General features: G+C 66.0%; 103 protein-coding genes, 1 other RNA gene and 1 pseudogene (2 of these 105 running past the window's edge). 46 read left to right on the top strand and 59 right to left on the bottom strand.

The features are described from left to right. The 15 genes from WKW80_RS02975 to gyrA form a co-directional block, all read right to left on the bottom strand. Positions 1-16, bottom strand: partial view of a monovalent cation/H+ antiporter subunit D gene (locus WKW80_RS02975; RefSeq protein ID WP_340362021.1) — the start only. 1,679 nt of this gene lie to the left of the window's left edge; 16 of the gene's 1,695 nt are visible here — the first part of the coding sequence; it begins with the start codon at positions 14-16; the stop codon falls past the left edge of the window. A gap of 258 nt (positions 17-274) precedes the next feature. Continuing rightward, positions 275-637 (bottom strand): Na+/H+ antiporter subunit C, encoded by a 363-nt coding sequence (locus tag WKW80_RS02980; protein ID WP_340362022.1) that lies wholly within the window; start codon positions 635-637, stop codon positions 275-277. After that, positions 637-3,588, bottom strand: a complete 2,952-nt coding sequence (locus WKW80_RS02985) for a monovalent cation/H+ antiporter subunit A (protein ID WP_340362023.1) — start codon at positions 3,586-3,588, stop codon at positions 637-639. The genes WKW80_RS02980 and WKW80_RS02985 overlap by 1 nt, the downstream gene beginning before the upstream one ends. Before the next feature lie 33 nt (positions 3,589-3,621). Next, on the bottom strand, positions 3,622-3,999 hold the full coding sequence (gene crcB / locus WKW80_RS02990) for a fluoride efflux transporter CrcB (protein ID WP_340362024.1): 378 nt from the start codon (positions 3,997-3,999) through the stop codon (positions 3,622-3,624). Between the two features lie 172 nt (positions 4,000-4,171). Then, positions 4,172-4,705, bottom strand: coding sequence for a ComEA family DNA-binding protein (locus WKW80_RS02995; RefSeq protein ID WP_340362025.1), 534 nt, complete (start codon positions 4,703-4,705; stop codon positions 4,172-4,174). Positions 4,706-4,814: 109 nt separating this feature from the next. Beyond that, positions 4,815-5,996: a lipopolysaccharide assembly protein LapB gene (gene lapB, locus WKW80_RS03000; protein ID WP_340362026.1), complete on the bottom strand. Its 1,182-nt coding sequence runs from the start codon at positions 5,994-5,996 to the stop codon at positions 4,815-4,817. Next, positions 5,986-6,315: a LapA family protein gene (locus tag WKW80_RS03005; protein ID WP_340362027.1), complete on the bottom strand. Its 330-nt coding sequence runs from the start codon at positions 6,313-6,315 to the stop codon at positions 5,986-5,988. The genes lapB and WKW80_RS03005 overlap by 11 nt, the downstream gene beginning before the upstream one ends. Before the next feature lie 56 nt (positions 6,316-6,371). Further along, the gene (locus tag WKW80_RS03010) at positions 6,372-6,692 is read right to left on the bottom strand and encodes an integration host factor subunit beta (protein WP_340362028.1); all 321 of its coding nucleotides are present in this window, start codon (positions 6,690-6,692) and stop codon (positions 6,372-6,374) included. A 130-nt stretch (positions 6,693-6,822) separates the two neighbouring features. Then, complete coding sequence (gene rpsA, locus WKW80_RS03015; RefSeq protein ID WP_340362029.1) at positions 6,823-8,511, bottom strand: 30S ribosomal protein S1; 1,689 nt, start codon at positions 8,509-8,511, stop codon at positions 6,823-6,825. A gap of 189 nt (positions 8,512-8,700) precedes the next feature. Beyond that, on the bottom strand, positions 8,701-10,695 hold the full coding sequence (locus tag WKW80_RS03020) for a bifunctional 3-phosphoshikimate 1-carboxyvinyltransferase/cytidylate kinase (RefSeq protein WP_340362030.1): 1,995 nt from the start codon (positions 10,693-10,695) through the stop codon (positions 8,701-8,703). Positions 10,696-10,697: 2 nt separating this feature from the next. Beyond that, a complete protein-coding gene (locus WKW80_RS03025) occupies positions 10,698-11,576 on the bottom strand; it encodes a prephenate dehydrogenase (RefSeq protein WP_340362031.1) in 879 nt (292 codons plus the stop codon). A gap of 15 nt (positions 11,577-11,591) precedes the next feature. After that, positions 11,592-12,716, bottom strand: a complete 1,125-nt coding sequence (gene pheA, locus WKW80_RS03030; protein ID WP_340362032.1) for a prephenate dehydratase — start codon at positions 12,714-12,716, stop codon at positions 11,592-11,594. Then, entirely contained in the window at positions 12,709-13,827 is a 1,119-nt protein-coding gene (gene serC, locus WKW80_RS03035) for a 3-phosphoserine/phosphohydroxythreonine transaminase (protein WP_340362033.1), read from the bottom strand. The genes pheA and serC overlap by 8 nt, the downstream gene beginning before the upstream one ends. Continuing rightward, positions 13,827-14,402, bottom strand: coding sequence for a DUF2059 domain-containing protein (locus WKW80_RS03040; protein ID WP_340362034.1), 576 nt, complete (start codon positions 14,400-14,402; stop codon positions 13,827-13,829). Before WKW80_RS03040 ends, serC begins: the two co-directional genes overlap by 1 nt. Before the next feature lie 14 nt (positions 14,403-14,416). Continuing rightward, entirely contained in the window at positions 14,417-17,044 is a 2,628-nt protein-coding gene (gene gyrA / locus WKW80_RS03045) for a DNA gyrase subunit A (protein ID WP_340362035.1), read from the bottom strand. Between the two features lie 224 nt (positions 17,045-17,268). Between gyrA and ompA the strand changes: the two genes are divergently transcribed. The 17 genes from ompA (at position 17,269) to ntrC (ending at position 33,830) form a co-directional block, all read left to right on the top strand. Beyond that, positions 17,269-17,910, top strand: coding sequence for an outer membrane protein OmpA (gene ompA / locus WKW80_RS03050; protein ID WP_340362036.1), 642 nt, complete (start codon positions 17,269-17,271; stop codon positions 17,908-17,910). 70 nt (positions 17,911-17,980) lie between these two features. Further along, complete coding sequence (ubiG, locus tag WKW80_RS03055) at positions 17,981-18,700, top strand: bifunctional 2-polyprenyl-6-hydroxyphenol methylase/3-demethylubiquinol 3-O-methyltransferase UbiG (RefSeq protein WP_340362037.1); 720 nt, start codon at positions 17,981-17,983, stop codon at positions 18,698-18,700. Next, complete coding sequence (locus WKW80_RS03060) at positions 18,700-19,368, top strand: HAD-IA family hydrolase (RefSeq protein ID WP_340362038.1); 669 nt, start codon at positions 18,700-18,702, stop codon at positions 19,366-19,368. Before ubiG ends, WKW80_RS03060 begins: the two co-directional genes overlap by 1 nt. Positions 19,369-19,380: 12 nt before the next feature. Next, positions 19,381-19,765, top strand: a transfer-messenger RNA (tmRNA) gene (ssrA, locus tag WKW80_RS03065). A 121-nt stretch (positions 19,766-19,886) separates the two neighbouring features. Further along, on the top strand, positions 19,887-21,482 hold the full coding sequence (locus WKW80_RS03070) for a methyltransferase regulatory domain-containing protein (protein WP_340362039.1): 1,596 nt from the start codon (positions 19,887-19,889) through the stop codon (positions 21,480-21,482). Positions 21,483-21,536: 54 nt separating this feature from the next. Then, positions 21,537-23,255 (top strand): gamma-glutamyltransferase, encoded by a 1,719-nt coding sequence (gene ggt, locus WKW80_RS03075; protein WP_422822846.1) that lies wholly within the window; start codon positions 21,537-21,539, stop codon positions 23,253-23,255. 8 nt (positions 23,256-23,263) lie between these two features. Further along, complete coding sequence (locus WKW80_RS03080; RefSeq protein WP_340362040.1) at positions 23,264-23,995, top strand: pseudouridine synthase; 732 nt, start codon at positions 23,264-23,266, stop codon at positions 23,993-23,995. A gap of 51 nt (positions 23,996-24,046) precedes the next feature. Then, entirely contained in the window at positions 24,047-25,057 is a 1,011-nt protein-coding gene (locus tag WKW80_RS03085) for a YVTN family beta-propeller repeat protein (RefSeq protein WP_340362041.1), read from the top strand. Positions 25,058-25,338: 281 nt separating this feature from the next. Further along, positions 25,339-26,130 (top strand): polysaccharide deacetylase family protein, encoded by a 792-nt coding sequence (locus WKW80_RS03090; RefSeq protein ID WP_340362042.1) that lies wholly within the window; start codon positions 25,339-25,341, stop codon positions 26,128-26,130. 6 nt (positions 26,131-26,136) lie between these two features. After that, positions 26,137-26,277: a hypothetical protein gene (locus WKW80_RS03095; RefSeq protein ID WP_340362043.1), complete on the top strand. Its 141-nt coding sequence runs from the start codon at positions 26,137-26,139 to the stop codon at positions 26,275-26,277. Then, a complete protein-coding gene (locus WKW80_RS03100; RefSeq protein WP_340362044.1) occupies positions 26,277-27,245 on the top strand; it encodes a sterol desaturase family protein in 969 nt (322 codons plus the stop codon). Before WKW80_RS03095 ends, WKW80_RS03100 begins: the two co-directional genes overlap by 1 nt. Before the next feature lie 24 nt (positions 27,246-27,269). Then, positions 27,270-28,151: an EI24 domain-containing protein gene (locus tag WKW80_RS03105; RefSeq protein WP_340362045.1), complete on the top strand. Its 882-nt coding sequence runs from the start codon at positions 27,270-27,272 to the stop codon at positions 28,149-28,151. Then, entirely contained in the window at positions 28,148-28,984 is an 837-nt protein-coding gene (locus WKW80_RS03110; protein WP_340362046.1) for a competence/damage-inducible protein A, read from the top strand. The genes WKW80_RS03105 and WKW80_RS03110 overlap by 4 nt, the downstream gene beginning before the upstream one ends. Before the next feature lie 144 nt (positions 28,985-29,128). Then, positions 29,129-30,544 carry a type I glutamate--ammonia ligase gene (glnA, locus tag WKW80_RS03115; RefSeq protein WP_340362047.1) on the top strand — a complete coding sequence of 472 codons (1,416 nt, stop codon included), beginning with the start codon at positions 29,129-29,131 and terminating at the stop codon, positions 30,542-30,544. 126 nt (positions 30,545-30,670) lie between these two features. Continuing rightward, positions 30,671-31,171 (top strand): hypothetical protein, encoded by a 501-nt coding sequence (locus WKW80_RS03120; RefSeq protein ID WP_340362048.1) that lies wholly within the window; start codon positions 30,671-30,673, stop codon positions 31,169-31,171. A 5-nt stretch (positions 31,172-31,176) separates the two neighbouring features. After that, positions 31,177-32,253 (top strand): nitrogen regulation protein NR(II), encoded by a 1,077-nt coding sequence (gene glnL, locus WKW80_RS03125; protein ID WP_340362205.1) that lies wholly within the window; start codon positions 31,177-31,179, stop codon positions 32,251-32,253. A 23-nt stretch (positions 32,254-32,276) separates the two neighbouring features. Beyond that, the gene (gene ntrC / locus WKW80_RS03130; protein ID WP_340362049.1) at positions 32,277-33,830 is read left to right on the top strand and encodes a nitrogen regulation protein NR(I); all 1,554 of its coding nucleotides are present in this window, start codon (positions 32,277-32,279) and stop codon (positions 33,828-33,830) included. Positions 33,831-34,237: 407 nt separating this feature from the next. On the opposite strand, the gene xth is transcribed toward ntrC, so the two are convergent. Continuing rightward, positions 34,238-35,011: an exodeoxyribonuclease III gene (gene xth / locus WKW80_RS03135; protein ID WP_340362050.1), complete on the bottom strand. Its 774-nt coding sequence runs from the start codon at positions 35,009-35,011 to the stop codon at positions 34,238-34,240. 730 nt (positions 35,012-35,741) lie between these two features. Here xth and WKW80_RS03140 point away from each other — a divergent pair. The 8 genes and pseudogenes from WKW80_RS03140 (at position 35,742) to WKW80_RS03180 (ending at position 45,545) form a co-directional block, all read left to right on the top strand. After that, positions 35,742-36,134 carry a hypothetical protein gene (locus tag WKW80_RS03140; RefSeq protein ID WP_340362051.1) on the top strand — a complete coding sequence of 131 codons (393 nt, stop codon included), beginning with the start codon at positions 35,742-35,744 and terminating at the stop codon, positions 36,132-36,134. Between the two features lie 110 nt (positions 36,135-36,244). Continuing rightward, complete coding sequence (locus WKW80_RS03145) at positions 36,245-37,144, top strand: TetR/AcrR family transcriptional regulator (protein WP_340362052.1); 900 nt, start codon at positions 36,245-36,247, stop codon at positions 37,142-37,144. A 343-nt stretch (positions 37,145-37,487) separates the two neighbouring features. Beyond that, on the top strand, positions 37,488-38,942 hold the full coding sequence (locus WKW80_RS03150; RefSeq protein ID WP_340362053.1) for a DUF1254 domain-containing protein: 1,455 nt from the start codon (positions 37,488-37,490) through the stop codon (positions 38,940-38,942). Between the two features lie 64 nt (positions 38,943-39,006). Beyond that, positions 39,007-40,026, top strand: a complete 1,020-nt coding sequence (locus WKW80_RS03155) for a Bug family tripartite tricarboxylate transporter substrate binding protein (RefSeq protein WP_340362054.1) — start codon at positions 39,007-39,009, stop codon at positions 40,024-40,026. Positions 40,027-40,116: 90 nt separating this feature from the next. Then, a complete protein-coding gene (locus WKW80_RS03160) occupies positions 40,117-41,388 on the top strand; it encodes a porin (RefSeq protein WP_340362055.1) in 1,272 nt (423 codons plus the stop codon). A gap of 65 nt (positions 41,389-41,453) precedes the next feature. Further along, positions 41,454-42,790 (top strand): annotated as a pseudogene (locus WKW80_RS03165) (amidohydrolase). A 184-nt stretch (positions 42,791-42,974) separates the two neighbouring features. After that, entirely contained in the window at positions 42,975-44,495 is a 1,521-nt protein-coding gene (locus WKW80_RS03175; RefSeq protein ID WP_340362058.1) for a carboxylesterase/lipase family protein, read from the top strand. Between the two features lie 21 nt (positions 44,496-44,516). After that, positions 44,517-45,545: a DUF1254 domain-containing protein gene (locus tag WKW80_RS03180; protein ID WP_340362059.1), complete on the top strand. Its 1,029-nt coding sequence runs from the start codon at positions 44,517-44,519 to the stop codon at positions 45,543-45,545. Between the two features lie 19 nt (positions 45,546-45,564). Here the strand turns inward: WKW80_RS03180 and WKW80_RS03185 are convergent, their stop codons facing one another. Then, the gene (locus tag WKW80_RS03185; RefSeq protein ID WP_340362060.1) at positions 45,565-46,605 is read right to left on the bottom strand and encodes an AraC family transcriptional regulator; all 1,041 of its coding nucleotides are present in this window, start codon (positions 46,603-46,605) and stop codon (positions 45,565-45,567) included. Positions 46,606-46,758: 153 nt separating this feature from the next. Between WKW80_RS03185 and WKW80_RS03190 the strand changes: the two genes are divergently transcribed. The 4 genes from WKW80_RS03190 to WKW80_RS03205 are packed head-to-tail and all read left to right on the top strand — an operon-like array spanning position 46,759 to position 52,157. After that, a complete protein-coding gene (locus WKW80_RS03190) occupies positions 46,759-48,285 on the top strand; it encodes a WS/DGAT/MGAT family O-acyltransferase (protein ID WP_340362061.1) in 1,527 nt (508 codons plus the stop codon). A 1-nt stretch (position 48,286) separates the two neighbouring features. Then, on the top strand, positions 48,287-49,954 hold the full coding sequence (locus tag WKW80_RS03195) for an AMP-binding protein (RefSeq protein ID WP_340362062.1): 1,668 nt from the start codon (positions 48,287-48,289) through the stop codon (positions 49,952-49,954). 32 nt (positions 49,955-49,986) lie between these two features. Further along, positions 49,987-51,384, top strand: a complete 1,398-nt coding sequence (locus WKW80_RS03200) for a spinster family MFS transporter (protein WP_340362063.1) — start codon at positions 49,987-49,989, stop codon at positions 51,382-51,384. Further along, positions 51,381-52,157, top strand: coding sequence for an esterase/lipase family protein (locus WKW80_RS03205; protein WP_340362064.1), 777 nt, complete (start codon positions 51,381-51,383; stop codon positions 52,155-52,157). The genes WKW80_RS03200 and WKW80_RS03205 overlap by 4 nt, the downstream gene beginning before the upstream one ends. Before the next feature lie 665 nt (positions 52,158-52,822). On the opposite strand, the gene WKW80_RS03210 is transcribed toward WKW80_RS03205, so the two are convergent. The 5 genes from WKW80_RS03210 to WKW80_RS03230 form a co-directional block, all read right to left on the bottom strand. After that, a complete protein-coding gene (locus tag WKW80_RS03210; protein WP_340362065.1) occupies positions 52,823-53,788 on the bottom strand; it encodes a DUF3987 domain-containing protein in 966 nt (321 codons plus the stop codon). A gap of 7 nt (positions 53,789-53,795) precedes the next feature. Next, entirely contained in the window at positions 53,796-53,966 is a 171-nt protein-coding gene (locus tag WKW80_RS03215; protein WP_340362066.1) for a helix-turn-helix transcriptional regulator, read from the bottom strand. Between the two features lie 208 nt (positions 53,967-54,174). Next, positions 54,175-54,873 (bottom strand): hypothetical protein, encoded by a 699-nt coding sequence (locus tag WKW80_RS03220; protein ID WP_340362067.1) that lies wholly within the window; start codon positions 54,871-54,873, stop codon positions 54,175-54,177. Positions 54,874-55,105: 232 nt separating this feature from the next. Further along, positions 55,106-55,264 (bottom strand): hypothetical protein, encoded by a 159-nt coding sequence (locus WKW80_RS03225; RefSeq protein ID WP_340362068.1) that lies wholly within the window; start codon positions 55,262-55,264, stop codon positions 55,106-55,108. A gap of 289 nt (positions 55,265-55,553) precedes the next feature. Then, entirely contained in the window at positions 55,554-56,135 is a 582-nt protein-coding gene (locus WKW80_RS03230; RefSeq protein ID WP_340362069.1) for a DUF2889 domain-containing protein, read from the bottom strand. A gap of 183 nt (positions 56,136-56,318) precedes the next feature. Between WKW80_RS03230 and WKW80_RS03235 the strand changes: the two genes are divergently transcribed. The 3 genes from WKW80_RS03235 to WKW80_RS03245 are packed head-to-tail and all read left to right on the top strand — an operon-like array spanning position 56,319 to position 60,672. Further along, positions 56,319-58,112 (top strand): long-chain-fatty-acid--CoA ligase, encoded by a 1,794-nt coding sequence (locus WKW80_RS03235; RefSeq protein ID WP_340362070.1) that lies wholly within the window; start codon positions 56,319-56,321, stop codon positions 58,110-58,112. An 11-nt stretch (positions 58,113-58,123) separates the two neighbouring features. After that, positions 58,124-59,677, top strand: a complete 1,554-nt coding sequence (locus tag WKW80_RS03240; protein WP_340362071.1) for a long-chain-fatty-acid--CoA ligase — start codon at positions 58,124-58,126, stop codon at positions 59,675-59,677. Positions 59,678-59,682: 5 nt separating this feature from the next. Next, positions 59,683-60,672, top strand: a complete 990-nt coding sequence (locus WKW80_RS03245) for an NAD(P)H-dependent flavin oxidoreductase (protein ID WP_340362072.1) — start codon at positions 59,683-59,685, stop codon at positions 60,670-60,672. Between the two features lie 42 nt (positions 60,673-60,714). Here WKW80_RS03245 and WKW80_RS03250 read toward each other — a convergent pair whose 3' ends face one another. Genes WKW80_RS03250 through WKW80_RS03295 form a run of 10 tightly spaced genes read right to left on the bottom strand, consistent with a single transcriptional unit; the run spans position 60,715 to position 70,781 of the window. Beyond that, positions 60,715-61,035, bottom strand: coding sequence for a YnfA family protein (locus WKW80_RS03250; protein WP_340362073.1), 321 nt, complete (start codon positions 61,033-61,035; stop codon positions 60,715-60,717). A gap of 23 nt (positions 61,036-61,058) precedes the next feature. Further along, complete coding sequence (locus WKW80_RS03255; RefSeq protein ID WP_340362074.1) at positions 61,059-61,853, bottom strand: crotonase/enoyl-CoA hydratase family protein; 795 nt, start codon at positions 61,851-61,853, stop codon at positions 61,059-61,061. Beyond that, positions 61,854-62,837, bottom strand: a complete 984-nt coding sequence (locus WKW80_RS03260) for an acyl-CoA dehydrogenase family protein (RefSeq protein WP_340362075.1) — start codon at positions 62,835-62,837, stop codon at positions 61,854-61,856. A gap of 20 nt (positions 62,838-62,857) precedes the next feature. After that, complete coding sequence (locus tag WKW80_RS03265; RefSeq protein ID WP_340362076.1) at positions 62,858-64,018, bottom strand: acyl-CoA dehydrogenase family protein; 1,161 nt, start codon at positions 64,016-64,018, stop codon at positions 62,858-62,860. Next, positions 64,015-64,959 (bottom strand): SDR family oxidoreductase, encoded by a 945-nt coding sequence (locus WKW80_RS03270; protein ID WP_340362077.1) that lies wholly within the window; start codon positions 64,957-64,959, stop codon positions 64,015-64,017. The genes WKW80_RS03265 and WKW80_RS03270 overlap by 4 nt, the downstream gene beginning before the upstream one ends. 29 nt (positions 64,960-64,988) lie before the next feature. Continuing rightward, positions 64,989-65,978 (bottom strand): Bug family tripartite tricarboxylate transporter substrate binding protein, encoded by a 990-nt coding sequence (locus WKW80_RS03275; protein ID WP_340362078.1) that lies wholly within the window; start codon positions 65,976-65,978, stop codon positions 64,989-64,991. Positions 65,979-66,000: 22 nt separating this feature from the next. Beyond that, the gene (locus tag WKW80_RS03280) at positions 66,001-67,245 is read right to left on the bottom strand and encodes an acyl-CoA dehydrogenase family protein (protein ID WP_340362079.1); all 1,245 of its coding nucleotides are present in this window, start codon (positions 67,243-67,245) and stop codon (positions 66,001-66,003) included. Positions 67,246-67,248: 3 nt separating this feature from the next. Then, positions 67,249-68,421, bottom strand: a complete 1,173-nt coding sequence (locus WKW80_RS03285) for an acyl-CoA dehydrogenase family protein (protein ID WP_340362080.1) — start codon at positions 68,419-68,421, stop codon at positions 67,249-67,251. A 14-nt stretch (positions 68,422-68,435) separates the two neighbouring features. After that, positions 68,436-69,623 carry a lipid-transfer protein gene (locus tag WKW80_RS03290; RefSeq protein WP_340362081.1) on the bottom strand — a complete coding sequence of 396 codons (1,188 nt, stop codon included), beginning with the start codon at positions 69,621-69,623 and terminating at the stop codon, positions 68,436-68,438. Positions 69,624-69,641: 18 nt separating this feature from the next. Next, positions 69,642-70,781: an acyl-CoA dehydrogenase family protein gene (locus WKW80_RS03295; RefSeq protein ID WP_340362082.1), complete on the bottom strand. Its 1,140-nt coding sequence runs from the start codon at positions 70,779-70,781 to the stop codon at positions 69,642-69,644. Positions 70,782-70,922: 141 nt separating this feature from the next. On the opposite strand from WKW80_RS03295, the gene WKW80_RS03300 reads away from it, so the two are divergent. Further along, positions 70,923-73,739: a winged helix-turn-helix domain-containing protein gene (locus WKW80_RS03300; protein ID WP_340362083.1), complete on the top strand. Its 2,817-nt coding sequence runs from the start codon at positions 70,923-70,925 to the stop codon at positions 73,737-73,739. Positions 73,740-74,078: 339 nt separating this feature from the next. Here the strand turns inward: WKW80_RS03300 and WKW80_RS03305 are convergent, their stop codons facing one another. Continuing rightward, positions 74,079-74,510 (bottom strand): hypothetical protein, encoded by a 432-nt coding sequence (locus WKW80_RS03305; RefSeq protein WP_340362084.1) that lies wholly within the window; start codon positions 74,508-74,510, stop codon positions 74,079-74,081. Between the two features lie 35 nt (positions 74,511-74,545). On the opposite strand from WKW80_RS03305, the gene WKW80_RS03310 reads away from it, so the two are divergent. Beyond that, the gene (locus WKW80_RS03310; RefSeq protein ID WP_340362085.1) at positions 74,546-75,802 is read left to right on the top strand and encodes a lactonase family protein; all 1,257 of its coding nucleotides are present in this window, start codon (positions 74,546-74,548) and stop codon (positions 75,800-75,802) included. A 68-nt stretch (positions 75,803-75,870) separates the two neighbouring features. On the opposite strand, the gene WKW80_RS03315 is transcribed toward WKW80_RS03310, so the two are convergent. The 9 genes from WKW80_RS03315 to WKW80_RS03355 all read right to left on the bottom strand — a co-directional run bounded on the left by WKW80_RS03315 (position 75,871) and on the right by WKW80_RS03355 (position 86,980). Next, a complete protein-coding gene (locus WKW80_RS03315; protein ID WP_340362086.1) occupies positions 75,871-76,848 on the bottom strand; it encodes a Bug family tripartite tricarboxylate transporter substrate binding protein in 978 nt (325 codons plus the stop codon). Positions 76,849-76,886: 38 nt separating this feature from the next. Next, the gene (locus WKW80_RS03320; protein ID WP_340362087.1) at positions 76,887-78,773 is read right to left on the bottom strand and encodes a feruloyl-CoA synthase; all 1,887 of its coding nucleotides are present in this window, start codon (positions 78,771-78,773) and stop codon (positions 76,887-76,889) included. An 80-nt stretch (positions 78,774-78,853) separates the two neighbouring features. Continuing rightward, positions 78,854-79,678 (bottom strand): SDR family NAD(P)-dependent oxidoreductase, encoded by an 825-nt coding sequence (locus WKW80_RS03325; RefSeq protein ID WP_340362088.1) that lies wholly within the window; start codon positions 79,676-79,678, stop codon positions 78,854-78,856. Between the two features lie 106 nt (positions 79,679-79,784). Beyond that, a complete protein-coding gene (locus WKW80_RS03330) occupies positions 79,785-80,243 on the bottom strand; it encodes a MaoC family dehydratase (protein ID WP_340362089.1) in 459 nt (152 codons plus the stop codon). A 17-nt stretch (positions 80,244-80,260) separates the two neighbouring features. Beyond that, complete coding sequence (locus tag WKW80_RS03335; protein WP_340362090.1) at positions 80,261-80,701, bottom strand: MaoC family dehydratase N-terminal domain-containing protein; 441 nt, start codon at positions 80,699-80,701, stop codon at positions 80,261-80,263. Between the two features lie 17 nt (positions 80,702-80,718). Then, positions 80,719-81,906, bottom strand: coding sequence for a lipid-transfer protein (locus WKW80_RS03340; RefSeq protein WP_340362091.1), 1,188 nt, complete (start codon positions 81,904-81,906; stop codon positions 80,719-80,721). Positions 81,907-82,036: 130 nt separating this feature from the next. Further along, entirely contained in the window at positions 82,037-83,176 is a 1,140-nt protein-coding gene (locus WKW80_RS03345) for an acyl-CoA dehydrogenase family protein (RefSeq protein ID WP_340362092.1), read from the bottom strand. An 87-nt stretch (positions 83,177-83,263) separates the two neighbouring features. Further along, positions 83,264-84,088 (bottom strand): enoyl-CoA hydratase/isomerase family protein, encoded by an 825-nt coding sequence (locus WKW80_RS03350; RefSeq protein ID WP_340362093.1) that lies wholly within the window; start codon positions 84,086-84,088, stop codon positions 83,264-83,266. A 54-nt stretch (positions 84,089-84,142) separates the two neighbouring features. Continuing rightward, the gene (locus tag WKW80_RS03355; protein WP_340362094.1) at positions 84,143-86,980 is read right to left on the bottom strand and encodes a helix-turn-helix transcriptional regulator; all 2,838 of its coding nucleotides are present in this window, start codon (positions 86,978-86,980) and stop codon (positions 84,143-84,145) included. Positions 86,981-87,140: 160 nt separating this feature from the next. On the opposite strand from WKW80_RS03355, the gene WKW80_RS03360 reads away from it, so the two are divergent. Together WKW80_RS03360 and WKW80_RS03365 are read left to right on the top strand one after the other, a co-directional pair. Then, a complete protein-coding gene (locus WKW80_RS03360) occupies positions 87,141-88,322 on the top strand; it encodes a CaiB/BaiF CoA transferase family protein (protein ID WP_340362095.1) in 1,182 nt (393 codons plus the stop codon). A 33-nt stretch (positions 88,323-88,355) separates the two neighbouring features. Then, positions 88,356-89,891, top strand: a complete 1,536-nt coding sequence (locus WKW80_RS03365) for a M20/M25/M40 family metallo-hydrolase (RefSeq protein ID WP_340362096.1) — start codon at positions 88,356-88,358, stop codon at positions 89,889-89,891. Positions 89,892-89,898: 7 nt separating this feature from the next. On the opposite strand, the gene WKW80_RS03370 is transcribed toward WKW80_RS03365, so the two are convergent. From WKW80_RS03370 to WKW80_RS03445, 16 genes are all read right to left on the bottom strand, one after another. Continuing rightward, on the bottom strand, positions 89,899-90,630 hold the full coding sequence (locus tag WKW80_RS03370) for an SOS response-associated peptidase (RefSeq protein ID WP_340362097.1): 732 nt from the start codon (positions 90,628-90,630) through the stop codon (positions 89,899-89,901). Positions 90,631-90,643: 13 nt separating this feature from the next. After that, positions 90,644-91,633: a dihydroxyacetone kinase subunit DhaK gene (gene dhaK, locus WKW80_RS03375; RefSeq protein ID WP_340362098.1), complete on the bottom strand. Its 990-nt coding sequence runs from the start codon at positions 91,631-91,633 to the stop codon at positions 90,644-90,646. Between the two features lie 12 nt (positions 91,634-91,645). After that, entirely contained in the window at positions 91,646-92,266 is a 621-nt protein-coding gene (gene dhaL, locus WKW80_RS03380; protein ID WP_340362099.1) for a dihydroxyacetone kinase subunit DhaL, read from the bottom strand. Positions 92,267-92,288: 22 nt separating this feature from the next. Continuing rightward, the gene (locus tag WKW80_RS03385) at positions 92,289-93,317 is read right to left on the bottom strand and encodes an ABC transporter ATP-binding protein (RefSeq protein ID WP_340362100.1); all 1,029 of its coding nucleotides are present in this window, start codon (positions 93,315-93,317) and stop codon (positions 92,289-92,291) included. Further along, complete coding sequence (locus tag WKW80_RS03390) at positions 93,310-94,431, bottom strand: ABC transporter ATP-binding protein (protein WP_340362101.1); 1,122 nt, start codon at positions 94,429-94,431, stop codon at positions 93,310-93,312. The genes WKW80_RS03385 and WKW80_RS03390 overlap by 8 nt, the downstream gene beginning before the upstream one ends. An 81-nt stretch (positions 94,432-94,512) precedes the next feature. Then, positions 94,513-94,719, bottom strand: coding sequence for a hypothetical protein (locus tag WKW80_RS03395; protein WP_340362102.1), 207 nt, complete (start codon positions 94,717-94,719; stop codon positions 94,513-94,515). A gap of 11 nt (positions 94,720-94,730) precedes the next feature. Further along, the gene (locus WKW80_RS03400) at positions 94,731-95,687 is read right to left on the bottom strand and encodes a carbohydrate ABC transporter permease (protein ID WP_340362103.1); all 957 of its coding nucleotides are present in this window, start codon (positions 95,685-95,687) and stop codon (positions 94,731-94,733) included. Positions 95,688-95,747: 60 nt separating this feature from the next. Then, positions 95,748-96,704 (bottom strand): carbohydrate ABC transporter permease, encoded by a 957-nt coding sequence (locus tag WKW80_RS03405; protein ID WP_340362206.1) that lies wholly within the window; start codon positions 96,702-96,704, stop codon positions 95,748-95,750. A gap of 36 nt (positions 96,705-96,740) precedes the next feature. Beyond that, positions 96,741-98,081 carry an ABC transporter substrate-binding protein gene (locus tag WKW80_RS03410; protein WP_422822842.1) on the bottom strand — a complete coding sequence of 447 codons (1,341 nt, stop codon included), beginning with the start codon at positions 98,079-98,081 and terminating at the stop codon, positions 96,741-96,743. A gap of 54 nt (positions 98,082-98,135) precedes the next feature. Further along, positions 98,136-99,170, bottom strand: coding sequence for a LacI family DNA-binding transcriptional regulator (locus tag WKW80_RS03415; RefSeq protein ID WP_340362104.1), 1,035 nt, complete (start codon positions 99,168-99,170; stop codon positions 98,136-98,138). A 261-nt stretch (positions 99,171-99,431) separates the two neighbouring features. Continuing rightward, the gene (locus tag WKW80_RS03420; RefSeq protein ID WP_340362105.1) at positions 99,432-100,490 is read right to left on the bottom strand and encodes a phosphatidate phosphatase App1 family protein; all 1,059 of its coding nucleotides are present in this window, start codon (positions 100,488-100,490) and stop codon (positions 99,432-99,434) included. 20 nt (positions 100,491-100,510) lie between these two features. Continuing rightward, the gene (locus tag WKW80_RS03425; RefSeq protein ID WP_340362106.1) at positions 100,511-101,542 is read right to left on the bottom strand and encodes an NAD(P)H-dependent flavin oxidoreductase; all 1,032 of its coding nucleotides are present in this window, start codon (positions 101,540-101,542) and stop codon (positions 100,511-100,513) included. Then, a complete protein-coding gene (locus tag WKW80_RS03430) occupies positions 101,539-102,036 on the bottom strand; it encodes a dihydrofolate reductase (protein WP_422822843.1) in 498 nt (165 codons plus the stop codon). The genes WKW80_RS03425 and WKW80_RS03430 overlap by 4 nt, the downstream gene beginning before the upstream one ends. Positions 102,037-102,052: 16 nt before the next feature. Next, complete coding sequence (locus tag WKW80_RS03435) at positions 102,053-102,883, bottom strand: thymidylate synthase (RefSeq protein ID WP_340362107.1); 831 nt, start codon at positions 102,881-102,883, stop codon at positions 102,053-102,055. Further along, positions 102,880-104,400: an FAD-binding oxidoreductase gene (locus tag WKW80_RS03440; protein ID WP_340362108.1), complete on the bottom strand. Its 1,521-nt coding sequence runs from the start codon at positions 104,398-104,400 to the stop codon at positions 102,880-102,882. The genes WKW80_RS03435 and WKW80_RS03440 overlap by 4 nt, the downstream gene beginning before the upstream one ends. Then, positions 104,397-104,816 carry a DUF2069 domain-containing protein gene (locus WKW80_RS03445; RefSeq protein ID WP_340362109.1) on the bottom strand — a complete coding sequence of 140 codons (420 nt, stop codon included), beginning with the start codon at positions 104,814-104,816 and terminating at the stop codon, positions 104,397-104,399. Before WKW80_RS03445 ends, WKW80_RS03440 begins: the two co-directional genes overlap by 4 nt. 45 nt (positions 104,817-104,861) lie before the next feature. On the opposite strand from WKW80_RS03445, the gene WKW80_RS03450 reads away from it, so the two are divergent. The 9 genes from WKW80_RS03450 to WKW80_RS03490 all read left to right on the top strand — a co-directional run bounded on the left by WKW80_RS03450 (position 104,862) and on the right by WKW80_RS03490 (position 113,182). After that, positions 104,862-106,058, top strand: coding sequence for a YihY family inner membrane protein (locus tag WKW80_RS03450; RefSeq protein ID WP_340362110.1), 1,197 nt, complete (start codon positions 104,862-104,864; stop codon positions 106,056-106,058). Between the two features lie 27 nt (positions 106,059-106,085). After that, positions 106,086-106,454 (top strand): thioredoxin family protein, encoded by a 369-nt coding sequence (locus WKW80_RS03455; RefSeq protein ID WP_340362111.1) that lies wholly within the window; start codon positions 106,086-106,088, stop codon positions 106,452-106,454. 4 nt (positions 106,455-106,458) lie between these two features. Then, positions 106,459-107,124, top strand: a complete 666-nt coding sequence (locus WKW80_RS03460) for a Rossmann-fold NAD(P)-binding domain-containing protein (RefSeq protein ID WP_340362112.1) — start codon at positions 106,459-106,461, stop codon at positions 107,122-107,124. A 150-nt stretch (positions 107,125-107,274) separates the two neighbouring features. Further along, positions 107,275-108,573, top strand: coding sequence for an acetyl-CoA hydrolase/transferase family protein (locus WKW80_RS03465; RefSeq protein ID WP_340362113.1), 1,299 nt, complete (start codon positions 107,275-107,277; stop codon positions 108,571-108,573). A 152-nt stretch (positions 108,574-108,725) separates the two neighbouring features. Then, positions 108,726-109,145 (top strand): rubrerythrin family protein, encoded by a 420-nt coding sequence (locus WKW80_RS03470; RefSeq protein ID WP_340362114.1) that lies wholly within the window; start codon positions 108,726-108,728, stop codon positions 109,143-109,145. A gap of 160 nt (positions 109,146-109,305) precedes the next feature. After that, a complete protein-coding gene (locus WKW80_RS03475; RefSeq protein ID WP_340362115.1) occupies positions 109,306-110,652 on the top strand; it encodes a heterodisulfide reductase-related iron-sulfur binding cluster in 1,347 nt (448 codons plus the stop codon). Between the two features lie 168 nt (positions 110,653-110,820). After that, complete coding sequence (locus tag WKW80_RS03480) at positions 110,821-111,399, top strand: DUF3501 family protein (protein ID WP_340362116.1); 579 nt, start codon at positions 110,821-110,823, stop codon at positions 111,397-111,399. Between the two features lie 14 nt (positions 111,400-111,413). Beyond that, complete coding sequence (locus tag WKW80_RS03485) at positions 111,414-112,436, top strand: class I fructose-bisphosphate aldolase (RefSeq protein WP_340362117.1); 1,023 nt, start codon at positions 111,414-111,416, stop codon at positions 112,434-112,436. An 80-nt stretch (positions 112,437-112,516) separates the two neighbouring features. Beyond that, positions 112,517-113,182 carry a hypothetical protein gene (locus WKW80_RS03490; RefSeq protein ID WP_340362118.1) on the top strand — a complete coding sequence of 222 codons (666 nt, stop codon included), beginning with the start codon at positions 112,517-112,519 and terminating at the stop codon, positions 113,180-113,182. A gap of 354 nt (positions 113,183-113,536) precedes the next feature. Here the strand turns inward: WKW80_RS03490 and WKW80_RS03495 are convergent, their stop codons facing one another. Beyond that, positions 113,537-114,847: a glycosyltransferase gene (locus tag WKW80_RS03495; RefSeq protein WP_340362119.1), complete on the bottom strand. Its 1,311-nt coding sequence runs from the start codon at positions 114,845-114,847 to the stop codon at positions 113,537-113,539. Between the two features lie 58 nt (positions 114,848-114,905). On the opposite strand from WKW80_RS03495, the gene WKW80_RS03500 reads away from it, so the two are divergent. Further along, a protein-coding gene (locus WKW80_RS03500; RefSeq protein WP_340362120.1) for a MarR family winged helix-turn-helix transcriptional regulator crosses the window boundary here: on the top strand, positions 114,906-115,343 show its 5' portion. 105 nt of this gene lie beyond the right edge of the window; only the first 438 of its 543 coding nucleotides appear in the window; its start codon is at positions 114,906-114,908; its stop codon lies beyond the right edge, outside the window.

Genomic DNA, 115,343 nt, shown 5'->3' on the forward strand with positions numbered 1-115,343 from the left:
GTTGGATGGCGCTCATGAGGCAAGCTCCGTGACGCGCATTGAGGTGCGAGCTTGCCTGGGGCGGCCCGGCGCGGGGCGCATTGGGCAACCTTCGTGCTTCGCACTGCGGTGCGAGCTTGCTTGGGAGCGGCCCGGCGCGGCGCTCATTGGGCAACCTTCGTGCTTCGCACTGCGGTGCGAGCTTGCTTGGGGACGGCCCGGCGCGGCGCTCATTGGGTAACCTTCGTGCTTCGCACTGCGGTGCGAGCTTTCTTGGGGCGGCCCGGCGCGGCGCTCATGCTTCCCGACCTCCGTCGCTGGCCTTCTTGTCCCCATCCACATGGTCGTTGCCGGCCAGGCCGCGCGAGGCCAGGATCACGACGAGGAAGAGAGCGGTCATCGCAAAGCCGATGACGATGGCCGTGAGCACCAGCGCCTGCGGCATCGGGTCGGCGGTGTTCGCCAGCGTGGCGCGGAAGCCCGGCGTGAGCACCGGCTCGCTGTCGACCATCAACCGGCCCATGCTGAACATGAACAGATTGACCGCGTACGACAGCAGCGTGAGCCCCATGATCACCTGGAAGGTTCGCGGGCGCAGGATGAGGTAGACGCCCGACGCCGCCAATACGCCGATGGCAATGGCCAGCACGGCTTCCATCAGCGCGCGCCTCCGGCGTCGGTTGCGAGTCCGGCCGCCAGGCGCTCGGCTTCCTTCTCTTCCTGTTCCGCCACCCAGCGATGGCTGCGGATCGACTGGTGGGCCAGCGCCGTGAGGATCAGCATGGTCGAGCCGAGCACCAATGCAAACACGCCGGTGTCGAAGAACAGCGCGCTGGGCACATGCACCTCGCCCAGCACCGGCAAATACAGGTGCGCGGTATGCGTGGTCATGAACGGATAGCCCAGCACCACCGAGCCGGCACCGGTGGCCAGCGCCAGCAGCATGCCGGCGGCGATCCAGCGGCGCGGGTAGATGCGCAAGTGCTCTTCGACCCATTCGGTGCCCGACACAATGAACTGCAGCAGCAGCGCCACCGACATCACCAGGCCCGCGACAAAGCCGCCACCGGGCGCGTTGTGGCCGCGCATGAAGAAGTACACCGACACCAGAACCGACAGCGGCAGCAGGAGCCGGATCAGCACCGCCGGCACCATCAGGTAGCCGACAGCGGTGTCCTTCGCGAGCCGCGGATTCAGCAGGTCGGTGCTGCCATCGTCGGCCTGCGCGCGCTGTTGCGGCGGCAGCGCCATCGATTCGGGTGCGGGCCGGAAGCGCCGCAGCAACGCATACACCGTGAGCGCGACCACGCCGAGCACGGTGATCTCGCCGAAGGTGTCGAAACCGCGGAAGTCGACCAGCATCACGTTGACGACGTTCGTGCCGCCGCCCTCGGTCAGCGCGCGGTCCAGGAAGAAGGGCGAGATGCTTGACGGAAACGGCCGCGTCATCATCGTCCACGCCAACGCCGCCATCCCGCAACCGGCGCTTGCAGCCACCGTCAGGTCGCGTCCGCGCCGGGCCCATGGCCGAAGCCCGGCCTCCATCGGTTGCGGCATTTCCTTGCGCATCGGCAGCCAGCGCAAGCCCAGCAGGATCAGCACCGTGGTAACGGTCTCTACCACCAGCTGGGTCAAGGCCAGGTCGGGCGCGGAGAACCAGATGTAGGTGATGCAGCAGGTCAGCCCCGCGCCAGCCGCCAGCATCAACGATGCGAGCCGGTGGAACTTGGCCTGCCATGCCGCAGCGACGGCACAGATGCCGCCGATGAGCCAGGTCATCGCGAACATCGGCGAGAAGGGCAGCAGTTCACGCGTGCCGCGCGACGCGGGCGTGAGCCACAGCGCTGCGCCCGCCTGGACTATCGCCACCAGCACCAGCAGAAGCAACTGCACCTGCAGCCGGCGCGTGCCCAGCAGCCGGCGGCCTCGCCGCCCCGCCTCGCTGAGCCGCGCCATCAGGTTCTCGAAGATCCGCTGTCCGTCGAAGCGATGCAGGCCCGGCGTGCGCGCAAGCCCACCGCGATCGCGACGGCGGCGCTGCAGCATGAACAACACCAAGCCGCCCGCGAGCGCGATAAAGCTCATCATCAGCGGCTGGTTGAAGCCGTGCCACAAGGCAAGGCTGTATTCAGGCAACACACCACCCACCACCGGCCGCGCGGCCGCCGCCAGCAGCGGTCCGATCGACCATGCCGGCACCACGCCCACCACCAGGCACGCCAGCACGAGAAGTTCGACCGGTACGCGCATCCAGTGCGGCGGCTCGTGCGGCGTCTTGGGCACATCCGGTCCGCAAGGCGGCCCGAAGAACACGTCGAACACGAAGCGCGCCGAATAGGTCACGCTGAAAATCCCGCCGAGCGTGGCGACGACGGGCAAGGTCCATTCCACCCACGGCGCAGCGTCGACGAGCACCGCCTCGGCGAAGAACATTTCTTTCGACAGGAAACCGTTGAGCAGCGGCACGCCCGCCATCGCCGCGCTCGCGATGATGGCGAGCGTCCCGGTGATGGGCATCAGCTTGATCAGCCCGCTGAGCTTGCGGATGTCGCGCGTGCCGGACTCATGGTCGATGATGCCGGCCGCCATGAACAACGAGGCCTTGAAAGTCGCGTGGTTCATCACATGGAACACCGCCGCCACGGCGGCCAGGTCGCTGTTCAAGCCCAGCAGGAGCACGATCAGGCCCAGGTGCGAAATGGTCGAGTAGGCGAGCAGCGCCTTGAGGTCGCGCTGGAACATGGCCACGTATCCGCCGAGCAGCAGTGTGACGGCACCGGCGCCGCCCACCATCCAGAACCATTGCTCGGTGCCCGACAGCACTGGCCAGAGTCGCGCCAGCAGGAACACGCCGAGCTTCACCATCGTGGCCGAGTGCAGGTACGCCGACACCGGCGTTGGTGCGGCCATGGCGCGCGGCAGCCAGAAGTGGAACGGGAACTGCGCGCTCTTCGTGAACGCGCCCAGCAGCACCAGAACCAGCATCACCGGGTAGAGCGAATGCGCGCGAATCGCCTTGCCCGCTGCCAGCACCTTGTCGAGTTCGTAGCTGCCGACGATGTGTCCCAGCACCAGCACCCCTGCAAGCAGGCAAAGCCCACCGGCGCCCGTCACGGTCAGCGCCATGCGCGCCCCGCGTCGCGCGTCGCGGCGGTGGTGCCAATAGCCGATCAGCAGGAACGAGAACAGGCTCGTCAGCTCCCAGAACAACACCATCTGCACCAGGTCGCCCGACAGCACCACGCCCATCATCGCGCCCATGAAGGCCAGGAAGAACGAGAAGAAGCGCGGTACCGGGTCCGAGGGCGACATGTAGTAGCGCGCATACAGCACCACCAGCGTCCCGATGCCCAGCACCAGCATGCAGAACAGCCACGCAAAGCCGTCGAGGCGGAAGACCAGGTTGAGCCCGAGCGAGGGCAGCCATTCGTACTGCTCGCGTATCACCTTGCCGCTGGCGACGTGCGGAAACAGCCATGCCACCTGCGCCGCGCAGCCGAGCGCGACGAGTCCTGCAAGCGTCGACTCCCGGTTGCGTGCGTTCGACGGCATCAGCGCCGCCAATACGCTGGCAATGAAGGGGAGTGCGACGAGCAGGACCAAGGGCATCGACGGCGATTATCGGTCGACCCCCGTGAAACCCTATGCGGCGATGGCCTGCACCGTGCGGATGCCGAGCCAGGTCAGGCAGAGAGAGCCGCCCAGGTGCAGCGCGATGGTGCCCAGGGCCAGACCCGTTCGGCCGTTGAGCAGCATGCCGACAGTCTCTACCGAGAAGCTTGAGAAGGTAGTCAGCGTGCCAAGGAAGCCGGTGACGAGCATGAGCCGCCACACCGGATCCATGTTCGGCATGCCTTCGAACACGGCAAGCGCAATGCCGATGAGATAGCCGCCGATGAGGTTGACGGCCAGCGTGCCCCAGGGCAACACGCTTCCCGGGTTCAGCCACGTCGCAAAGCCCCAGCGAAGCAGGGCGCCGACGCAGGCAGCCAGGCAAATGACGATGGCATTGAACAGCATGCCGGGATTATCTCTACCCTCCGGCAATCGTCTGTGTGACTTCGGCAATCCCGAACAGCGGCACGATGAAGATGCCGGGCCCGAGAACGGACCCAATGCCTGGCAGCGTCGTCGGCCTGCGGGCGCAAGAAAGCCGCCCGAAGGCGGCTTGCCACTTACGCTGGTGGGCTGACTACTTGGCCGCGGCAGCCTTCGCGGCCGGCGCCGCAGCTGGCGCAACGGCCTGTGCTGCCGCTGGGACCACAACGGGAACGACGGCAGGTTTGGCCGCGGCGGCTGCGCGGGTGGTGGCGGTGGCGGCGGGTGCAGCCGGGGCCGCGGCAGGCGTGGCCGCAACTGCCGCCGGGGACGCCACCGCGGGCGGTGTCGCCGACGCAGCAGCCGGCTCGCTCGCCGCGTTCTTGCTGTGCTTCTTCTTGCCCTCCCCCTGGGCGACCGGCGTGAAGCCTTGGCCATTGATCGTGAGGCCCTCGTTCGACAGCTTGGCTGCGGACTTGTCCTTGACGCCCTTGACGCGACTCATGAAGTCGGCCCAATCCTTGAACTCGCCTTGCGCGCGGGCATCGACGATGCGCTTGGACATGGCCGGCCCCACGCCCTTGAGACCGTCGAGTTCGGCGGCGGTGCCCTTGTTGGCCTCGACCGCGGCAAACGACGAGACAGCAAAAAGCGTAGCGGCCAGAGCGGCCGCGAATTTCCTGAACATGTTGAAGCTCCCTGATAAGTTTGAAACGAAACCATCGGCGCATGGTGCGCGACGGCTTCGCTTCAACGGCGCCTGCGGCCGATTCGTTGACCGACCTGGCGCGAAAGGACTAAAGCTCCTCGACGCGACGTGGCGGATAGCTGTCCCACGCCTGGCAGCCCGGGCAGTGCCAGAAGTACTGGTGCGCCTCGAAGCCGCAAGCTGCGCAGCGATAGCGCATCAGCGGACGCGTGGCTTGGTCTAGCGCTCGTTGCACCTGGGGATGAAACTGCTCGCGCGTGAAGTGCTCCCCCGAGAGCCAGCGCGAAGCGGCGACCAGCGACGGGTGGTGCGCCAGGTGCGCGATGTAGCCGTCGCGTGGCTCGGGCGGCGTGTCGGCGGGCGTGTCCTGTTCGGGCACCTTCGGAATCCCGCCCATCGCGATGATCGCTTCGAGCACATCGATCGAGGGCGACGCGGCGTAGCGACGTTGCAGCAGCGCAATCGCTTCACCGGTGCGTTGCGAGGCGGTGGCTGCCTGCTGCAAGGCAGCAGCAAACAGTGGCAATGCCAACGGCGCGCTTTCGCAGAGGATGGCCAGCGTATCGAAAGCCGCGGAGGCCTCGCCGTTGCGCAATTGCAGGTTGGCCGTGTCGATGGCAGGGCGCGGCGCCTGCGGCGCCAGCTCGACCGCTTGTCGCAACATTTCGCCGGCTGCGTCGAGGTCGCCTGCCGAAGTTCGCTCCGCCGCCTGCTCGCAGAGATGGTGCGCGCGCCGCGTGGCGTAGCTGGCCTGGTCGGACTCGTCGAGCTTCTGCGCAACGGTCGCGGCCTGCGCCCATTCGCGGGAGCGCTCATAGATGGCCAGCAGCGCCAGCCGCGCTTCGGTCTCGTAGCGCGTGCCTTCCAGCTTTTGCAATGCGGCCTCGGCCCGATCGAGCAGGCCGGCGCGAAGAAAGTCCTGCGCCAGCGCATGCTGCGCCCGATCGCGGTCGTCCCGGCTCAGGTCGCCGCGGCCGAGCAGGTGTTCATGCACGCGCACCGCGCGCTGGTACTCGCCGCGACGCCGGAACAGATTGCCGAGCGCGAAGTGCAGCTCCTGCGTATCGGGGTCGTTCTGCACCGCCTCGATGAAGGCGTCGATGGCCTGGTCCTGCTGTTCGTTCAGCAGGAAGTTGAGGCCGCGAAAATAAGCCTTGGGTGCCTGGCGGTTCTCGAGCCTCAACTGCCTCAGGTCGAGGCGCGAAGCCAGCCAGCCCAGGACGAACGCCAGCGGCAATCCCACCAGCAGCCACGTGTAGTCAAAGTCCATGTTGACGCACGGCTGGCAGGTCGGTGGGAGGCGTTGCGGCTGCCGCGGCAGGGGGCGCGGCAACGGCGGTCGGCACTGGGGAGGATTCGACGGGCGCCTGGCTCGAGGCGTTGCTGCGGTGCTTCCACCAGCCCGGCAGCATCCCGAGCGCACCCACCACCAGCCCGCCTGCGAACGCCACGAGCACCACCAGCACCAGCGGCGCGCGCCAATAGGTGCCGAAGAAAAAATTCACCGTCGCATCGTGCTGGTTGTTCAGCGCAAATGCGAAGAGGGTAAAAAAAATGGCCGCCTTGAGCAGCCACAGGATGTATTTCATCGGGTTCCCCGTTGGCGGCCGATTCTAGATGGGTGCTTGCCTGCCGGCCCAGGCTCCTAAACCTTGCGACGCTCCGCCTCTGCGTCGAGTTCCGCAGTGCGTGCATCCACGGCTTCGCGCAAGGCCTTGCCCGGCTTGAAGTGCGGCACGCGCTTCTCGGGCACCTGCACGCTTTCGCCGGAACGAGGATTGCGCCCGATGCGCGGCGGCCGACGGCTCACTGAAAAGCTGCCGAAGCCACGGATCTCGATCCGATGTCCGCGCACGAGGGCATCGCCCATGGCGTCGAGGATGGTCTTGACGGCGTACTCGGCGTCGCGGTGCGTGAGTTGCGCAAAGCGTGCGGCGAGTTCTTCGACGAGATCGGAGCGGGTCATGTGAGGCAGCAAAAAACGAAACACAAAAAAAGGGACAGAGCGGACGAGCTTAACGCCCGCCGGTCTGTCCCGTTCAACGGCAGCCTGATTCATCTCCAGATCGACCGTCGCGGCCGACCTGGATATGAAATTACTTGCTGTCGTTGTTGTCCAGCTTGGCGCGCAGCAGTGCGCCCAGGCTGGTGGTGCCGGCGTTCTCGCGCGACGATTGCTGGCTTAGCGAAGCCATGGCGCCTTGCTCGTCGGCCATGTCCTTCTGCTTGATCGACAGCTGGATGTTGCGGGTCTTGCGATCCACATTGACCACCACGGCCGTGACTTCGTCGCCTTCCTTCAGCACGTTGCGGGCATCTTCCACGCGGTCGCGCGAGATTTCGCTGGCGCGCAGGTAGCCGATGATGTCGTCGCCGAGATCGATCTCGGCGCCGCGTGCATCCACGGTCTTGACCTTGCCGGTGACGACCTGGCCCTTGTCATTGACAGAGGTGAAGGTCGTGAACGGATCGCTGTCGAGCTGCTTGATGCCAAGGCTGATGCGCTCGCGGTCGACGTCGACTGCCAGTACCAGCGCTTCGACTTCCTGGCCCTTCTTGTAGTTGCGAACGGCGGTTTCGCCGGCTTCGTTCCACGAGAGGTCGGACAGGTGAACCAGGCCGTCGATGCCGGCAGCCAGACCCACGAACACGCCGAAGTCGGTGATCGACTTGATCGGGCCCTTGACGCGGTCGCCGCGCTTGGTGTTCTGCGCGAACTCTTGCCACGGGTTGGCCTTGCACTGCTTCATGCCCAGGCTGATGCGGCGCTTGTCTTCGTCGATCTCGAGGACCATGACTTCGACTTCGTCGCCCAGCGAGACGATCTTGTTCGGGGCGATGTTCTTGTTGGTCCAGTCCATTTCCGAGACGTGCACCAGGCCTTCGATGCCGGGCTCGAGCTCGACGAACGCGCCGTAGTCGGCGATGTTCGTGACCTTGCCGAACAGGCGGGTCGATTGCGGGTAGCGGCGCGAAACGCCCATCCACGGGTCGTCGCCCATCTGCTTGAGACCCAGCGAGACACGGTTCTTCTCGGTGTCGAACTTGAGGATCTTGGCGGTGATTTCCTGGCCGGCCTGAACGACTTCGCTCGGGTGGCGGACACGGCGCCATGCCATGTCGGTGATGTGCAGCAGGCCGTCGATGCCGCCGAGGTCGACGAACGCACCGTATTCGGTGATGTTCTTGACGACGCCGCGAACCACTGCGCCTTCCTTCAGGGTTTCCATCAGCTTGGCGCGCTCTTCGCCCATGCTGGCTTCGACCACGGCACGGCGCGACAGCACGACGTTGTTGCGCTTGCGGTCGAGCTTGATGACCTTGAATTCGAGGGTCTTGTTCTCGTAGGGCGTCAGGTCCTTGATCGGACGCGTGTCGATCAGCGAGCCCGGCAGGAATGCGCGGATGCCGTTGACGAGGACGGTCAGGCCGCCCTTGACCTTGCCGCTGGTCGTGCCGGTGACGAAGTCGCCCGACTCGAGGGCCTTCTCGAGGGCGAGCCACGAAGCGAGGCGCTTGGCGGTGTCGCGCGAGAGGATGGTGTCGCCGTAGCCGTTCTCGACGCTGCCGATGGCAACGGAAACGAAATCGCCGGCCTGGACTTCGAGTTCGCCCTTGTCGTTCTTGAACTCTTCGATCGGCACATAGGCTTCGGACTTGAGGCCTGCGTTGACCACGACGTGGTTGTGCTCCACGCGCACGACTTCGGCGGTGATGACCTCGCCGGTGCGCATTTCAGAACGCTTCAGGGATTCTTCGAATAGGTCGGCAAAAGATTCAGACATGTATGTTCCTTCCGTCAGGCAGGGTTTGCGGCGGCACCATTGCAGCCAGCGTGTATCTGTAGACGGCGGTTGTGGGCTTGGGGCCCGGTTGAGTTGAAAGAACCAGAAGGCCGGTGCGCTGTCGCGCGGCGGGGACCTGCTGGACCGAAACACCCTCGGGCGGACCCGGGGGCTGTACTGACGACCTCCTCAGGCTGGCCTGAAAGGTTGTACCTCCTGCCACCAGTTCAAGACCTGTTCAACCGATTGCTCGATCGACAAGCTGGAGTTGTCCAGGCGGCGGGCGTCTTCTGCCGGCTTGAGAGGTGCGACGCTGCGGGATGAATCCCGGAGGTCACGTGCTTCCAAGTCGGAGCGAAGACTGTCGAGTGTAGTCGAAATTCCCTTTGAAATCAACTGCTTATAGCGGCGTTCGGCCCGGTGGGCGGCACTCGCCGTCAGGAAAACCTTGAGCGGGGCATCGGGAAATATCACCGTGCCCATGTCGCGGCCATCCGCCACCAGCCCCGGAAGCTGCCGAAAGCCGACTTGTAGCGTGGTGAGCGCCGCCCGCACGGACGGCAGCGCGGATACCCGCGAGGCGTCCATTCCGGCGGCTTCCGAGCGAATGGCGTCCGTCACGTCCTCGCCGGCAAGCATTGCCTTGCCTGCGTCGAAGCGCAGGGGCAGCGTCCGCGCCAGTGCGGAGATCCGCGCCTCGTTCGCAGGCGTCGGTTCGAGCCCGGCGCGCCGCATCGCCAGGCCGGTTACCCGATAGAGCGCGCCCGAATCCAGGTAGTGGTAGCCGAGTGCGTGCGCCACTTCCACTGCCAGCGTGCCCTTGCCGGATGCCGTTGGGCCGTCGATGCAAATCGCCGGCACTGAAAGCGGCTTCACCACCGAAAAGAGCGTCTCGAAGTAGTCGGGAAAGGTCTTCGCCACGCAATGCGGATCGAGGATGCGCACCGGAACCGATGCCGGGTTGAATGCCGCGAGCGAGAAGCACATGGCCACGCGATGGTCGTCGTAAGTGCGAATGCTCGCGGCGCGCCAGCCATCGGCCGCCAATGGAAACACGCGGATGAAGTCCGGCCCCGATTCCACCTTCGCCCCGAGCTTGCCCAGTTCATTGGCCATGGCGTCGATGCGGTCGGTTTCCTTCACGCGCCAGCTTGCGATGTTGGTCAGCGTGGTCGGACCATCCGCATACAGCGCCATCACGGCCAGCGTCATGGCTGCGTCCGGGATGTGGTTGCAATCGAGCGTGATCGCCTTCAGCGGCCAGGCGCCGCGCGTAACCACCAGCCAGTTCGGCCCGCTCTCGACCCGCGCACCCATCTTTTCAGCCGCTTCGACAAAACGGATGTCACCCTGTATCGATGCAGCGCCCACGCCTTCGATGCGCAAGCCATCGCTTGTTGCGATCGCGCCCAGCGCGATGAAATAGCTGGCCGACGACGCATCGGCCTCGACGTGTATTTCGCCAGGAGAGCGGTACTGGCTGCCGGCCGGAATCGTGAACCGTTGCCAGCCTTCCCGCCGGATGCCGATGCCGAAGCGCGCCAAGAGGTTGAGCGTGATCTCGATGTAGGGCTTGGAAATCAGCTCGCCGACCACATCGATCGTGATGTCGCGGCGACTGGCCAGCGGCAGCGCCATCAGCAGCGCCGTGAGGAACTGGCTCGACACATCGCCGCGCACGCGGATCGGCGCGTCGAGTTGCAGTGATTGCAGCGACACCGGATGGATCCGCAGCGGCGGATAGCCCGGATTGCCGAGGTAATCGATGTGACAGCCGAGCTGGGTCAGCGCGTCGACCAGGTCGCCGATCGGCCGCTCGTGCATGCGCGGCACACCGCTGAGTTCGAAGTCGCCGCCCAGCAATGAGAGCGCCGCCGTCAGCGGTCGCATTGCAGTGCCCGCGTTGCCCATGAACAGGGTGGCTTGCGGCGTCGACAGCCGGCCGCCAAGACCGGTGATCCGGAGCGTGCCATCGGCCTGTTCGATGCGGCAGCCCAGTTGCGCCAGCGCGGTGAGCATCACCCGGGTGTCGTCGGAATCGAGCAGGTCGTGCACCGTGGTCGTGCCGCTGGCCAGCGCGGCCAGCAGCAGCACTCGGTTGGAAATGCTCTTGGACCCTGGCAAACGCACGGTGCCGGCCGCTTCCGTCAATGGCGGAATATCGAGAAATTCAGTGGAAAACATGTTCAGTCGGCAGACGTCGCGCCGCCGGATTGCCAGTGGGTGCGAACGCGCCGGGCCGATTCGATGGCGTTTTCAAGGCCCTGCGCGTCACCGGTGGCGACCATCAGTTCGAGTGTTTCGAGTGCGTCGCGAAAATTGCGGGTCTGCGCCAGCACCTGTTCGCGGTTGGCCAGGAGGATGTCGCGCCAGACGGCCGGGTCGCTGGCCGCTATGCGCGAGAAATCGCGAAAACCCGGCCCGGCCAGGTTCATGAAGCGCTGGCCGTTCTCCTGTCCGGCGATGCCGTTGACGAAGGCAAAGGCGACCAGGTGGGGTAGGTGGCTGACGGCGGCAAAGGCGCTGTCGTGGTCTTCATGCGTCATCTGGACGACGTCGGCGCCGACGGACGTCCAGATGCGCGTTGCCGTCTGCACCAGCGAGCGCCGCGTGGCCTTGACCGGCGTCAGCACCACCTGCCGGCCCTTGAACAAGCCGGCTTCCGCGTGTTCGATGCCCGACACTTCCTTGCCTGCGATCGGGTGTGCCGGCACGAAGCAGCCGAACTGTTCCTGCAAGCCCCGCCGCGCCGCCTCGATCACGTCGCCCTTGGTCGAACCCACGTCCATGACCAGCGTGCCGTCCGAGATGCCGTGGCGAATCGCCTTGAACGTGGCCTCGGACGCGGAGACCGGAACCGCGATCAGCACCAGGTCCGCGCCCGACACGGCCAGCAAGGCCGAAGGCGCAGCGACATCGATCGCGCCAAGCTGCCTGGCCCGCTCGGTGGTCGATGGCGACTTGCTGTAGCCCACCACTCGCTTGACCAGCTTGGCCTTCTTCAGCGCCAGCGAGAAGGAGCCACCTATCAGGCCGCAGCCGATCAGTCCGAGTTGCTCGACCATGAGACGTGATCGGATTCAGGCGGTCACGGGATAGGCGCCCAGCACCTTGTAGAAGGCGCACAGCGATCGCAACTCGGTCAATGCGGCGGCGACATGCGGCTGCGACGGATGGCCATCGAGGTCGATGTAGAAGTAGTACTCCCACTGCCCCGTGCGCGCCGGCCGCGACTCGAAGCGCGTCATCGAGACGCCGTTGGTCTTCAGCGGCACCAGCAGGTCATGCACTGCACCAGGCCGGTTCGGCACCGAGACGATGAGGCTGGTGCAATCACGACCGGAAGCCGGTGGCATGGCCAGCGTCTGCGGCAGGCAGATGATCGCGAAGCGGGTGCGGTTGTAGGCGTCGTCCTGGATGGCATGGGCCACGATGTGCAGCCCGAAGCGGGTCGCGGCTCGCTCGCTGGCCAATGCAGCCCACGCCGGATTCTCGGCGGCAAGCCGCGCGCCTTCGGCATTGCTCGACACGGCACGGCGCTCGACGCCCGGCAGGTGTTTTGCCAGCCACGTCTGGCACTGTGCCAGCGCTTGCGGATGGGCGAGCACCGCCTCGACGCCGTCGACCGAATTCGCCTTGCGCAGAAGGTTGTGCCGTACCAGCAAGCTGACCTCGCCGACCACGTGCGTTGGCGAATGCAGGAACATGTCGAGCGAGCGCGTGACCACGCCTTCGTTCGAGTTCTCCACGCCGACCACGCCGTACTGCGCGCTGCCGCTGGCGGTCGCATGGAACACTTCGTCGAAGTTGGCGCAATAGACCAGGTCGGCCGCTCCGCCGAAGTATTCGATGGCCGCTTGTTCGCAGAACGTGCCTTCGGGCCCCAGCACCGCCACGCGCTGGGGCGACTCGAGCGCGAGGCAGGCCGACATGATCTCGCGCCAGATGGCGGCCACGTGCGGCGCCTTCAGCGGGCCCGGATTGCTGCGCTCCATCTTGTCGATGACTTGCGCGACGCGATCGGGCCGGAAGTAGGGCGTGCCCTCGCGCTTCTTGATTTCGCCGACCTGCTCGGCCACATGGGCGCGCTCGTTCAGCAAGCCGAGCAGTTTCTGGTCGAGCGCGTCGATCTGGACGCGCAAGTCAGCCAGGCTGGCAGAGGCGTCGACGGGAGGCTGGGGGGAGGGCGGGGCGTTGTCAGGCATGCGATTGCTCAAATTCTCGCATGCAGTCGACCAGCGCCTGCACGCCGGAGAGCGGCATCGCGTTGTAGATGCTGGCGCGCATGCCACCGACCGATTTGTGACCCTTCAATTGCAACAAGCCCGACTTGCGTGCGCTGGCAAGAAAAGCCTCATTTCGGCTTTCGTCGGCCAGGAAGAACGGCACGTTCATGCGCGAGCGGCAGTTCGGATCGACCTTGTTCAGGTAGAAGCTCGAACCGTCGATGAAGTCATAGAGCAGTTTCGCCTTGGCGAGGTTGCGTTGTTCCATGGCCTCGACACCGGTGAGCGCGCCTTCGGTCTGCTCGCGCAGCCACTGGAAGGTGAGCCCGGCCATGTAGATGCCCCACGTCGGCGGGGTGTTGTACATCGACTGGTTGTCGGCCACCGTCTTGTAGTTGAAGGCACTGGGGCAGATTTGCAGCGCATGGCCGAGCAGGTCGTCGCGAGCGATCACGATCGTGAGTCCGGCCGGCCCCAGGTTCTTCTGCGCGCCACCAAAGGCCAAGCCGACACGGCGCCAGTCGACGGGGCGCGAAGCCACGTGCGATGAAAAATCAATCACCAGCGGTGCCTTGCCGCCCAGCGCGGCAAGGTCGGGCAACTGCTGGAATTCGATGCCGTTGATGGTTTCGTTGGTGCACACGTGCACGTACGAGGCATCGGCGTTGAGTTGCCAGCTTGCCGCATCCGGCAGGGCCGTGTGGCCATCGGCAGCATTGCTCGCAACGACGCGTGCGTCGCAATAGCGCTGCGCCTCCTTGTGCGACTTGATGCTCCAGCTGCCGGTGATCACGAAATCGGCCTGCAGGCCGCGCGACAGGTTGAGCGGCACGATGGCGTTCTCGCCGAGGCCACCACCCTGCATGAACAGGACATGGAAGTGGTCGGGCACCGCGAGCAGTGCCCGCAGGTCGCTTTCGGCCTGCGCCAGGATGACGCCGAATTCCTTGCCGCGATGGCTCATCTCCATCACGCTCATGCCGCTGCCGTGCCAGTCGAGCATTTCGGCGGCGGCGCGACGCAGCACCGCCTCCGGCATGGTTGCCGGACCCGCGGAGAAGTTGTAAGGACGCGTGCCCGGCGCGGGCATCACTTCTTGGCGGGCGCCTTGCCAGCCGCAGCCGGCGCAGGACCCGTCGGTGCGCCGAGCGCCTTGGCCACGGCGGCATCCAGTGCGCGCATCTTCGGCTCGATGGTCGGCTTGGTCTCGGCCACCAGCTTTTCGGTCAGGGCATTGCGAAGCTTGGGATTGACTTCCTCGTACTTCTTGCTCAGTGGCGAGTTCAGCCAAGCGATGAGTTGTTTCAGTTCGTCTTCGGTGAAGGCCTCGCTCAGGACCGGGCCCAATGCGCCAGGGGCCAGTGCCACCGCCTTGTCGCGCACGTACGGGTAGGCGTCATCGAAATACTTCTTGAGCTCGGCATCGGCTGCCTTGGCGGCTGCTTCCCGCTTTTCGGCAGGCACTTGCGTCTGCAGGTATCCGGAGCCAGCCTGGGCGATCTGGGCGCTGGAGTCTTCGACGAGAACACGCGCCAGTACTTCGATGCCGGGCCGTTGCAGGTCGATGAACTGCTTGACCAGGGCGGCCTTGCTGTCTTGTGCCCAGCCGATGGAACTGGTGGCCGCCATTGCGGTGGCGAGGATGGCGAGCTTGAGTTTTTTCATTCAGTAGTTTCCGTTCAGGATGTTGGATTGTCTTCAGGATTGGATTCGGTATCGCCGTTGGCGTCGTTCTCCACGATGCGCTGCAGCCCGCTGAGCTTTGCGCCTTCGTCGAGACCGATCAGCGTGACGCCTTGGGTGGCACGGCCCAGTTCGCGGATTTCCGCGACCCGGGTTCGCACCAGAACACCCTTGTCGGTGATCAGCATGATCTCGTCGTCTGCATGCACGAGCGTCGCCGCCACCACTTTGCCGTTGCGCTCACTCTGTTGAATGGCGATCATGCCTTTGGTTCCCCGGCCGTGACGGGTGTATTCGGTAATGCTTGTACGTTTACCGTAACCATTTTCGGTGGCCGTGAGCACGCTTTGCTGTTCGTCCTCGGCCACGAGCATGGCGATCACGCCCTGGCCATCTTCCAGCGTCATGCCGCGCACGCCGCGCGCGTTGCGGCCCATGGGACGCACGTCGTTTTCGTCGAAGCGTACGGCCTTGCCGCCGTCCGAGAACAGCATCACGTCATGCGCGCCGTCGGTCAGTGCCGCACCGATGAGGTAGTCGCCCGGATCCAGGTCGACCGCGATGATGCCGGCCTTGCGCGGGTTGCTGAATTCGTCGAGCGTGGTCTTCTTGACGGTGCCCATCGACGTGGCCATGAACACATACTGATTGGCAGGGAAAGACCGCTTCTCGCCGGTCAGTGCCAGCACGACATTGATCTTCTCGCCTTCCTGCAGCGGGAACATGTTGACGATCGGGCGGCCGCGCGAGCCGCGCGAACCGGCAGGCACCTCCCACACCTTGAGCCAGTAGAGCCGGCCGCGGTTCGAGAAGCACAGGATGTAGTCGTGCGTGTTGGCGATGAAGAGCTGGTCGATCCAGTCGTCTTCCTTCGTGGCCGTGGCCTGCTTGCCGCGGCCACCGCGCTTCTGGGCGCGATATTCGCCCAGCGGCTGGCTCTTGATGTAGCCGCTGTGCGAGAGCGTGACGACCATGTCGGTCGGCGTGATCAGGTCTTCAGTCGAGAGGTCGAACGCGCTGTGCTCGACCTGGCTGCGGCGGGCGCCGAGCTTGGTCTGGCCGAACTCCTGCTTGATGGTGGTCAGTTCGTCGCCGATGATGACCGACACGCGTTCCGGCTTGGCAAGGATGTCGAGCAGGTCCTCGATCTCGGACATGACTTCCTTGTACTCGACCACGATCTTGTCTTGTTCGAGGCCGGTCAGGCGCTGCAAGCGCATCTGCAGGATTTCCTGCGCTTGCGTATCGGAGAGGCGATAGAGCCCGTCGCCGCCCATGCCGAACTCGGCTTCGAGGCCGTCGGGGCGATAGTCGTCGGCGTTGACCACGCCGCCATCGGCCCGGGTGCGGGTGAGCATCTCGCGCACCAGCTTGCTGTCCCAGCGCCGGCTCATCAGCTCGGCCTTGGCGACCGGCGGGGTCGGGGCGTTGCGGATGATCGCGATGAAGTCGTCGATGTTCGCCAACGCCACGGCCAGGCCTTCGAGCACGTGGCCGCGCTCGCGCGCCTTGCGCAGATTGAACACCGTGCGCCGCGTGACTACTTCGCGGCGGTGCTGCAGGAAGACCTGGATCAGGTCCTTCAGGCTGCACAGCTTGGGCTGGCCGTCGACCAGTGCCACCATGTTGATGCCGAAGGTGTCCTGCAACTGCGTCTGCTTGTACAGATTGTTGAGAACGACCTCGGGCACCTCACCGCGCTTGAGCTCGATCACCAGGCGCATGCCCGACTTGTCGGATTCGTCCTGGATGTGGCTGATGCCCTCGATCTTCTTCTCGTGAACCAGTTCGGCCATGCGTTCCTGCAGGGTCTTCTTGTTCACCTGGTAGGGCAACTCGTCGACGATGATGGCCTGGCGCTGGCCCCGGTCGATGTCCTCGAAGTGGCAGCGCGCGCGCATCACCACCTTGCCTCGGCCGGTGCGGTAGCCGTCCTTGATGCCGTTGATGCCGTAGATGATGCCGGCGGTGGGAAAGTCGGGCGCCGGCACGATTTCCATCAGGTCGTCGATGCTGGCGTCGGGGTGGCGCAGCAAGTGCAGGCAGGCGTCGACCACTTCGTTCAGGTTGTGCGGCGGGATGTTCGTGGCCATGCCGACCGCAATGCCGCCGGCCCCATTGACCAGCAGATTTGGCAGCTTGCTCGGCAATACCGCCGGCTCTTTTTCAGAGCCGTCGTAATTGTCTTGGAAATCGACAGTTTCCTTGTCGATATCGCCCAGCATTTCGTGGGCGATTTTTGCCAGCCTGATTTCGGTATAGCGCATCGCCGCCGCCATATCGCCATCGACCGAGCCGAAATTCCCCTGGCCATCCACCAGCATGTGGCGCATCGAGAAGTTCTGCGCCATCCGCACGATGGTGTCGTAGACCGACTGGTCGCCATGCGGGTGGTACTTGCCGATCACGTCGCCAACGATGCGGGCGGACTTCTTGTAAGGGCGGTTCCAGTCGTTGTTGAGCTCGTGCATCGCGTAGAGGACGCGGCGATGCACCGGTTTGAGGCCATCCCGGGCATCCGGAAGGGCGCGGCCGACGATCACGCTCATCGCGTAATCGAGGTAGCTGCGACGCATCTCCTCTTCGAGACTGATAGGTAAGGTTTCTTTGGCGAACGAGGTCATGAGCAGTACGCAGACAGCAAGGAGGCGAAATTTTACGCCCCGGGGGGTGTCGCACCGCCGCAACACAAGGCGGCTATTCCGGCTCCGTCCGGCGATTCCGGGGGCCGCTGCGGCCTGTTTGCCAAGGACCCTGTGGCAGAATCGTCCCAACGTTTTGGGTGGTGGTCACTTAAAGCGTCCTTGATTCGCAGCGCGGCTGCGGCTTTTTCCCCAAGAGGAGAACCATGAAGAAACTGAATAAAGTGGCGATGATGTTTGCAGTCGCTGCGCTCGCCACTGCCGCCGGCGCGCAGACCCGTGTCACCGCAGCAAATGGTGGCCCTGTGATCGACAACTGGCAAGACAGCGCTGGCCAACTGGTCTGGAGGAACGGCACGAACGAACTGTGCTGGCGTGATTCCAACTGGACGCCTGCAACCGCTGCCGTTGGCTGCGATGGCGCTTTGGTCCCCGCTCCCCCGCCGGCTCCGGTCCCGCCTGCTGCAGTTGTGCCGCCACCCGCCGTGGCTGCTTCGAAGGTGACCTTCGCTGCTGACGCATTCTTCGACTTCGACAAGTCGGTCCTGAAGCCTGAAGGCCGCGCCAAGCTGGACGACCTGGTCTCGAAGATCAAGGGCGTGAACCTCGAAGTCATCATCGCTGTCGGCCATACCGACTCGATCGGCTCCGACGCTTACAACCAACGTCTGTCGGTCCGTCGCGCCGAATCTGTCAAGGCCTACCTGGTCTCGAAGGGCATCGAACGCAACCGCGTCTACACCGAAGGCAAGGGCGAGAAGCAACCTGTTGCGGACAACCGCACCAAGGAAGGCCGCGCCAAGAACCGTCGCGTGGAAATCGAAGTCGTCGGTACCCGCGCCAACTAAGCAATCCGCAAGGATTCTCAAGGAACCCCGCTACGGCGGGGTTTTTTTATGCGCCATTCATAATCGCGTGATGACAAATAGCTTGAATGCGGATCCGGCCGAATTGGCCAAGTTTTCGGAGTTGGCACATCGCTGGTGGGACCTGGAGAGCGAATTCCGGCCACTTCATGAAATCAATCCATTGCGGCTTGACTGGATTGACGGAATTTCTCCGATCGGCGACAAGCGCGTGCTCGATGTCGGTTGCGGCGGCGGCATTCTGGCCGATTCGATGGCACGCAAAGGCGCCGATGTGCTCGGCATCGACCTGGCCACCAAGGCGCTCAAGGTTGCGCAACTGCATGCCCTGGAGGCCGGCACCCGCAACGTCAAGTACCGCGAGGTGAGTGCCGAGGCAATCGCGGCGGAGGAACCGGACTCGTACGACGTGGTCACCTGCATGGAAATGCTGGAGCATGTGCCGGACCCGGCTTCGGTCGTGCGAGCCTGCGCGACGCTGGTGAAGCCGGGCGGATGGGTGTTCTTCTCGACCATCAACCGCAATTTCAAGGCGTTCATGCTCGCCATCGTGGGTGCTGAATACCTGCTCGGCATGCTGCCGCGTGGCACCCATGAGTACCAGAAACTGATTCGACCGAGCGAACTCGCCGCGCACTGCCGCAAGGCCGGGTTGGTGCTGCGCGAGACCCGGGGCTTGCAGCACAACCCGATCACGCGGCGGTACTGGCTCAACGACGACACCAGCGTCAACTACATGTTTGCGACTCAACGACCTTCTGGCGACCAGTGATGCAATTCAAGGATATCCAGGCCGTGCTGTTCGACCTCGATGGCACGCTGATCGACAGCGCGCCCGACTTGGGCGCCGCTGCCGACAAGATGCGTACCGATCGCGGCATGCCCTCGCTACCACAGGCGCTGTACCGGCCGATGGCCGGTGCGGGCGCGCGGGGCATGCTGGGCGTCGCCTTTGGTATTGCCCCCGAAGCGGCGGAGTTCGAGGCGTTGCGCGAGGAGTTCTATGTGAACTACGAGACGCGCATGCTGGACAGCACTTTCATCTTCAGCGGCGTGCCCGAATTGGTCGAGGCACTGCAGGCGCGTGGGCTCGGCTGGGGCGTGGTCACGAACAAGTCGGCCCGCTTCACCGGGCCGCTGACGCGCGCGATTTCTCTGTTTGCGAGCGCCGGCGCCATCATCAGCGGCGACACGACGCCATTCGCCAAGCCGCATCCCGAGCCATTGTTCGAAGCGGCGCGCCGGCTGGGCATCGATCCAGCCCGATGCGTCTATGTAGGAGACGATCACCGAGATATCCTGGCCGGGCGCGCGGCGGGCATGCAGACGGTCGCGGCGACCTATGGCTACCTCGGCGACGACGCCGACGCGACCCTGTGGGAAGCCCATGCGGCCATTACTTCACCCTTGGAGCTCTTGCAGGTACTGAAGCAGGCCTAAAATACGAGGCTTGGGGCTGCACTGGTTTCGACGTGGGTTCGGAATCGCAGCGGGGCATGTCGAGCTGAATGCGCTCGTAAAACAGATTCAAACAAACTAACTGCAAACGACGAACGTTTCGCACTCGCTGCTTAATTGCCAGTGAGCTTTGCAACAGCAGGCCGATGGGCTGGGCAAGGGGGTCTGGAGCAATCCTGACCTCCCGGCTGCAAAGATAATTACATGGGCTGGCTTCGATCCGGGTACCTTGGGTCGAGGCGAGAAAATAGGGTGCTGGCGTCCGGTTTAGCGTGCGACTGCGCGACTCCGGAGGCGAGACTCAAATCAGACCGCTAAACATGTAGATCTGCGCGAAGAAGGCTTGCGGACGGGGGTTCAAATCCCCCCAGCTCCACCAATCGCCAAAAGGCCCGGCTGTCTGACAGCCGGGCCTTTTTTGCTGCGCGCGCAGCTATATTCGGCCCTTGCCCGGGCCCCAGAGATGCTGGCCTGTCTTCCTTCTGCTGAGGAATAGCTACATGCCGGACAACTTGACGACGGCGATCACGAAGTACTACGACGCGGTGCCGTACGACTCGCATCCTTTTCCGCAGTCGGCGGCCGAGCACCTGGAAGCGCTGGCGTACCTGTTCGGGCTCGAGGCCGCGCCACCCGCCGGCGCGAGTGTGCTGGAGCTGGGCTGCGCGGCCGGTGGCAACCTCATCCCTTTCGCGGCGCGCCATCCCGGCGGAAGTGCACTTGGCGTGGACGTTTCGCCGGTGCAGGTGGCGCAGGGCGCGGCGGCGATCGGCCATGCGGGGCTTGGCAACGTCGAACTGCGTGCCTTTGACATCAACGACATCGACGCATCGTTCGGCAAGTTCGACTACATCATCTGCCACGGCGTCTACAGCTGGGTGCCGCCCACGGTTCAGTCGGCGATCCTGCGCGTGTGCTCGGAGAACCTCGCGCCCGACGGCGTCGCCTATGTGAGCTACAACGTCTATCCGGGTTGGAAAGCGCGGGAGATCGTGCGCGACGCCATGATCCTGCGCGGAGGGCCACGTGACGCGCCGGAGGAAAAGCTCTCGTTCGCGCGCGGCATGCTCGAATTCCTCGAGCAATCGGCCAGGGCCGACAGCGTGCTCAAGAAGACGCTCGAGGAGACGATGCCCATCGTGCGGAGTTCAAACAGCGCCTACCTGCTGCACGAGTTCCTCGAGCCCTGCAATTCACCGTGCTACTTCAAGGAGTTTGTCGAACGCGCCGGCACGCACGGACTGGCCTATCTGGCCGATGCGGAGCCCTCGACGATGTTCGTGCAGAACTACGGCGAGAAGGTTCGCGAGCCGCTGCTGCGCGAATGCGGCGGCAGCCAGGTGATGATCGAGCAATACCTCGACTTCCTGGTCAACCGCACCTTCCGGCAGACCCTGCTGGTCAAGAAGGAACGGGTCGGCGACATCCGCTACCGGCTCGACCCCGCGCGGTTGCGCCGATTGGCTTATGCCGGAGTATTCCTGCCCGATGACGGCAACCCGATCAAGCTCGATGGACCGGAGCAGCCCTGCACCGCGTTGCGAAACCTGAAGGTCACGTTGCGCCAGCCGGTGCACAAGGCGGTGGCGCAGGTGCTGGAGCAGCACTACCCTGCGGCCGTCTTGCCCGAGCAGTTGTTCGGCGAGGTGGCTGCGCGAGTCGGCGAGCCGCGCGATGCGGTCGAGCCGTTTGTCATGGGCATGCTGGAGGAGTTGCTGATACTGGGCGCGGTGCGCTTGCGCCGGAGTCCATTCGGAGCCGCCGCGCAGGTGGCCGGCATGCCGCGCGCGTTGTCGGCCGTGCGCAACCTGCCGGGCCTGGCGTTGCAAAGCGGCCCGAGCGCCGTGGCTTGCAACCTGTGGCACGAGCAGGTCGCCTTGTCGCCGCTCGAGCGCTGTCTGTTGCCCTTGCTGGACGGCAGTCATGGACACGACGCACTGGCGGACCATCTCGTGGAAGAGGCGCGCGCCGAACGGATCCGGTTCATCAAGGATGAGCAGCCCTTGAAGGACGAGTCCGCGCTGCGCGAGTTCGCTGGCCAGCAAGTGGCACTCGCGCTGAAGGACTTGCGACGCAAGGGGTTGCTTGCAGCCTGAGTCGAATCCGTGGCGTGTGCACAAGGAGAATCCCGAGCAGTGAAAAATCATTGGATCCCAAGTCTTCGCGGCTGCGTCGCCGCGGTGCTGGCGCTGGCTGGTGTCGGGCCGCTGCATGCGGCTTCGGTGGCGCCCGTCGCGGCAGAGCGCGGCATGGTGGTGAGCGCGCAGCACCTGGCATCGCGCGTCGGTGTCGACGTACTCAAGCGAGGCGGCAACGCGGTGGATGCCGCGGTGGCCGTCGGCTATGCGTTGGCGGTGGTCTATCCGGCTGCCGGCAACCTCGGGGGCGGCGGTTTCATGACGCTGCAGCTCGCCGATGGGCGCAAGACCTTTCTCGACTTCCGCGAGAAGGCGCCGCTGGCCGCATCCGCCGACATGTACCTCGACAAGGACGGCAACGTCATCGCCGGCCTGAGCACCCGGAGTCATCTTGCGGTGGGAGTGCCGGGCACGGTGTCGGGGTTGGAGTTCGCGCGCGAAAAGTACGGCACCATGCCGCGCGCCGCGCTGATTGCGCCTTCGGTTGCGCTGGCCGAGAGGGGATTCGTTCTGGAGCAAGGCGATGTCGACTTGTTGCAAGGCGCCACGGCAGACTTCAGGAAGGACCCGCCTTCGCAGGCGATCTTCCTCAACAAGGGCGAGACCCTTGCAGTAGGGCAAAAGCTGGTGCAGAGGGACCTCGCCAGGACGCTGAGGGCCGTCAGTGCCAGGGGTGTCGACGGCTTCTACAAGGGGCCGGTCGGCGCGGCACTGGTGGCGTCGAGCCAGGCGGGCAAGGGCATCGTCACGCAGGCCGACCTGGACCAGTACCAGACCCGCGAACTCGCGCCGCTCGAGTGCGACTACCGTGACTACCGGGTGGTCTCCGCGCCGCCGCCGAGTTCCGGCGGCGTGACGCTGTGCGAGATCCTCAACATCCTCGAAGGCTATCCGCTCAAGGACCTCGGCTTCCGGTCGGCGCAGTCGGTGCACTACCAGATCGAGGCGATGCGGCATGCCTACGCGGACCGCAACAGCTATCTCGGCGACCCCGCCTTCGTGAAGAACCCGCTGGACCACCTGGTCGACAAGAATTACGCCGCGAAGATCCGTGCGGCGATCAATCCAGACAAGGCCGGCGTCTCGAAGGACATCAAGCCCGGCGTGCCGCCGCATGAGGGCATCAACACCACGCACTACTCCGTGGCCGACCAGCAGGGCAACCTGGTCTCGGTCACCTATTCGTTGAACGAGTCGTTCGGGGCGAGGATCACGGCCGCCAGGACCGGCGTGCTGCTGAACAACACGATGGACGACTTCGCGTCAAAGCCCGGTGCGCCCAACAGCTATGGGTTGGTGCAGGGCGAAGCCAATGCAATTGCGCCGGGCAAGCGTCCCTTGTCATCGATGAGCCCGACCATCGTGTCGAAGGACGGCAAGCCGGTGCTGGTGACTGGCACGCCGGGCGGCAGCATGATCATCACGACCGTGTTGCATTCGATCCTCAACATGGTCGACTACGGCATGAACGTGCAGGAGGCCGTCGACATGCCGCGCTTCCACGAGCAATGGCTGCCCGATGTGACCTTTGTCGAGCCCTTCGCGATCAGCCCCGACACGCGCAAGATCCTGACCGACATGGGTCACGCTTTTCGCGATCGTGAGCCGATCAACCAGCTGGACGTGATCGCCATCGGTGCGCCGTCGCTGGGCGGCAAGGCGGTGGGCAACAATCGCTTCTACGGCGCGAACGATCCGCGTCACAACACCGGGCTCGCGCTCGGACATTGAACCCACTCGTGCAACTCCAGGAAATTCTCTACTGCCAGGGCTTTGGAACGCGTCGCGTCTGTGCCGGACTGGTGCAGCAGGGCCATGTGTCGATTGGCGGTGCCGTGGAGACGGATCCATTCGTCGACCTGCCTCCCACCGGCCTCGATTTCACGGTGCAGGGCACGGCGTGGGCGTATCACGAAAAGGCCTACCTGATGCTGCACAAGCCGGCCGGCACCGAGTGCTCGCAGAAGCCGTCGACCTGGCCGAGCATCTACACGCTGCTGCCCTCGCCGTTGCGCCTGCGTCCGAACAAGGGCGCGGTGCAGGGCGTGCAGGCCATCGGGCGACTTGACCAGGACACGACCGGCCTGTTGCTGCTCACCGACGATGGCCAGTTCATCCACCGGATGGGCTCGCCCAAGCACCACGTGCCGAAGGTGTATGAGGTCACCGTGAAGCATGCGCTGGACGACGCCCAGGTGCAGAAACTGCTGGCCGGCGTGGTGCTCGACGACGATCCGAAGCCGGTGCGCGCGGCCGCATGCGAGGCGGTCGGGCCGTTGCACTTGCGCCTGACGCTGACCGAGGGCAAGTACCACCAGGTCAAGCGCATGGTCGCGGCCGTGGGCAACCGAGTCGAGGCCTTGCATCGCTCGTCGATCGGGCGGCTTGCGTTGCCGGCGGACCTCGCGCCGGGCCAGTGGCGCTGGCTCACGGCCGAGCAAGTCGAGTCCCTGCGCCAAAAACAGCACTGACAGAGGCTTGGCGACGGTCAGCGCGGGGTCGGGCCCGGCCGTTAAAATTTCATGGCCTTCTTACGGAATCTCCCCTTGCGAATTTCTGCTCATGGCCGCATCGCGGCCTTTTTGTTTTCCCTCGTTGCCAGTCTCTCGTCCGCCGTCGCAGCCGAGCCGCCGCCGGTCTTTGTGCTGAATTCGCTCGATGCCACGGTGAGCGTGATCGACCCGGCCACCTGGGCCGAAAAGCAGCGCATCCCGACCGGCAAGGAGCCGCATCACCTGTACCTTTCGCCCGACGAGAAGTCGCTCATCGTGGCCAATTCGGCGGGCGATTCACTGACCTTCCTGAATCCGCGCACGGCCGAAGTGCAGCACGTGGTGCACGGCATCATCGATCCGTACCAACTGCAGTTCTCGCGCGACATGAAGTGGTTCGTGACCGCGGGCAACCGGCTCAACCATGTCGATATCTATCGCTGGGATGGCAAGGAATTGAAGCTTGCGAAGCGCATTGCCACCGGCAAGACGCCAAGCCACATCTGGATCGACAAGTCCAGCACGACGGCGTACGTCACCATGCAGGACAGCGATGAGCTGATCGCTGTCGACCTGGCCACGCAGTCGATCAAGTGGCGCATCGCAACCGGCGCGATGCCGGCCGACATCTTCGGCACGAACGGTGACAGGACGTTGCTCGTGGGCCTGACTGGCAGCGACGGCGTGCAGGTGTTCGACGTGTCCGGCCCGCAGCCCCGGCTGACAGGCAAGATCCCGACCGGCAAGGGTGCGCACGCGTTCCGATCCGCGTGGGATGGCAAGGCCGTGTTCGTCAGCAATCGCGTGTCGAACAGCATCAGCCGCATCGACCTGCAGACGCTCAAGGTGACCGATGAGTACCCGGTGCCGGGTGGCCCCGATTGCATGGACGTGTCGGCCGACGGCAAGACGCTGCTGGTGACCTCGCGCTGGACCAGGAAGCTCAGCGTGGTGGACCTGGCGGCGCACAAGGTCGTGAAGCAGGTGAACGTGGGCCGCTCGCCCCACGGTGTCTGGACGCTCGACCATGGCGCGCGCTGATATGAAACACCCCCGAAGCGCCTGCGGCGCCTCCCCCTCGAGGGGGCGCACCCGGCGGCCCGGCAAAGCCGGTGGGATGACACCCCCCCGATGCGCCTATGGCGCCTCCCCCTCCAGGGGGCGCACCCAGCGGCCCGGCAAAGCCGGTTCCGCGGGTGCCCACGAACAGACTTCGCAGTGCTCGTCCTGGTTTCATGCATCGCGGGTCGCGCGATAGCATGGGGGAAACTGACATGTTCGCGCTCAGGTTCCGCGATGTTTTACGCATGGCAAGGCGAGGGATGCGCCTTGTCGCGTGGTTGGGCGCAACGGGTGCGGTAGGTGCGGTGGGGACGAGCGCAGTCGCCCAGACCAGCTGCGACAAGCCGGTCTACCTGACGATCGACACCGGCCACATGGGCGTGGCGCCGCTGTTTGCCGAGGTGCTGAAGCGGCAGGACGTGCGGGTGACTTTCTTTGCGGCTGCCGAGCGCACGCAAACCGATGGCGACAGCCTGGACAACCACTGGGCAGCCTGGTGGAAGGCGCGGGCGGCCGAGGGCAATGAATTCGGTTCGCACACCTACGACCACGTCTATTGGCGCGGCGACGAGAAGAGCATCGAGCCGCGCTTCCGCGTGCGGCCGACGTCGGGCGCGTTTGCCGGCCGCGAGTTCACCTGGACGGCGGCGCAGTACTGCGAAAACATCACGAAGGCGGCCGATCGACTGGCCTACGTCACCGGCAAGAAGCCGCTGCCGATCTTCCGTGCGCCGGGCGGGAAGACTTCGCCGAAGCTGCTCGCCGCTGCGAAGGCCTGCGGCTACGAGCATACGGGCTGGTCGCCGGCGGGGTTCCTCGGTGACGAACTGCCGAGCGAAACCTTCAGCAACGAGAAACTGCTCGCGCAGGCGCTCGACCGGATTCGCCCCGGGGACATCCTGCTGGCGCACCTGGGCATCTGGTCGCGCAAGGACCCGTGGGCACCGGCCGACCTGGAGCCGCTGATCGTGGGCCTGAAGGAAAAGGGTTTCTGCTTCCAGACCCTGCGCCAGCACCCCGACTACCGCGCCTGGATCGCGGCCCATCCCTGAGAACGCATGAATGAATCTACTGCGCAGCCCGATCTCGCGTCTGCGATCCTCACCGTACGCAAGTACGGTTCGGGTTCTCGACGCGACCTCGCGCTGCTCGCTGCGATTTCTTCACGCGTTCTCGCTGCCGTCGTATTGGGGCTGTGATGGACTGGCTCGCTGACCCATTTGCCGTCTCGCAGCAGTGGCTGTTCGAGACGCTGGTGCAGCCGCTGGTGTATGCGGCCGGCTTTGGCGGGTTGGTGGAGGATGCGTTCGACGCGACGGGCTGGCTGCTGGTCGGGTTGATCCAGATCGCCATCCTGATTGCGCTGATCGGGCCCTTGCAACGCTGGCGGCCGGTCGAGGCGGTGACGGACCGGCGCGCGATCCGGACGGATATCCTCTACACGCTGATCCACCGACTTGGGCTGTTCAGGCTCGCGCTGTTCCTGCTGCTGCAACCGCTGTTCGACGACGTTCTGGGCGTGCTGCGCGGCCGGGGCTGGGGCACGTTTCATCTCGACGATCTCTGGCCCGGCGTCACTGACGTGCCATGGGTTGCCTTTGCAATCTACCTGGTGGTGCTCGATTTCGTCGAGTACCTGATCCATCGCGGGCAGCACCGCTTCAATTGGTGGTGGGGCCTTCATTCGCTTCACCATTCGCAGCAGCAGATGACGATGTGGAGCGACAACCGCAACCACCTGCTCGACGACGTCATCCACGATGTGATCATCGTGGTGGTGGCGCAGTTGATCGGCGTCGCGCCGGGGCAGTTCATCGCGATCGTCGCCTTCACGCAGCTCAGTGAGAGCCTGCAGCATGCCAACCTGCGGCTGTCGTTCGGCGCAATTGGCGAGCGGCTCTGGATCAGCCCGCGCTTTCACCGGGTGCATCACAGCATCGGGATCGGCCACGAGTCGAACGGTCCGAGGACGCTGGGCGGCCACAATTTCGGCGTGCTGCTGCCCTGGTGGGACATGCTGTTTCGCACGGTCGACTTCGAGCATCGCTACGACCCCACCGGCATCCGCGACCAGGTCGAACCCGATGCGTCCGGCCGCGTACGCGACTACGGGCGCGGCTTCTGGGCGCAGCAATGGCTCGGCTTGCGGCGCCTGGCGGGCCGTTGATCGGGTAGCGTATCCTCGCAGGCGATGCGTATCCTTCTCGACTCATTCTGGCGCGCAGTGGCGTATTGCCTGCGGCCTCGCGTGATGCTGCTGTCGCTGTTGCCCCTCGGGTTGATGGTGGCGATGGCGGCGCTTCTCGGTTATTTCTTCTGGGAGCCGGCGGTCGCCTGGACCCGTGCAACGCTGGATTCCTGGCCACTGCTGGCGAGTTTCTGGGGCTGGATGGGGCGCCTCTTCTCCGGTGATGTGTCGAGCACGCTGGCCCAACTGGTGGTGGTGCTGGCGGCGACGCCGGCGATCGTGCTGGTGTCGCTGCTGGTCGTGTCGGGCCTCATGGCGCCGGCGCTGACGCGGCTGGTGGCCGCGCGGCGCTTTCCGATGCTCGAGCACAAGAAAGGACCCTCGTTCATCTGGAGTGCGACCCGGGCGATAGGGCTCACGGTGCTGGCGCTTCTTGCATTGGTGGTGTCGATGCCGCTGTGGCTGGTTCCGCCGCTGGTGCTGGTCCTGCCGCCGCTGATCTGGGGTTGGCTTACCTACCGCGTCATGAGCTTCGATGCGCTCGCCGAGCATGCCAATGCCGAGGAGCGGGCGACATTGCTGCGCACGCACCGGCTGCCATTGCTCGCTATCGGCGTGCTGTGCGGCTACCTGGGCGCCGCGCCCAGCATCGTCTGGGCGTCCGGCCTTCTGTTTGCCGCCGGTTTCTTCGTGCTGGCGCCGATCGCGATCTGGATCTACACGCTGGTGTTTGCCTTCTCGGCATTGTGGTTTGCGCATTACTGCCTCGATGCCCTGGCGCAACTGCGTTCGCAGCGTGCGGCGGCGGCCTATGCCAGCGACAGGAGCCCGGCCATTGCGCAAGACGCGGACCGGGCGATACAGACTCAATGGGGTGCTCCATGACCAGTGAAACGAGCGGAGAGAATACATCGGCGGGGGCCAGGTCCTTCGGCCTGGTTGTCGTCGGCGACGAAATCCTCTCTGGCAAGCGCCTCGACAAGCACATGCCCAAGGTCATCGAATTGCTGACGGCGCGCGGCCTGCAACTGGATTGGGCCGAGTATGTCGGCGATGCGCCCGAGCGCATCACCGCGGTGCTCAGGCGTGCGTTCGCGTCGGGCGACATCGTTTTCTCGACCGGCGGCATCGGCGCCACGCCCGACGACCACACGCGCCAGTGCGCGGCCGCGGCGCTGGGCCGGCCGCTGGCCTTGCATCCGGAGGCGGAGGTGCTGATCCGCGAGCGCATGCGCGACACTGCGGCCGAGCAGGGCATCCCCTACGAGCCCGACCGCCCCGACAACGTGCATCGGCTCAACATGGGCGTGTTTCCGCAAGGCGCGACGATCATCCGCAACCCGTACAACAAGATTCCCGGCTTCAGCGTGGAGGACGTGCACTTCGTGCCCGGCTTTCCAGTGATGGCCTGGCCGATGATCGAATCGGTGCTCGATGCCCGCTATGCCGACCTGTTCGCACGCGGGCAGAGTGCCGAAAAATCCGTGATCGTCTACGGGACGATGGAAGCCACCCTCACGCCGCTCATGGAAGCCGTCGAGCGCACGCATCCGGGCATCAAGGTCTTCAGCCTGCCGAGCGTCGACCACCCCGAGTACGGCCGACATATCGAACTGGGCGTCAAGGGCCACGCCGAGGGCCTGGCCGCTGCCTACGAACAGCTGATCGAAGGCCTGCACAGCTTTGATGCGCGCCTCGGCCCCGAAATGGTGCGATAGAAACTGACGCACCAAAAGAGGAAAATACGCGCCCCATAAGGGCCAAACGGCGTATTCGAAGCCCCTGTCGCCTGCGGTGACAATGGCATAGAAACTGCATCCATTCCCCCGAATTCCTAACCACCCATCACCAAGGAGAATTTGATGGCAAAGACCGTCGCCGACGTACTCAAACTCGTGAAGGAAAACGAGGTCAAGTTCGTCGATTTCCGTTTCACTGACACCCGTGGCAAGGAACAGCACGTCACCGTGCCGGTTTCGGCATTCGACGAAGGCAAATTCACCGACGGTCATGCCTTCGACGGCTCCTCGATCGCTGGCTGGAAGGGCATCGAAGCATCGGACATGCAACTCATGCCCGACCCGAACACCGCCAATATCGACCCATTCTTCGAAGAAACCACGCTGATCCTGACCTGCGACGTGATCGACCCGTCGGACGGCAAGCCCTACGAGCGCGACCCGCGTTCGCTCGCCAAGCGCGCCGAGGCCTACATGAAGGCTTCGGGCCTGGGCGACACGGCCTTTTTCGGTCCGGAACCTGAATTTTTCGTGTTCGACGGCGTGCGCTGGAAGAACGACATGTCGGGCTGCTTCGTGAAGATCGATTCCGAAGAAGCTTCGTGGAACACCGACAAGGAATACGAACACGGCAACACCGGCCATCGCCCAGCCACCAAGGGTGGCTACTTTCCGGTGCCCCCGGTCGACAGCTTCCAGGACATGCGCTCGGAAATGTGCCTGGTGCTCGAAGCGCTGGGCATCCCGGTCGAAGTGCACCACCACGAAGTGGCCAACGCCGGCCAGATGGAACTAGGTACCAAGTTCAGCACGCTGATCCAGCGCGCCGACTGGGTGCAATTGCAGAAGTACGTGATCCACAACGTGGCCCATGCCTACGGCAAGACCGCGACCTTCATGCCCAAGCCCATCGTCGGCGACAACGGCTCGGGCATGCACGTGCACCAGTCGGTCTGGAAAGACGGCAAGAACCTGTTCGCCGGCGACGGCTATGCCGGTCTGTCGGAATTCGCGCTGCACTACATCGGCGGCATCATCAAGCACGCCCGTGCCCTGAACGCCATCACGAACCCCGGCACCAACAGCTACAAGCGCCTGGTGCCCGGCTTCGAAGCCCCGGTGAAGCTGGCCTACTCGGCCAAGAACCGCTCGGCCTCGATCCGCATCCCGTTCGTGGCCAACCCGAAGGGCCGCCGCGTCGAAGCGCGCTTCCCCGATCCGCTGATGAACCCGTACCTCGGCTTTGCCGCACTGCTGATGGCCGGCCTCGACGGTGTCGAGAACAAGATCGATCCGGGCGAAGCCGCGAGCAAGGACCTGTACCACCTGCCGCCGGAAGAAGACGCGCTGATCCCGACCGTCTGCCACAGCCTCGACCAGGCGCTGGAATACCTCGACAAGGACCGTGCGTTCCTGACCAAGGGTGGCGTGTTCACCGATTCCTATATCGACGCCTATATCGACCTCAAGATGCAGGAAGTCACCCGCTTCCGCATGGCGACGCATCCGGTCGAGTTCGACATGTACTATTCCCTCTGAGCGGTTCCCGCCTTAGTGACAAAAGGACGGCTTCGGCCGTCCTTTTTCGTTGACGGGGAACATGCGAATGCCGCGTGCATCGAATTGCACGAAAATGTTTCCCAGCCGCGCACTATCCACACGACCATGAAATCTGTTTCGATCCTGTTATTGCCATTGGCCCTGTTGGCTGCATTGCCGGCGCTTGCCCAGGAGCGCGTGTACCGCTGCGGCAACGAATACACCAACAACGCAACCGAGGCGCAAAAGCGCGGTTGCAAGGTCATGGAGGGCGGCAACGTCACCGTCGTGCAGGGCGCGCGCCCGGCAGCCGTGCAATCGTCCACCGCCAGTGCCGTGAAGTCACCCCCCGGCAGCCCGCGTGTCGAAGGCGTCGACCAGCGCGCGCGCGACGGCGAGGCGCGCACGGTGCTGCAGAACGAACTCAAGAAGGCAGAGGCTCGCCAGGCCGACCTGCTCAAGGAATACAACAATGGCGAGCCCGAGAAGCAGGGCAGCGAAAGCAAGAACTACCAGAAGTACCTGGACCGCGTGGCGGAAATGAAGGCTGATATTGCGCGCAACGAGAGCGACATCGCCGGCATCCGCCGCGAACTCGGCCGCCTGCCGCCGCCGACGAACCCGTGATCGCTATGGCCTTCGGCAAGGCCGCTGCGACCAACAAGCGCTTCCAGTCTTTCGATTTCCTTGCCACGCTCATCGCGGTCGTCAAGCCCGACGGCGCGGTGCTGTTTGCCAATGCGGCGCTTGAAGACGCGCTCGGCACTTCGCGGCGCACGCTCGAGGGCTCGCAGTTCGGCGCCTGCTTTCATGAACCGGCCGTGTTGCGAAACGCCATTGACGGCGCCGTCACGCACGAGTTTGCAACCCTGCGCTACGAGGCTTTCCTGCGCCGCGTCAACCACGAGTTGATGGCGGTCCAGGTCACGCTCTCCCGGATCGAGAAGACAGGCGAATTGATCATCGAGATGTCGGCGATCGAGAACCAGGTGCGACAGGACCGCGAGGAGCGCCTGATCGACCAGGCGCAGGCCAACAAGGAACTGATCCGCAACCTGGCCCACGAGATCAAGAACCCGCTCGGGGGTATTCGCGGCGCGGCGCAGTTGCTGCAGATGGAGGTCGAGTCACGCGACCTCGTCGAATACACGCAGGTCATCATCCACGAGGCCGACCGGTTGCAGACGCTGGTCGACCGGCTGCTGGCGCCGCACCGCAGGCCGCACGTGGTGGGCGACGTCAATATTCACGAAGTGTGCGAGCGCGTGCGGTCGGTGATCCTGGCGGAGTTCCCGCGCGACCTGCACATCGAGCGCGACTTCGATCCGTCCATTCCCGAGTTCCGCGGCGACCGCGAGCAACTGATCCAGGCCACGCTCAACATCGTCCACAACGCGGCGCAGGCGCTCGCCGAGCGGCGCGCGGCTGGCGATGCGCAGATCACTTTCAAGACCCGCGTTGCGCGTCAGGTGATCTTCAACAAACAGTGGTATCGACTGGCACTGGAATTGCATGTCATTGACAATGGACCGGGCGTGCCGGACGCGATCAAGGACCGCATCTTCTACCCGCTGGTGTCGGGCAGGGAAGGCGGGACGGGGCTGGGACTGACGCTGGCGCAAACCTTTGTGCAGCAACACCACGGCGTGATCGAGTGCGATAGCGTCCCGGGCCGTACCGATTTCAGGATATTGATACCGCTGCCCTAGCAGCCAGGCCGAACAGGAGTTGCATGAAGCCGATCTGGATAGTGGATGACGACCAATCGATACGCTTCGTGCTTGAGAAGGCGCTCCTTCGCGAGGACATGCCCACGCGCAGCTTTACCAACACGCGCGAAGTCCTGGCCGCACTGGAGGCCGCCAATGAAGACGAGTCGCAGGCCCCGCAAGTCCTGGTGAGCGACATCCGCATGCCGGGCGGCTCGGGCCTCGAACTGCTCGACAAGATCAAGCTCAAGCACCCCGGATTGCCGGTCATCATCATGACCGCCTTCTCCGACCTCGACAGCGCCGTCTCGGCGTTCCAGGGTGGCGCCTTCGAATACCTGCCGAAGCCTTTCGACCTGCCGCGCGCGGTCGAGCTGATTCGCCGCGCGGTCGATGAAAGCCAGCGCGAGGAAGTGGCCGAGGAGCGCATGGCGGCCGCGCCTGAAATGCTGGGCCAGGCGCCGGCCATGCAGGACGTGTTCCGCGCGATCGGGCGCTTGTCGCAGAGCAACGTGACGGTGCTGATCACCGGTGAATCGGGATCGGGCAAGGAACTGGTGGCGCGCGCGCTGCACAAGCATTCGCCCCGCACGAATGGCCCGTTCGTGGCCATCAACACCGCGGCGATTCCGAAGGACTTGCTCGAGAGCGAATTGTTCGGCCATGAACGCGGCGCCTTCACCGGCGCGCAGACCATGCGGCGCGGACGCTTCGAACAAGCCGATGGCGGCACGCTGTTCCTCGACGAAATCGGCGACATGCCGTTCGACTTGCAGACGCGCTTGCTGCGGGTATTGAGCGACGGGCACTTTTACCGCGTCGGCGGGCATAACGCGGTGAAAGCGAATGTGCGCGTGATTGCCGCGACGCACCAGGACCTCGAGCAACGCGTCAAGCAAGGCAGCTTTCGCGAAGACTTGTTCCACCGCCTCAACGTGATCCGCCTGCGCCTGCCCGCGCTGCGCGAGCGTCGCGAAGACGTGTACTCGCTCACGCGGCACTTCCTGCAGCAGAGCGCCAAGCAACTGGGCGTGGACCCGAAGCGAATCTCGGATGCGGCGCTTGCGCAGTTGTCCACGTTCAACTTTCCGGGCAACGTGCGTCAACTGGAAAACATCTGCCACTGGCTCACGGTGATGGCGCCCGCGCAATTGATCGAACCGAAGGACTTGCCGCCCGAAGTGACAGCAGTTGCTTCGGTGGAAGGCGCTGCGAGCAACCACCATCCTCATGCTGCCTCACCGGAGGCATCGGTGCCCAGCGTTGCGGTGGAGCATGAGCCTTCGGCCGAGGTCCCGGCATCGCAGCCGGCCCAGCCGGCACCGGCGGTTGGCGAGCCGGTGCAGGATTCGAGTCGCAATGCCGAGGCCTGGGAAATCGGACTGGAGCACGAAGCGCAGGCCTTGCTGGCTGCCGGCCGGCATGACGTGTGGGATGCGCTGTCGCGGCGCTTCGAATCGCGCTTGATCCTCACTGCTTTGGCAAGCACGCGTGGCCGCCGCATCGAGGCTGCGCAGAAGCTCGGGATCGGACGCAACACGATCACGCGCAAGATCCAGGAACTCGGGATCGAGTGATAAAGCTCGCCCCCAGGCTCCGCGACACTGCGTGTCGCTCCTCCCAGCCGCGTTGGTGATGCCATACATCGCGGCTGGCTTGCGTTTTCCGGTCATCGTCCGATCTTGAGCCAGCGGCTCGCGCCACTGGCGGTTCTTGTTGAAGGCGTCGCGCTCGACGCCCGCGCGCTGCCGCCACCTGGAACGGGCGGCGGCGGCCCTGCAACGGACGCAGGCGGTCCTGAACGGTCTATCAAAGGCCTGCCAAGGCGGGCCTTCCTGGATTCCTGGGCGCTCTCTCAGCCCTTCAAGGTCGAAATGAGCTTCGCGCCGCACTCGGTCCCGTCGCCCTCGAAGGCGATGGCTTGCCCCTTGTGCTTCTGGACAAAGCCCCCGACAGCGCGCTCACGCACGCACTCACGCTGAAGCTACAACTCGAGGATTACCGGTGCATGGTCGCTGGGTGTCTTCCACTTGCGCGGAACGCGGTCGATCACGCAGCTCTTCGCGAGCGGCGCGAGCGGCGCGCTGACGAGGATGTGGTCGATGCGCAGGCCGCGGTTCTTCTGGTAACCGAGCATGCGGTAGTCCCACCATGAATAGCTCTTCTCGGGCTGGTCGAACAGGCGGAATGCGTCGGTCAGGCCCAGCGCGAGCAGCGCCTTGAACTGGTCGCGCTCGGCCGTCGTGTGGTGGATGGTCTCGGCCAGGCCGACGGGGTCGAAGCTGTCGCGGTCTTCGAGCACGATGTTGAAGTCGCCGAGCAGCACCAGGTTCGGGTGCGCCGCCATCTCCTGGCGCACCCACTCGCGCAGCGCGTTCAGCCAGTTCATCTTGTATTCGAACTTCTCGGTGCCTGGCGCCTGGCCGTTGACGAAGTAGCCGTTGACCACACGCACTTCACCTACGGGCGTGTCGACCGTGGCGGCGATCACGCGCGATTGTTCGTCGGCGAAGCCGGCGATGTTCTTCACCACGTCGCGCGTCGGTTTCAGGCTCAGGATGGCGACGCCGTTGTAGGTCTTCTGGCCAAACACCGCAGCCTCGTAGCCGGCCGACTTGAGTACGTCGAGCGGGAACTTGTCGTCGGTCAACTTCAGCTCCTGCAAGCAGAGCACGTCGACTGGATTGGTGATCAGCCAGTCGAGCACATGCTGAAGACGGGCGGTGAGGGAATTGACGTTCCAGGTGGCAATGCGCATATCGAGAAGAAACCTATAAATATCAACAATCTACCCGGTGGCTTGTAGCGATAGCGACTGGCTACACAGCTAGCTACACAAAACCTTGTCGCGTCAGCTGTGCGTCCGTCTCGACGCAGCAGCACGCCAGATGCTACCCGCCATGTTCGTCAGCTTCACGCCCAAGCACAGCGTCGTGCGGCAAACTACAGATTTGGGTCCCATACAGGCCCGGCAGTGCTTCGTATGGGACCGCGCCGTTCAAGACGCGGCCGGGGGCACACCCCGCTGTGGAAAAGGAAATCCTTATCCGCTCTGCCCCCGCCCCTGCAAAATGTGCCTCGCCCGCACGATGTGGCGACACCCCCACCCCCATTTTTGCCGCCGGTACCATCTGCGCGTTTTTCGCCGCCGCGGCGACCCATCACGGGAACAGGCGCCGCTGGCAGCCCCGCGGGGCCTAGCCTGGGGACGTGATTAATGCAAACATAAAATCATCCGGTGGCAGCGATTTTTCGTACTACGTTTTTTAGCGTGCTTCCGATTGTGGAGGCCTGATCCGCCGAGCGATAACAGTGGCTCGAACAGGCATCGGGTCCAAGCAATTGTTGTGCTGCATCAATGCTGATTGGCGTAGTACGAGATCAGACGGCTCATTTTCTGAAGTAGGGCTTGTGGACCGGAAAGAGAACATGCGCAAATCTGCGCCACCGGCCTTTGCAGGGCAGCGACGCCGTTCCACAATCCACTCGTGAACACAGCATGCAAGCGCGGCAAGCCAGTCGGCTCCCGGAAGTCCGGCGGCCGGCAGAAGGGAACGCCGAACCTGGTCACGCGCGAGTTTCGCGAGACAGTCAATGCGCTGCTAAGAGCCTTCGCCGACCGAATTTTAGTTTGGTTCGATTCGGTCGCGAACGGTGATCCGGCCTGCGGACGGTCACCCGACCCGGCGAGGGCGCTCGATTTGCTGGCGAAACTTGCCGAGTTTGCGGCGCCCAAGTTGGCACGCATCGAGCATGTCGATCCGCATAGCCAGGCCATGCAGCCTTCGGCCATCGAAATCGTGTTCGTGGAATCGCCGAGTCGCCCGCCCACCGCGAACGAATATGGCGATTCGCGCACCGGTGTGCATCGGCTGCCCTGATCGCGCTCGCTGGCGGCGCACGCCTGGTACAGCGTGAACTGGTACTCGCGGCCACAACCCGTAAGTCGCGCGCCAGCCTGCCATGACGGGTCTTGCGTCACAAGCAGACGTTGGCCGCAACATTGCGCGCACACCAAGATAGCACCGGCGACATCAATGACGGTCTATTGAGCGTCGCGCCGTATCGTCTTCTGACGCCACGCTTTCCCCGTAGTAAGCCCTTATATTACCGGCCTGTTCCTTCTTTCTTTTATCTCCAGCGTACGTCGTCGACCATGCCCAGCAAGCCCCAGCATCCGGTTCAAGGTCCCCTGGACATTCTCCACAAGGGTGCGGAACCATCCGACGCGGCCACCCGAATACTTGAAGTGGCAGAACGCCTGTTCGCTGAAAAAGGGATCGAAGCAGTCACGACACACAGCATCGTCACTGCAGCCGGACAGAAGAACCGCGCTGCAGTTCTCTACCACTTCGGAAAGCTGCCCGACCTGCTGGCTAGCTTGATCAACCGGCGACTTCGCCATGTCAATGCGCTTCGCCACGTGCACCTGGATGCGGTAGAGGCGGCCGGCCGAGGCGATGACGCTCGCAGCATCGTGACGGCCATGGTGCGAGCCTTGACGGACACGGTGCGTGAGACACCGTGGGGCCGCTACTACGTCCAGGTGCTCGCCCAGACGACGTTCAGCCCGAGCCTTATGAGCAGCGACATCGTCGAGGCTGCCAATCTCGGGGCGCTGATCCGTGCACGCCGCCTGTTGCACGCCGCGCTTCAGGACTTGCCGCCCGCTGTGCTCGACCAGCGCATCGTTTGGATGTCGGACAACGTGGTGTACGCGGTCGCGCGATGGGTGCGGGAAGAAGGGGCGACCCTTCGCGATGCGGCGATGGTCGACGATCTTGTGGACTACTGTGTTCACGGGCTTCAGGCCCCCGTCACGCGCGCTGGCGCGAGCCACCGCACCCTCGCTCGAGCCAAGCGCACAGGAATGGCCCGCTACTTCAGCTAGGCCTGAGGCTACGGGGGCCCCGGCTTGAAGCCGAGGCCGGCCCGATGCCGCGCAGTGGCCAACGAGCCCGCGAGGCTTGTGTGCGGCAATTTCCCGCCGCGACCACCTCTCTCATTGGCCCTGTCCGTCGCGACAGAGCAGATGGATCCCACCGCAGCGGCGGTTGCTTGAGCTTGAGGCGCCGCCCGCTACAAAACCGCCTCCGTCGCTGCCAGAGTCGAGTCCCGCATTGTCGCCTGGGTGATATGTCGTATTAACTTGTACAGGTCGAGCAAGCGCGCGGTCGCGGCACACAGTCACCTGTGAGACCACTGGCAGGTTTCTATTCTGGAAAACCCTGCTTTTGGAGGATTGTCAGATTCGATGGCGTTGGTGTTTAATACAAACGCTTAATTTGAAGCCATCCATATTCAATCCCATGATGAAGTCCTTTGCCACGGTGCCTGCTGATGCAGCGCCACTCGCCGCGTCGGCGACCGACATTTGGCTGTCGCCCGAGGAGGCGCGCGAGATTGCCGTCGAGGCCTACGTTTACGCGTACCCCGCGGTGATGCTCGAACTGACTCGCCGCGTGAGCCTCGGCCGCCCGGACGCCGCGCCGATGAACAAGTTCGCCCACCGAAGCGCATTTCCCGACGCGGGCTTCGACATGGTTGTGCGGCCCAACGCCGACACCCTGTATTCGATCCTCTGGTTCGACGTATCGAGCGAGCCGCTGGTTATCAACGTGCCCGACTCGAGCGACCGCTACTACCTGCTGCAGATGCTCGACGCCTGGAGCGACACCTTCGCCGTGCCAGGCAGCCGCACCACCGGCAACGCCGCGCAGCGGATCGTCGTCGCGGGCCCTACGTGGCAAGGCGAGGTGCCCCACGCGACGACGCTGGTGCGCAGCCCGACTGCGTCCGGCTGGATCATCGGCCGAACGCAAACCAACGGCGCGGCCGACTACCGGAACGTCCACCGCTTTCAGGCCGGCTTGACGGCAACGCCACTCCGCGCCCTTGGCAAGCCTTGCGCAGCGCCGCCTTCGGCACTCGACCCGTCATGGGACCTGGCAACACCACCAGTGGAGGCCATCGAGAAGCTCGACGCGCAGGCGTATTTCGAGCTTTTTGTCGAGCTGATGTTTCTCAACCCACCGCATGCGAACGACTACCCCATGCTGCACCGATTGGCGCGCATCGGCATCGAGCCCGGCCGGCCGTTCTCGTTTGCCACTGCGACGCTGCAAGTGCGGCAGGCACTCGAAGCGGCCGCCGGGCCGGCGCTCGCCCTCGTCAAGAACGCGCTGGCCACGATGGGCGTGCGGCACAACGGCTGGCGCACCAACCTGACGGCGATTGGTACCTATGGAGCGGACTACCGTGCACGCGCGGCGATCGCCTTTGCGGGGCTTGGCGCAAATCCGATCGAGGACGCGGTGTATCCGCGCGCGTTCGCCGACGAAGACGGCCGGACCCTGTCGAGCGACGCGAGTTACGTACTTCGCTTCTCCAAAGAGCAGTTGCCGCCGGTGCGTGCTTTCTGGTCGCTGACGATGTACGACCAGCGTCAGCTCTTTGCCGCCAATGCGATGAATCGCTACGCCATCGGCGACCGCGACCCGCTGCACTTCAACGCCGATGGTTCGCTCGAGATCCACATTCAGCGCAAGTCACCTGGCAAGGACAAGGAGTCGAACTGGCTGCCCGCGCCGGCCAGCGGCCCGTTCACGATGAACCTGAGGCTGTACTGGCCTAAGGCCGAAGCACTGGATGGCCGGTGGACACCGCCGCCGATACGGCGATGCGCGTGAGCTCATTGGGAACCACTGCCCAACACCGCACGCCCACCGCATCACAATTTCGAGGAGATCCCAAATGTCCCGTGTTCACGTCGCTCTGCGCCGCAGACGCCCCATCGTTGCCGCCATCGCGGCCTGCCTTGGGCTGCTGCTGGCAGGAACCAGCATTTCCGCGACAGCGCAACAGCAGGCCTGGCCCACCAAGGTGGTCAAGATAGTCGTGCCGTTGACCGCCGGTGGCGCCGCCGACGCCTTGGCGCGACCGCTCGCGGAGGCCTTGTCCAAACGGCTGGGGCAGCCCGTCATCATCGACAACAAGCCCGGCGTCGGCGGCAACCTGGGCACGGACTTCGTCGCCAAGGCGCCTGCCGACGGCTACACCTTGCTGCTCACGCCGCCGGCGCCGATTGCGCAGGCCGTCGCGCTGTACAAGAAGCTGCCGTATGACCCGCAGGCCGACCTCTTGCTCATCAGCGACATCGCACAGCCGCGCGTCGTCTGTGTCGTCAACGCATCGCTGCCGGTGAAGAACTTCGGCGAATTGCTCGCCTATGCCAAGGCCAAGCCGGGCGCGCTGACGATCGGCTCGTGGGGCAACGGCAGCCAGCCGCACATGGTGCAGTCGTTCATGGACCTCAACTTCGCCACGCAGACGCTGCACGTGCCCTACAAGGGAGAGGCTCCTATGCTCGCCGATTTGATCGGCGGCCAGGTCGCGATGACCTGCGGCACGGTGACGGCGCTCAAGCCGCACCTGGTCAGCGGCAAGCTGCGTGCACTGGCGACGATGGGTCCGACGCGCGCCGCCGGCCTGCCCGAGGTTCCCACTTTCGCGGAGAGCGGCTTCAACCAGGATGTCCTGAGGCTCACCGGCCCGTACTCGCTGCTCGCACCGGCGAAGACGCCACGAGAGGTCATTGAGCGGCTGGGACGCGAAGTGGCGGCGATCGTCAAGAGTCCCGAGATGACGCGGCAAATCGAAGCCCTCGGCATGGAGTCGATGGGCAACACGCCGGCCGAAGCTGCGGCCGCCTACAAGGCCCGCCTTCCGATCATCGTGAAGGCCATCCGCGATACCGGCACGACGCTGGACTGATGCGGCAATAGCCGTCCCGACAAACATTTCCCATCTTTCGCCTCCTGCTTGCCAGGGGGCGGGAAGTTTCCTGCATCAAAAGCATCATCCATGAAGAAAAACCTCATTGCCCTGGCTGCGTTGACAGCCATCGGCTCCGCCTCGGCGCAATCGACCGTGACCTTGTTCGGCGTCGTCGACATCGGCGTCAGCTACTACGAAACAACCAGCAAGTATCAGAACAACGGAACCGTTCCTGCGACACCGAAGCCGGACCTCCAGCAGAACCAGTGGGCGCTGTCCAATGGTGGAAACGCCGGTGGACGCGTGGGTTTTCGTGGCCAGGAAGACCTTGGAGGCGGGCTGGCCGCCGGCTTCTGGCTGGAGTCCTCGATGTGGGGCGACGTGGGAACGGTGGGTCGCGGGGCCCTCTACTTCGACCGACGCTCGACGGTGAGCCTGCTCGGACCTTTCGGAGAACTGCGACTGGGCCGTGACTACAACCCGACTTTCTGGAACGACGCGGTCTTCGATCCGTTCCAGACCTCCGGCTCCGGCAGCAGCCTGATCGTGCAGATGCTGGGCAGTGCGTTTCCTACCCTGTCGCTGAATCGTGGCTTCTACGCGCGCAAGTCCAATTCCGTAGGCTATCTCCTGCCCGCCGGCCTGGGCGGTTTCTACGGTCAAGCGATGTATGCGTTCAACGAGGTCGTCAACTCGGACGCGCTGCTGGACAACCCGGCGACATCGAACAACGCGCGCACGGGCCGATACGCCGGTGGACGATTCGGTTACGCCAATGGCCCGCTCGATGTGGCAGTGGCCTACGGCATGAGCACCGTGGCTGACAACTACCACTACGGCTCCACCACCAGCGTGACCACGGCCAATGTCGGTGCCTCATACGACTTCGACCTGGTGAAACTTTTCGGTGAGTACTCGAAGGTCGACGTCAAGACCGACTTCGCGAACATCGGCGCCTTCCCGCTCACGCCGGCGCTCAGTCCCGTACCGGACGTCAGGACCAATAACTTTCTCGTTGGCTTGACGATCCCGGTAGGGGTGGGCTTGATCAAGGCGTCGTATTCACAGGTGAAGGGGGAGTTTTCCACTTTCACACGCTATGGGGCGGTGCCGGCGAACACGCCCGCGCCCAAGGCGGAGAAGTACGCCATCGGCTACGTGCACAACTTGTCGAAGCGCACGGCGTTGTATGCCACCTTCGCACTGACAAGCAATGAGAACGGTGCTGCCATCCCGGTGGTAAACGTTTCCTCGGCCGATACGGGGCCGGGCTATACGAACACGCTCAATTCCTTCGCACCGGGCTATCGGGCGGGGCGTGGTTACGGCTACGACTTCGGCATTCGGCACGCCTTCTGATCCACAGGCTTCGGAAGGCCGCCGCCACGAGGCGGCAGACCAACAGCAACTCATGAAATATTCCGATGACTAGACATTCAATCAGACACGCGGCCGCTGCTGCGGCCCTGATGGCGCTCTTCTCCGCCCCAACGACTGCCCAGGGACTCACCGCGGAGCAGGTGCAGGATCTGGGGCGGCGCGCCGATACCCTCCTGCCGAAGATGGTCGCCTGGCGGCGCGACATCCACCAGCACCCCGAACTGTCGGGACAGGAGGTACGTACTTCGAAGCTGGTGGCTGATCACCTGCGCGCGCTCGGGCTCGAAGTCCGAACCGGCGTCGGCGGTCACGGTGTCGTTGGCTTGCTGAAGGGCGACCTGCCGGGCAAGGTCGTCGCGCTTCGGGCTGACATGGATGCGCTGCCGGTGCGGGAGATTACCGGACTCCCGTTCGCGTCCGGGGTCACGGCGCGCAATTTCGGCCAGGTCTCGCCGGTGATGCACGCATGCGGCCACGACGGCCATGTCGCGATTCTGATGGGCGCGGCCGAGATTCTTGCCGGCATGCGCTCGCAGCTTCGCGGCAGTGTCAAGTTCATCTTCCAGCCGGCGGAGGAAGGGCGCTCTGAAGAGCCGGCCGATCCGAATGCTCCGTTTGGGGCCCGTGCAATGGTCGCGGATGGCGCGCTTCAGAACCCCAAGGTGGATGCGATCTTCGGCCTGCACATCACGCCATCGCTGCCGACCGGCACCATCGCCTATCGAAGCGGTCCGGCCCTGGCCGGTGCAGACGGATTCCGCATCAAGGTCACCGGACGCCAGACTCATGGCGCCCAGCCGTGGGCCGGCGTCGACCCGATCGTCGCGTCGGCGCAGATCGTCACGGGACTGCGTCGATCGTCAGCCGGCAGCTCGAGATCGTCAAGGAGCCTGCCGTGCTCAGCATCGGTGCCATCAATGGCGGCAACAGGGAAAATATTGTTCCGGACAGCGTCGAAATGCTCGGCACGTTGCGCACCTTTGACCCCGCCATGCGCGCCGACGCGAAGAAGCGCATTGTTGCCACTGCCGAATCGATTGCCCAGGCCAGCGGTGCAAAAGCCGAGGTGAGTTTCACCAACGTGGCATATGCTCCGGTGGTCAACCAGCCCGCATTGACCGAGGCCGCGGCGCCGGTGTTGCGTGCAGTGACAGACAACAAGGCAATCGTGGCGCCGAAGGCCAGCGGTTCAGAGGACTTCGCAGAATTCCAGGCTGTCGTCCCAGGCGTGTTCTTCGGATTGGGCGCGACGCCCAAAGGCAAGACTGCGCAGACCGCTTCGCCTCTGCATACGCCGGGATTCGACTTCGACGAAGACGCGATGGCGATCGGCGCGAGGGCGATGGCGGCGCTCACGCTAGACCAGTTGGCGCGCCCCTGAGGGCCGCGCATGGCCAGCCGACATGCATGTCCGCCGCCATCCGCTTCGTGTTGCGTCGCATACTGTTCGACGCTGGTTGCGCATCGAAATTTGCCTGCACACAACCATTTCCCACCCGATGCCCAAGAAGGTAGTCATGCATGCATTTTTTAGAACAAGTCTTGCCTTTCTGACGATTGCGGCCTTGGCCGCCACACCAGCGCTTGCCCAGCCGGGCACGGATGCGGCCCTCGTGAAAACCGAGGGCGGTGCCATCCGCGGCCTGGTCACCGACAGGGTCGTGAGCTGGAAGGCCATTCCTTACGCCGCGCCGCCGGTCGGGCCGCTGCGATGGCGCAATCCGCAACCTGTGGTGGGCTGGAGTGGCGTCAAGGATGGCAGCAAGTTCGGGCCCGCCTGTCTTCAGGCTGACCCGGTGCCGAAGTCCGAGGATTGCCTGACGCTCAATGTTTGGCGGCCCACCGCAACCACCGACAAGCCGTTGCCTGTGATGGTGTGGATCCATGGCGGGGCGATGGTGCACGGCGGGGCGCCGATCTATCCGGCGGATGCACTGGCGGCGCAGGGCATCGTGGTCGTCACGATCAACTTCCGGCTTGGCCGGCTTGGCCACTTCGCGCATCCGGCACTCGCGCAGGAAGCACCCGGCGAGCCGCGCGGCAACTACGGCTACATGGACCAGCGCGCCGCACTCCAATGGGTCCAGCGCAACATTGCGGCATTCGGCGGCGATGCGGGGCAGGTCACCATCTTCGGCGAATCGGCGGGCGGCGGTTCGGTGCTGGCACACATGGTGTCGCCGCTGTCGCGGGGGCTGTTCCATCGCGCGATCCTGCAATCGCCCGGCACGCCGGGTGCGCGCGCTCAGGTCATCCCCTCGACTGATCTTTCGCAAGCCGAGAAGATGGCATCCGACTGGGCGGGCACGGTTGGCGCCAAGGGCGGCAACGCCACCGTGCTTGCAAGGCTGCGGGCCTTGCCCGTGGAGACGCTTCTCGCCGGCGCGAGTGGTCCACAGGCCGTGGCTGCGCTGTCTCAGGGGCGCACGCCGCCCGGCATGGCGATGGCCATCGTCGACGGCCAGTTCCTGACCGAACGGCCCGAGGCAGCCTTGAAGGCCGGCCATCAGGCCATGGTGCCAGTCATCATCGGTGCGAACGATCGTGATCTTCCGGTCGGGGTTGCCAGCAGCAAGAAGCAGTTGTTCGAACTGTTCGGAAGCGATGCGGAAGCTGCGAGAAAGCTCTATGACCCACGCGGCGACCAGTCGCTGGACGAGCTGAAACAACAAGTCTTTGCAGACCGCGCAATGGTCGAGCCCGCCAGGCACTTCGCCAATGAAATGGCACGCGCCGGGCAGCCGGTGTGGCTGTACCGCTTCGCATACGTGTCGCAAGCGCAGCGCGCAAAGAACATGGGCACGCTGCACGGCTTCGAGATTCCCTTCACGCTGGACATTCCCGGCGCCCTCGTCGGCGACAAAGTGACGGCGACCGACAAGGCCATGGGCGACCTCGCAAGTGCGTACTGGGCCGCGTTCGGTCTCACCGGCGATCCGAACGGCGATAGCCGGCCGCAGTGGCCGCGCCACGATCCGGCGACGGACCGACTCCTGCATTTCACCAACCCGGGCGTTATCGTCGGAACGGACCCGCTGAAGGCGAGGCTTGACCTCTGGCAGCGGATCCAGGACCGCGCCCAATAGTCAATTGCAAAGGAATTTCGAATGCAAGTTCAATGGAGCACGCTGGGCCTTGCAGGCCTGGCCCTGACGACGAATGTCGCCACCACCTGGGCTGCGGATGACAAGCCGGTGCCCGTCAACGCCCGCAACTTTGTGCGAGCCGAGACCGACCTGTATTTCGGCCGGACGGTCAAGCAGGGCGCGTTCGGAAAGCTCAACCACGCACGGCAACCCGCGGCCATCGACGACCAGAAAGTCGTGCGAATGAACCGCGACACCTTGTACTCCTCGGGCGTCTTCGACCTGCAGGCCGGGCCTGTCACGATCACCTTGCCCGATGCAGGCAAGCGCTACATGTCGATGCAGGTCATCTCTCAGGATCACTACACGACGGAGGTGGTCTACGCGCCGGGTCGTCACACCTACACGGCGGACAAGGTCGGCACGCGCTATGTGTTCGTCCTCATCCGCACGCTGGTGAATGCGCAGGACGCGAACGACATCGAAGCGGCGAACAAGGTGCAGGACGCCGTCGGTGTCGAGCAATCCCGCGCTGGAAGCTTCGAGGTTCCGCGCTGGGACCAGGCGACGCAGTCGAAGGCACGCGGCGCGCTCAATGTGCTGGGGTCTCTCGGCAGCGGCGAAGACAGATTCGGCTCCAAGGAGCAGGTCAATCCCATCGACCACTTGATCGGCACCGCGATTGGATGGGGCGGCAATCCCAGGACCGCCGCAGACTACGTGAGCGCGTACCCGGAACGCAACGACGGCAAGACCGCGTATCGGCTTACGATGAGGGACGTGCCCGTCGATGGCTTCTGGTCCATTTCGGTCTACAACCGCGAAGGCTATTTCGAAAAGAATGCGCTCGGCGCGTATTCGCTCAACAACCTGACCGCCAAGGCGAACGCAGACGGCTCCTTCACCGTGCAGTTTGGCAACTGCGACGCGGCAACGCCGAATTGCCTGCCGATCATGCCGGGGTGGAACTACACCGTGCGCATGTACCAGCCACGTCAGGCGATCCTCGACGGCACGTGGAAGGTTCCGCAGGCGCAACTCATGCAGTAGGAGGCTGGAGGCGTTCAGCTCAATCGACTGAGGACGCCTGCCGATAGAGGCTCGGCTGCTTGCCCGTCCAGCGCTTGAAGGCGTGCCGGAAGTTGGCTGCGTCGCTGTAGCCGAGCCGGTCCGCGATCTCCTCGTTGGACATCGGCGTTTCGCGCAAGTAGCGAATGGCCAGGTGGCGACGCACGTCGAGCAGGATCTGCTGGAACGAAGTGTGTTCCGCTTCGAGGCGGCGCCGCAGCGTGCGGTCGCTCAGTCCGAACTCGTTGGCCATGGCATCGCTGTTTGCAAATCGGCCCGGTTGTGACAGCAAGCGCTGATGGACCTTGCCGGCAAGGCCGAGCGGATTCTTCATGCTCTGCAACGCCTGCTCGCAAACTTCGCGCACCATCGCGTGCGTGATCTTGTTGGAGTAGGCCGGTTGGTGCTCCAGCCATGACACGTCGTGGATCACCTCGTTGTAGGCCTGGCCGAATCGCACCGGGACGCCGAAGACCTTCTTGTAGATCGCGACGTGGGCCGGCATAGGGTAGGCACCTCGCAACTCCCGCAATCTGAAACCGGCGCCAAAGTAGTCCTTCAGCAGCGTGTGGTTCATGCTGAACTGGAACTCCATCGAGAACCGGTACATCTCGTCCTGCACATCGACGGTGAACAAGGGTTCGATGCGCCATACGGCGGCGTCGTCCCCGATGTCGAAGGAAATCGACGTGACCGGCCCTGTGATCTGGTGATAGCGGATCGCGAAGTGGCAGGCTTCCATCGGCGTCGCACTGCTGAGCAGCGCATAACCGTACATGCCGCATGCGCTCATGTGCATGCGTTGGCCCGCGCGAAGCGCAATGTCCGGACTCTTCGCCATTCGCATCGCGTTGCGATAGACCACCTGCATCTGCCGGAACGAGAGGCGTGTGGCCGGGTCATGCAAGCGGTCTTCCGCGATGCCGCTGCCATCGAGCGCCTGTGCCGGACCAATGCCGTCTTCAGCGAGCGCATCGACCAGCGCCACCACCTTGTAGGCCGGGTAGATCGCTTCGTCGAAGCTTGGAATTGTTTGCTCCATGGCCCTCGGATTTTCGGTGATCTGCGCGCGGTCGCCTGAGAGCAATCCCTATGGCGACGTGGCCGGTGTTCACCCGCAACGCGACCGCAACGAACCTTTCCCGAAACTGCCCGCGACCGGACACTCGATGTCATCGAAGGAGACAAGATTTTCATGAAACACCTCAGCGGACTCGACGCGGGCTTCCTGCACGCGGAATCACCAGAAATGCCGATGCACGTGGGCAGCCTGCATCTGTTGGAACTTCCCGATGGCTACAAGGGCGACTTCGTCGAAGGCGTCAAGGCGCACATGGCGAATCGAATGCATCTGTGCGATGTATTCACGCGCAAGCTGGCGCTCATGCCCTTCGAACTTTCCAACCCGGTGTGGGTGGAGGACGAGGACGTCGACCTGGACTATCACGTCCGTCAAATTTCCCTGCCCCGTCCGGGCCGGATGGACCAACTTGAAAAGACGGTCGGGCGGCTGCACTCGACCCTGCTGGATCGCAGCCGTCCGCTCTGGGAGATGGTCGTCATCGAGGGGTTGCAGGGCGGGCGGGCCGCCCTTTACAGCAAGGTCCATCACGCGGGCATCGACGGCCAGGCGGGCGTGGCACTCGCCAACGCGCTGATGGACGTCACCCGGCAACCGCGCGAGGTGCGGCCGCCGCGTGCCAGGCCACAGACACAGCGATACCAACTCGGCGTCGGTGAACTCGCGGGTGCCGCGGTTACCAACACCATCGCGCAATACGTCAAGATCATCAAGACCTTTCCTGACATGGCCCAGGCCATGCGCAGCATCGTGCTGCCGCAGCCGGACGGCGCTTCGCCGTTGGGTTCGCCGAAGGACTTCAAGCTGATCGGCCCCAAGACGCCGTTCAACGTGTCGGTCACGAACCAGAGAAGCTTCGCCGCCCGATCGGTGCCGCTGACGGAAGTCAAGCAGATCGCCAAGCGCCTTGGCGTGACGCTCAATGACGTGGTGCTGTCGACGTGCTCGGGCGCGCTGCGCCGCTATCTCGCGGATGCCGGTGGCGTGCCGAAGAAATCGATGTCGGCCGCCATTCCGGTCACGCTGCGCGAGCAAGGCAACACCGCATCGAACAACCAGGTAACCATGACCCTGATGACTCTGGCCTCGGACATCAAGGATCCGCTGGAGCGCGTGCGCGTCATTCACGACTCGTCCGTCGCGACAAAGAACCTGATGGGTCATGTGAAGGCGGCCATCCCTACCGACTTTCCTTCGTTCGGCGCGCCCTGGCTGGTGTCGGGCCTCGCGTCTCTGTATGGCCGCTCGCGCCTGGCCAACGTCATTCCGCCGATTGCCAACGTCGTGGTGTCGAACGTGCCAGGGCCGCAGGTTCCCCTCTACATTGCCGGCGCCCGACTGGTGACCTACTACCCGGTCTCCATTCCCGGCCATGGGATGGCGCTGAACATGACGGTGCAGAGCTATGCCGGATCGCTGGAGTACGGCTTGATTGCGTGCCGGCGCGCGGTGCCGGACATCGGGGACCTTGGTGACCTTGTGCTCGCCGAACACCTCGAAATGCTGGCCCTGACAAAGGCCCTTCCGATTTCGTCACCGTGCGCGGTGGCTGAAGAGGCGAACGATGACCCGCTGCACAAAGGTACGGCTCAGAAGAAGAAGGCTCGGGCTGTTGCCGTTCATGCAAGCAACGAGGCATGACATGGACCGCTTCTGGACCCGAAACTATCCGCCGGGCGTTCCGGCCGAGATCGACGTCGCCGAGTACGGATCGCTGATCGCGCTGTTCGAAGAGAGCTTTGCGAAACACCACGCTGCCGACGCCTATGTCTGCCTCGGGCGTGCCATGACCTTCGGCGAGTGGGACGACTTGTCGTGCGCGCTCGCAAGCTGGTTGCAGGCGCAAGGCTTGGCGCGTGGCGAGCGTGTCGCGATCATGATGCCAAACCTCCTTCAGTATCCCGTGGCCATGGCGGCAGTGCTGCGTGCCGGCCTGGTCGTCGTCAACGTCAACCCGCTCTACACGGCGCGTGAACTGGCGCACCAACTGAAGGACTCCGGCGCCACGGCGATCGTCATTCTTGAGGACTTCGCGCCAACCCTGGCACAAGTCGTCGGTGGCACGGAGATCAAGCACATCGTGCTGTGTGCGAGCGGCGACATGCCAGGGGGCGACACCCAGGCCGAAAGAAACGGGGCAATCGCCTCGGGGCTCCATTCAGTCACGCGCTTCAACGACGCCATCGCCGCCGGGCGCGGACTGAAGCTCAAGCGCCACGACATCCGTGGCGACGACGTGGCGGTACTGCAATACACGGGCGGCACCACAGGCATCTCCAAGGGCGCGACCCTGCTGCACAAGACCATCATTGCGAACCTCCTCGCCTCCGAGGCATGGACGCTCCCGGGCATGCAGCGCAAGCCGCGCACTGGGCAATTCACCATCGTCTGCGCGCTGCCGCTTTATCACGTGTTCGCCTTCATCACGTGCGGACTGCTCGGCATGCGGCTGGGCGCGTTGAACATCCTCGTTCCGAACCCGCGCGACATCGCCGGGATGATCGCGACGTTTGCGCAGCACAAGCTTCACATGTTTCCCGCGGTGAACACCCTGTTCAACGGATTGGCCGGCAACACCGAATTCGCAAAGCTCGATTTCTCCGAACTCGCCATCTCCAATGGCGGCGGCATGAAGGTGCAGGAGTCCGTCGCCAGCAAGTGGCTGACGGTGACCGGCTGCCCGATCATCGAGGGCTACGGGTTGTCGGAAACCTCTTCCGGCGTGACATGCAATCGCGCCGACAGCCAGGAATACACCGGCACGATCGGGTTGCCCTTGCCCAACGTGGAGATCCGCATCCTGGACGATGATGGCCAGGCGCTGCCGCCGGGCCAGCCCGGGGAAATCGCCATCCGGGGTCCGCAGGTGATGGCGGGCTACTGGCGGCGCGACGACGAAACCGCCGCCGCCATGACCGCTGACGGATTCTTCAAGTCCGGCGACATCGGCATCATGGACGAGCGCGGCTACACGACGATCGTCGACCGGAAGAAGGACATGGTCCTCGTCTCCGGCTTCAACGTCTATCCCAACGAAATCGAGGAAGTCGCTTCGAAGCACCCCGACGTGCTCGAGAGCGCAGCCATTGGCGTTCCGGACGCCAACACCGGCGAGGCCGTGATGCTCTTCGTCGTTCGAAGGAATGCCGCGCTCACAGAGGCCGACTTGGCCAGGCACTGTGCCGAACAGCTCACGGGCTACAAGAAGCCCAGGCACATCCGCTTCCGCGACGAGTTGCCAAAGTCAAACGTCGGAAAGATTCTTCGACGCGCACTGCGCGAAGAAGTGCTTCGAACATTGCGCACGTGACCTGCACCCCCACCCACACAATCGAGATCAACATGACCGCAACGGCGCGAACAGGCGTGAAGTACACGCTCCTGGTCCTCTTCCTCATCAACTTCCTCAACTTCTTCGACCGCACGATTCCGGCCGTGGTGCTGGAGCCCATCCGGAAGGAATTCGGGCTCGATGACACGATGTTCGGCGTGCTGGGCACGGTGTTCACGCTCGTCTATGCGATAGCCGGCCTGCCGCTCGGTCGCCTGTCCGACCGCTTGCGCCGCACGCGCGTGCTGGCCGGTGGCGTGTTTGTCTGGAGCCTCATGACGGCGGCATCGGCGATGGCGTGGAACTTCACGTCGTTCCTGCTCGTTCGCCTCGGCGTCGGCGTGGGGGAGGCGAGTTGCGCTCCTGCCGCGAATTCGATGATCGGCGACATGTACCCGTCAAACCGGCGCGCCCGTGCGATCGGCCTGTTCATGCTGGGCCTGCCGCTGGGCAGCCTCGCATGCTTCGCCCTGGTGGGATGGATCGCACAGAACCATGGCTGGCGCGCACCCTTCTATATCGCGGCCATTCCGGGATTCATTCTTGCGCTGGTGGTGCTGGCCCTGCGTGAGCCGGTGCGCGGCGAACAAGAGACCTACAAGCTCGACGCCGCAACGCCGATCGACAGGCCCTACAGGCGCCTGGCGGCCATCCCGACCCTGTGGTGGATCATTTTGTCGGGGGCTGCATACAACTTCGCGGTGTATGCGATGAACACCTTTCTGCCAGCCCTGATGGTGCGCTATCACCATGTGGGCGTAGCGCAGGCAGGCTTGGTCTCCGCCGTCGTGCTGGGGCTCACCGGCCTGCTGGGGCTCACCCTCGGCGGCTGGATTGCGGACAAGATTCGCGCTGCCTTTCCGCGAGGCCGCCTCGTGTTCGGCGCTGTTTGCCTGTTGCTCGCTGCACCGCTCCTGTACGCGGGATTGGTGCGCTCGGCGGGGGATGTCGTCGGCGCCACGATCCTGTTGTCGGCGGGATGGCTCCTGTTCTTCATGTACTACGTCACCGTCTATCCGTCAGTGCAGGACGTGGTCGAGCCGCGCTTGCGCGCCACGGCGATGGCCGTGTACTTCTTCTTCCAGTACGTGCTGGGCGCGGGCTTCGGGTCTGTCGTGACCGGTCTGCTTTCAGATCGATATGCGACGCAGGCGATGCAGGAGGCCGGTGGCGGTGCCATCACCGAGGCTGCGCGCGCGGTCGGGTTGCAGGCATCGATGAGCATGGTGGTTCCGGTTGCGGCGTTGGTGACCGCCGTCGCCTTGTGGCTGGCCGCGCGACGCTTCCTGACGGACGCGGCGAGTGCCAACCGGTGCGTGGACCCGTTGTGTCGTGCGTCGGAGAAATTTGGCGGCGAGCGAGGCGCCGTGACCGGTAACGGCGGCACCGTTCAGGGAGAACTTCAATGAGCGAAGCGGCACAACGCATTGCGCCTCCATCGCACTTGTTGTGGCTGGCAGAGTTGCGCGGCCTGTGGGAAACGGGCGCCGGCATGGCCATGTGGCCCTTGCTGCAACTCGCGCCGCGTGGCGACGGGCACAGCGTGGTCGTCCTACCGGGGCTCATTGCAGGTGACGGCTCGACGGTGCTGCTGCGGCGCCTTCTGGCCAGCCGCGGCTATGACGCGCATGGCTGGGGCCTCGGCCGCAATCTCGGCCCGCGCGACGGCGTTGAAGAAGGAATGCGCAACCTGCTTGTCTCGCTCAACGACAAGAGCGGCAGGAAGGTCAGCCTGGTCGGTTGGAGCCTGGGCGGCGTCTATGCCCGACTTCTGGCCTCGATGCATCCCGAGCGGGTGCGCAGCGTGGTCACGCTGGGCACCCCTTTTCGAGGCAGTCCCCGCGCGACTAACGCCTGGCGCCTCTACGAGTTCCTGAGCAGGCAGAGTTCGCACGACCCGTCGCGCATGCAGCGGATCACGCCGACACCCGGGGTGCCCACGACGTCGATCTTCAGTCGCAGCGACGGGGTGGTCTCGTGGCGCTGCAGTGTCGAGAAGACGGGCCACCGGTCGGAGAACATCGAGGTGTTCGGCAGTCACGTCGGGCTTGGATTCAATCCTGCCGTCCTGTACGCCGTAGCCGATCGTTTGGCACAGGCGGAAGGCGCATGGAAGCCGTTCGAGCGTGGACATCTCGGCCCTCTGGTGTACCCGGACCCGGCACGCGACGACAGGGGCTGACGAGCCTTTCCCAGGGCGATCGCCGGCGCACGTCTCGACCTTCGACACTGGCTCGTTGACGCCTTCGCCCGCCAACATCCAAGGATGCGAGCCTGATCAGTATTGCGATGCGTTCCAACCTATTGGCTGTTGCACTGAAGGTCTGCTTCGCGAACGGAAGCGGTCCGGGCCGTTGGGACCGCGACCGGCGACAACGGACCCGTAGCTGCTGTCCGCATACGGTGCGGCCCGCGTACCTACTGTGTTCGCTGGATGCTCGACATCCCGACCTACTGTTCAGCCACTGAGAACGCCGACTGTTAACGAAGGGCCGACCGATCTCCTCGAAGGGCAAACGCTCTGCTTACCGGCGGCGCAGTAGCTGGAGGCAGCTTTCACCGAAGTGCCCAACTAATATCCAAGGCACGAGACGCGGTCCGAAACTTCGCGGCGGTGCTTAGGCTCGCACCCGGTCGAAAGGACCGCGTCCGAGGTGGCGGTGTCGACTGCGCCGTCGTTTCCCGGGCCGCCCGGGGCTTCATTGGCAAGGTCGCATTTCTCAGGCACGTCAAGTGCGCCTACTGACAAAACTGACAAAAGTGACTGGGGACGGGTTTCGTCAGTTTTGTCAGCTTGCGAGTGCACGGTCCCCAGAAGATGCTCCCGCGCGCGCCGCCCCCAGTCAATCACGCCGAGCCTTTCAAAATGTGAGGATTGACGTAGTAGCGCGTTGTTGGCCGACCGGTAGTGCCGTCCAGTTCGACACCTTGGATCCATCCATGTTCCTCCAGGCTGAAGAGCGCGCTGTCGACCTGCAGCATGGACGTGACTCCTGTCCATTGCTTGCGAAATACGTCACGCGCAGTGAAGCCGTCAAGCAGCTTTCCGTCGGCGATGCGCCGGCCAACCAAGCGGGCAGCATTGACCCTCGATACCTCCACCAACCCGTAGATGCGCCGGGCGTGTCCGGCCAGGTACTCGCACCACGCAGCCGCACGCAATGCACTACTCGCTTTCACGGGGCCGATTCCATCCTCGGCCAAGTGCAGGATCAGCGCCATCGCGCAGAACAGCTTCTCGAACTTGCCAAGGTGTTGGCGCATGAACGGGTTTTGCTCGGCGGCAATGTGCACGTTATGCAGCTCAGCGCACCACTCCACGAAGATGCCCTGGGCTTCGTCGTCGAACTGGAAGTGCGGGAGCTTGACGAAATCGTCAGCCGGCGCCGCGCCGTCTTGCACCGGATCAAAGTGCGCAAGGCGGTCAAAGAGATCGCGGACGGCCTCGCGCGCGCCCTTTACCGGATGCCTGTCGCGCCACTCCCATGCGACACTGTCCGGATACACCATCACCTGAAATCGCTGGATTCGGCCGTCGTTGCCGAGTGCCACTGACATGGCTGCAAGATAGCGTTGCAGCAACTCGGGTTGAATCCCACCGAATACGCCCAGGCAGTGGTTCTTGATGCGCAGGCTACCGCGCCCAATGCGGTCGATATTGAAGCTGCCCGTGCCGTTCCAGCCTTCGAGATAGAAGGCCTTGTCGCTTTCGTGGCCTTCCTTCTCCCACGAGGCCAGAAGGCCGGTCAGTTCGTCGCGAAACACGAGCAGGCCCTGGGGGTTGTCGACCAGCAAATCGCCCAGCTTTTCCACAGTCGAATCATTCGACTTGAAGCGGCGCGCATGCGGTTCTTCTGGTCACATCTTCGACGCGCCAGGCCGTGACTTTCTCGCTGAGTTTCTTCGGCTTGGGGAAAGTGCCATTTCCGACACGGCGCCACAGCGTTGCATCGGAAAAGGGAAGAACATCGAGAAGCTTGCTCTGGCGCACGAACCCCTCGGCTGGGAGCGCGCCATACAAGGGCTGGTTGGTTGAAGGTTTCGACATGCACAGACTCCTTTGTTGAAGGTGACAGGCAGTGCCGCGCAACCACGCGCTACATGAAGTCACCTGTTGTGGTGACTCCAGACAATATGCAGGGGCTTGGGCTTCGGGAAAAAGATTCGGAGCCGTGTTGAGCGCCGGATCTTCTTGACAGTCAGGTGGCTACTTGTGCGCGCGCATTTCGCACTTCCGACGCAAGGACTGGGTCGTTCGGCCAATTCAATACCACCGTTGCAGTGACGACAGCAGCCTCGATGATTGCCGGCGACAACTCAATGCGGTTCGCAAGCAGTAGCGAAAGGAAGCCGCGCAGGTACTGTGCCTTTGGCGCGTTCTTCCTGCTTGCGATGCCATCGCCGACAAAATCGGACTCGATGGGCGCCCACTCGGATGCAGCACGGCTCAGGCCGGCTAGGGCGCTCGCAACGTCGGGACTGACATCCCATGCGTAACGGATGGCGCCGCGAGTCGCCGCTGGTGACTCCGTGTCCTGATGCGCATCAGGGTCGACGAACTCCAGCTCGACAGCAGGGTGATCGGCCGGGGCACTTGCAGGCCGGCTATCGTCATCCTCGACACTCCCGCGGTCGCGGCCCAGCAGGATCCGCTTCAGGCCGCGCCACATGTGGAAATTCCGATGGTTCTGGTCATGGTCGGCTCGTTCAATCAGCGCCTCCAGGCTGACGAACTCGGGTGGCAAGTATTGCCCTACTTCTGGCGCTATCTGGTGCAGGAGCTCGGCGAGCTGGAAAGCCGCTTTACCCACCTTTCCGACCAGGGTCTTGGCCGCTTTGATATTGGTGCGAACAGTCTGGTAGTTTCGATGAGCGACCCAGCCGGCGCCAATGAACACGTCGATGTCCGCGGTGTGAGAGCGGGCGCCGCCAACAGCAAATCGTAGGCCGCCTTCATTCGCGGATCGCAACCGAGGCGCTCCAGGCATTCAATTTCCGCCGCGATGGCCGGTCGATTTCCGGGTTCCGCTTTGGCCAGTGACGCCCGCATGCCCATCGGCTCGGTTTCGTTGCCGTCGAGACGGCTGACGATGCTCTCGCGCACGGTCTGCGGCGTGCAGGCGAGGAATTTCATGCGGCTGCTCGCAGCGCAATCACATTGCCTTGCCGCCAAGGTTCACCGGCTTCGCATGCGGTCAGAAATTCCGCCCAGGTCTCAAGGGCCGCGCGGCGTTCGCCCAAGTACTCATGCTGGTCGTAAACGCCCAGGAAGCCGCCGAGCGCGTGCATCTTGTTGATTTTTCTGACTGCGTACTTGGAGGCAGGCGATGGGGCGGAGAGACTTCCTGAGTGTTGGAGTGCGCATTGCCTATTTTGCGACTGACGCCGCCGAGAGACCGATCTCCCGTGAAATCCTGGCCTGTGCAAGGCGCAAAAGCGCGTTTTGGCGAATTCCTCGACGCCTGCCTGGCGGACCGGTCCGCAGATCGTGACCAGGCGCGGTGCCGAGGCGGCTGTGCTTGTGCCAGTTGGCGAATGGGGTCGGCTGCATGGCGCCGAGACCCGGCGAAATGATCGCTTACGTTTCAGCGCGCTGCATCCGCCGATGGAGCGGCCAGATCGCCTTCAGCGCCTCGCCATCGCTGCGATAGGCCTGGCAGGTGTCTGCCAGTGCGGGCTTGGGAAGCAGACCCGGCGCGGCGTGCAGGGTGCGCAGGTTGTTCGTCTCGCGGCGCATCGCGAACAGCGCCTGCATGGCCGTCGTGGCCAAGGGGCCGAGCAACTCGGTCAGGTGCGTGCAGCCCTTGTTCCCGCCGACGAGCGCGCGGACCTTCTTCGTGAAGCCCGGGCCGATCTTCAACCCAGCCAGCGCACTGTACGAAGGGTTGCTGGCCGCGCACCATGGCGTCGGCGCGGCCTCGGTATGCACCTCCAGGTTCTGGATGACCAGCTCGTCGTCCACCGTCATCACGACGCGCATGCGGTGCAGGTCTTCGCCCGCGCCCAGCGGCTTGAAGAACAGGTCGCTCCCCCGGGGCGAGATGTCCCGCATCGTGCCTTCGACGTCGATCAACCCGTCGTCGCGGAGGAAGCCCTCGCAGACGATCTGGCGCGTGTGGAGCAGGCGGCGGCCGGGGCGGGAAGGGGTGTGGGAATCCATGCTTCGTGTTCCTTGGAGTGCCGATCGATGGTGGGCAAGCGGGGCGCCATCCGCACTACCCAGGGCGGGTGGTTGCAGCCTTTGATCCGCCGCGCGGCGCCACCCGATCGGGGTGGCCGATGCGCTGTGGCGCGCTGGTCTACTCGTTCCGGATCAAGAGACAAACCCCACCCGGACAGCACCATGCACGTACCCAGCGCAACTCCGACAGCGAGCCACCCCTGCCCGACGCCTGGCGATGTGATCGAGCGCCCGACCGGTGCGCTCGCCATCGACGCGGCGCGGGCGCGCTGCGGGCTGCCGCGCGTGGCCCACATTCCCGAGACCAGCCTGTTCCGCAACCTCGAAACGTCGGCGCAGCGCTACCCGGCCAAGACCGCGATCCACTTCCAGGGCAGCGCGGTCAGCTACAGCCGGCTGCTCGGCGAGGTCGAGGCCATGGCCGGCTACCTGCAGCGCGAATGCAACGTGGTGCCGGGCGACCGCGTGATCGTGTTCAGCCAGAACTGCCCGCAGTTCATCGCGGCCTACTTTGCGATTCTGCGGGCCGATGCGGTCTTCGTGCCGGTCAACGCGATGCTGCTGCGCGACGAGCTCGAGCACATCGTCAACGACAGCGGCGCCGTTGCAGCCTTCGTTGCCAGCGAACTGCTCGACCGCATCGCACCGCTGGTCGGCACGACCCCGCTGCGAAAGCTCGTCGTGCATGCCTATGGCGACGCGCTGGGCCCGGAGGGTGTGAAGGGCGTCGAGGACGAGGGCCTGCCGGCGCCCGACTGGCTGCGCACGCAAATGGCGGACGTTCGGCTACCCGACGCCGCCATCGCCTGGAACGCCGCCCTGGCGCAAGCCTGCGTGCCCGAACCGCACCGCGCCGGTCCGGATGACCTGAGCATGCTGCCCTACACCTCGGGCACCACGGGCAAGCCCAAGGCCTGCATGCATACGCACCGCACTGTGATGACGTCGTGCGTCGGTTCATCGCTATGGCGACGCACCAACCCGTCGTCGGTTTACCTGGCGGTGGCCCCGCTGTTCCACTTGCTGGGGCTGCAGAACAACGTCAACTCGGCGATCTTCTGGGGCGGCACCATCGTGCTGATGCCGCGCTGGGACCGCGAGGCCGCCGCGACCTTGATCGAGCGCCATCGCGTGACTTTCTGGGCAGCGCTGCCGGCGATGCTGGTCGACTTCTTCGCGCAACCCGGCATCGAGCATCGCGACCTCAGCAGCCTGTCGATCGTGACCGGCGGCGGCGCGGCCACGCCGCAGCACGTCAACGACATCCTCAAGTCGCGCTACGGCCTGGACTACGTCGAAGGCTACGGCCTGACCGAGAGCGCCAACTTCCTGTGCGCCAATCCCCTCTACAAGCCGAAGAAGGGTTGCCTCGGTCTGCCGACCTTCGGGGTCGACCTGCGCATCATCGACCCCGATTCGCTGCGGCCGGTGGCGCCGGGCGAGGCCGGGGAGATCGTCGTGCACGCAGCGCAGATCATGCTGGGCTACTGGAACCATCCGCGCGCCAATGCGGAGAGCTTCATCGCCATCGACGGCAAGCGCTTCTTTCGCACCGGCGACATCGCGAGCATGGATGAAGAAGGCTACGTCTTCATGCGCGATCGCCTGAAGCGGATGATCAACGCGTCGGGCTTCAAGGTCTGGCCGGCCGAGGTCGAAGCCGCGTTGCACGAGCATCCATCGATCCTCGAGGCTTGCGTGATCGCGGCGCCCGACACGCGACGCGGCGAGACGGTCAAGGCCGTCGTCACGCTGCGCCGCGGCAGCACCGAGGACAGCGCCAGCCTGCTGGCCTGGTGCCGCGAACACATGGCGACCTACAAGGCGCCGCGCATCGTGCAGATCGTCAGCGCACTGCCGAAGAACGCCACCGGAAAGATCGCCTGGCGCGAACTGCAGGAGCAGGAAGCGCTCGCCGGATCCGCCGCACCGCAGAAGACGGCAGCCACCCACTGAAAGCGCCCATCATGTCCATGACGCTCGCGCTGCAGCGCTCGATCCAGGCCACGCCCGATGCCGTGGCCACCGTCTTCCACGGCCGGCGCCGGACGTTCAGGGAGTTCGGCGACCGCGTCGCGCGCCTGGCCGGTGCGTTGCAATCGATCGGCATGGCGCCCGGCGACCGCGTCGGCATGCTGGGCGTGAACTCCGACCACTGGCTCGAATACATGATGGGCGTGTGGTGGGGCGGCGGCGTGCTCAACCCGGTCAACACGCGCTGGAGCGTGCCCGAGATCGTCTATTCGCTCGACGACAGCGACACCAGCATCCTGATCGTCGACGACCATTTCCTGCATCGCGTCGAAGGCATCCGCGCTTCGGCGAAGCGCGTGCCTGTCTTCATCTACGCCGGCGCCGGCGAGGCACCCCGGGACATGGTGTCCTTCGAAGCGCTGATCGCGGCCGCGACACCCGTCGAGGACGCGGACCGCGCCGGGACCGACCTGGCCTGCATCCTCTACACCGGCGGCACGACCGGATTCCCCAAGGGCGTGGTGCACAGCCACTGGACGCTGTGGTCCATCGGCATCCAGCGCCTCGCGCAAACGCCGATGCAGGGAGACGGCGTGGCGCTGCACGTGGCGCCGCTGTTCCACATGGGGGGCATCGGGCGCGCGCTGGTGCAGTTCATCGCCGGCGAGACGCACGTGCTGGCCGCGACTTTCGATGCACGCGAGGTGCTGCAGACCATCGAGCGCGAAGGCGTGACCGACCTGCTGCTGGTGCCCACCATGCTGCAGGCGCTCATCACGCATCCCGAGTTCGACTGCTTCGACCTGGGCAGCCTGAAGCGCATGGTCTACGGTGCATCGCCGATTGCCGAATCGGTACTCGAGCGCGCAATGGCCGCGCTGCCCGGCGTGGCATTCACGCATTCATATGGCATGACCGAATGCGGCGGCGCGACCTCGAACCCGCCCGAGAACCATGGCGCCGAAGGCCGAGCGTCGGGCCTGTCGCGCTCGGCCGGGCGGGCCACCTTTGGCGTCGTGGTCAAGGTGGTCGACGCGAACGGCCAGGAGGTTCCGCGCGGCGAGGTCGGCGAACTCATCGTGCGCGGGCCCAACGTGATGCTGGGCTACTGGAACAAGCCCGAGGAAACGGCGCGCGCATTGCGGGACGGCTGGCTCCATACCGGCGACGGCGCGCGCATGGACGCAGGGGGCCACGTCTTCATCGTCGACCGCCTCAAGGACATGATCGTGAGCGGCGGCGAGAACGTGTACTCGGCCGAGGTCGAGAACGTCATTGCCAGGCATCCGGCCGTGCAGGCCTGCGCCGTCATCGCGGTGCCGCATGCGCAATGGGGCGAGGCGGTGCATGCGGTGGTGGTGCGCAAGCCCGGCGCGCAGCTCGACGATGCGGGCCTGCACGACCACTGCCGCAGTTTCATCGCCGGCTATAAGTGCCCGAAGAGCATCGAGTTCCGCGAGGCCCTGCCGCTGTCGGCGGCGGGCAAGGTGCTCAAGCGCGAACTGCGCGAGCCGCACTGGGCGGGGCAGTCGCGCCAGGTGAGTTGAAGGGCATGGCCTTTCGGACGCGCATCACCGATCTGTTCGGCATCCGGCATCCGATCCTGCTCGGGGGCATGCACCACCTGGGCCAGTCGGGCATCGTCGCAGCCGTCGTCAATGCCGGTGCGATGGGGTTCATCACCGCGCGGTCGTTCGAGTCGCTCGAGGACTTGCGCGCAGACCTGCGGCGCTGCCGCGAGCTGACGCAGGGCAAGGCCTTCGGCGTCAACCTGACGCTCTCGCGCCGGCCGGGCGCGAACCGGCACGTGCCGGGCTGGATCGAGGTTGCGCTCGAGGAAGGCGTACGCCATTTCGAGAGTGCCGGCGACTCGCCCGAGCGGCTGGTCGAAGCGATCCATCGCGGCGGAGGCTTGCTCGTGCACAAGTGCCCCAGCGTGCGCCACGCGCAAAGCGCGGCGCGGCTCGGCGTCGACGCCATCGCGCTGGTGGGCTGCGAGGAGGGCGGCCATCCGGGCGCGAACCCGCTGTCGGCCTTCGTCAACGGCGCCTTCGCGCTCGAACAGATCGGCCTGCCGCTGGTGCTCGGCGGCGGCATCGGCAGCGGGCGACAGATCGCGGCGGCATTGGCCCTGGGCGCGGACGGCGTCGTGATGGGCAGCCGCTTCATGGTGGCCCGCGAGGTCCGCGCACACGATGCGTTGAAGCAACGCATCGTGGATGCCGACCAGTACTGTTCGACGGCCATCCTGGGTTCGCTCGGCGACACCTGGCGCGTGCTGCACAACGACGCGGCGCGCGAGGTACATCGGCTGGAAGCGGGCGGGGCGCGAAGCCATGCCGAGTTCGGCGACCTGATCCTGTCGTCGCGTACGCGGCAGCGGGTGTACGAGGAGGGCGATGTGGATGGCGGTATCGTGTCGCTCGGGCCGGCGGGTGGGTTTGCGGATGAGATCGAGCCGGCGGCGCGGATCGTCGAAAAGCTCGTGCGTGATGCGGCGCTTGCAGCCAGCGCGTTCGCGGGCGTGATGGTGGCGCAGTAAAGCGCGCCGCAGCTCACGTGAGGCGGCTGGCTGCCTGAGTCCTCAGCGTGCCGGCTGGAACATGATGATGCCCATGCCAAGCAACGCCACCGCCACACCCGCAAGGTCCCAAGCTGTCGGCCGGACCTGGTCGACGGCCCACAGCCATATCAGCGCGACCGCGATGTAGACGCCGCCGTAGGCCGCATAGACGCGCCCGGCCGCCGTCCCGTGCAGCGTGAGCAGCCAGGCGAACAATGCAAGGCTCGCGGCGGCTGGCAGCAGGAGCCAGGCCGGCTTGCCCTGTTTGAGCCACAGCCAGGGCAGGTAGCAACCCACGATCTCGGCGAGCGCGGTGGCGATGAACTGCAGCAGGGTCTTCATGCCCCTCATTCTGCAGGGGCAGCTCAGCCCTTGAATTCGGGCTTGCGCTTCTCGATGAATGCGCTGACCGCTTCGTGATGGTCCGCCGTCTGGTGCGACATCACCTGGAAGGCGGCCGACATTTCCAGCAGTGTGTCGAGTCGCGAGTGCAATGCTTCCCGCAGGAGGCGCTTAGCCAGGCGCACGGCATGCGGCGGGTTGGCGGCAATCTGCTCGGCCAGGGCACGAGAGGTTGGCAACAGTTGCTCGAGTGGCACCACGCGAGACACCAGGTTCCATTCCGCCGCCTGCTTGGCATCGATCATCTGGCCGGTCAGCGTGAGCTCGGTGGCGCGCGAGAGGCCGATGATGCGCGGCAGCAGCCATGCGCCGCCGTCGCCGGGGATGATGCCCAGCTTGACGAAGCTCTCGGCGAACTTCGCTTCTTCGGCGGCGACGCGGATGTCGCACATGCAAGCGAGGTCCAGGCCGGCGCCAATGGCATGGCCGTTGACCGCCGCGATGACAGGCACTTCGAGGTTGAACAGCGCGAGGGGCAGCTTCTGGATGCCGAGGCGGTATTCACGGCGCAGTTCCATCGGCGCCATCTCGCTGTAGCGGCCCATGTCCTTCACGTTGCCGCCGGACGAGAAGGCCGTGCCGGCGCCCGTGAGGATCACGGCGCGCACGGAATGATCGGCATGGATGCGGTCGATGGCCGCGAGGAACTCGGGCACCGCGCTGTTGCCGGTGAGCGCGTTGCGCGCTTCGGGGTCGTTCATCGTCAGCGTGACGATGTGGCCTTCTTGCTCATAGTTGAGGAACTTCTTGTCGCTCATTTAAAGGATCTCCTCCATTGCGAATTGCAGGACTGACGGGACACTGTGCACTAGCAGTGCCTCGCCGACGATGCGGTTCCAGTAAGCCTCCGAGCCATCGGCCATGCGCCATTCGTGCAGGCGGCGGCTGTAGAGCTGGAGGTCGAATTCCTCGGTGACGCCGATGGCGCCGTGCAGGGCGTGGGCTGTCGATGCGACCAGGGGCACCGAGGCGCTGGTGCGCGACTTGGCGGTCGCGGTGGCCAGCAGGGCGGGGACCTTGGCGCCGGCCTTGAAGGCCAGTTCTGCCGCGACGCCGGCGCATGCCACGTGCTCGGCCATCACGCTGAGCTGGTGCTGGATCGCCTGGAACTTGCCGATGGCCTTGCCGAACTGCACGCGGTCGTTGCAGTAGCCGAGGGTCATGGCGAACAGGCGCTCCATCGCGCCGGCCATCGCGGCGGCGTGAAGGGCGGCGCTGAACACCGCGACTCCGTTGCCGTTGTCGCCGACGGGCGTGCCGACGGCGTCTTTCGTCCAACGGAGCGATGCGACGAGGCTGCCGCGAACGCCGGTCGCGGTGCGCTCGGCCTTCTTGCAGTCGAGCAGTGCGAGTTGGCCGTCGATGTTGGCAAGGGCGAAGTCTGCGATGCTGCCGAATGCGACATTCGAACCGCTGACCGATCCATTCGTGTTGCGAAGTGCATGGCCCACGAGCGTGACCATGCCTTCCGGCGCCGCCACGTCGCGCAGCAGGGCGCGCGCCGCAATGCTCTGCGCAACCGGCACCGGAACGGCATGCCGTCCAAAGGCCACGAAGATCGGAAAGACCGCGTCAAGGTCGAGTCCCGCGCCGCCCGCGTCTTCGCTTGCCATGAGTTCGAGGAATCCGTTGTCGGCCAGCGACTTCCAGAGCGCGGCAGCCGAGCCGCCGTTCTCGATCGCTCGGATCGCAGCCGGCGTGCACTGGTCGACGAGGATGGCCTCGATGGCTTCTGTGAACATGTTCTTGTCTCCTTGATGCTTCAGCGCAGGCCCAGGCCGCGGGCGATCATGCCGCGCAGGATCTCGCGCGTGCCGCCGCGCAGCGAGAAGGTGGGCGATATCTGGCTCAGGTAGGCGAGGGTGCGATACAGGTCGGCGTCGACGGCGCGCGCCGGATCGGCCGCGACGGCTGCCTCGATGGCCGCGGGAATGGCCTGCTCGAACTCGGTGCCGATGTCCTTCACCAGCGCCGCCTCGACCACCGGGCTTTCGCCACGTGCCAGCTTGGTGGTGACGGCCACCGACAGGCTGCGCAGGGTCGCCAGCTGCGTCGTGAAGCTGCCGAGCAGCGTCGCATCCGAAGCCGAGAAGTCGGTCTTGCGCAGGCTCGCCATCCAGGTGTCGAGCAGTACCACGCTCGAATACAGGCGCTCCGGCCCGCTGCGCTCGAAAGCCAGCTCGGCATTCACCTGCATCCAGCCGCTGCCTTCATCGCCGATCAGCGCGTCGTCGCCGAGGAACACGTCGTCGAAGGTCACTTCAGAGAAATGCGCATCGCCCGTCAGGTCGACGATGGGGCGGATGTCGATGCCGGGCAGCGAGAGGTCGACGATCAGCTGCGACAGGCCGCCCTGGCGGTCTTCCGGTGCACCCGAGGTGCGCACCAGCGCGATCATGTAGTGCGAGCGATGCGCGTTGGTCGTCCAGATCTTGCGGCCCGTCAGGCGCCAGCCGCCATCGACGCGCGTCGCGCGCGTGCGCACGCTGGCCAGGTCGGAACCCGAGTTGGGCTCGCTCATGCCGATGCAGAAGAAGGCCTCGCCGCGGCAGATGCGCGGCAGGTAGAAGTCCTTTTGCGCCTCGGTGCCGAACTTGTTGATCAGCGGGCCGCTCTGGCGGTCGGCGATCCAGTGCGCGGCGACGGGCGCGCCGGCCGCGAGCATCTCCTCGACGAGCACGAAGCGGCGGAAGGCATCGAGCCCCGCGCCGCCGTACTTGGCGGGCAGGGTGATGCCGACCCAGCCGCGCTCGGCGAGGCGGCGGCTGAAGGCGGCGTCGAAGCCCATCCAGGTGCGCGCCCGCACGGCCGGCGCGGCCGGCGCGAGGTTGGTCGCGAGGAACTTGCGCACTTCCTCGCGGAAGGCCTGTGCTTCCTCGGGCAACTGCGCAAGGCGGAAGGCCTCGAGCAATTGGGAACTCATGCCGCCACTCCCTCGGCGGGAATCTCGCCGGTCGTCAACGCATTGGGCGCGGCCTGCCTCACCAGGTCGGGGATCAGTCCGCCGAGCTCCTCGACGGTCCAGCGCCCTTGCTTCTCGACGCGCGGGCCGGCATGCCAGCCCTCGGCCACCGTGATGCGGCCGCCGCGCGCGCCGAATACGCGGCCGGTGATGCCGCTGGATTCGACGCTGCCGAGCCAAGCCACCAGCGGCGCGACGTTCGACGGGTCGAGCGGGTCGAAGCCGTGGGCCTCGTTGCGGATCGCCTGCCACTTGGGGCTGGCGAAGATGTCTTCGGTCAGGCGGCTCATCGCGGTCGGGTAGATGGCGTTCACCGTCACACCGTAGCGGTCGAGTTCGCGCGATGCAATCACCGACAGCGCGGCGATGCCGGCCTTGGCCGCGCCGTAGTTGGACTGGCCGGCGTTGCAGTACAGGCCCGACGACGAGCTGGTGTTGATCAGGCGGGCCACGCGAGGGCGCCCCGCCTTCGACTCGTTGCGCCAGTAGGCGGCCGCATGTCGCGACGGCGCGAAGGTGCCGCGCATGTGCACGCGGATCACCGCGTCCCAGTCTTCCTCTTCCATGTTGACCAGGGTGCGGTCGCGCAGGATGCCGGCGTTGTTGACCAGCACGTCGAGGCCGCCGAAGGTGTCGATGGCGGCGTCGATCATGCGCTTGGCGCCCTTCCAGTCGGCCACGTCGTCGGCGTTGGCGATGGCCTGGCCGCCCATGGCTTCGATCTCGGCCACGACTTCCAGCGCCGGGCCGGTGGCCGAGCCTGGGCCGCCGTCGCCGCGGCCGCCCAGGTCATTGACCACGACCTTCGCGCCCTGGCGCGCGAACTCCAGCGCGTACTCGCGCCCCAGGCCCCGGCCGGCGCCGGTGATGACGACCACGCGGTCCTTGCAAAGCTGCTTCATGTCTTGCTCCTGTTGTTGTGCGTTGCCGGTCAGCGCTGCGAGATATCGAGCTGCTTGGCAAGCTTGCGATAGCGCTCGGTCTCCGACGCGATCATTGCGCTCATTTCCTTGCCCGTGATGTTGTAGACCTCCGCGCCGGCCGTCTCGGTCACGTAGGTCTTGAACTCGGGCTGCGTCATGGCTTTGATCAGGTCGGCTTCGAGCGTCCTGGCGGCGGCATCGGGCACCTTGCTGCTCACGCCGAAGCCGATCCACACGTAGAGCTCGTAGTTCGGCAGGCCGCTCTCGCGCACCGTCGGTACGCTGGCGAGCTTGGGGTGGCGCTCCTTGCCGGTCACCGCGAGCGGACGGACCTTGCCTGCCGCGATGAGCGGCAGTGCGCCGCCGATGTCCAGCAGCGCCAGGTCGACCTGCCCGCCCATCAGGTCGGTCTGCACCTGGCCCGGGCTCTTGTAGGGGATGTAGTTGAACTCGACGCCCGCGTCTTGCTGCAGCATCAATGCGCCGATGCGGTAGTGGTTGCTGTAGCTGGCCATGCTCACGGCCTTGGGTGCCTTGTGCGCGGCGGCCATCACGTCGGCGTAGGTCTTGTAGGGCGACGAGGTGCCCGTCACCAGCACCGCAGCGCTGCGCAGCATGGTCGTGAGCGGGCGCAAGTCCTTCTGCGCGTCGTAGGGCAGGTTGTCGTTGATGAGCGGGTTGATCACCATCGACGAGGGCGAGAGCATGAGGACGCTGTAGCCGTCGGCCGGCGAGGTCAGCAGGCTCTGGATCGCGAGGACCGTGTCGCCGCCAGGCTTGTTCTCGACGAAGGTCGATTGACCCAGTGAGGGCATGGCCAGCTTGGCAACCAGGCGCGTGACGGTGTCGGAGCCACTGCCGGGGCCCAGCGGCACGATGAAGCGCACCGGGCGCGACGGGAAGGCGTCGGCGGCCTGTGCGTGAGGCAAGGGCAGGGCGAAGGCCACCAGCGTGGCCAGTGCTGCGCCGAGCAGGCGAGCGGTCTTGTCGAGTTTCATGCTTGTCTCCTGGTGGATGGGTTTACATGCGGGCGAGGCGCGCGGCCTGCGCGTCGACGTCGCCGAACAATTGGTCGAGCACGTGGATGCGGCGCAGGCAATGGCCGACCGCGTATTCCTCGGTCATGCCGATGCCGCCGTGCGACTGGATCGCGGCCTGGCACAAGGCGCGCGCATGGCGACCGATGGCGAGCTTGGCGCGCGGCAGGTCGGTGGCGGCATTGGGCGATGCGGCGTCGTCTACCGCCACCGCGGCGGCGATGGCCATGCTGCGCGCCATTTCGAGCGCGACCGCCATCTCGGAGATTCGATGGCGCAGCGCCTGGTATTCGCCGATCAGGCGGCCGAACTGCTTGCGGGTGCTGACGTAGGCGGTGGTGAGTGAAAAGGCGCTTTCCATCGTGCCCACCATGTCGGCGCAGACGGCCGCGGTGCCGGCAGCCTCGGCGGCGCGGATGGCCGCGAGGGCGCGCGCATGATCGGCCGGATCGCCCAGCGGCTCGGCCACGGCGCCGTCGAGGATCAGCTCGCCGGCCGGCGTGTCGTCGATCAGCCGATAGGGGCGCAGCCTGGCGCTGCCCGCGTCGACGAGGAAAAGCGCAAGGCCGTGTTCATCGCTGGCGTGTCCGTTCATGCCGGGGCTCACATCGGCGCTTACATCGGCGCGCACATCGGCGGTCAGATCGGCGTTCAGATCGGCGTTCAGATCGGCGTTCAGATCGGCACTCGGATCGGCACTCGGATCGGCGTTCACGCGGGCGCTCACGACGAAGCGGCTGGCCGCGCCGGCATGCAGCACCAGCGACTTGGCACCGTCGAGGCGCCACTGGCCGCCATCGTGCCGCGCACGGGTCTCGATCCACAGGGCTTCGTTGCGTCCGCCTGTTTCATCGTGCGCCCAGGCCAGCCGCAGTTCGCCGCTGGGGAGGGCCGGCAGCAACGCGCTCTTCTGGGCTTCGCTCGCGGCTTCGCGCACGGCGGTGGCACCGAGCACGCTCGAAGCCAGATACGGTTCCAGCAACAGCGCGCGGCCGAAAGCCTTCATCACAGGCAGCCGGTCGCCCGCGCCGCCGCCAAGACCACCGAACGCCTCGGGGATGCCCAAGGCGGTCACGCCCAGTTCGGCCAGCTTGTTCCAGGCCGCGTCGCTCCAGCCAGCTTCCGAGCCCGCGATGGCGCGCCGCTTCTCGAAACCGTAGTGGTCGTCCAGCAGGCGCGAGAGGCTTTCTGCCAGCGCCTGCTGTTCTTCGTTCAGATCGAATTGCATGGCTTATCCCAGGAGCGTCTTGGCCAGAATGTCCTTCTGCACTTCGCTGGAGCCGCCGTAGATGGTGGCCGCGCGATAGAAGAAGTAGCGCGGCGACGCGGCCGCCAGCGGATGCAGCGCGGCTTCGCCTTCGCCGTCGCGACGTTCCAGCCCGGCCGGGCCGGCGAGTCGCGCGATCAGCGAGGTCAGCTCCTGCATCAACTCCGAACCCTTCACCTTCAGCACCGACGCAAACCCTGGGTTCTTGCGCCCGATCTCGGGATCGAGCAGGAAGCGCCAGTTGGTCAGCTCCAGCGCGCGCACCTCGGCGCCCAGCACGGCCAGCTCCGCGCCCAGCTTCGGGTCGTCGATCAGCCGCTTGCCGCCCTGGCGGATGCTGCCCGCCAATTCGTGCGCATACCCCAGCCGCTCCCAGCACAGGCCGATGCTCGCGATGTTGGTGCGCTCGCTCGCCAGGAGGTACTTGGCGCAGTCCCAGCCGCGGCCTTCCTGTCCGACGAGGTTGGCGATCGGCACGCGCACCTGGTCGAAGAACACTTCGTTGAGGTGGTGCTGCCCGTCGATGGAAACGATCGGCCGCACCGAAACGCCCGGCGTCTTCATGTCGATCAACAGGAACGAGATGCCGTCCTGCTTGCGCGCCGCCTGCTCGGTGCGCACCAGCGCAAAGATCCAGTCGGCGTGGTGGGCCGACGTGGTCCAGATCTTCTGGCCGTCGACCACGTACTCGTCGCCATCGCGGACCGCGCGCGTGCGCAGCGAAGCCAGGTCGGAGCCCGAGTCAGGCTCCGAGAAACCCTGGCAGAACCACAGGTCGAGCCGCGCCAGTTTCGGCAGGAAGAAGCGCTTCTGCTCTTCGGTGCCGAAGCGCAGCAGCACCGGCCCGAGCATCGCGACATTGAAGGGCAGCGGCTGCGGCGCCGCGGCGCGCTGCAGCTCTTCGACCAGGATCAGCCGCTCAGCCGTGCCGAGCCCGGCGCCGCCGTACTCCTGCGGCCAATGCGGCGCAGCCCAGCCGCGCTCGTGCAGGATGCGCTGCCACGCGACGACGTCCTGCTTGCGGGCCGCATGGCCCTTGCGCAGCCGATCGCGTATGTCGGCGGGCAGCCGGTCGCGGATGAAGCCGCGCACCTCTTCGCGAAACGCGCTCTCGCCCGGGCTCAGTCGAAGGTCCATGATGGCCGCGCGATTCAGTTCTTGCCGTACAGCGTGACCACGCAGGCGCCGCCCAGGCCCAGGTTGTGCTGCAGGGCGAGCCTGGCGCCTTCGACCTGGCGCTGGTCGGCCGTGCCGCGCAGCTGATGCGTCAGCTCGTAGCACTGCGCCAGCCCGGTGGCGCCCAGCGGGTGGCCCTTGGACAGCAGGCCGCCCGAGGGATTCACCACCACCTTGCCGCCGTAGGTGTTGTCGCCGTCGTTCACGAACTTCTCGGCGCCGCCCTCGGGGCAGAAACCCAGCGACTCGTAGCTGATCACCTCGTTCTGCGCGAAGCAGTCGTGCAGCTCGCACACGTCGATGTCCTCGGGGCCGACGCCGGCGGCTTCGTACACGCGGCCGACGGCCGACTTCGTCATGTGCGTGCCGACCCAGCTCAGCATCGAGGGCGGCTCGAAGGATTCGACCGGGTCGGTGGTCATTGCCTGCGACAGGATCTGCACGTCGGTGCGCAGGCCGTGCTTCTTCGCGAAGCGCTCCGACACCAGCAGCGCCGCGGCGCCGCCGCAGGTCGGCGGGCAGGCCATCAGGCGCGTCATCACGCCGGGCAGCAGCACGGCGTCGTTCATCACTTCCTCGGTCGTCACGATCTTGCGGAACAGGGCGAGCGGGTTGTTGGCCGCATGGCGGCTGGCCTTGGCGCGCACGGCGGCGAAGGTTTCCATGCTGCAGCCATGGCGCGCCATGTACTCGCGGCCGGCGCCGCCGAAGGTGCGCAGCGCCTGCGGCATGCCGTCCATGTCGGCCGTCAGGCCGCGCAGCACCGGCAGGAAGCGTTCGCGCGTCGGCGGGCGGTCGTCCCAATGCGACTTGAGCGCGCCGGCCTGCATCTGCTCGAAGCCCAGCGCCAGCACGCAGTCGGCGCTGCCCGAGGCGATCGCCTTGCGCGCCAGGTACAGCGCGGTGGAGCCGGTGGAGCAGTTGTTGTTGACGTTGATGACCGGGATGCCGGTCATGCCCACTTCGTACAGCGCGGTCTGGCCCGAGGTGGAGTCGCCGTACACGTAGCCCACGTAGGCCTCCTGCACCATGTCGTAGCCGATGCCCGCATCCGCCAGCGCGCGGCGCGTGGCCTCGGCGCCCATCTCGGTGTAGCTCAGGCTCTTGCCGGGCTTGGCGAAGGGGATCATGCCGACGCCGGCGACGATTGTTTTCTCGGTCATTTCAGAGGGCTCCGCGGATCAAAGTTTTCTGGAGATGAGGTCGCGCTGGACCTCGCTGGTGCCACCGAACACGCGCGTGATGCGGTAGTCGGTGAAGGCGCGGGCAATCGGGTACTCCAGCATGTAGCCGTAGCCGCCGTGCAGCTGCACCATGTCGTCGATGCACTTCCACAGCGTCTCGGTGACGAACAGCTTGGCAATCGCCGCTTCCTGCACGCTGATGCGGCGCTTCATGTGCTCGCCGATGTAGTAGTCGACCATCGTGCGCGCGGCCACGGCCTGCGCCTTGACGTCGGCCAGCTTGAACTTGGTGTTCTGGAAGTCCCACACGGTCTGGTCGAAGGCCTTGCGCTCCTTCACGTAGTCGAGGGTCTGCTCCAGCAGGCGCTCCAGCTTGGCCGCCGAATACACGGCGATGATCAGCCGCTCCTGCGCCAGTTCCTGCATCAGGCAGACGAAGCCCCTGTTCTCCTCGCCCAGCAGGTTGTCGACCGGCACGCGCACGTTGTCGAAGAAGAGCTCGGTGGTGTCGGCGGCCGGCTGGCCCACCTTGTCGAGCTTGCGCCCGCGGCGAAAGCCCGCGCGGTCGGTCTCGACCATGATCAGGCTCACGCCCTTGCTGCCGGCGCCGGGGTCGGTCTTGCAGGCCACCAGCACCATGTCGCAGTTCAGGCCGTTGCTGATGAAGGTCTTGCTGCCGTTGATGACGTATTCGTCGCCGTCGCGCACCGCGCTCGTGCGGATCGACTTCAGGTCGGAGCCGGTGCCGGGCTCGGTCATTGCGATGGCCATGATGGTCTCGCCGCGGCAGATCTTCGGCAGCCAGCGCTGCTTTTGCTCCTCGGTGCCGAAGCGCACGATGTAGGGCGCCGTGATGTCCGAATGCACCGACAGGCTGAAGCCCGAGACGCCCGAGCGATGCAGCTCCTCGGCCACCACGCAGGAGTGGCCGAAGTCGCCGCCGCCGCCGCCGTATTCGGTGGGGATCGTGACGCACAGCAGGCCTTCGCGGCCGGCCTTCAGCCAGGTCTCGCGGTCGGTGCGGCCGGCCTTGTCCCATTCGGCCTGACGCGGCAGGCATTCGCGCTCGAAGAAGCGCCGCGCGGTCTCGCGCAGCATCTCGTGGTCGTCGCGGTATACGGTTCTGTTGATGTTCACTGGGTCTCCTTGTCGACGATGGGCCGGTGCACGCTGCACGCTGCGCAGGGGCGGCGATCGGGTATGGAAGTGATTCTGGAAGCCACCCGGTGCAACCCCACTACCCCGAACGGGTGGCGGGGTCACAATGCGCGCCTACCCATGTCCACCAAGCCTCTGCCCGCCGAACGCCCGCCTGAAGCCGCCGCCCTGAAGGGGTTGGTCACCACCAAGATGGTCCCGCCCCGCAGCGCGGGCCGGATCGTCGCGCGCGACGCGCTGCTCGCGCGGCTCCTGGAGGCGCGGCGCCGCCGCTGCATGGTGCTGCAGGGCCCGGCCGGCAGCGGCAAGACCACCTCGCTGGTCGCCTGGCGCCAGGCGCTGCTGCCGCTCGGCTTCGACGTGGCCTGGCTCACGCTGGCGCCGGAGGACAACGAGCCCACGCGCCTGCTCGACTACCTGCTGGCCAGCCTCGCCCAGGCCGCGCCTGGCAGGACGCAGGAGGCCGCCGACTTCGCTGGCCGCGGCGTCGACAGCGAGGCCGTGGAGCGCACCCTGATCGCGCTGGTCCGCTCCATCGCCGCGCACCCGCGCGACCTGGTGCTGGTGCTCGACGACGTGCAGCACCTGACGGACCCGCGCATCCACGAGGCGTTGCAATGGCTGCTGGACTACGCGCCGTCGAACCTGCACCTGATGCTGGCATCGCGCGGCGCCGTGCCCCTGTCGCTCGAACGCCTGCGCGCCGAAGGGCAACTGCTGGAGCTCGACGTGCGCGACCTGCGCTTCTCGCCGGCCGAGTCCGAGCGGTTTCTCCAGTCGCAGCTCGGCAGCATCGAGCACCGCGACGCGATGCTGCTGCACGGGCTTTCCGACGGCTGGGCCGCCGGCCTGCAGCTGCTGGCCATCGGCTGGAAGAAGCGCCGGCAGGAGCTGGCCGGCAGCCACAAGGACGTCAGGGCGCCGGACGACTTCGCGCGCCTGCAGGTGCAGGACCCGCAGGCCTTCGCGGCCTACTTCGACAAGGAAGTGCTGTCGCGCCTCTCGCCGCTGGAGCTCGACCTGCTCATCAGGGTGTCGGCCTGTAGCCGCTTCTGCGCGCCGCTGTGCGCCGTGCTGCTGGGCCGGCCGGAAGGCGATGCCGCCATGGCGCTCTTGCTCGCACGGCTCGAAGCCGAGAACCTCTTTATCGTGCCCGTCGATAGCACCGAGCGCGAGACCTGGTACCGCCTGCACCCGCTGCTGCGCGAGACCCTGCGCGAGCGGCTCGGGCAGCGCAGCGAAGCCGACCGCCAACAGGTGCACCGAATCGCCTGGCAATGGTTTCGCGACCATGGGCTGATCGACGAAGCCGTGCGGCAGGCCGTGGCGGCGGGGGAGGGTGCGGCGGCAACGGCGCTGGTGGAGAAGTCCGCCCACGGCCTGGCCGTGCGCGGCGAGCTGCGCAAGCTCATCGGCCTGGTGCGGCAACTGCCGCCCGCGCAGGTGCAGGCACGCGTCGGGCTGCGACTGTGGATGATCCGCGTGGAGCTGTTCGCACGCGAGTTCGCCACGTTCTCCGCGCACATCGAGCGCCTGCGCAAGGACATCCCGCCCGACGACGCCATCAGCCACTTCACGCTGACCATGCTGGAAGCCGCGCTGGCGGTGCAGCAGGACGACACCGATGCCGCCATGGCCCTGCTGCCGCGCCTCCTTGCGGCGCCCGAGGGCGCGGACGCGATGGTGATCGGCGGGCGCGACAACATCCTGTCATGGCTCTTCATGCACTGCGGCGAATACGAGCGCGCCCGGCGCATCCAGCACGACAACCCGATCCGCCTGATCAACGGCGTGCCCTTGCGCGGCACGTCGGCGGGCACGCTGCAGGGGCGCTGCCTGGTCGGCCTCAGCCATGCGATGGAAGGCCGCATGACCCAGGCCGAGCGCATCTACCGCGAGGTGCTCCGCGAAGCCAACGAAGGCGGCAGCGCCTGCGTCGACCCGGCCTACCTTGCCACCGCGTTGCTGGGCGAAGTGCTCTACGAGCACGACGACACCGACGCCGTGAGGCATCTGCTGGAAGACCGCGTCGATGCGCTCGAGCGCGTGTCGATGCCCGACTCGGTGCTGCGCGTGCACCGCACGCTGGCGGCGGCCCACTGGGTGGCGGGGCGGCGACTCGAGGCCATGGCGTACCTGGAGCGGCTGGAGGACTACAGCGCCGGGCTCGGGCTCGACCGCCTGCTCGCCTTCAGCCTGGCCATGCAGGTGAGCTACCGCCTGCAGATGGGCAATGTCGCGGACGCCGAAGTGGCACTGACGCGCGCCAACGAGATCGACACGCGGCATCCCGATGCAGAGCACAGCGCACTCGGCGAGATCGCCGTCATTACCGAGCGGGCGCGCATCCGCTGGGCGATTGCGCGAGGCGAGCTGGACGACGCAGCCAGGCGCATCGAGCCGCTGATCGCGAACATCGAGCTGCGCGGAAGGCAGCGGCTGATTGCGCAGTTGAAGCTGATGCAGGCGGCGATCGAGCGGCGGCGCGGGCGGATGGATGCGGCGCGGGAATGCACGCTGGCCGCGCTGAGGCGTGGGCATCGGCTGGGGTTGGTGCGTAGCCTGCTGGATGCGGATCCTGGGGTGCTGGAACTGGTGGCGGAGGTTGCCAAGGATGCGCGGTTGGATCCGGTGCTGGGGTTCTATGCGGAGAGGTTGAGGAGCGCTGGGAGGGGGGCTGTTGCTGTTGAAGCGATCGATTCGGCAGGTGCAGCTGGCGATGCGGCAAAGCGTCCGGTCGAGCCCTTGAGCGAGCGTGAGCGCGACGTGCTGGGTTTGCTCGTGCAGGCGATGCCGAACAAGAAGATTGCGCTGGCGCTGGGGCTGTCCATCGATACCGTGAAGTGGCATCTGAAGAACATCTACGGGAAGTTGGGGGTTGCAGGGCGGGATGAGGCGGTGGCTTGGATGCGGGCTTCGGCGAGTGGGGGCGTATAGAGAGATTTCGCTCGCGTGCGTGAATTGGAATGATTGCTGGCTTTCATGCGAAAACCTCGAACGCGAAGGGGCCCTGAGCGGCTGTGCGCCTCGCTCCGAAGCAGCCTTTCAGCAGACACATGTACGCATTCGGCCGGGTTTACAAGCCATTGCGTTCGAATTTGGTTCGACACCACGCGTCCGCGGGCCGCCTGCCGCCATCGCAGTGAGTAACAACTTATTTTTTTGGTGATAGACACGTTGTGGTCGCTAGACTTGGTTGAATTCATGGACTATTGCACTCATGGGTGCCTGACGTCATGTACGACCTTTTCATGTGCCGCGCCCGCGCCCGCGCCGCTATCGGCGAGCGTTTTTTGCCACAGTGCCCGAGTCCCATCGGCTGCGTCCTTGTAGCTGGCGCGACGTTCGCGCTGGCCGCCTGCGGCGGCGGAGGAGGCGGCGGCTTTTTCCCGGCACTCTCGGTATCAGCGGCGTCCACGCCGGCGGCGCCTGCTGAACCGGCGGCACCGGCAACGTCTGCTGAGCCGGCACCACCGCCGGCGCCTGCTGTGCCGGCACCACCGGCTCCTGTACCGGCACCACCGGCACCTGTACCAGCACCACCGGCTCCAGTACCGGCACCGCCGGCTCCAGTACCAGCACCACCGGCTCCAGTACCGGCACCGCCGGCTCCAGTACCGGCACCGCCGGCTCCAGTACCAGCACCACCGGCTCCTGTACCGGCGCCACCGGCTCCAGTACCGGCGCCACCGGCTCCAGTACCGGCACCACCGGCTCCTGTACCGCCACCACCGACCTACCCCGTGGGCGGCACTGTCAGCGGCCTGCTCGGCACCGGCCTGGTGCTCCAGGACAACGCTGCGGACGACTTGATCATTGCGGCCAACGGCAGCTTCAGCTTCACGACGCCGCTTGCCAGCGGGGCAAGCTACGCCATCACGGTCAAGTCGCAGCCAAAAATCCTGACCCGGGTCTGCACCGTCAGCAACGGCAGCGGGACAGTCGCCGCGGCCGCCGTGGTGAACGTGGTGGTGACCTGTGCCGCACCGGCGGCGCGCTTTGCCTATGTCGCGAATTCTGGCGGCAACACCGTGTCGGCCTACACCATCGATGCCACGTCGGGCGCCCTCAGCCCGATGGTCGTGCCAACGGTGGCGACAGGGGCCTTCCCCGACTCCGTCGCGGTGGACCCCACGGGCCGGTTTGCCTACGTGGCGAATGCCGACTCCGGCACCGTGTCGGCCTATACCGTCGATGGCACTTCGGGCGCGCTGAGCCCGATGGCCGTGCCGACGGTGGCGACAGGGAACCGCCCCTATTCCGTCACCGTGGACCCCACGGGCCGGTTTGCCTACGCCGTGAATGCTGGCAGCAACACCGTGTCGGCCTTCACCATCGATAACACGTCGGGCGTTCTCAGCCCGATGGCTGTGCCGACGGTGGCCACAGAGACCAATCCCCAATCCTTCGCCGTGGACCCCACGGGCCGGTTTGCCTACGTCGCGAACTACCTGTCTTCGACCCTGTCCGCCTACACCATCGATGCCACCTCGGGCGCCCTCAGCCCGATGGCTGTGCCGACGGTGGCGACAGGGACTGGCCCCATCCACGTCACCGTGGACCCCACGGGCCGGTTCGCCTACGTCGCGAATGCTTCCGACAACACCGTGTCGGCCTACACCATCGATGCCACGTCGGGCGCCCTCAGCCCGATGCCCGTGCCGACGGTGGCGACAGGGGCCCGCCCCTACCAAGTCGCCGTGGACCCCACGGGCCGGTTCGCCTACGTGGCGGATGCCAACGGCAACGCGGTGTCGGCCTACACCATCGATGGCACGACGGGCGCCCTCAGCCCGATGGCCGTGCCGATGGTGGCGACGGGGGGTGCGCCCTATTCGCTCGCCGTCGACCCCACGGGTCGGTTTGCCTACGCGCCGAATATTGACGCCCTCACCGTGTCGGCATTCACGATCGATGCCACGTCGGGTGTCCTCACCCCGATGGCCGGGCCGGCGGCGGTGACGGGCTTTGGGCCATTGGGCATCGCTTTGTCAAGGTAGTCACCGACCTTCTTCGCGGGCTTCAAGATCTGGCGTTGTGACGTGCATCCTGCGCGCGGCGTGGCGCCTCAATCCACCTTCGCCCCCGACACCTGCACCAGTCGCTGGATCACCGGCCCGCTGGCCTCGAAGTTCTTCCTGAACGCCTCCGAGCTGTTCCCCATTCCCACCAGCCCATAGGCCTGGAAGCGTGCCTTCATGGCCGCGGTCTGCACGGCTGCGCGCGCTTCCTTCTCCAGCCGCGCAAGAATGGGTGCGGGCGTCTTCGCGGGCGCCGTCAGCAGCACGCCGCCGATCGGCTTGAACTCCTCGTCCGGAAGGCCCGCCTCCGCCATCGTCGGCACGTTGGGCAGTTCCGCCAGGCGCTTCTCGCCGATGACGGCCAGCGGGCGCAGGCTGCCCGCGGTGATGTGCGGCGCCATGGTGCCCAGCGTGCCGATGCTCATCGGGATCTGCCCGCCGAGCATGTCCTGGATCATCGGCGCCTCGCCCTTGTAGGCGACGTGGGTCATGTCGAGCTTGCGCGATTCGCTCAGGTGCGCACTCAGAAGATGGCTCGACGAGCCGACGCCGAACGAGCCGTAGTTGACCTTGCCCTTGTTCGTCTGCGCCCAGGCGACGAACTCCTTCATGTTGCGTGCGGGCACGTCCTTGTTGACCGCGAGCACCAGGCTGGCCGAGCAGATCTCGGTGATGAAGGCAAAGTCGCGCCGCACGTCGTACGGCACCTTCGCGAACATGTACTGCGCGTAGTAGATCGGCGTGGCGTGCGACAGCAAGATGGTGTAGCCGTCGGGCTGGGCGCGGGCCACGAGCGAGGCGCCGAGCATGCCCGAGGCGCCCGGCTTGTTGTCCACGATGATGGGCTGCTTCAGGTTCTTGCCGATCTCCTCGGCCAGCACACGCGCCAGCACGTCGGTCGCGCCGGCCGGCGGCGCCGGCACGACGATGGTGATGGGCCGGCTTGGGTAGTTCTGGGCCAGGGCGTGCGCGCCGCAGGCGAGTGCGGCGATGGCGACGAGTGCTTTGAGAAGGGTGCTGCGCATGGTTGTCTCCGTTTTCTTTTGTTCGGGCAGTCGGTCGTTCATGGGTGGATGCAGGCGACGTGGCTACCGGGAGGCGCCTGGAACAGCTCGTCGACGAGACGAGAGCGGCGCGAGCGCGTGGCGGCCTGGTTGACGTAGCCCTTGTCCGCGATCTCGTTGGCATCCATCGACGGCGGCTCGGCCATCAGCATCAGGCGCTCGACGCGCAGACTCGCGCTGCCGGTGTCCTTGCGCAGGCGTTCGCTGAGCGCGGCGACCAGGGCCGGGTGGGTCGCCAGTTCGGCGGCGCCGAGGCCTTCGAGTTCGGGCGCCAGGCGCTGGCAGGCGGCCACGTTGGGCCATGCCAGCGCGGCGACGAAAGTCTGGTCATGGCCGCAGATGACGGCGTCGCTGATGAGTGGCGCGCAGCGTTCGATCAGTCCCAGCCGGATCGAGCCGGTGCGCACCCAGGTGCCGTTGACGAGCTTGAAGTCTTCGGCCACGCGGCCGTCGAAGCGCATGCCCTCGGCCGGGTCCGCCGCATCGACCAGCCGCACGGCGTCGCCGAGCTTGAAGAAGCCCTCTTCGTCGAAGGCGGCCGCGGTGAGGTCGGGCCGCGCCACGTAGCCGGTGAAGTTGTGGGCGCCGCGTATGCGGATTTCGTAGCGGTCGCCCTGCAGCGGCACCAGCTTGATCTCGGTGCCGGGCGCGGGCGCGCCGATGTTGGCAAGGTCGTCGCTGACCCAGGTGCGGTAGGTGCCGACGCCGGTGGTCTCGGTCGAGGCCAGCCCGGTGCCGAACACGATGCGCTCGCCCACCGTGCGCTCGGCCACGCGCTGGATGCGCTCGTTGACGTCCTTGGGCAGGCTCGCGCCGCCGTAGCCGAAGTTGATGACGCGTGCGAACACGCTGCGCGCCAGTTGCGGGTCGCGCTCGAGTTCGGCGGCGAGCAGCGTCCAGGCCGAAGGCACCGTCGTCAGCACGGTCGGCGAGACCTCGCGCAGGTTGCGCACCGTGCGCTCGAACAGGCCCGGCAGCGGCTTGCCGTCGTCGATGTAGTGGGTGGCGCCGAGCATCACCGAGCGGCCGATGTTCAGCACGCCGCCCAGCGCGTGGTGCCAGGGCAGCCAGTCGAGGAAGACCGGCGGCTCCTCCTGTTCGGCCAGGCTCGCGAACATGTTGGCCATGTTGGCGGCGCAGGCGTTCAGGTTGGCGTAGCTGATCGGAACGCCCTTGGGAACGCCCGTCGAGCCGGAGGTAAACAGGCTCCTGGCCACGTCCTCCGGCCGGATCGCCGCGTGCGCCGCGGCGACCTTGTCGCGTCGTTGCGCAGTCAATTCGGTCGACGACAGCGATGCCCACGCATGCTGGCCCGGCGCGGCGCCATGCACCGCGATGACCGGGGCCTGTGGGCAGCCCAGCGCGGCCATTGCGCGTTCGTAGGCCTGCGCGTCCTGCACGAACAAGGCGGCGGGCGGCACGAGTTCGCAAACGCCCTTGAGGCGTGCGAAGTCGTGGCTCAGCAGCGAATAGGCCGGCGATACCGGCGCGACCGGCACGCCCACGTATTCGGCCGCCATCAGCAGCACCAGCAGTTCCAGCGAGTTGGGCGACAGCACCACCAGTGGCCGTCCCTGGCCGAGGCCGCGCTCGAGCAACGCGGCGCCGACGGCCTGCACCTGCTGCCACATCTGCGACCAGGTCAGGCGCTTCCATTCGCCCTGCGCGTCGCGCTCGTTGAAGGCGGGCACATTGCCGCGCCGTTCGGCCCAGTGCGGGATGAAGCCGGCGAATCCGGTGCGGCCCGTGTCCTTGGGCACCACCGGCGAACGCAGGATGAGCGTGCCGTCTGCACGCCGTTCGCAGAGCGCCTTGCGGATCTGGTAGGGCACCGGCCGGTAGCGCGCACGGGGCGGCGCGGTGGCTTCGGGGGCGAGGGTGGTCATGCTGCTTGTCTCCGGATTGCTTTTAGATCGACTTGCGGCAGCGGGTGCCTGGCCCGCTGCCGTCCCCATGCGTCGCGCAGTTATTGCGGCGAGCCGGCCACCGCCACGACCTGGCCGGTGATGTAGTTCGATTCCGGCGTGCAGAACAGGTAGACCGCTCCGGCCGCCTCGTCGGGCGAGCCACCGCGGCCCAGCGGGTTGCGCTGCGCGTGCGACTTGAGTAGGTCGGGGTTCAGGCCGACGCGGATGTCCTTGCCTTCGATGTTGATGGTGGCGCCGGCCTTGGCGTCGGCGCTCGTCATGCGGGTGTGGATCAGGCCGAAGGCCACCGCGTTGACGTTGACCTTGAAGCGGCCCCATTCGCGGCTCAGTGCGCGCGTCATGCCGATCACGCCGGCCTTGGCCGACGAATAGTTCATCTGGCCGGCGTTGCCGTTCAGCGCCGAGGTCGACGAGATGTTGACCACCTTGCGGAAGTTCTCGATGCCCTTTTCCTGGTCGGCCATGGCTTGAGCCTTGATCACCGGGTAGGCCGCGCGCAGGATGCGGAACGGCGCGGTCATGTGGCAGTCGAGGATGGCGTACCACTGCTCGTCGCTCATGCGCTGGATCACGTCGTCCCAGGTGAAGCCGGCGTTGTTGACGATGATGTCGATGCCCTTGAAGTTGTCCATCGCCGTCTTGATGTAGCGCTCGGCGAAGTCGGGCGCCGCAACGCTGCCGACGCAGGCCACGGCTTGCGCGCCGCTCTTCCTGAGCAGCTCGACCGTCTCGTGCGCCGGTTCGGCGTCGAGGTCGTTGATGACGATGCGCGCGCCTTCGCTGGCGAGCTTCATGGCGATGGCCTGGCCGATGCCGCGGCCCGAACCGGTGACCAGTGCCACCTTGCCGTCGAGTTTTTTCATGTCTGTTCCTGGGTGCTGAGTTGGGATGGAATCGGTCTTCGCGGGGAACACTGCGAATCCGGCTTTGGCGGGCCGCTGGTGTTGCCCCCGGAGCGGGGGTGGGTGGCTACACGAAGTGAGCGAGCCTGGGGGTGAGCGCAACAACCGCGTCGCCGAGGATCTTGGTCTCGCCGTACTGGTTGCAGGTCTGGATCTCGAGCTTCACGCGCTGTTCGCCGTCGGCCTCGAACCTGTCGACCACGCGGCCGGTGCAGGTGATCTTGTGGCCCAGGTGCGTGATGCCGGTGAAGCGCACGCCGAACTGGCGCAGCTGGCGCTGGTCGACCCATTGCGTGAGCAGCCGGCCGAGGTAGGCCATCGACAGCATGCCGTGCGCGAACACGTCGGTCGCGCCGGCCTGGCGCGCGTAGTCGGTGTCGATGTGGATGCGGTTGTGGTCGCCCGAGGCGCCGGCGAACAGGGCCAGCGTGGTGCGGTTGATGGGCGGCAGTTCCAGCGCCGGCAGGGTGTCGCCGACGTTGGCGGATGCCAGTTCAGTTTGAGGTTGAAGTTGAGGTTGGCTCATGGTGCGGGCTCCTGGCTTCACGCGTTCTTGTGGACGAGGATGCTGCGCAGGTCGGCCACGTGCTCGCCGCGCTGGTTGGTCACGCGCGACTCGCGCACCACGAAGCTCAGGGCGCCGCCCTTCTTGTCGTAGATGTCGGCGATGTGCGTCTCGAACTGCAGCGTGTCGCCGGCGTAGGCCATGCGGTGGTAGTTGAAGCTTTCTTCTCCGTGCAGGATGCGCGAGGTGACGATGCCCAGTTCGTCTCGCCAGGCGTTCGACGGGATCTGGAACTCCAGCGAGAACAGGAAGGTCGGCGGCAGCGGCAGGCCCGGATGCCCGGCGTCGCGCGCGGCCGATTCGTCGATGTAGATCGGGTTGGTCTCGCCGATGGACTTGGCGAAGAAGCGCAGCTGCCCGGCCTCTGCCGTGGCCTTGTAGACCGGCAGCTTCATGCCGATGTGTTTCTTGTCGATCATGGCTTTGCCTCGCGCGCTCAGGCGGCCTTCTGGTACATCGTGACGACGCAGGCGCCGCCCAGGCCCAGGTTGTGGGCGAGCGCGACCTTGGCGTTCTCGACCTGGCGTTCGCCGGCCGTGCCGCGCATCTGGTGCGTCAGCTCGTAGCACTGCGCGAGGCCGGTGGCGCCCAGCGGATGGCCCTTCGAAAGCAGGCCGCCGGACGGGTTGGTGACCCAGCGGCCGCCATAGGTGTTGTCGCCGTCCTGGATGAGCTTTTCCGCACCGCCTTCTTCGCACAGGCCCAGGCCTTCGTAGGTCAGCAGCTCGTTCTGCGCGAAGCAGTCGTGCAGCTCGATGACGTCGACATCCTGCGGCCCGATGCCGGTCTGCTCGTAGACGGCATTCGCAGCCGCGCGGGTCATGTCGAAGCCGACGACGCGGATCATGTCGCGCGAGTCGTAGGTGCTGGGCGTATCCGTGGTCAGCGCCTGGCCGGCGATGAACACGTCGGTGCGCAGGCCGTGCTTGCGGGCGAAGGCTTCCGAGACCACGATCGCCGCCGCGGCGCCGCAGGTCGGCGGGCAGGCCATCAGGCGGGTGAGCACGCCTTCCCACAGCATCGGCGCTTCCATCACGTCGCGGGTCGAGACGACGCTGCGGAACACCGCGAGGGGATTGCGCGCGGCGTGGCGGCTGGCCTTGGCGCGGATGCTGGCAAAGGTCTCGAGCCTGGTGCCGTACTTCTGCATGTGCGCGAGGCCCGCGCCGGCGAACTGGCGGATCGCCTTGGGCATCTCGGGCTGGCCGACGAGTTCGTCGACGATCAGGTTGGCGCGCTCCAGCGCCGGTGCGCGGTCGGTCCATGCGGACTTCAGCGCGCCGGGGTTCATCTGCTCGAAGCCGACGGCCAGCGCGACGTCGACCGCGCCGCTCTGCACGGCCTGGCGCGCCAGGAAGAGGGCGGACGAGCCGGTGGCGCAGTTGTTGTTGACGTTGACCACCGGGATGCCGGTCATGCCCACGCGGTACAGCGCCTTCTGGCCGCAGGTGGAGTCGCCGTACACGTAGCCGGCATAGGCCTGCTGCACCTGGTCGTAGCGGATGCCCGCGTCGTCCAGCGCCTGCTGCACCGCCTCGGCGCCCATCTCGTCGTAGCTGCCGCTGGTGCCGGGCTTCTTGAACTGGATCATGCCGACGCCGGCAACGAAAACCTTGTTTGTCATATTCACTCGCTCCTGTTGATTCGGGTCTCTGTTCGTGGAACACCGCGGAACCGGCTTTGCCGGGCCGCTGGTGTTGCCCCCGGCGAGGGGGGTGGCGTAGCGCACGAAGTGCGCGCAGCCTGGGGGTGTGTCAAAGTTTCCGCGCGATGAGCTCGCGCATCACTTCGCTGGTGCCGCCGTAGATGCGCGTGACCCGCATGTCGACGAAGTCGCGCGCAATCGGGTACTCGAGCATGTAGCCGTAGCCGCCGTGCAGCTGCACCATCTCGTCGAGGGCCTTGCCCAGCGTCTCGGTCGCGAACAGCTTGGCGATGGCCGCCTCCTCGAGCGTGAGGCGGCGGCGGATGTGCTCGGCCAGGTAGTGGTCGATCATGGTGCGCACGGCCACGGCCTGGGCCTTGATGTCGGCCAGCTTGAACTTGGTGTTCTGGAAGTCCCACACGGTCTGGTCGAAGGCCTTGCGTTCCTTCACGTAGTCGATCGTGGTCTGCAGCGCGCGCTCCAGCCGCGCAGCGGCCGAGACGGCGATGGTGAAGCGCTCCTGCGGCAGCTCGCCCATCAGGTAGGCGAAGCCCTTGCCTTCCTCGCCCAGGCGGTTGGCCACCGGCACGCGCACGTCGTCGAAGAAGAGCTCGGCGGTGTCCTGCGCGTACTGGCCGACCTTCTCGAGCTTGCGCCCGCGCCGGAACCCGTCGCGCGATGCCTCGACCGCGATCAGGCTGATGCCCTTGGCGCCGGCGGTGGGGTCGGTCTTGCAGACCACGATGATCAGGTCGGCGGTCAGGCCGTTGCTGATGAAGGTCTTGCTGCCGTTGATGACGTATTCGTCGCCGTCCCGCACGGCGGTGGTCTTCACCGCCTTCAGGTCGCTGCCGGTCCCGGGCTCGGTCATCGCGATGGCCAGGATGATCTCGCCGGAGGCCGCGCCCGGCAGCCACTTGCGCTTCTGTTCCTCGGTGCCGGCGCGCAGGATGTAGGGCGCGATGATGTCGGAGTGCATGCCGAAGGCCAGCCCGCTGACGCCCGAGCGTGCCACCTCCTCGCCGAACACGGCCGCATGGCCGAAATCACCGCCGCCGCCACCAAATTCCTCCGGCAGCGAGGCGCACAGCAGGCCTTCGCGGCCAGCCTTCAACCAGGTCTCGCGATCGACCTGGCCGGCCTGGTCCCATGCCTGCTGCCGGGGCAGGCATTCGCGCTCCAGGAATCGGCGCACCGTCTCGCGGTACATCTCATGGTCGTCTCGGAAGACGTTGCGGGTCACGTTCACGGTATGTCTCCTGCAGGGGTTCTTGTCTCTGGGCTCAAAGGTATTCCGGGGGCGGCGGCGCGCCACTACCCCGGATGGGTGGCGGGTTCACCCCTGAGCGCGGTCCCAGTCGAAGGCGGCGGGTTCGCCGCGCAGGAAGCCGGCCACGGCCGCGTCGTAGTAGGGCGTGGTCGAGGCCACGGCCTGCGCGTTGCACTCGAGCTCGGCCAGCGTGGCGTAGGGCGTCTCGAAGCTCTTGTTCATCAGGGTCTTGGTCAGTCCCATGGCCTCGCGCGAACCGGCGATGAAGCGGCGTGCAAGGCGCAGCGCATCGGCCTGCAGGGTGTCCGGCTCGTGCAGCGTGTGGACGAAGCCGAGCTGCCTGCCCTCCGCGGCGCTCACGCGGCGCGCGGTCAGCGCCAGTTCCTTGGCCATCGGCAGGCCGACGGCGCGCGGCAGGAAGTGGAAGGCGCCGAGGTCGGGCACCAGCCCGATCCTTGCGAAGGACATGCAGAAGGAGGCGCGTGTCGATGCAAGGATGAAGTCGGCCGCCAGCGCGATCGAGAAGCCGGCGCCGACGGCGGGCCCGTCCACCGCGGCGATGACCGGCATCTCCAGCGAGCGCAGCCGTTCGATCCAGCCGTGCCCGGCCTGGACCCGGCGGCGCATGGCGTCGGCCGAGCGGAACTCGGGGTCGGCGCTGGCCTGCCGCGCCTTCAGGTCGCCGCCGGCACAGAAGCTGCCGCCGGAGCCGGTGAGGACCAGCGCGCGCACCCGGCGGTCGGCCTCGACGTGGCCGAGCATGTCGCGGTAGTCGGCGCGCAGTTCCATCGACAGGGCATTGCGCGCCTCGGGACGCTGGTGCGTGAACACGGCGATGCCGTCTTCGATCGAGAGCTGCGACTCGCGCAGCGGGATGCTTTCGCTCGGCATGGGATCCTCGTTCCGTTGGGTGGCCGATGATCCGGCGCCCCACGGGCAGAGGCCCTACCCGGAGTGGGTGGCGCCGCCGGTGCCCCCGACGTCCCAGCCGAAGTCGCGCACGCGCGCCACGGCTTCGTCGCGGCCCGACACGCGCAGCTTGCCGTAGATGCGGCTGAGGTACCACTTCACCGTCTCGGGCGACAGGCCGAGGGCGCGCGCGATCTTCTTGTTGGGCATGGACTGGGCCAGCAGGCGCAGCACGTCGATCTCGCGCTCGCTGAATGCTTCGAGGGTGGCGGGCATTGCGCCGCGTTTGCCCGCGGCCGTCCTGGGGCCGGTGCTGCCGGTGTTGCCAGTCGTCGTGTCGGGCTGCGCGCGCGTGGCCTGGAGATGCTCGACGTAGAAGGCCAGCACCGGGCCGAGCTGCTCGGTCTTCGCCAGCTCGTCAATCAACTCGTGCGCGATCGGGTCCGCGTCGACCAGGCTGCGCAGCAGGCCGAGCCGGTGGCCCCGGCGCAAGGCCTCCAGCAGCTTCTGCCGTGCCGATTCGTAGCGCCCGAGGCGCGCCTCGATCACTGCGCTCTTGACCAGCAGGTGCGCCACGATGCGTTCGCGGCCGCGGGTTTCGCATTGCGCGACGATGTCCGCGAGCTGCGCGGCCGCGGCGTCCAGGTCGCCGTGCGCCACGGCCATGCGAATGCGCGCGCGCTGCGCCAGTTCGCTGATCTCGCGGGGCGCGCTCGATGTGGACGCCGCATGGCGTGCCTCGATGGCAACGAGCCGCGCAAGCGCCGCTTCGGCGGCCGCCGTCTCGCCCAGCAGCAGGCGGTAGTGGACCTGTTCGGCCAGGCTGTGCGCGAGCAGGCGGTCGACCTTGTGCTTGACGGCATAGTCCTCCAGCCGCTCGAGATGGGCGAAGGCTTCCTGCCGGTTGCCGTCCTGCCAGTTGGCGGAGGCCAGCAGCCTGAATGCGCGCAGCACCGCATCGGGGATGGCGATCCGCTCGATCACCTCGAGCCGGTTCTCGAGCAGGGCGCGCGCCTGCCGGGTGTCGTTGAGTTCGTACAGCACGTCGGCAAGCAGGCCGACCGTCAGGTGGTAGGCGTCGACGCAGGCCTTGCCGCCTTGCTCGGCCTCGACGAGGACCGCGCGGTAGATCCGCTCGGCCTGGGTCATGCGGCCTTCGAGCGCGTAGCTCATGCCGACCAGGCTACGGCCCTGGAGACTGCCTGCGGCCGTGCCGAGCAGGGGCATGCCGTCGACCACCAGGGGCGCACCCTCGCTCTGCACGCTGCGCGCCTTCTCGTACTCGCCCCGTTGCGAATAGAGCCACGAAAGAATGTTGTTGCGTCCGCCGACGGCAAGCGGGTCGGCATCCGGCGGCGCGACCTGCAACTGCGGCAGCATCGCCAGTGCCGCGTCGATGTCGTCGCGCTGGACGGCCAGCGCGGCCTGCAAGGTCGCAACGTAGAAGCGCAGGGCCGCGTCGCTTTCGGGAACGTCCCGTGCAAGCCCGTCCAAGGTGTGCTGGCAAGCGTCCAGGTCGCGCTGGAACATCTGCGAGCGCGACGTCCACAGGCGCATCCTGAAGCTTCGAAGGACCTCCTGCGGCGGTAGCTGGCGCAGCAATGCGATGAGCTCGTTGCGTTCGCCGCGCACGACCAGCGATGGCGCGCACTGATCGATCAGCACGACCGCCTGCGCCGACTCGCCCGCCTGCACGGCGTGGCGCACCGCGTCTTCCAGCAAGCCCCTGGCGCGGAACCAGGCGAAGGCGCGTGCATGCACCACCTGCCGCGTGGCTGCGTCGAGGGTGGCAAAGCGCTCCCTCAGCGTCTCGCGCAGCAGCGGATGCAGGCGATACCAGGTCTCGGGCGACCGGCTTTCGACAGGGACGACGAAGAGATCGTCGTCTTCGAGCCGAGCGAGCAGGGTGGCCGCCTGCCCGATGGCATCGGGCGCGTCCAGCAGCGCGACGCAAAGCGATGCGCAGAAGCGGGTGCAGGGCGCCACGCGCACCAGTAGATCGAGTTCGTCGGGCGCAAGGCGCGAAAGAACTTCCTGCTCGAAGTACTGCAGGAAGGCCTGTGCGTCGCGCACCGGCACGCGTGCGAACGGCTCGCCCGGCGCCGAGCGGCCCGCCTCGAGTTGCTTCTTCTTCCAGTCGACCGTGAAGAGCCTTAGGCCGGCGACCCAGCCGTCGCTGAGTTCGTGCAGCGTCCTGACGGTGCGCGCATCGACGTCGCCGAGTTGCGCCTTCAGGAACTCGCCGGTTTCCGCGAGGGTGAAGCGCAGGTCGCGCAGGTCGAGTTCCAGCACCTGCGACTGGCTGCGCAGGCGGTCGAGCGAAAGGCGGACCGTGCCGCGCGAGACCAGCACCAGGTGCAGGTTGGGCGGCGCATAGTCGAGCAGCCATTGCAGCGCCTCGTGGATCGCCGGGTGCCCGAGGTGATGCAGGTCGTCGAACACCAGGGCCAGGTCGCGTGGATGCGATGCGATGCCACGCACCAGCGAGATGGCCAGCCGCTCGACGGCATCGGGATCGGCATCGACGCTGGTGCCGGCCAGTTGCGCCGCTTCGCGCACCAGCGCCGGATCGACCTGCGCCACGCTGGCCAGGAGGCCGTCGAGGAAGCGCGCGGGCTCGTTGTCCGCGGCGGCGAGCGCGAACCACGCGACATCGGAGTCCAGCGGAACCAGTGCCTGGCGCCAGGCCGCGACCAGCGTGGACTTGCCCGAGCCCGCCGGGCCGGTGACGACGATGCAGCGCAGCTGCCGCGCCGCCATCATCCGGCCCAGCAGGCGATCGCGCGCGATGATGCCGGCGGCCTGGCGCGGCGCATCTGGCACGGGCGCGGCCGGTGCGGCCGGTGTGCTGGAGCGGGAGGGTCTTGTGGGCATGGAAGTCATCGCGCGCCGGCAAGCATCCGCGCAGCGGGGCATTGTGCAGCAGCAGGCGTTGCTTCGGCGCCGCCGGACGGCCCTACCCGAACGGGGTGGGTGTGGGACCGGCTCGATCGGTTCCACTTGCCCGATCGAATCGAAACAACTGGAGCGTTCCATGGGTGTGTTGTCCGGCATTCGCGTACTGGAGTTCGAGGCAATCGGCCCCGGACCCTTCGGCACCATGCTGCTCGCCGACATGGGCGCCGACGTGATCCGCATCGACCGGCCCGTCGCGCATTCGGACCTTGGCCCCAAGTCGACCGGACCGCGCATCGACATCACCGGGCGGGGCCGCCGCTCGGTCACGCTCGACCTCAAGCAGTCGGAGGCGGTTGCCACCGCGCTCGAACTCATCGGGCGTGCCGACGTGGTGGTCGAGGGCTTCCGGCCCGGCACGATGGAGCGCCTGGGCCTGGGCCCCGAAGCGGCGCTGGCGCGCAACCCGCGCCTGGTCTACGGGCGCATGACCGGCTGGGGCCAGACCGGCCCGCTGGCGGAGCGCGCGGGCCACGACCTGAACTACATCGCGCTGTCGGGCGTGCTCTCGGGCATCGGGCCGGCGGGGGGCAAGCCCACCGTGCCGCTCAACCTGGTGGGCGACTACGGCGGCGGCGGGATGCTGCTGGCGATGGGCGTGCTCGCGGCGCTGCTGAACGTGCAGCGCGGCGGCGCGGGCCAGGTGGTCGACGCAGCCATGATCGAAGGCGCGGCCCAGCTCGGTGCGGTGTTCTGGGGAATGATCGCCTCGGGCAACTGGAAAGAAGAACGCGGCAGCAACTGGCTCGACGGCGGCGCGCCCTGGTACGACAGCTACCGCACCAGCGACGGCCACTACATGACCGTCGGCGCGGTCGAGGGGCGCTTTTATGCCGAGCTGATCGACAAGCTCGGCCTGGCCGGCGCAGGCCTGCCGTCGCAGCATGACCGCAAGGGCTGGCCGCGGATGCGCGAAGTCTTCGAGAAGACCTTCGCCGGCCGCACGCGTGCGCAGTGGTGCGAGATATTCGACGGCAGCGATGCCTGCGTGGCGCCCGTGCTCGGCTTTTCCGAAGCGGCCCTCCATGCGCAGCACCGCGCGCGAGGCAGCTTCGTGGACGTGGGCGGCGTCATCCAGCCCGGCCCCGCGCCGCGCTTTTCGGCAACGCCTTCGGCGCTGCCCCAGCGTGCCCCGGAGCGTGGCGAACATGGCGCCGCGGCCCTGCGCGACTGGGGTTTCGACACCGACGCGATCGCCCGCCTGCAGCAGCAGGGCCTGGGCCTGAAGTCGGAAGGCGCCGAGCCGGCGGACGGGACCTGAATTGGCGTTATCTTCGTGGCCATGACCTCCACCATGCGCCGCTTCCCCCTCATTGCCACGCTCGTCGCCAGCCTTGGCGTCGCCGGCCCGCACGCCGCCGAACTCGCGCCCGCAAAGGCCGAGCAGTACGCGCAGGCCACCTTTCGCGACTATTTCGAATTGCTTTCGCTGCCCAACGACGCCATCGCGCCGGCCGACATCCGCAAGAACGTCGACTGGCTCGAGGCCGCTTTCCGGAAGCGCGGCTTCACGACGCAGCAAATGCCCAACGAGGGCAAGCCGATGCTGTTCGCCGAACTGCCCGGCAGCGACCCGAAGCGCAAGACCGTGCTTTTCTACATGCATCTCGACGGCCAGCCGGTCATCCCCGAGCAGTGGGCGCAGAAGAGCCCGTGGGTGCCCGTGCTCAAGCGCCAGACTGCGAAGGGCGATTGGGAAGAGATCGATCCGGCGCCCCTCTTCAGCGGCCCGGTCGACCCGGAGTGGCGCGTGTTCGGGCGTTCGTCGGCCGATGACAAGGCACCGATCATGATGTTCCTGGCCGCCATCGATGCGTTGAAGGCCAGCGGCGACAAGCTCGGCGTCAATGTCAAGGTGGTGCTCGACAGCGAGGAAGAAAAAGGCTCGCCGACCATCGGCAAGGTCATGCTCGCGCACCGCGACCTGCTGCGCAGCGATGCCATCGTGATCCACGACGGTCCGATGCATGCGACCAACCGGCCCACGCTGATCTTCGGCAATCGCGGCGCGGCCATGGCGCGGCTCACCGTCTACGGCGCCAAGGTGTCGCTGCACAGCGGCCACTACGGCAACTACTCGCCGAACCCGGCGCAGCGCCTGGCCACGCTGCTGGCCTCGATGAAGGACGACGAGGGCCGCGTGACGGTCAAGGGCTACTACGACCACGTGAAGCTCGGCGACGCGGAGCGCAAGATCATGGCCGCCGTGCCCGACGACGAGGGCGCATTGAAGAAGCGGCTCGGCATCGCGAAGACGGATGCGGTCGGCGCCAACTACCAGGAGGCGATGCAATATCCGTCACTCAACGTCCGCGGCATGCAGTCGGCGACGGTCGGCGACAAGGCCGCGAACATCGTGCCCGATACAGCGGTGGCCGAACTCGACGTGCGCACCACGCCGGATTCCACGGCGGCCTACCTGGGCAAGCTGGTCGAGGCGCACATCCAGAAGCAGGGCTATCACCTGGTGAAGGGAAAGCCCACCGACGAGGACCGTGCCCGCCATGACAAGCTGGCCAGCTTCGACATGCAGACCGAGGGCGGCGACGCGGCCGGTACGCCGATGGATTCGGCCGTCGGGCAATGGGCCTATGCGTCGATGGTCGACGCCTTCGGCGCGAAGCCAGAGCCGGTGCGCGTCCGCATGATGGGCGGCACCGTGCCGACGGCAGAGATCGTCGAGGCGTTGAAGGTCCCGTTTGCGATCGTCCCGCTGGTCAATGCCGACAACAACCAGCACGCCAGCAACGAGAACATGCGCATGGGCAACTACATCGATGGCGTGCGCACCATCTACAGCCTGGTGACGCACCCTCTCGCGGGGCAGTGAGGCATTCTCACCAGAGGCCGGGCTGCTGCGGCGGTTCCGGTCGCTGCGGCGGCTTCGGCTTTCTTGGCGGCTGCGCGGGCACTGTGGACGGCGCACCGACGAACAGTTCCGCGGGCGCGAGGCGCAGCAACTCCGTCGCCTCTTTCACGGTGCCGGCCAGCCACTGGTCGACGTCGCCACGCTCGATCGGGATCACGCTGCGCTTGTCCTGCTGGTCAGGGCCAAGCTTGGGGTCCGGCTTGTGCATGCGGTTCATCAGCGGATGCGCGTCGGCGTTGATGGTGAGCATCGTGTAGCTCTCGTGCACTTCGCCAGTCAGCTTGTCGGTCCAGGTGTTCCAGAGGCCGGCCAGCCCCCACGGCGCGCCGTCCGCGCGGAGGAAGGTCCACCAGACGTTCCTGCCGGTTTCCCAGTTCGGCTCGTCGAAGGTCGCCGCCGGGATGATGCAGCGCTGTCCGCGCGCCCACGGCTCCTTGTAGCTGGCCTTGCCCGACAGCTCTTCGGAGCGCGCGTTGCTGGTCGGGAACTTGAGCTTCGGCTGCGCCGCGAACCAGGGGATGAGGCCCCACTGGCCAACGATCAACTCGCGTGCGTAGTCGACCTCGTCGCGCGCGCGACGAATGAACGGGCCAGGCATTCGCGGAAAAATCTCGGCCGGCCAGGGCGGCTGGTTGCGGGCGCCGATGAGCCACTCGCGCTCGATGGCGGCCCAGTCGGGTGGGGTGTAGCGGGTGCACATGTGCGCTCGATAATCACATCCCCCAGCGCAAGGCGGGCGTATGCACCGGTGCATCCCACAGCGCCAGCGTGGCCGCGTCGACGGCACTCACCGTGACCGAGCAACCCGCCATCTCCAGCGAGGTGACGTAGGGCCCGGTCAGGAAGCGCGCCACCTTCAGCTTGTGCCCGTCCAGGATCTTGCGCACCGAATTGACCATCAAGTAAAGCTCCATCAGCGGCGTTCCACCGAAGCCGTTCACCAGCAGGATCACTTCCTGCCCCGCCTTGAGCGACAGGTCCTTGAGGATCGCACCGGTCAGCTCCGCCGCGATGTCGTCGGCAGATGCCAGCTTGACGCGGCGCCGACCCGGCTCGCCGTGGATGCCGACACCCATTTCCATTTCGTCCGGTCCGATCTGGAAGGTCGGCTTGCCCGCCGCCGGCACGGTGCAGGAGGTGAGCGCGACGCCCATCGAGGCCGTCGACTTGTTGACCGAATCGCCCAGCGTCTTCAACTCGGCCAGCGAGTCGCCGCGCTCGGCCGCGGCGCCGACGATCTTCTCGACGATGAGCGTACCGGCCACACCGCGCCGGCCGGTGGTGTAGGTGGAGTTCTCGACGGCCACGTCGTCGTTCACGATGACGGTCTCGTTGTCGCAGTCGACCATCTCCGCGGCCATCTGGAAGTTCATCATGTCGCCGGAGTAGTTCTTGACGATGAACAGCACGCCGGCACCGGTGTTCACCGCGTGGGCCGCGGCCAGCATCTGGTCGGGCGTGGGCGAGGTGAACACCTGGCCGGGGCAGGCCGCATCGAGCATGCCGTGGCCGATGAAGCCGGCGTGCAGGGGCTCATGGCCGGAGCCTCCGCCGGAGATCAGCGCGACCTTGCCGGGCTTTGGCGTCTTGCGGCGCACGAACAGGCCGCCGTCGCCGAGCGTCACGATGTCGGCGTGCGCGGCCGTGAAGCCGTCGAGGGATTCGGTCAGGATGTTGTCGACATCGTTGATGAGCTTCTTCATTGGCAGTGGCTTTCAGGCGGAAAGGGAAGACGTTTGCGCAGCGGACGGCAGGCTGTCACAGATCGCGCCGATGATCAATGCCATCGAACGCGAACCCGGGTCCACATGGCCCAGCGCACGGTCGCCGAGGAACGATGCACGGCCCTTGATGGCGTCCATCTCGGCCGTGGCGTTGGCGCTGGCGAAGGCGCAATCGCGCACGCGTGCGGCCAGGTTGTCGCCGCCTGCGGCCAACACCTTCTGAACCGGGTCGAGCACGTCGAGCAATGTCTTCTGGCCGACCTCCGCCTTGCCCAGCCGGGTCAGCGCCTTGATGCCCGCGTCGACGGCGCTGGCTAGCGCGGCGGCGGTCGGCGGCTCGGGCAGTTCCTTGCCGAGCGTGATCATCAGCGTGCCGAACACCGGGCCGGACGAACCGCCGATCGTCGACATGCAGGTCATGCCCATGGTGCGCAGCGCTTCGTTGAGCGTCTGGTCGGCCATGCCATCGAGCTTGGCCTGGATGGCGAGCGCGCCGCGGCGCATGTTGAGGCCGTGGTCGCCGTCGCCGATGGCCTGGTCGAGCGCGGTGAGTTCGTCGACGTGGTCGATCAATGTCTGCGTCGCGTTCCGGATGAGGTCTGTGTGTGCCATGTCGTTCTTCCCTGGTTGTGATTCATGCGGTGATGCGCTGTCCCTCGGCGTCGAACCAGAGCGCTCTCATCAACTCGACACGCACCGCATCGTCGGGCTCGAAGCTTTCGCTGCCGGGCGCGGAAACGATCAGTTCCTGGTCGCTGTCATCGAGTCCGACGTGGACCAGGTGCTGGTCGCTCAGCCGCTCGACGCGCTTGACGCGCGCCTCGCGGTGGGCGGTGCCGGCCGTGTCGCGATGGATGCGCAAATGTTCCGCGCGCACGCCGACCGTCACGGCCTGCTGCGGCCCGGCCACCCCAGGCACCAGTGCGCGCGGAAAGAGGTTGATGCGCGGCGAGCCGAGCCGCGCCGCGACGTGGCTGCTGCTCGGGTCTTCGTAGATCTGCTGCGGCGTGCCGACCTGCACCAGCCTGCCCGCGTCGAGCACGCCGATGCGCGTGGCCATCGTCATCGCCTCGATCTGGTCGTGCGTCACGTAGAGCATCGTGGCGCCCAGGTCCTGCTGGATGCGCTTGAGTTCGAGGCGCAGGTCGTTGCGCAGCTTGGCGTCTAGCGAGGAGAGCGGCTCGTCCATCAGGTAGAGCGACGGGTTGCGCACCAGCGCGCGGCCGATGGCAACGCGCTGCATCTGGCCACCCGACAGCTTGGTCGCGGGGTTCTTCAGCTTGTCGTGAATGCGCAGCATGTGTGCGACCTCCTCGACCTTGCGGCGCACTTCCGCCTCGGGCGTGGGGCGCAGCGGCGAGCGCAGGGGGAAGGCGAGGTTGTCGAAGACGCTCAGGTGCGGATACAGCGAGTACTGCTGGAAGACGAAGGCCACGTCGCGCAGGGCGGGCGCCCTCGCGGTCACGTCGCGGCCGCCGATGAAGACGCTTCCTGCGTCCGGTTTTTCCAGGCCCGCGACGAGGCGCAGCGTGGTCGTCTTGCCTGCGCCGCTCGGGCCGAGGAGCACGAAGAACTCGCCACTCGGAATGTCGAGTTGCAAGCCGTTCACGGCCTGCACCGCGCCGAAGCGCTTGCCGACATTCGACAGTCGAAGCTCAGCCATGGCGTGCCCCATTTCGCATCACGTGCGGGTGGTCGTCGCGGGCCGTGCGCAGCGCGCGGCCCGAGGCCGCATCGAACAGCGAGACCGCCCCGGCATCGAAGGCCAGCCCGACGTGGTCGCCGCGCCGGGCCGGGTTCGCCACGTCGACCTTGGCCCGGACGGTGGCGCCCTGCGCGGTCGCGAGCGTCACGACGGTGCTGGTGCCGAGGTACTCGGTGCCGAGCACTTCGGCGCGCAGCATCGAGTCGTCGCGGAACCGAACATGCTCGGGCCGCACGCCGCACAGCAGCGCACGCGCGGAAACGTCTTCGCGGGCGGCCGGCACGTGGACTTTCGCGGGACCGATGGTGATGGCCGAGTCGCCGCTGGCCATCGCGGCCTCGAAGGGCAGGAAGTTCATCGAGGGCGCACCGATGAAGTCGGCCACGAAGACGCTCGCGGGCCGCTCATACACCTCCAGCGGCGCGCCGAGTTGCTCGATCACACCCTCGTTCATGATCGCGATGACATCGGCCATCGCCATCGCTTCCATCTGGTCGTGCGTGACGTAGACGGTGGTCGCATGCAGCCGGTCGTGCAGCGCACGCAGCTCCTGGCACATGACTTCGCGGAACTCGGCATCGAGCGCGCCCAGCGGCTCGTCCATCAGAAAGGCCAGCGGTTGCCGCACGATCGCGCGGCCGAGCGCCACGCGCTGCCTGTCGCCGCTGGACAGTTGCGACACCGGCTTGTCCAGCAGATGGGTAATGCGCAGGATGCGCGCCGCCTGCTCGACCTGGCGGCCGACTTCCTCACGCGGCATGCCCTGCGAGACCAGCGAAAAGGCAATGTTGCGGCGCACGTTCATGTGCGGGTAGAGCGCGAACATCTGGAACACGAAGGCGATGTCGCGGGCCGATGCCCGCTTGAAGCTCACGTCCTCGTCGCCGAGAAAGATCTGCCCCGAAGTCGGCAGTTCCAGCCCCGCGATCATGCGCAGCGTCGTCGTCTTGCCGCAGCCCGAGGGGCCGAGCAGGCAGAAGAACTCGCCGTTGTGCACGGTGAAGGTCGAGTCCTTCACCGCGGTGAATTCGGCGAAGGCCTTGTGCAGGTGGTGGACGCGGATCTCGGCCATGTCAGCCCTCCCGCCGGGCCGCCCCAAGGGCGGGCTGCGCCCCCTTGGGGGGCAGGAGCGAAGCGAAATTGGGGGTCATGGTCATTCGGGGAATTTGGAGACGACCATGAACAGCACCGTGCCGAACAGCGTCGTGACGAACGACCACGTGTACAGCGCCATCGCCACCGGCTGCAGCATCATCACCAGCCCGGCCGTGATGACGATGCACGCAACGATTTCCATCGGACCGCGTCGCAGCCAGCGCGGCCAGCGGCGTTGCCCGGTCGGGAGTGTCGAAGGCGTCATGCGGGCCCTCCTTACTTGCGCACCGCGCCGAACGTGATCCCGCGCAGCAAATGCTTGCGCAGCAGGATCGTGAACACCAGGATCGGGATCAGGAACAGCGTCGTTCCCGCGGCCACGGCCGGCCAGTCCTGTCCGCCTTCGCCGATGATGATCGGGATGAACGGCGGCGCCGTCTGCGCCGTGCCCGAGGTCAGCAGCACGGCAAAGGCGTATTCGTTCCACGCGAAGATCAGGCAGAAGATCGACGTCGCAACGATCCCTGTCGTCGCCTGCGGCAGCACCACCTTGCGGAAAGCCTGCAGCCGCGTGTAGCCATCGACCATCGCCGCTTCCTCGTATTCGCGCGGGATCTCGTCGATGAAGCCCTTGAGCAGCCACACGGCGAGCGATACGTTCACCGCGCTGTACAGCAGGATCATTCCCAGGCGCGTATCCGACAGCCCCAGTTCGCGGTACATCAGGTAGATCGGAATCGCCACCGCGATCGGCGGCATCATCCGCGTCGAGAGGATGAAGAACAGCAGGTCGTCCTTCAGCGGCACCTTGAAGCGCGAGAACGCATAGGCGGCCATCACCCCGAATCCCACCGACAGCACGGTCGAGCCGAACGCGATGATCAGCGAGTTGATGAAGCGCGGCACATAGTTCGACGGCCCTGCCACCACCATGTTGTCGGCCCGCGCAACCTTGTCGCAGGTGTCCGTCGCGGGCGGCAGCGCAGCGACGTATTCCGGCGTCTGCCGGGAGCGCGTCGTGAACAGGTTGCAGTAGCCCTGCGGCGACGGCGTGAAGACGATCTTCGGCGGATAGCTGATCGAATCCGGCGGCGTCTTGAAGCCGGTGAGGATGATCCACACCAGCGGGATCATCGTGATCAGTGCATAGAGCACGACCACCGATCCCGCGAACAGGCGTGTGCGCGAACCCGGTTCGACGACGGAGTGCGCCGTGCTGATCCCCTGGCTCATGGCGACCTCGCAAGGCAGGGAGAAGAGGCGTTCGTCCCGACGCCACGCCCGGAATTCAACTCAGCGATTCTTGACATGGTTGAGTGCCTTGACATAAATGTTCGCCAGCCCGAACACCGACACGAAAAGAATGATCGCGAACGCCGACGAGTACCCCGTGCGCCACTTCTCGAAAGCCTCGCGCTTCAGCGTGATCGAAGCCAGCTCCGTCGCCGACCCAGGTCCGCCGGATGTCAGCAGATTCACCATGTCGAACATCTTGAAGTTCTCGATGCCGCGGAACAGCACCGCGAGCATGATGAAGGGCAGCACCATCGGCAGCGTGATCGACCAGAACTGCCGCCACTTCGAGGCCCGGTCGACTTCGGCCGCCTCGTAGATGTAGTCCGGTATGGAGCGCAGTCCCGCGAGGCAGATCAGCATCACGTACGGCGTCCACATCCAGGTGTCCACGATGATGATGGCCCAGGGTGCCAGCTTGACCGAGCCGATCATCTCGAAGGACGACGCCGGCACGCCGCTCAGGTACGACACCGCGTAGTTGAACAAGCCGATCTGCGGCTGGTACAGGAAGGCCCAGAAGTTGCCCACGACCGCGGGCGACAGCATCATCGGAATCAGGATCATCGTGGTCCAGAAACCGTGGCCGCGAAACTTGCGATCGATGAGATAGGCCAGCGCGAACCCGATCGTCATCTGCAGAAAGATCGTCCAGAACAGGAAGTGCGCCGTGGCCTGCATCGCCAGCCAGATATCCGGATCGGTGAGCACCGACACGTAGTTGTCGATGCCCACGTCGATCACGTTCGCGTTGGGCCGGTTGGCCCTGTAGTTGGTGAACGACAGCTTGATCGTCCAGATCAACGGAAAGATGTTGATCGCCAGCAGGAGTGCCATCGTCGGCCCGACGAAGAGCCACGCAATCGCCCGGTCGGAAAGGCCGCGCATCCGCATCGCCACGGCCGGTGGCGTGGCTTCGGCGGCGCGGGCGACGATTCCTTTGGCAGGGCTCGGCATCGGTGGACGAATGGCGCTCACGGTCTTCACGCCTTCTTATTTCGCCTTGCCATCGTCCTTGAACACCTTGGTCCAGTCAACGACCAGTGCGTCGAGCGCTTCCTTCGCGGTGCCCTTGTCGGCCACCACGTAGTCATGCACGCGTTTCTGCATCGCGAGCAGCAGTTGCGCATACGACGGTTCGGCCCAGAAGTCGACCACCATGCCCATCGAGTCGAGGAAGGCCTGCGCAAACGGCGAACTCTTCGGATAGGCCGGGTCGTCCAGCACCGCCTTCGCGGCCGACGAGCCGCCGATGGCCTGCCACTTCTTCTGCACGTCGGGGCTTGCGAACCACTTGATGTATTGCAGCGACTCGTTCTTGTTCGCCGAATAGGAAACGACCGAGATGCCCTGGCCGCCCAACTGCACGCCCTTGGTCTTGTCGGACGGATTGGTGAAGAAGCCGATCTTCTCGCCACCCACGTTCGGATCCTTGTACAAGCCCGGGAAGAAGGCGAACCAGTTCATCATCATCGCGACCTGGCCCGACTTGAAGGCATCGAGCCCTTCGCCCATGTACGCGTTGGTCAGGCCGGGCGGCGTGCTGCCCTTGTAGATCGCCTTGTAGAACTCGAGGCCGCGCACGGCATCCGGCGAGTTCACGAAGCCGTTCATCGAATACGGCTTCTTTGGATCTTCGTACTTGAAGCCCATCGGGTAGAGCACGTTGGTCACGCCCATCGTGATGCCTTCGGAGCCGCGCTCGGTGAAGATGTAGGCGCCGTAGACCTTCTTGCCGTCGATCATCCGGCCCTGGAAGAACTCGGAGACTTCCTTGAACTCGGTCCAGGTCTTCGGCGGTGCCAGGTCGCGCTTGTACTTGCCCTTGAACTCGGCCTGCAGGTCGGGCTTGGCGAACCAGTCCTTGCGATAGGTCCACCCCACGGCGTCGGCCATCGCGGGCAGCGCCCAGTAGTTGGGCGTGTTCTTCGGCCACTCCGCATAGCCCACCACGGTGGCGGGCGCGAAATCGGTCATCTTGATGCCTTCCTTGGCGAAGAAGTCATTCAGCTTGACGTAATGGCCTTGCTCCGCCGAGCCGCCGATCCACTGGCTGTCGCCGATGATCAGGTCGCACAGCTTGCCCTTCGAGTTGAGCTCGTTGAGCATGCGGTCGGCGAAGTTGGTCCATGGCACGAACTCGAACTTCATCTTCACGCCGGACTTCGCGGTGAAGTCTTTCGAGAGTTCGACGAGCGCATTGGCCGGGTCCCACGCCGCCCAACACAAGGTGATCGTCTTGTCCTGCGCCAGGACGTTGGTGCTGGTCAGGCCGAGGACGGTGGCGGCAGCCAGGGCGACGACCCCCGGCAACATCTTCGAGATCGATTTCATGAGCAGTCTCCAAAAAAGCAAGGGGTTTCAAGGACACATACCCGGCTGCCGATTTCAGTGAAGGTTCTCGGCCGTCAGGATCTCGATGCGCGGCTGCACCACGTTGAGCGCGCCGCGGACGTTCTCGCACAAGGCGCGCAACACGCGCGCCGCCGTCAATACGCAGTAATGGATGTCCTGGTGCAGGACGTAGGAGAGCGCGTTCGCGGTCAGCAGCGAACCGTGCTCGTCCGTGAAATCGTGGGCCACCACGCCGACCTGCGGCGCGAGGCCGGCATCCGCCAGTGCGCGGGCCACGCCGGCGCTGCCGGAGCCGACGTTGTAGATCCCGGTGACCCGGGACGGATCGATGTCGTCCCTGAGCGCCTGCAGGAGCGCCTCGCGGGCGCCGTCGTTGTCGGGCGGCAGATCCGCGGTGCGCAGCAGCCTGAGCCGCGGAAAGCGCTCCTCGATGACTTGCGCGAAGCCGATGCGCCGCTCGATCTCCGCGGTGAGCCGCGTGGCCTGCGATGACAGCAGCAGCGTGTCGCGACCGCCTTCGCCGGCCATGCGGCCCAGCAGCAGGCCGGCCGTGCGGCCGGCGGCGCGGTTGTCCGCGCCGATGCAGGTCTCGCGCATCGAGCCGGCCACGTCGGAGAACAGCGTCACGACGTGAACGCCCGCGCGCACCAGTTCGTTGATGGCGCGCTTGATCGGCGGCAGGTCGGGCGCCATCAGCGCGATGCCTTCGCACTCGCCGATCTGCGCCAGCTCCTCGGCAAAGCGCACCGGGTCGGCCGTGTCGATGCGGTAGGTGATTTCGGTGATGTGCGCGTGGCGGAAGTCGCCCGCGGCCTGCGCGATCTGGCGTTCGACCAGGTCGAGAAAGGGTGATTCGTCGGCCGGCAGCACGAAGGCAAAGCGCGAGTTGGCTCCCTTGCGCGGCCGGCCCGGCTGCTGCGGCGCGCCCATTTCCTCCACCACCTGCATGACGCGCTGCACCGTCTCGGCATTGACGCCGGGGCGGCGGTTCAGCACCCGGTCGACCGTGGCCGTCCCCACGCCAGCGGTGCGGGCGATGTCGGCGATGGTCGGCGGGGTGGCGGACACGGTTGATGGGATTTGATTGGTTGGTATCGTATTCACATCAATAAATAAATCAATCAGGGTTTTGGAGCATGGCTCGGCGGCGAGCAGCGTCTGCCCAGCGGTGCAGGAACGAGGGGTTCAGCTTCGCCGGCGGAAAGCGGGCTGCGGCCAGTTGCCCTGATCCGACGACAGCATTGATTCAAGCGATCGCTGTCACCGAGACGATGATCGATGACGGCGAAGCCGGAGGCCCAACAGGGCACCGGACGCGAAGGGTGCCGCTCAGCGCGGCAACTCGGGCCAGGCGCCGTCGGTGAGCACGTGCCAGCGCGCCGGGTCCACATCCTCGAAGGCGCTGGCGTAGCGGGGCGACTCGCGGCCCTCTTGCGTCACGTCGCGGATGACGATGGCGACGACGCGCTCGGGATGCCGCCGCGCAAGTTCGGCATAGGTCTCGGGGTCGGACTCTCCCGAGTCGCCGACGAGCAGGAAGCGGCGCCGGGGGAAGTCTTCCATCAGGCTTTCGATGACGCTGAGCTTGTGCGCGCGCGTGGCGTCCGACGTCAGCAAGGACCGCCAGGTGGTGCTCTCGCGCAGGTGCACGCTGCCCTCCGGAAAGCCGCCGTCGCGCAGGAAATCCGCCAGCGGCGGATAAAGCTGGATCGGGCTGCCCGACACGTAGTGGAAACGCGTGCCGCTATCGGCCGCCATTTCCCGGAATTTCCTCGCCATGCCGGGAACCGGCTCGAACTGACGCGCGAAGGTGTTCAGCAGCATCTCTTGCCGGTTGCGCACATGGGTTTGCTTGATCGTGTCATCGATGTCCGAGACCACCGACAAGCCTTCCGGCGGCACCAGCAAGGCCTGGCCCTGGAAGCGGCGCGAATCGCCGACAGCGGTCCACGCATGGAAGCGTACGAACCGGTCCTTGCTGCGCACCGCCGAGGCGGGCACGGCCACGCGGGCATTGGATCGCCCGTCGTCCTCGGTGCGCGGCAAGGGAAGTGCATTCGTGCTGCCGTCCAGCACGATGCCGATGACCCGTTCGTCGGTCGACTCGGTGTGGAACAGGCCGGTGCGCTCGTGGAAGCGCAGGCGCGCATCCGGCGCCAATTGCGGAAGATCGATGTGCAGGTAACGCGCCAAAGCCGCGTTGAAGCCGCGCATGTGCGATTTCTCATAGAGCCACGCATGCACGTCGAGTTCGACCTGTCCGTCCGGCAGGGCGCGCGCGGTGCCGGGCATGAACAACACCCGGTCCTTGGCCCTCAATGGCGCGGCGTGCAGGGCGGTCGCCGCGAGCACCAGCGCGAGCCACGCCAGCAGAGGCCGCGCCAGCAAAAGCCGCGCCGGCTGCCGCATCACGGCACGAGCGAGCGCAGCAGTTCGGCCGCCGGAACTGCCCGGCAGCCGCTGGCGTTCTGGCCCGACCACAGAGTGGAGAAATCGTCACGGCCGAGCTTTTCGGCGGCGGCCTTCAGCGGCGCCAGCGCGGCCGTTGCGAACGGAAAGGCGGGCGGTGCGTCGCTCAGCGCACCGAGCTCTTTCATGATCCGGTTGTACATGCCGCGTGCCGGCCGGCCAGTGAACACGTTGGTGAGCGTGGTGTGCTCGGCACGCGGGCTTTGCAGCGCGGCCCGGTGCATCGGCGTGATCGACGCCTCGGGGCACAACAAGAACGACGTGCCGATCTGTACGCCGGCCGCGCCCAGCGCCAGCGCGGCCCTTACGCCCTGGCGATCGGCAATGCCGCCCGCCGCGATGACCGGCACCTTTACGCCGCGCACGACCTGCGGCAACAGCGCCATCGTGCCGACCTGAGTGGTGAGGTCGTCGCTGAGAAAGATGCCACGATGCCCGCCGGCTTCGACGCCCTGCGCAATGACGGCATCCACGCCGTGGGCTTCGAGCCAGCGCGCCTCTTCCACCGTCGTGGCCGAGGAAATCACTTTCGCACCCCACGATCGCACGCGCGCGAGCAGGTCCGCGCTCGGCAGGCCGAAATGAAAGCTCACGACCGGCGGCTTGAACTCCTCGATCAGGTCGACCGCGGCTGCCGAGAACGGCGCGCGGCCGGCGCCAGCGGGCACCGTTGCGGGGTCGATGCCGAATTCGGTGTAGTAAGGCGCCAATGCCGCGCGCCATTTCGCCTCGCGCGCCGCGTCGGGTTCGGTCGGCGTGTGGCAGAAGAAGTTGACGTTGTAGGGGCGCGTGGTTTGCGCCGCGATGGCCTTCAACTCCGTGCGAAGCCCTTCGGGCGTGAGCATCGCGCAGGGCAGGGAGCCGAGGCCGCCCGCGTTCGACACGGCAATCGCCATCGCGCCGGTTTGCACGCCCGCCATCGGTGCCTGGATGATCGGCAATTCAATGCCGAACAACTGCTGGATGTTCATGTTGCATCACTCCTTTGCAGGGTCACGAAACTGTAGGGGAGGCCGTTTCTCGACACGCCCGATTCGCGCGCCGTTTCATGCCAGCCTGCACCCAGCACCGGCGCATGGGCATCGCCGTCGAAATCGCGGTCGATTTCGGTCACCACGGCGCGGGTCGCGAACGGGGCCGCCTCGGCATAGATCTGCGCGCCGCCGATGATCCACACCTCCTCGCTTTGCCCGCACAGCGCGAGTGCTTCCTGCAGGCTGGATGCGCGTTGCGCGCCGGGCTCGTTCCAATCAGGCTGGCGTGTGACGACGATGTTGGTGCGCCCCGGCAGCGGCCGGAACCTGGGCGGCACGGAGTCCCAGGACTTGCGTCCCATGATCACCGGTGCGCCCATGGTCGTGCGCTTGAAATGCGCCATGTCTTCCGGCAGGTGCCAGGGAAGGGCACCGTTGACGCCGATCACGCCGTTGGCGGCGCGGGCGTAGATGAGGTTCACGCGCACCATCTTTTCCTGCGCTTTCTCAGACGGCGACCGGCGCCTTGATGACCGCGTGATGCTGGTAGTCCAGCACCTCGAAATCTTCATATTCGTAGTCTAAGATCGACGCGGGCTTGCGCTTGATGTGCAGCGTCGGATATGGGTGCGGCGTGCGGCTCAGTTGCAGCGCGACCTGCTCGGCATGGTTGCTGTAGATGTGGCAGTCGCCGCCGGTCCAGATGAAGTCGCCCACGTCGAGGTCGCACTGCTGCGCCACCATGTGCGTCAGCAGCGCGTAGCTCGCGATGTTGAACGGCACGCCCAGGAAGATGTCGGCGCTGCGCTGGTAGAGCTGGCAGCTCAGTTTGCCGCGCTCGCCCGCGGCCTGCGGCGGCGTCACGTAGAACTGGAAGAAGGCATGGCACGGCATCAGCGCCATCTTCGACAGCTCCGCCACGTTCCAGGCGCTCACGATGATGCGGCGCGAGTCGGGGTTGCTCTTGAGCGTCTTGATCACGTCGCTGATCTGGTCGATGTGGCCGCCGTCCGGCGTGGGCCAGCTGCGCCACTGCACGCCGTACACCGGCCCCAGCTCGCCGTCCTCGCGCGCCCATTCGTCCCAGATCGTGACGCCGCGCTCCTTGAGCCAGTTGTTGTTGCTGGAACCGGTCAGGAACCACAGCAGTTCCTGGATGATGGACTTGAGGTGCACCTTCTTGGTGGTGACCAGCGGAAAGCCCTCGTTCAGGTCGAAGCGCATCTGGTAGCCGAACACGCTCTTGGTGCCGGTGCCGGTGCGGTCGGCCTTGAACACGCCGGTCGTGTCGACGTGGCGCATGAAGTCTTCGTATTGGGAGCGGATGGGGCGGGTCATGAGGAAAAGGTTTCAGCCCGGAGCACACGCCCCGGATTCAGGATGTTCTGCGGGTCGAGCCCGCGCTTGATGGCGCGCATCATGCCGAGCGCGACCGGGGACTTGTGCTTCTCGAGTTTGTCGACCTTCAGGGCGCCGATGCCGTGCTCGGCGGAGAACGAGCCGCCGAACTGTTCCACGGCGTCGTAGACCAGCCCATTGACGCGGGCTTCCTCGTCGCGCAGAAAGGCTTTCGCGTCGCCGTCCGCCGGCGCCTGCACGTTGTAGTGCAGGTTGCCGTCGCCGAGGTGGCCGAAGTTGACAAGCCGCACGCCCGGGATCTCGCTGCGCAGCAGCGCATCGGTCGACGACACGAAGGCCGGGATGCGCGAGACGGCGATCGAGATGTCGTGCTTGATGTTCAGGCCTTCCTCGGCCTGGGCGAGAGGGATGCTCTCGCGGATGTGCCAGAGCTGGTGGGCTTGCGCAAGGTTCTCGGCGACGACCGCATCGGTGACGCAGCCGTCCTCGAAGGCCTTTTCGAGCAGCGCCTCGAAGCGCGTGCGGGCATGGTCTTCCGACTCGCTGTCGGAGTTCTCGAGCAGCACGCACCAGGGTGTGGCCCCCACGCTACCCACTGTGTCTGGTTCACTGCCCCCCGAGGGGGCTGCATCCGGCTCGGGGCGGCCCGGCGCCGATGCGCGCGCCGAAGCATCCCCGGCAAACGGTACGCGAAGCTGCGGGAAATGCTTCACCACGAGGCTCAGCGCGAACTGGCCCATCACTTCGAATCCGGTCAATCCGGCGCCGAGGTACTGGTGCGCCAGGCCCAGCAGCGTCACCGCATGGTTGAGCGAGGGCACCGCGGCCCAGGCCGTCAACTGCGCCGCCGGCATCGGATAGAGCTTCATCGTCGCGGCGGTGATGATGCCCAGCGTGCCCTCGCTGCCGATCATCAGGTCGCGCAGGTCATAGCCGGTGTTGTCCTTGCGAAGGCCGGTCGTGCCTTCCCAGATCTCGCCCTGCGGCGTGACCACTTCGAGGCCCAGGCACAGGTCGCGCGTGTTGCCGTAGCGCACGACCTGCGTGCCGCCGGCATTGGTCGCCAGATTGCCGCCGATGGTGCAGCTGCCTTCGGCCGCGAGGCTCAGCGGGAACAGGTAGCCGGCTTTCTCGGCGGCCTCCTGCAGCGATTGCAGCACGCAGCCGGCCTCGACCGTCACGGTCATGTTGGCGCCGTCGATCTCGCGCACGGCATTCATCCGTTGCAGGCTCAGCACGACCTGCTTGCCGCTCGCATCCGGCGTCGAGCCAACCGCGAGGCCGGTGTTCCCGCCCTGTGGCACCAGCGACGTGCCCGCGGCTGCGCAGGCCTTTACCACATCGGCCACCTGACGCGCGCTACCCGGCCGCACCACGGCCAGGGCCTTGCCGCGATCGCGCTTGCGCCAGTCCTGCTCGTAGGCGGTCAGGTCGCCTTCGGTCAGCACGTTGGGGGCGCCGACGATGGCGCGCAGTCGATCCAGCAAGTCGGTCATGGGGTGGCGGCTTCGTTGAGGTGTTGCGCAGCGGCATTGCGCAGGCGCAGCCGCACATGCCAGGCGCAGGCGGCGAAGAGCACCAGGCACAGCGCCACTTCCAGCAGCGCCAGCGCGCGGCTCAGCGGCAGCACGTCGCTCCAGGCACGCACCACGCCTTCGGTGAAATAGAGCCAGACCATGAGGCTGACCCAGCGATAGGTGTACATGCGGTTCTTCATCAGCCCGGCCAGCGGCACGATCAGCGGCAGCACCTTGAGCGCGAGCCAGGAACCGCCGGGGCGAAGCGGCGCCAGCCGCATCTCCCAGGCGAGCCCGAGCACGATCAGGCCGACCAGGCTGCCCACGGCCAGCCAGCGGGTCAGGGCGACGGAAGAAGAGGAGCGAGAGGAGTGCGGAGGAGGAGAGTTCGTCACGGTGGGCGGGTTTGCTTGCCTACGGCGGCGCAAAAGTCGGATGGCATGATACCGGCCATGAATTTCCGCCAGTGGGTGCAAGACCTTTCGAAGTTTCCATGGCGCAATACGGCCGCTGTCCTGGGAAAGCGATTTCGCGAAGACCGGCTCGGTCTGACGGCCGGCAGCCTGACCTTTACCACCACCATCGCGCTGGTCCCCTTCTTCACCGTGGCGCTGGCGTTGTTCACCGTGTTTCCGATGTTCGCGTACATGCGCGGGCGTCTTCAACGCTGGCTGATCGAGAGCCTGATACCCGAGAACATTGCGCGGCAAGTACTCGACTACCTGAACCAGTTCTCGAGCAAGGCGAGTGGGCTGGGGATCGTGGGCCTGCTGGTGGTGCTGATGACGGCGGTTGCGCTGATGCTGACGATCGACAAGACCTTGAACAGCATCTGGCGCGTGCGCCGGCCTCGGCCGCTGGCCCAGCGCGTGTTGATTTACTGGGCGGCCATCACGCTGGGGCCGGTGGTGCTGTCGGCCAGTCTCTACGTGTTCTCGGCCCGCACCTTTGTCGGCGCGAAGTCGTTGTTCAATCTCGGCTTCGACCTGTTCGAGTTCATGTTGCTGGCGGGCGGGTTGGCGTCGCTCTACCGCTTTGTGCCGAATACGACCGTGAAATGGTCCCATGCCTGGGCTGGCGGATTCTTCGCGGCTATTGCGATTGCCATCGCCAAGCGCTTGCTGGCTTACTACCTGAGCCTGATGCCGACGTATTCGGTGCTGTACGGCGCGTTTGCGATCGTGCCCATCCTGCTGGTGTGGATCTACATCGCCTGGGTCATCGTGCTGCTCGGCGCCGTCATCGCGGCCTACCTGCCGAGCCTGATGGCCGGCGTGCCGCGCCACGGCAACGCGGCCGGATGGCGGTTCCAGTTGGCGCTCGAGGTGCTGCAGAACCTGCACGCCGTCCAGGCAACACCGGGACGCGGGCTCGGCGCCGCCGAGCTGGCGCGGCGCCTGCAGGTCGACGCGCTGCAGCTTGCACCCGTGCTCGAGACGCTGGTCGCGATGGACTGGATCGCACCGCTGGCCGAGCAGTCCGCCAACGAAGACCCGCGCCTGGTGCTGCTGGCCGACCCCGACCGCACGTCGCTGATCCCCTTGATCGGGCGTTTGCTGCTGCCGCCGGTGGAGGCGCTGCAGCCGGTCTGGCAGAAAGCGCCGCTGGCAGACCTGCGCCTGCGCGATGCACTGTAGTCCGACCCGACTCATAATCCGGCTTCCTTGAACGCAGTACTCAACTCCCCCGCCGATGACGCCCTCTGGGTGGTGTGCCTTTGCGCCGAATGGTGCGGCGCCTGCCGCGAATACCGCCCGCTGTTCGAACAGGTGGCCAGGGCGCATCCCGCCATGCGCTTTGCCTGGGTCGATATCGAAGACCACGCCGACCTGGCCGACGACTTCGACGTGGAGACCTTCCCGACCCTGCTGGTCGCAGGCCTCCACGGCACCCATTTCATCGGTCCCATACTGCCGCATCCCGCGACGCTCTCGCGCATGCTCGCGTCGCTCCAGCCGGCCCGGGCGGCCGACGCCGAGGTGAAAAAGTTGCTGGCGGCGCTTCGCCACACGCCTGAACAATTCGAGGTCTGACCCCATGAAAATCCTGCTGTTCGGCGCAAGTGGCATGGTCGGGCAGGGGGTGTTGCGGGAATGCCTGCTCGACCCGGACGTGAAGCGCGTCGTGGCGGTGGGGCGCAGTTCGCTCGGCAAGTCCGATCCCAAGCTCGGCGAACTGATCGTCAGCGACTTCTACGACTACTCGTCGGTCGAATCGAAGCTCAAGGGATTCGACGCCTGCTTCTTCTGCCTCGGCGTGTCGTCGGTCGGCATGAAGGAGGCCGACTACCGCCGAGTGACCTACGACCTGACGCTGGCGGCCGCCACCGTGCTCGCCCGGCTCAACCCGCAGATGACCTTTGTCTACGTGACCGGCGCCAGCACCGACAGCACCGAGCGCGGCCCGCAGATGTGGGCGCGGGTCAAGGGCGCGACCGAGAACGCGTTGCTCAAGCTGCCGTTCAAGGCGGCCTACATGTTCCGGCCGGGCGTGATCCAGCCGCTGCACGGCGTGCGGTCGAAGACGCCGGTGTACCAGGGCTTCTACGTGATGACTTCGCCGCTGCTCGGTTTGCTGGCGAACGTGGCGCCGAGGTGGGTGACGACCTCCGAAAAGGTCGGCCGCGCCATGCTCGCAGTGGCCAAGCGCGGCGCGCCGTCGCCGTTCATCGAGATGGACGACATCAATCGCCTAGGGAAATGAAACACCCCCGAAGCGCCTGCGGCGCCTCCCCCTCGGAGGAGGGCACCCAGCGGCCCGGCAAAGCCGGTTCCGCGGGTGCCCGCGAACAGACTTCGCAGCGCTCGTGCCGGTTTCACGCGCAGAAGACGCTCGGCGTCATGGAGCACTGAAATGAGCCACCAGGATGACTATCTCCGGCGCCGCATCGCCGCCCATGATGCGATCTCGCTGCTGAAGGACGGCGACACCATCGTCGTGCCGACCGGTTCCGCGGAGCCGCCGCGCCTGCTCGATGCGCTGTCGGACCGCCGGCGCGAGCTTCGCGACGTCAAGGTCTCGCAGATCCTGCCGCTGCGCAAGGCGGGCTATTTCGACGCCGAGACCTGCGAGCACGTCCGGCACGTCGCGTACTTCTTCGGCGGTGCATCGCGCGCCGGTGGGCAGGCCGGCTGGATCGACTATGTGCCCGCGTATTTCTCGGAGTTGCCGCAGCTCATCCGCAACGACCTGACGCCGGCGGACGCCGTGTTCAGCCTGGCGTCGCCGATGGATTCGCACGGTTACTTTGCGCTGAGCCTCGGCGCCGACTACACGATGGCCGCGGTCGGCAAGGCACGCGCGGTCGTGCTGGAAACCAATCCGAATGTCCCCTTCGCCAACGGGGCGTGCCATGTCCACATCTCGCAAGTGGCCGGCGTGGTGGAGAGCGACGAACCGGTGATAGAGGTCGGCCTGCCGACGATCGGGCCGGTCCAGCAAGCGATCGGCAAGCATGTCGCCGCGATGATCCCGGACGGCGCGACCCTTCAGATCGGCTATGGCGGCATTCCGGATGCAGTGGTCATGCAGCTGACGGACAAGAACGACCTCGGCATCCACACCGAAATGCTCGGCGACGGGATCATGACGCTGGTGGAGGCGGGCGTGGTCACCAATCGGCGCAAGAACTACCTGCCCGGCAAGATGATCGCCACCTTTGCGCTGGGGTCGAAACGGCTCTACCGGTTCATGGACCGCAATCCCGCGCTGGAGATGCATCCGGTCGACTTCACCAACGACCCTTACCTGGCAAGCCGGAACGACAACCTCATCGCGATCAATTCGACCATGCAGGTCGACCTGATCGGCCAATGCGGCTCCGAGTCGCTCGGCTTCACGCCTTACTCGGGCACGGGTGGGCAGGCCGACTTCGTGCGGTCCGCGAATCGCTCGAATGGCGGCAAGGCTTTCATCGTGCTGCCGTCCACGGCAAAGGGGGACACGCTCTCCAGGATCGTCCCGACGCTGACCGCCGGAACGCACGTCACGACGAGCAAGAACGACATCGATTTTGTCGTCACCGAGTACGGCGTGGCACGCCTGCGCGGCAAGTCGGCCAAGGCCAGGGCACAGGCCCTGATCGCCATCGCGAATCCGAAATTCCGCGACGAGCTGACGGAAGCGGCCGGGCGGATGCGGTTGGTGCCCTGAAAACGGTCATTGCGTGCCTCAATGGCGCCAATTGAGGTTTTGCATTTGGAGATCGGCGCGGCAAGGCGTAGATTGCAAGGCCTCCGCCGCCAGAGCAGCGACGGTTCCGCTTGACCGACCAACCTATCCCCCTATCCCCACAGGAGACTGATATGGCATTGAAAGGATCGAGAACCGAGCAGAACCTGAAGGACGCCTTCGCAGGCGAATCCCAGGCTAACCGGCGCTATTTGTACTTCGCGAACAAGGCCGACATCGAAGGCCAGAACGACGTGGCGGCGCTGTTCCGCTCCACCGCCGAAGGCGAAACGGGCCATGCGCACGGTCACCTTGAATTCCTCGAAGCGGTGGGCGATCCGGCGACCGGCTTGCCGATCGGCTCCAGCCGCCTGAACCTGCAGGCCGCCGTCGCCGGCGAAACACACGAGTACACCGACATGTACCCGGGCATGGCCAAGCAGGCGCGCGAAGAGGGTTTCGACGAGATCGCCAACTGGTTCGAGACGCTGGCCAAGGCCGAACGCTCCCACGCCAACCGCTACATCAAGGCGCTCGAAGCGCTGCAGGACTAGGCGCATACCCCAGCTTTCGTGGACCTCACCCTGCGAGGGGTGACGCGCGCAAGCACTTTGCCAGAGATACCGCGGAACCGGCTCTGCCGGGGCGCTGGTATCGCCCCCGGCAGGGGGAGGAAGGAGCGCACGAAGTGCGCGGAGCCTGGGGGCGAGCAACATGAACGAAGGCAACCTCGAGGCGCCGACACGCCACCCGGTCGACTGGAAGAACCCCGAGTTCTATGACCAGTCCGCCTGCGAAAAGGAGATGGAGCGGATCTTCGACATCTGCCATGGCTGCCGGCGCTGCGTGAGCTTGTGCGAGGCGTTTCCGACGCTGTTCGATCTGGTCGATGCGACCAAGGATGGCGAGGTGCACGGCGTCGACAAGAAGGCCTACGGCAGCGTCGTCGACCAGTGCTACCTGTGCGACCTCTGCTACATGACCAAGTGCCCCTACGTGCCGCCGCATCCGTGGAACGTGGACTTCCCGCACACCATGCTGCGCGCCAAGGCCATCAAGTTCAGGAAGGGCGAAGTGACGACCGGCGAGAAACTGCTGGCCTCGACCGACGTGCATGGCCAGTTCGCCGGCATCCCGGTGGTGGTACAGGCCGTCAATGCCATCAACAAGACAAAGCCCATGCGCAAGGTGCTCGACAGTGCCTTGCATGTGCACCCCGACGCCTGGCTGCCCGACCTTGCGACCAGGCGCTTCCGCTGGAGCGCGCCCAAGTCCGGCGGCGCCGCAAGGCAGGTTGACGGCGAGCGCACGCCGGGCAAGGTTGCAATCTACGCGACCTGCTACGTCAACTACAACGAGCCCGGCATCGGCTTCGACCTGATCAAGCTGCTGCAGCACAACGCGATCCCGTATGTCATCGTCGAGAAGGAAAGCTGCTGCGGCATGCCCAAGTTCGAGCTCGGCGACCTGGAAAGCGTCGCGAAGCACAAGGAGGCCAACATCCCGGTGCTGGCGAAATATGCACGCGAGGGCTATGCGATCCTCACGGCCATCCCTTCCTGCACGCTGATGTTCAAGCAGGAACTGCCGCTGATGTTCCCCGGCGACGCCGACGTCAAACGGGTCCAGGAGGCCATGTTCGACCCTTTCGAATACCTCGTGGCGCGCCACAAGGACGGCCTGCTCCGGACCGATTTCAATACGCCCCTGGGCAAGGTCAGCTACCACATCCCCTGCCATGGCCGGGTGCAGAAGATCGGCCGCAAGACCGAGGAGATGTTCAAACTGATCGGGCAGACCGTGCCGGTGCAGCTCAACACGGTCGAGCGCTGTTCGGGCCATGCCGGCACCTACGGCGTGAAGACCGCCTTCCACCCGGTCGCGATGAAGATCGGCAAGCCGGTGTTCAAGCTGATGGGCAAGGACGCGCCCGACTACATCAGCTCCGACTGCGCGCTGGCCGGCCACCACATCGCACAGGGCATGGCGGAAAACGCGTTGCCCGCCGCACAGTTGCAGCACCCGCTGAGCCTGGTGCGCAAGGCCTATGGCCTGGAGTGAAAAGGATGGATCACCCCCGAAGCGCCTGCGGCGCCTCCCTCTTGAGGGCCTCGAGGGGGCGCACCCGGCGGCCCGGCAAAGCCGGTTCCGCGAGTGCCCACGAACAGACTGCGCCGTGCTCGCCCTGGTTTCATTCGTCGGGGACGCTCGGCGTCATGGAGCACTGAAATGCCCATAGCCCGCGAGAACCTGATGACGCTGGAGGCCTATTCGAAGATCCGCAAGAGCAGCGCGCCCGAATTCATCTCGCACCGCAAGCTGCGCACGGTGCACCTGGGCGACCACATCAACGTGCAGTTCGAGGACGAGGTGACGATGCGCCGGCAGATCCAGGAGATGCTGCACATCGAGAAGATCTTCGACGAAGAGGGCATCCAGGCCGAGATCGACACCTATGCCGCGCTGGTGCCCGACGGCACCAACTGGAAGGCGACCCTGCTGATCGAGTATCCCGACCTGCATGAGCGCAAGCGCGAACTGGCACGGCTGATCGGCGTGGAGGACCGCATGTTCGTCGAGGTCGAGGGCCACGAACGCATCTATGCCATTGCCGACGAAGACCTGGAGCGAGAGAACGCCGAGAAGACGTCGGCCGTTCACTTCCTTCGCTTCGAGTTCGGCAAGGCGGCGCGCGCGGCGGTGCGCGCGGGGGCGCACGTCAAGCTCGGCTGCGACCACACCAACTACCCGGCGCGCACGAACATCGCGCCGGAAACGCTGGCCAGCCTGGCGGGCGACCTGCAATAGGGAAGGGCGAACACATGTCTGCCACCAGCGAACTCCAGGCCACGATCGAGGCATTGGCGCGCCAGGGCGCGGGCATCCTCGCCGCCGATGAAAGCGGTCCGACGATTGCCAAGCGCTTCAAGGCCATCGGCGTCGAGTCGACGGAAGAGAACCGCCGCGCGTACCGCAGCGCGATGCTGTCGACGCCGGGGCTGGGTCAGTACATATGCGGCGTCATCCTTTACGAGGAGACGCTGGGCCAGCGCGCCGACGATGGCGAGCCGCTGCCGCAACTGGCCGCGCGGCAGGGCATCGTGCCGGGCATCAAGGTCGATACCGGCAAGATCCCGCTGGCACTGGCGCCGGGCGATGAAATCACGCAGGGCCTGGACGGACTGGCGCAGCGGCTCGATGGATACAAGCAGCTTGGCGCGCGCTTTGCCAAGTGGCGGGCGGTCTACAACATTGCCCCCACGCTGCCGGGCCGGGCCGCCGTCGAGGCCAACGCCGAATCACTCGCGCGCTACGCCGCAATCTGTCAGGCGCAAGGCGTGGTGCCGATCGTCGAACCCGAGGTGCTGCTCGACGGCGATCACACGATTGCACGCTGTGCAGAAGTCACGCAGGCGGTGCTGCATGAGGTGTTCCATGCCTTGCATCGCCACGGCGTGGTGCTGGAGCACATGCTGTTGAAACCGAGCATGGTGGTGCCCGGCAAGGCAAACGCGCTGCAAGCGGGGCCGGAGGAAGTGGCCGCGCAGACGCTGCGGGTGCTGCGTCGCACGGTTCCGGCGGCGGTGCCGAGCATCAATTTCCTCTCCGGCGGCCAGTCGCCCGAAGAGGCCACGGCCAATCTGCAGGCGATGAACCAGATGGGCCCGCAGCCGTGGCTGCTCAGCTTCTCGTACGGACGCGCGCTGCAGGATCCGGCCCAGAAAGCCTGGCAAGGCAAGTCCGACCATGCGCGCGATTGCCAGAATGCGCTGCTCAAGCGGGCACGCCTGAACGGCGCGGCCAGCGTAGGCAAGTACAGCGAGGCGATGGAGCGCGGCGACTGACGGACGTCTTCACACGGGACCGGTTGCGGACCTGACCGAGCCACCTGCAGGTCGCTGCTTCAACCAAAGGCGCCAGTCCCGTGTTCATCGGTCATTTCGCGGTTGCGCTGGCGGCGAAGCGGGTCACGCCTTCGACTTCGCTGGGCGCGTTGTTCGCGGCGGCACAGTTCGCTGATCTGCTCTGGCCGGCATTGCTGCTCGCTGGACTGGAGGTTGCGGAGGTGTCGCCGCAGGGGGCGGTCATCCCGCTGCGGTTCATCTCCTATCCGTATTCGCACAGCCTGGTCGCAGCCGCACTCGCGGCCGCGCTGCTGGGCCTCTCATGGCTGTGGTGGTCGGGCTCGAAACGCGCCGCATGGGTGATCGGCGCGCTGGTGCTGAGTCACTGGGTGCTCGACCTGATCGTGCATGTGCCCGACCTGCCGTTGCTGCCGGTGGGAGGGCCGCGCTGGGGACTGGGCCTTTGGCAACGGCCGATGTTGGCGCTGCTCCTCGAATTGGCGCTGTTTGCGGCCGGCGCTTGGCTGTATCTGGATGCGACCGAGGCTGCCGACCGCGTCGGGCGCTGGGGCCTGTGGAGCTTGTTGCTGTTCCTCGTGCTCATCCAGCTTGCGAACGCCTGGGGCCCGCGGCCTCCGGACATCGCACCCGTGATCTGGAGCGGACATGCGACGTGGCTGCTGGTCGCCTGGGGCTGGTGGGCCGACCTGCACCGCCGGGCCCGATCGCGGATCAACCGAGGTTGAGCCTGTCGTCGCCAACGGGCCACGTCATTTCAGTTTTCCACCACGCTCGCCTGACCCGCGACGATGAAACCGGCGCCGCCAAATGCCAGGGATACCGCGGAACCGGCTTTGCCGGGCCGCTGGGTGCGCCCTCTTGAGGGGCTCGAGGGGGAGGCGCCGCAGGCGCTTCGGGGGCGTTCTTCTCAGTTTTCCACCACGCTACCGCGTGCCCCGCGACGCATGAAACCCAGGACAAGCACGGCGAAGTCTGTTCGTGGGCACCCGCGGAACCGGCTTTGCCGGGCCGCTGGGTGCGCCCCCTCGAGGGGGAGGCGCCGCAGGCGCATCGGGGGTGGGTCATTTCCGCGCGGGCCGTCAGCTCGCCAGGCTGCTGGTTTCGGGGGCGCGAGGGATGGGCGCGCGCAGGTAGTCGAGCAAGGCTTCTGCCGCGCGGCCCGGTCCGTCGACGCCCGCATAAAGCCGCTGCGCGCGTGCTGCCGCCGCCGCAAATGCAGGTTGGGCGGTGACCGTCTCCACCGCGTGCCTGATCCTTGCCTCATCCGCATGCCGCGGACCGACGGCAACGACCATGCCGATGCGCGCGGCCAGCGCGACGTTGAGCTCTTGCTCCGGATGCAGGGGAAAGCCGACAAAGGGCGTGCCGCTGGCCATGGCCGTCTGCACGCTGCCCTGGCCGCCCATGATGAGTGCAACCGCGACGCGTGGCATCAGCAGGTGGCTTGGCAGGACGCCTTCGACGATGACGTCCTGGTCTTCCAGATCCTGCAGTTCATGGATCGTTGCGGCGACGACCACGCGCAGGCCCGCCGCACGCACACCCGCAACGACGCGGCGAATGAAAGCCGGCGCGCTGGAAGACAGTGCGACATAGGCCGTCGGACGCCCCTCGTCCAGAAACGCCTGCACACGTCGAGGGATGGGCACGTCGAGCCGGGCGAAGAGGGGGCCGACGTAGCGCAGGCGGGTTTCCTTTCGATAGCCTCGCCGGCTGTTCGGCCGCCACGCCGACATGTCTTCGTCGGATACGCCCAGCACCTCCGGCACGTCCGTCACCAGCGTCAAGTCGCCGAGCATCAAGGCGGCCAGGCTGGGCACAGGCTCGACGCCCAGCTCAGTCGCGACCTCGTTGAGGAATTCGACCGGGCCGCGCATGCGGGGTGGGCTTGCATTGGCCATGACCTTCTGCAGCGAATCCGGCAGCCAGTCGAGCCCCGGTATGGCGGACTGCGATGGCGCCGGCGCAAGGCCATGCTCGAACACCGGCGGGACATAGGAGCCGCCATGCGAGGCCGCGAGCGGGATGCCCACCACGCGCGCGGAAAGGTAGGCCGTCAGCGTGAATCCGATCACGACCATGCGCGCCTGATGGGCGCGAAGGAACTCGACCTCGCTGCGCACGCCGGCGCGGACTTCATCCGCCGTTTGCAGGCGTGAGCCGGGCTTGCCGAGCGCGACGATGCCGGCCAGGTACTCCTCGCAACGGCGGGCGTCCATCACCGGCTCGAGCAGGGTGCATGGCATGCCTGCCGATTCGAGAACTCGCATGAAGGGGCCGCCGTGCGTGGCCATTGCCACCGGCTCGCCGCGCGCCTGCAGCGCACGGGCAATGGCCAGCATGCGCGAGGTTTCGGACAGAAAGCCGCAGTTGGGGAAAAGGGCAATCATGGGGCCTCCATGGCATTCGCGGTTCCGAAGGCGACCGCATTTAGGTAATATATTACTTATGAAGTCGAGACGTCAAATCCTGGAGCTTGGACTGGATGCACAACGCAGTACGGCGCGGGCGCAGCGCGTCATGCTCTTCCGGCTGCTGCTCGCCAACGGATTGGAGCTGCGAACGCGGATGGACCGGCAGCTTGCAGGCAGCGGGCTCACCACGCAGCAGGCGATGCTGCTTCAAGTGCTGGAAGGCCAGCCCGAACCCCCCACGTTGAAGCAACTGGCTGCCATCCTGGCGATGAGCCACCAGAACCTGAAGCAGATCGCGAGCGCGCTGGAACGCAAGGGATTCGTGGCGATCACCCCCGACGAGCGCGATGGCCGCGTGCGCAGGCTGCATCTGACGGCGCAGCATCACCAGCTCTGGAAGAGCCGCAACGCGGACGATCACTCGGAGGTCGCTCGCTGGACCGAGGTGCTGTCGGTTGGCGAGGTGCGGGGG

The organism is Variovorax humicola (assembly GCF_037889915.1).
Classification (GTDB): domain Bacteria; phylum Pseudomonadota; class Gammaproteobacteria; order Burkholderiales; family Burkholderiaceae_C; genus Variovorax; species Variovorax humicola.

Excerpts from the sequence above, each read along its gene's own strand:
- WKW80_RS02980 (WP_340362022.1), bottom strand. The coding sequence starts at position 637 with ATGGAAGCCGTGCTGGCCATTGCCATCGGCGTATTGGCGGCGTCGGGC.
- WKW80_RS02985 (WP_340362023.1), bottom strand. The coding sequence starts at position 3,588 with ATGCCCTTGGTCCTGCTCGTCGCACTCCCCTTCATTGCCAGCGTATTG.
- crcB (WP_340362024.1), bottom strand. The coding sequence starts at position 3,999 with ATGCTGTTCAATGCCATCGTCATTTGCCTGGCTGCCTGCGTCGGCGCC.
- WKW80_RS02995 (WP_340362025.1), bottom strand. The coding sequence starts at position 4,705 with ATGTTCAGGAAATTCGCGGCCGCTCTGGCCGCTACGCTTTTTGCTGTC.
- lapB (WP_340362026.1), bottom strand. The coding sequence starts at position 5,996 with ATGGACTTTGACTACACGTGGCTGCTGGTGGGATTGCCGCTGGCGTTC.
- WKW80_RS03005 (WP_340362027.1), bottom strand. The coding sequence starts at position 6,315 with ATGAAATACATCCTGTGGCTGCTCAAGGCGGCCATTTTTTTTACCCTC.
- WKW80_RS03010 (WP_340362028.1), bottom strand. The coding sequence starts at position 6,692 with ATGACCCGCTCCGATCTCGTCGAAGAACTCGCCGCACGCTTTGCGCAA.
- rpsA (WP_340362029.1), bottom strand. The coding sequence starts at position 8,511 with ATGTCTGAATCTTTTGCCGACCTATTCGAAGAATCCCTGAAGCGTTCT.
- WKW80_RS03020 (WP_340362030.1), bottom strand. The coding sequence starts at position 10,695 with ATGTTTTCCACTGAATTTCTCGATATTCCGCCATTGACGGAAGCGGCC.
- WKW80_RS03025 (WP_340362031.1), bottom strand. The coding sequence starts at position 11,576 with ATGGTCGAGCAACTCGGACTGATCGGCTGCGGCCTGATAGGTGGCTCC.
- pheA (WP_340362032.1), bottom strand. The coding sequence starts at position 12,716 with ATGCCTGACAACGCCCCGCCCTCCCCCCAGCCTCCCGTCGACGCCTCT.
- serC (WP_340362033.1), bottom strand. The coding sequence starts at position 13,827 with ATGCCCGCGCCGGGCACGCGTCCTTACAACTTCTCCGCGGGTCCGGCA.
- WKW80_RS03040 (WP_340362034.1), bottom strand. The coding sequence starts at position 14,402 with ATGAAAAAACTCAAGCTCGCCATCCTCGCCACCGCAATGGCGGCCACC.
- gyrA (WP_340362035.1), bottom strand. The coding sequence starts at position 17,044 with ATGACCTCGTTCGCCAAAGAAACCTTACCTATCAGTCTCGAAGAGGAG.
- ompA (WP_340362036.1), top strand. The coding sequence starts at position 17,269 with ATGAAGAAACTGAATAAAGTGGCGATGATGTTTGCAGTCGCTGCGCTC.
- ubiG (WP_340362037.1), top strand. The coding sequence starts at position 17,981 with ATGACAAATAGCTTGAATGCGGATCCGGCCGAATTGGCCAAGTTTTCG.
- WKW80_RS03060 (WP_340362038.1), top strand. The coding sequence starts at position 18,700 with ATGCAATTCAAGGATATCCAGGCCGTGCTGTTCGACCTCGATGGCACG.
- WKW80_RS03070 (WP_340362039.1), top strand. The coding sequence starts at position 19,887 with ATGCCGGACAACTTGACGACGGCGATCACGAAGTACTACGACGCGGTG.
- WKW80_RS03085 (WP_340362041.1), top strand. The coding sequence starts at position 24,047 with ATGGCCTTCTTACGGAATCTCCCCTTGCGAATTTCTGCTCATGGCCGC.
- WKW80_RS03090 (WP_340362042.1), top strand. The coding sequence starts at position 25,339 with ATGCGCCTTGTCGCGTGGTTGGGCGCAACGGGTGCGGTAGGTGCGGTG.
- WKW80_RS03095 (WP_340362043.1), top strand. The coding sequence starts at position 26,137 with ATGAATGAATCTACTGCGCAGCCCGATCTCGCGTCTGCGATCCTCACC.
- WKW80_RS03100 (WP_340362044.1), top strand. The coding sequence starts at position 26,277 with ATGGACTGGCTCGCTGACCCATTTGCCGTCTCGCAGCAGTGGCTGTTC.
- WKW80_RS03105 (WP_340362045.1), top strand. The coding sequence starts at position 27,270 with ATGCGTATCCTTCTCGACTCATTCTGGCGCGCAGTGGCGTATTGCCTG.
- WKW80_RS03110 (WP_340362046.1), top strand. The coding sequence starts at position 28,148 with ATGACCAGTGAAACGAGCGGAGAGAATACATCGGCGGGGGCCAGGTCC.
- glnA (WP_340362047.1), top strand. The coding sequence starts at position 29,129 with ATGGCAAAGACCGTCGCCGACGTACTCAAACTCGTGAAGGAAAACGAG.
- WKW80_RS03120 (WP_340362048.1), top strand. The coding sequence starts at position 30,671 with ATGAAATCTGTTTCGATCCTGTTATTGCCATTGGCCCTGTTGGCTGCA.
- glnL (WP_340362205.1), top strand. The coding sequence starts at position 31,177 with ATGGCCTTCGGCAAGGCCGCTGCGACCAACAAGCGCTTCCAGTCTTTC.
- ntrC (WP_340362049.1), top strand. The coding sequence starts at position 32,277 with ATGAAGCCGATCTGGATAGTGGATGACGACCAATCGATACGCTTCGTG.
- xth (WP_340362050.1), bottom strand. The coding sequence starts at position 35,011 with ATGCGCATTGCCACCTGGAACGTCAATTCCCTCACCGCCCGTCTTCAG.
- WKW80_RS03155 (WP_340362054.1), top strand. The coding sequence starts at position 39,007 with ATGTCCCGTGTTCACGTCGCTCTGCGCCGCAGACGCCCCATCGTTGCC.
- WKW80_RS03160 (WP_340362055.1), top strand. The coding sequence starts at position 40,117 with ATGAAGAAAAACCTCATTGCCCTGGCTGCGTTGACAGCCATCGGCTCC.
- WKW80_RS03180 (WP_340362059.1), top strand. The coding sequence starts at position 44,517 with ATGCAAGTTCAATGGAGCACGCTGGGCCTTGCAGGCCTGGCCCTGACG.
- WKW80_RS03185 (WP_340362060.1), bottom strand. The coding sequence starts at position 46,605 with ATGGAGCAAACAATTCCAAGCTTCGACGAAGCGATCTACCCGGCCTAC.
- WKW80_RS03190 (WP_340362061.1), top strand. The coding sequence starts at position 46,759 with ATGAAACACCTCAGCGGACTCGACGCGGGCTTCCTGCACGCGGAATCA.
- WKW80_RS03195 (WP_340362062.1), top strand. The coding sequence starts at position 48,287 with ATGGACCGCTTCTGGACCCGAAACTATCCGCCGGGCGTTCCGGCCGAG.
- WKW80_RS03200 (WP_340362063.1), top strand. The coding sequence starts at position 49,987 with ATGACCGCAACGGCGCGAACAGGCGTGAAGTACACGCTCCTGGTCCTC.
- WKW80_RS03205 (WP_340362064.1), top strand. The coding sequence starts at position 51,381 with ATGAGCGAAGCGGCACAACGCATTGCGCCTCCATCGCACTTGTTGTGG.
- WKW80_RS03225 (WP_340362068.1), bottom strand. The coding sequence starts at position 55,264 with ATGCACGCGCTCGGCGGCTTCCTGGGCGTTTACGACCAGCATGAGTAC.
- WKW80_RS03230 (WP_340362069.1), bottom strand. The coding sequence starts at position 56,135 with ATGGATTCCCACACCCCTTCCCGCCCCGGCCGCCGCCTGCTCCACACG.
- WKW80_RS03235 (WP_340362070.1), top strand. The coding sequence starts at position 56,319 with ATGCACGTACCCAGCGCAACTCCGACAGCGAGCCACCCCTGCCCGACG.
- WKW80_RS03240 (WP_340362071.1), top strand. The coding sequence starts at position 58,124 with ATGTCCATGACGCTCGCGCTGCAGCGCTCGATCCAGGCCACGCCCGAT.
- WKW80_RS03245 (WP_340362072.1), top strand. The coding sequence starts at position 59,683 with ATGGCCTTTCGGACGCGCATCACCGATCTGTTCGGCATCCGGCATCCG.
- WKW80_RS03250 (WP_340362073.1), bottom strand. The coding sequence starts at position 61,035 with ATGAAGACCCTGCTGCAGTTCATCGCCACCGCGCTCGCCGAGATCGTG.
- WKW80_RS03255 (WP_340362074.1), bottom strand. The coding sequence starts at position 61,853 with ATGAGCGACAAGAAGTTCCTCAACTATGAGCAAGAAGGCCACATCGTC.
- WKW80_RS03260 (WP_340362075.1), bottom strand. The coding sequence starts at position 62,837 with ATGTTCACAGAAGCCATCGAGGCCATCCTCGTCGACCAGTGCACGCCG.
- WKW80_RS03265 (WP_340362076.1), bottom strand. The coding sequence starts at position 64,018 with ATGAGTTCCCAATTGCTCGAGGCCTTCCGCCTTGCGCAGTTGCCCGAG.
- WKW80_RS03270 (WP_340362077.1), bottom strand. The coding sequence starts at position 64,959 with ATGAAGCAGCTTTGCAAGGACCGCGTGGTCGTCATCACCGGCGCCGGC.
- WKW80_RS03275 (WP_340362078.1), bottom strand. The coding sequence starts at position 65,978 with ATGAAACTCGACAAGACCGCTCGCCTGCTCGGCGCAGCACTGGCCACG.
- WKW80_RS03280 (WP_340362079.1), bottom strand. The coding sequence starts at position 67,245 with ATGCAATTCGATCTGAACGAAGAACAGCAGGCGCTGGCAGAAAGCCTC.
- WKW80_RS03285 (WP_340362080.1), bottom strand. The coding sequence starts at position 68,421 with ATGGACCTTCGACTGAGCCCGGGCGAGAGCGCGTTTCGCGAAGAGGTG.
- WKW80_RS03290 (WP_340362081.1), bottom strand. The coding sequence starts at position 69,623 with ATGACCGAGAAAACAATCGTCGCCGGCGTCGGCATGATCCCCTTCGCC.
- WKW80_RS03300 (WP_340362083.1), top strand. The coding sequence starts at position 70,923 with ATGTCCACCAAGCCTCTGCCCGCCGAACGCCCGCCTGAAGCCGCCGCC.
- WKW80_RS03315 (WP_340362086.1), bottom strand. The coding sequence starts at position 76,848 with ATGCGCAGCACCCTTCTCAAAGCACTCGTCGCCATCGCCGCACTCGCC.
- WKW80_RS03320 (WP_340362087.1), bottom strand. The coding sequence starts at position 78,773 with ATGACCACCCTCGCCCCCGAAGCCACCGCGCCGCCCCGTGCGCGCTAC.
- WKW80_RS03325 (WP_340362088.1), bottom strand. The coding sequence starts at position 79,678 with ATGAAAAAACTCGACGGCAAGGTGGCACTGGTCACCGGTTCGGGCCGC.
- WKW80_RS03330 (WP_340362089.1), bottom strand. The coding sequence starts at position 80,243 with ATGAGCCAACCTCAACTTCAACCTCAAACTGAACTGGCATCCGCCAAC.
- WKW80_RS03335 (WP_340362090.1), bottom strand. The coding sequence starts at position 80,701 with ATGATCGACAAGAAACACATCGGCATGAAGCTGCCGGTCTACAAGGCC.
- WKW80_RS03340 (WP_340362091.1), bottom strand. The coding sequence starts at position 81,906 with ATGACAAACAAGGTTTTCGTTGCCGGCGTCGGCATGATCCAGTTCAAG.
- WKW80_RS03350 (WP_340362093.1), bottom strand. The coding sequence starts at position 84,088 with ATGCCGAGCGAAAGCATCCCGCTGCGCGAGTCGCAGCTCTCGATCGAA.
- WKW80_RS03355 (WP_340362094.1), bottom strand. The coding sequence starts at position 86,980 with ATGCCCACAAGACCCTCCCGCTCCAGCACACCGGCCGCACCGGCCGCG.
- WKW80_RS03360 (WP_340362095.1), top strand. The coding sequence starts at position 87,141 with ATGGGTGTGTTGTCCGGCATTCGCGTACTGGAGTTCGAGGCAATCGGC.
- WKW80_RS03365 (WP_340362096.1), top strand. The coding sequence starts at position 88,356 with ATGCGCCGCTTCCCCCTCATTGCCACGCTCGTCGCCAGCCTTGGCGTC.
- WKW80_RS03370 (WP_340362097.1), bottom strand. The coding sequence starts at position 90,630 with ATGTGCACCCGCTACACCCCACCCGACTGGGCCGCCATCGAGCGCGAG.
- dhaK (WP_340362098.1), bottom strand. The coding sequence starts at position 91,633 with ATGAAGAAGCTCATCAACGATGTCGACAACATCCTGACCGAATCCCTC.
- dhaL (WP_340362099.1), bottom strand. The coding sequence starts at position 92,266 with ATGGCACACACAGACCTCATCCGGAACGCGACGCAGACATTGATCGAC.
- WKW80_RS03385 (WP_340362100.1), bottom strand. The coding sequence starts at position 93,317 with ATGGCTGAGCTTCGACTGTCGAATGTCGGCAAGCGCTTCGGCGCGGTG.
- WKW80_RS03390 (WP_340362101.1), bottom strand. The coding sequence starts at position 94,431 with ATGGCCGAGATCCGCGTCCACCACCTGCACAAGGCCTTCGCCGAATTC.
- WKW80_RS03395 (WP_340362102.1), bottom strand. The coding sequence starts at position 94,719 with ATGACGCCTTCGACACTCCCGACCGGGCAACGCCGCTGGCCGCGCTGG.
- WKW80_RS03400 (WP_340362103.1), bottom strand. The coding sequence starts at position 95,687 with ATGAGCCAGGGGATCAGCACGGCGCACTCCGTCGTCGAACCGGGTTCG.
- WKW80_RS03405 (WP_340362206.1), bottom strand. The coding sequence starts at position 96,704 with ATGCCGAGCCCTGCCAAAGGAATCGTCGCCCGCGCCGCCGAAGCCACG.
- WKW80_RS03410 (WP_422822842.1), bottom strand. The coding sequence starts at position 98,081 with ATGAAATCGATCTCGAAGATGTTGCCGGGGGTCGTCGCCCTGGCTGCC.
- WKW80_RS03425 (WP_340362106.1), bottom strand. The coding sequence starts at position 101,542 with ATGAACATCCAGCAGTTGTTCGGCATTGAATTGCCGATCATCCAGGCA.
- WKW80_RS03430 (WP_422822843.1), bottom strand. The coding sequence starts at position 102,036 with ATGGTGCGCGTGAACCTCATCTACGCCCGCGCCGCCAACGGCGTGATC.
- WKW80_RS03435 (WP_340362107.1), bottom strand. The coding sequence starts at position 102,883 with ATGACCCGCCCCATCCGCTCCCAATACGAAGACTTCATGCGCCACGTC.
- WKW80_RS03440 (WP_340362108.1), bottom strand. The coding sequence starts at position 104,400 with ATGACCGACTTGCTGGATCGACTGCGCGCCATCGTCGGCGCCCCCAAC.
- WKW80_RS03450 (WP_340362110.1), top strand. The coding sequence starts at position 104,862 with ATGATACCGGCCATGAATTTCCGCCAGTGGGTGCAAGACCTTTCGAAG.
- WKW80_RS03460 (WP_340362112.1), top strand. The coding sequence starts at position 106,459 with ATGAAAATCCTGCTGTTCGGCGCAAGTGGCATGGTCGGGCAGGGGGTG.
- WKW80_RS03465 (WP_340362113.1), top strand. The coding sequence starts at position 107,275 with ATGAGCCACCAGGATGACTATCTCCGGCGCCGCATCGCCGCCCATGAT.
- WKW80_RS03470 (WP_340362114.1), top strand. The coding sequence starts at position 108,726 with ATGGCATTGAAAGGATCGAGAACCGAGCAGAACCTGAAGGACGCCTTC.
- WKW80_RS03475 (WP_340362115.1), top strand. The coding sequence starts at position 109,306 with ATGAACGAAGGCAACCTCGAGGCGCCGACACGCCACCCGGTCGACTGG.
- WKW80_RS03480 (WP_340362116.1), top strand. The coding sequence starts at position 110,821 with ATGCCCATAGCCCGCGAGAACCTGATGACGCTGGAGGCCTATTCGAAG.
- WKW80_RS03485 (WP_340362117.1), top strand. The coding sequence starts at position 111,414 with ATGTCTGCCACCAGCGAACTCCAGGCCACGATCGAGGCATTGGCGCGC.
- WKW80_RS03495 (WP_340362119.1), bottom strand. The coding sequence starts at position 114,847 with ATGATTGCCCTTTTCCCCAACTGCGGCTTTCTGTCCGAAACCTCGCGC.